The organism is Paucibacter sp. B51 (genome assembly GCF_027863535.1).
Classification (GTDB): domain Bacteria; phylum Pseudomonadota; class Gammaproteobacteria; order Burkholderiales; family Burkholderiaceae_C; genus Paucibacter_A; species Paucibacter_A aquatilis.
Map to the genome: position 1 here is coordinate 2,664,993 of NZ_JAPIVN010000001.1, position 113,977 is coordinate 2,778,969.

The 113,977-nt window shown below is 66.5% G+C and carries 93 protein-coding genes, 2 tRNA genes, 1 other RNA gene and 2 pseudogenes (2 of these 98 only partly in view); 51 read left to right on the plus strand and 47 right to left on the minus strand.

The annotated features are described in order from the left end of the window. The 5 genes from OOB33_RS11435 to OOB33_RS11455 form a co-directional block, all read left to right on the plus strand. Positions 1-45, plus strand: partial view of a TonB-dependent receptor gene (locus OOB33_RS11435; protein WP_102767342.1) — the end only. The gene continues 2,580 nt to the left of window position 1, outside the view; the window shows 45 of its 2,625 coding nt (coding positions 2,581-2,625); its start codon lies off the left edge, out of view; the stop codon is at positions 43-45. 176 nt (positions 46-221) lie between these two features. Continuing rightward, a complete protein-coding gene (gene gluP / locus OOB33_RS11440; RefSeq protein ID WP_271008760.1) occupies positions 222-1,586 on the plus strand; it encodes a glucose/galactose MFS transporter in 1,365 nt (454 codons plus the stop codon). A gap of 204 nt (positions 1,587-1,790) precedes the next feature. Further along, positions 1,791-2,243: a BlaI/MecI/CopY family transcriptional regulator gene (locus OOB33_RS11445; protein WP_271008761.1), complete on the plus strand. Its 453-nt coding sequence runs from the start codon at positions 1,791-1,793 to the stop codon at positions 2,241-2,243. A gap of 32 nt (positions 2,244-2,275) precedes the next feature. After that, complete coding sequence (locus OOB33_RS11450; RefSeq protein WP_271008762.1) at positions 2,276-3,811, plus strand: M56 family metallopeptidase; 1,536 nt, start codon at positions 2,276-2,278, stop codon at positions 3,809-3,811. Between the two features lie 281 nt (positions 3,812-4,092). Next, on the plus strand, positions 4,093-5,316 hold the full coding sequence (locus tag OOB33_RS11455; RefSeq protein ID WP_271008763.1) for a serine hydrolase domain-containing protein: 1,224 nt from the start codon (positions 4,093-4,095) through the stop codon (positions 5,314-5,316). Between the two features lie 82 nt (positions 5,317-5,398). On the opposite strand, the gene OOB33_RS11460 is transcribed toward OOB33_RS11455, so the two are convergent. The 12 genes from OOB33_RS11460 to prfB all read right to left on the minus strand — a co-directional run bounded on the left by OOB33_RS11460 (position 5,399) and on the right by prfB (position 22,287). Next, the gene (locus OOB33_RS11460) at positions 5,399-5,740 is read right to left on the minus strand and encodes a transcription initiation protein (protein WP_271008764.1); all 342 of its coding nucleotides are present in this window, start codon (positions 5,738-5,740) and stop codon (positions 5,399-5,401) included. Between the two features lie 20 nt (positions 5,741-5,760). Beyond that, on the minus strand, positions 5,761-7,308 hold the full coding sequence (locus OOB33_RS11465; protein WP_271008765.1) for a tryptophan halogenase family protein: 1,548 nt from the start codon (positions 7,306-7,308) through the stop codon (positions 5,761-5,763). Beyond that, positions 7,305-8,912, minus strand: coding sequence for an ATP-binding protein (locus tag OOB33_RS11470; protein ID WP_271008766.1), 1,608 nt, complete (start codon positions 8,910-8,912; stop codon positions 7,305-7,307). The genes OOB33_RS11465 and OOB33_RS11470 overlap by 4 nt, the downstream gene beginning before the upstream one ends. Continuing rightward, positions 8,902-9,618, minus strand: coding sequence for a response regulator (locus OOB33_RS11475; RefSeq protein WP_102767334.1), 717 nt, complete (start codon positions 9,616-9,618; stop codon positions 8,902-8,904). Before OOB33_RS11475 ends, OOB33_RS11470 begins: the two co-directional genes overlap by 11 nt. Further along, on the minus strand, positions 9,615-11,060 hold the full coding sequence (locus OOB33_RS11480; protein WP_271008767.1) for an ABC transporter substrate-binding protein: 1,446 nt from the start codon (positions 11,058-11,060) through the stop codon (positions 9,615-9,617). The genes OOB33_RS11475 and OOB33_RS11480 overlap by 4 nt, the downstream gene beginning before the upstream one ends. 565 nt (positions 11,061-11,625) lie before the next feature. After that, positions 11,626-11,949: a hypothetical protein gene (locus tag OOB33_RS11485; protein ID WP_102767332.1), complete on the minus strand. Its 324-nt coding sequence runs from the start codon at positions 11,947-11,949 to the stop codon at positions 11,626-11,628. Positions 11,950-12,181: 232 nt separating this feature from the next. Beyond that, on the minus strand, positions 12,182-16,456 hold the full coding sequence (locus tag OOB33_RS11490; RefSeq protein ID WP_271008768.1) for a PAS domain-containing hybrid sensor histidine kinase/response regulator: 4,275 nt from the start codon (positions 16,454-16,456) through the stop codon (positions 12,182-12,184). Positions 16,457-16,504: 48 nt separating this feature from the next. Next, positions 16,505-16,840, minus strand: coding sequence for a VanZ family protein (locus tag OOB33_RS11495; RefSeq protein WP_442952999.1), 336 nt, complete (start codon positions 16,838-16,840; stop codon positions 16,505-16,507). A gap of 333 nt (positions 16,841-17,173) precedes the next feature. After that, positions 17,174-17,249: transfer RNA gene (locus tag OOB33_RS11500), tRNA-Thr, on the minus strand. A gap of 25 nt (positions 17,250-17,274) precedes the next feature. Continuing rightward, positions 17,275-18,288 carry a class 1 fructose-bisphosphatase gene (locus tag OOB33_RS11505; RefSeq protein WP_102767330.1) on the minus strand — a complete coding sequence of 338 codons (1,014 nt, stop codon included), beginning with the start codon at positions 18,286-18,288 and terminating at the stop codon, positions 17,275-17,277. A 90-nt stretch (positions 18,289-18,378) separates the two neighbouring features. Further along, the gene (gene pepN / locus OOB33_RS11510) at positions 18,379-21,075 is read right to left on the minus strand and encodes an aminopeptidase N (protein WP_271008769.1); all 2,697 of its coding nucleotides are present in this window, start codon (positions 21,073-21,075) and stop codon (positions 18,379-18,381) included. A 107-nt stretch (positions 21,076-21,182) separates the two neighbouring features. After that, positions 21,183-22,287 (minus strand): peptide chain release factor 2 gene (gene prfB / locus OOB33_RS11515; RefSeq protein WP_102767329.1). Its coding sequence is split into 2 segments (ribosomal slippage): positions 21,183-22,205 and positions 22,207-22,287, totalling 1,104 coding nucleotides; the frame shifts between segments, so codons are not numbered across the junction. A 211-nt stretch (positions 22,288-22,498) separates the two neighbouring features. Here prfB and OOB33_RS11520 point away from each other — a divergent pair. Next, positions 22,499-22,804, plus strand: a complete 306-nt coding sequence (locus tag OOB33_RS11520) for a DUF4212 domain-containing protein (RefSeq protein WP_271008770.1) — start codon at positions 22,499-22,501, stop codon at positions 22,802-22,804. Between the two features lie 18 nt (positions 22,805-22,822). Here OOB33_RS11520 and OOB33_RS11525 read toward each other — a convergent pair whose 3' ends face one another. After that, positions 22,823-23,797, minus strand: coding sequence for an alpha/beta fold hydrolase (locus tag OOB33_RS11525; protein ID WP_271008771.1), 975 nt, complete (start codon positions 23,795-23,797; stop codon positions 22,823-22,825). Between the two features lie 114 nt (positions 23,798-23,911). Between OOB33_RS11525 and OOB33_RS11530 the strand changes: the two genes are divergently transcribed. Next, positions 23,912-24,400, plus strand: coding sequence for a GNAT family N-acetyltransferase (locus OOB33_RS11530; RefSeq protein ID WP_207795918.1), 489 nt, complete (start codon positions 23,912-23,914; stop codon positions 24,398-24,400). Between the two features lie 16 nt (positions 24,401-24,416). Here OOB33_RS11530 and arsC read toward each other — a convergent pair whose 3' ends face one another. From arsC to OOB33_RS11565, 7 genes are all read right to left on the minus strand, one after another. Then, complete coding sequence (arsC, locus tag OOB33_RS11535; protein WP_102767325.1) at positions 24,417-24,785, minus strand: arsenate reductase (glutaredoxin); 369 nt, start codon at positions 24,783-24,785, stop codon at positions 24,417-24,419. 28 nt (positions 24,786-24,813) lie between these two features. Then, a complete protein-coding gene (locus OOB33_RS11540; protein WP_271008772.1) occupies positions 24,814-25,617 on the minus strand; it encodes a hypothetical protein in 804 nt (267 codons plus the stop codon). Positions 25,618-25,698: 81 nt separating this feature from the next. Further along, positions 25,699-26,376: a hypothetical protein gene (locus tag OOB33_RS11545; protein ID WP_171827868.1), complete on the minus strand. Its 678-nt coding sequence runs from the start codon at positions 26,374-26,376 to the stop codon at positions 25,699-25,701. Then, a complete protein-coding gene (locus OOB33_RS11550) occupies positions 26,373-26,621 on the minus strand; it encodes a helix-turn-helix domain-containing protein (protein ID WP_102767322.1) in 249 nt (82 codons plus the stop codon). The genes OOB33_RS11545 and OOB33_RS11550 overlap by 4 nt, the downstream gene beginning before the upstream one ends. Beyond that, entirely contained in the window at positions 26,621-27,217 is a 597-nt protein-coding gene (locus tag OOB33_RS11555; protein WP_271008773.1) for a DUF2975 domain-containing protein, read from the minus strand. Before OOB33_RS11555 ends, OOB33_RS11550 begins: the two co-directional genes overlap by 1 nt. Before the next feature lie 132 nt (positions 27,218-27,349). Next, entirely contained in the window at positions 27,350-27,937 is a 588-nt protein-coding gene (locus tag OOB33_RS11560) for a GNAT family N-acetyltransferase (RefSeq protein ID WP_271008774.1), read from the minus strand. 14 nt (positions 27,938-27,951) lie between these two features. Continuing rightward, a complete protein-coding gene (locus OOB33_RS11565; RefSeq protein WP_271008775.1) occupies positions 27,952-28,851 on the minus strand; it encodes a dienelactone hydrolase family protein in 900 nt (299 codons plus the stop codon). A 242-nt stretch (positions 28,852-29,093) separates the two neighbouring features. Here OOB33_RS11565 and OOB33_RS11570 point away from each other — a divergent pair, with 242 nt between their 5' ends. From OOB33_RS11570 to OOB33_RS11585, 4 genes are all read left to right on the plus strand, one after another. Beyond that, positions 29,094-29,675: a GbsR/MarR family transcriptional regulator gene (locus OOB33_RS11570; RefSeq protein WP_223696784.1), complete on the plus strand. Its 582-nt coding sequence runs from the start codon at positions 29,094-29,096 to the stop codon at positions 29,673-29,675. Positions 29,676-29,679: 4 nt separating this feature from the next. Continuing rightward, a complete protein-coding gene (locus OOB33_RS11575) occupies positions 29,680-31,053 on the plus strand; it encodes a cytochrome ubiquinol oxidase subunit I (protein WP_271008776.1) in 1,374 nt (457 codons plus the stop codon). Positions 31,054-31,064: 11 nt separating this feature from the next. After that, positions 31,065-32,084, plus strand: coding sequence for a cytochrome d ubiquinol oxidase subunit II (locus OOB33_RS11580; RefSeq protein WP_102769526.1), 1,020 nt, complete (start codon positions 31,065-31,067; stop codon positions 32,082-32,084). Positions 32,085-32,256: 172 nt separating this feature from the next. Next, positions 32,257-32,553: a hypothetical protein gene (locus OOB33_RS11585; RefSeq protein ID WP_171827861.1), complete on the plus strand. Its 297-nt coding sequence runs from the start codon at positions 32,257-32,259 to the stop codon at positions 32,551-32,553. A 92-nt stretch (positions 32,554-32,645) separates the two neighbouring features. Here the strand turns inward: OOB33_RS11585 and OOB33_RS11590 are convergent, their stop codons facing one another. Next, positions 32,646-33,170 (minus strand): GNAT family N-acetyltransferase, encoded by a 525-nt coding sequence (locus OOB33_RS11590; protein ID WP_102767316.1) that lies wholly within the window; start codon positions 33,168-33,170, stop codon positions 32,646-32,648. A 122-nt stretch (positions 33,171-33,292) separates the two neighbouring features. Continuing rightward, the gene (locus OOB33_RS11595; RefSeq protein WP_271008777.1) at positions 33,293-33,472 is read right to left on the minus strand and encodes a hypothetical protein; all 180 of its coding nucleotides are present in this window, start codon (positions 33,470-33,472) and stop codon (positions 33,293-33,295) included. Between the two features lie 115 nt (positions 33,473-33,587). On the opposite strand from OOB33_RS11595, the gene OOB33_RS11600 reads away from it, so the two are divergent. Beyond that, positions 33,588-34,088, plus strand: a complete 501-nt coding sequence (locus OOB33_RS11600; protein WP_271008778.1) for an SET domain-containing protein — start codon at positions 33,588-33,590, stop codon at positions 34,086-34,088. Positions 34,089-34,155: 67 nt separating this feature from the next. Here OOB33_RS11600 and OOB33_RS11605 read toward each other — a convergent pair whose 3' ends face one another. Together OOB33_RS11605 and alaS are read right to left on the minus strand one after the other, a co-directional pair. Beyond that, entirely contained in the window at positions 34,156-34,878 is a 723-nt protein-coding gene (locus OOB33_RS11605; protein WP_271008779.1) for a UPF0149 family protein, read from the minus strand. Between the two features lie 82 nt (positions 34,879-34,960). After that, entirely contained in the window at positions 34,961-37,603 is a 2,643-nt protein-coding gene (alaS, locus tag OOB33_RS11610; protein ID WP_271008780.1) for an alanine--tRNA ligase, read from the minus strand. A 162-nt stretch (positions 37,604-37,765) separates the two neighbouring features. On the opposite strand from alaS, the gene OOB33_RS11615 reads away from it, so the two are divergent. Beyond that, entirely contained in the window at positions 37,766-39,256 is a 1,491-nt protein-coding gene (locus OOB33_RS11615; protein WP_271008781.1) for an NAD-dependent succinate-semialdehyde dehydrogenase, read from the plus strand. Between the two features lie 131 nt (positions 39,257-39,387). Here the strand turns inward: OOB33_RS11615 and OOB33_RS11620 are convergent, their stop codons facing one another. Next, positions 39,388-42,672 carry a TonB-dependent receptor gene (locus tag OOB33_RS11620; protein ID WP_271008782.1) on the minus strand — a complete coding sequence of 1,095 codons (3,285 nt, stop codon included), beginning with the start codon at positions 42,670-42,672 and terminating at the stop codon, positions 39,388-39,390. Positions 42,673-43,450: 778 nt separating this feature from the next. Here OOB33_RS11620 and OOB33_RS11625 point away from each other — a divergent pair. Next, on the plus strand, positions 43,451-45,031 hold the full coding sequence (locus OOB33_RS11625; protein ID WP_165794521.1) for a bifunctional metallophosphatase/5'-nucleotidase: 1,581 nt from the start codon (positions 43,451-43,453) through the stop codon (positions 45,029-45,031). 94 nt (positions 45,032-45,125) lie between these two features. On the opposite strand, the gene OOB33_RS11630 is transcribed toward OOB33_RS11625, so the two are convergent. The 3 genes from OOB33_RS11630 to OOB33_RS11640 all read right to left on the minus strand — a co-directional run bounded on the left by OOB33_RS11630 (position 45,126) and on the right by OOB33_RS11640 (position 46,580). Then, positions 45,126-45,407, minus strand: coding sequence for a hypothetical protein (locus OOB33_RS11630; protein ID WP_271008783.1), 282 nt, complete (start codon positions 45,405-45,407; stop codon positions 45,126-45,128). A 154-nt stretch (positions 45,408-45,561) separates the two neighbouring features. Continuing rightward, a tRNA-Gly gene (locus OOB33_RS11635) sits at positions 45,562-45,635 on the minus strand. Between the two features lie 72 nt (positions 45,636-45,707). Further along, positions 45,708-46,580 carry a dioxygenase family protein gene (locus OOB33_RS11640; RefSeq protein ID WP_271008784.1) on the minus strand — a complete coding sequence of 291 codons (873 nt, stop codon included), beginning with the start codon at positions 46,578-46,580 and terminating at the stop codon, positions 45,708-45,710. Between the two features lie 165 nt (positions 46,581-46,745). On the opposite strand from OOB33_RS11640, the gene OOB33_RS11645 reads away from it, so the two are divergent. Further along, entirely contained in the window at positions 46,746-49,355 is a 2,610-nt protein-coding gene (locus OOB33_RS11645; protein WP_442953000.1) for an ABC transporter permease, read from the plus strand. A 150-nt stretch (positions 49,356-49,505) separates the two neighbouring features. Here the strand turns inward: OOB33_RS11645 and OOB33_RS11650 are convergent, their stop codons facing one another. From OOB33_RS11650 to OOB33_RS11680, 7 genes are all read right to left on the minus strand, one after another. Further along, on the minus strand, positions 49,506-51,551 hold the full coding sequence (locus tag OOB33_RS11650; protein WP_271008785.1) for a methyl-accepting chemotaxis protein: 2,046 nt from the start codon (positions 51,549-51,551) through the stop codon (positions 49,506-49,508). A gap of 51 nt (positions 51,552-51,602) precedes the next feature. Further along, the gene (locus OOB33_RS11655) at positions 51,603-53,798 is read right to left on the minus strand and encodes a methyl-accepting chemotaxis protein (protein WP_271008786.1); all 2,196 of its coding nucleotides are present in this window, start codon (positions 53,796-53,798) and stop codon (positions 51,603-51,605) included. A 97-nt stretch (positions 53,799-53,895) separates the two neighbouring features. Then, a complete protein-coding gene (locus OOB33_RS11660) occupies positions 53,896-54,426 on the minus strand; it encodes a chemotaxis protein CheW (protein WP_102767287.1) in 531 nt (176 codons plus the stop codon). Between the two features lie 59 nt (positions 54,427-54,485). Further along, positions 54,486-56,339: a methyl-accepting chemotaxis protein gene (locus OOB33_RS11665; RefSeq protein ID WP_271008787.1), complete on the minus strand. Its 1,854-nt coding sequence runs from the start codon at positions 56,337-56,339 to the stop codon at positions 54,486-54,488. Positions 56,340-56,386: 47 nt separating this feature from the next. After that, positions 56,387-58,513 (minus strand): chemotaxis protein CheA, encoded by a 2,127-nt coding sequence (locus tag OOB33_RS11670; RefSeq protein ID WP_102767285.1) that lies wholly within the window; start codon positions 58,511-58,513, stop codon positions 56,387-56,389. A 25-nt stretch (positions 58,514-58,538) separates the two neighbouring features. Beyond that, on the minus strand, positions 58,539-58,901 hold the full coding sequence (locus tag OOB33_RS11675) for a response regulator (RefSeq protein WP_102767284.1): 363 nt from the start codon (positions 58,899-58,901) through the stop codon (positions 58,539-58,541). A 49-nt stretch (positions 58,902-58,950) separates the two neighbouring features. Then, complete coding sequence (locus OOB33_RS11680; RefSeq protein WP_333780326.1) at positions 58,951-59,406, minus strand: hypothetical protein; 456 nt, start codon at positions 59,404-59,406, stop codon at positions 58,951-58,953. Between the two features lie 293 nt (positions 59,407-59,699). Between OOB33_RS11680 and OOB33_RS11685 the strand changes: the two genes are divergently transcribed. From OOB33_RS11685 to OOB33_RS11705, 5 genes are all read left to right on the plus strand, one after another. Further along, positions 59,700-60,845 (plus strand): hybrid sensor histidine kinase/response regulator, encoded by a 1,146-nt coding sequence (locus tag OOB33_RS11685; RefSeq protein ID WP_102767282.1) that lies wholly within the window; start codon positions 59,700-59,702, stop codon positions 60,843-60,845. Then, a complete protein-coding gene (locus OOB33_RS11690; protein ID WP_102767281.1) occupies positions 60,842-61,489 on the plus strand; it encodes a response regulator in 648 nt (215 codons plus the stop codon). Before OOB33_RS11685 ends, OOB33_RS11690 begins: the two co-directional genes overlap by 4 nt. A 156-nt stretch (positions 61,490-61,645) precedes the next feature. Further along, on the plus strand, positions 61,646-63,064 hold the full coding sequence (locus OOB33_RS11695; protein ID WP_271008788.1) for a sensor domain-containing diguanylate cyclase: 1,419 nt from the start codon (positions 61,646-61,648) through the stop codon (positions 63,062-63,064). Positions 63,065-63,146: 82 nt separating this feature from the next. Beyond that, entirely contained in the window at positions 63,147-65,111 is a 1,965-nt protein-coding gene (locus OOB33_RS11700; RefSeq protein ID WP_271008789.1) for a TonB-dependent receptor plug domain-containing protein, read from the plus strand. Positions 65,112-65,149: 38 nt separating this feature from the next. Continuing rightward, a complete protein-coding gene (locus OOB33_RS11705; protein WP_271008790.1) occupies positions 65,150-65,641 on the plus strand; it encodes a YfiR family protein in 492 nt (163 codons plus the stop codon). A gap of 42 nt (positions 65,642-65,683) precedes the next feature. Here OOB33_RS11705 and murI read toward each other — a convergent pair whose 3' ends face one another. After that, positions 65,684-66,529, minus strand: coding sequence for a glutamate racemase (murI, locus tag OOB33_RS11710; RefSeq protein WP_271008791.1), 846 nt, complete (start codon positions 66,527-66,529; stop codon positions 65,684-65,686). Positions 66,530-66,705: 176 nt separating this feature from the next. On the opposite strand from murI, the gene OOB33_RS11715 reads away from it, so the two are divergent. From OOB33_RS11715 to OOB33_RS11730, 4 genes are all read left to right on the plus strand, one after another. After that, positions 66,706-67,458 (plus strand): electron transfer flavoprotein subunit beta/FixA family protein, encoded by a 753-nt coding sequence (locus tag OOB33_RS11715; RefSeq protein ID WP_102767278.1) that lies wholly within the window; start codon positions 66,706-66,708, stop codon positions 67,456-67,458. Positions 67,459-67,489: 31 nt separating this feature from the next. Continuing rightward, on the plus strand, positions 67,490-68,422 hold the full coding sequence (locus OOB33_RS11720) for an electron transfer flavoprotein subunit alpha/FixB family protein (protein ID WP_271008792.1): 933 nt from the start codon (positions 67,490-67,492) through the stop codon (positions 68,420-68,422). A gap of 101 nt (positions 68,423-68,523) precedes the next feature. After that, positions 68,524-70,317, plus strand: a complete 1,794-nt coding sequence (locus OOB33_RS11725) for an acyl-CoA dehydrogenase (protein ID WP_271008793.1) — start codon at positions 68,524-68,526, stop codon at positions 70,315-70,317. A gap of 14 nt (positions 70,318-70,331) precedes the next feature. Further along, positions 70,332-71,285, plus strand: coding sequence for an NAD(P)H-dependent flavin oxidoreductase (locus tag OOB33_RS11730; RefSeq protein WP_271008794.1), 954 nt, complete (start codon positions 70,332-70,334; stop codon positions 71,283-71,285). Positions 71,286-71,386: 101 nt separating this feature from the next. On the opposite strand, the gene ffs is transcribed toward OOB33_RS11730, so the two are convergent. The 5 genes from ffs to OOB33_RS11755 form a co-directional block, all read right to left on the minus strand. Then, positions 71,387-71,483, minus strand: an RNA gene (ffs, locus tag OOB33_RS11735) — signal recognition particle sRNA small type. 87 nt (positions 71,484-71,570) lie between these two features. After that, positions 71,571-72,770, minus strand: coding sequence for a serine hydrolase domain-containing protein (locus OOB33_RS11740; protein ID WP_271008795.1), 1,200 nt, complete (start codon positions 72,768-72,770; stop codon positions 71,571-71,573). 81 nt (positions 72,771-72,851) lie between these two features. After that, complete coding sequence (locus OOB33_RS11745) at positions 72,852-74,294, minus strand: sensor histidine kinase (protein WP_271008796.1); 1,443 nt, start codon at positions 74,292-74,294, stop codon at positions 72,852-72,854. Further along, positions 74,291-74,956 carry a response regulator gene (locus OOB33_RS11750; RefSeq protein WP_271008797.1) on the minus strand — a complete coding sequence of 222 codons (666 nt, stop codon included), beginning with the start codon at positions 74,954-74,956 and terminating at the stop codon, positions 74,291-74,293. Before OOB33_RS11750 ends, OOB33_RS11745 begins: the two co-directional genes overlap by 4 nt. A 75-nt stretch (positions 74,957-75,031) precedes the next feature. Next, entirely contained in the window at positions 75,032-76,165 is a 1,134-nt protein-coding gene (locus OOB33_RS11755) for an AIR synthase related protein (RefSeq protein ID WP_271008798.1), read from the minus strand. 80 nt (positions 76,166-76,245) lie between these two features. Between OOB33_RS11755 and dnaX the strand changes: the two genes are divergently transcribed. The 4 genes from dnaX (at position 76,246) to OOB33_RS11775 (ending at position 80,036) form a co-directional block, all read left to right on the plus strand. Beyond that, complete coding sequence (gene dnaX, locus OOB33_RS11760; RefSeq protein WP_271008799.1) at positions 76,246-78,549, plus strand: DNA polymerase III subunit gamma/tau; 2,304 nt, start codon at positions 76,246-76,248, stop codon at positions 78,547-78,549. A gap of 84 nt (positions 78,550-78,633) precedes the next feature. Further along, a complete protein-coding gene (locus OOB33_RS11765; protein WP_271008800.1) occupies positions 78,634-78,960 on the plus strand; it encodes a YbaB/EbfC family nucleoid-associated protein in 327 nt (108 codons plus the stop codon). Positions 78,961-78,970: 10 nt separating this feature from the next. Further along, positions 78,971-79,573 (plus strand): recombination mediator RecR, encoded by a 603-nt coding sequence (gene recR / locus OOB33_RS11770; protein WP_271008801.1) that lies wholly within the window; start codon positions 78,971-78,973, stop codon positions 79,571-79,573. A 64-nt stretch (positions 79,574-79,637) separates the two neighbouring features. Beyond that, positions 79,638-80,036 carry an MAPEG family protein gene (locus OOB33_RS11775; protein ID WP_271008802.1) on the plus strand — a complete coding sequence of 133 codons (399 nt, stop codon included), beginning with the start codon at positions 79,638-79,640 and terminating at the stop codon, positions 80,034-80,036. A gap of 73 nt (positions 80,037-80,109) precedes the next feature. On the opposite strand, the gene OOB33_RS11780 is transcribed toward OOB33_RS11775, so the two are convergent. Then, positions 80,110-81,792: a transglycosylase SLT domain-containing protein gene (locus OOB33_RS11780; protein WP_271008803.1), complete on the minus strand. Its 1,683-nt coding sequence runs from the start codon at positions 81,790-81,792 to the stop codon at positions 80,110-80,112. Further along, entirely contained in the window at positions 81,789-82,619 is an 831-nt protein-coding gene (gene gloB / locus OOB33_RS11785) for a hydroxyacylglutathione hydrolase (RefSeq protein ID WP_271008804.1), read from the minus strand. The genes OOB33_RS11780 and gloB overlap by 4 nt, the downstream gene beginning before the upstream one ends. Before the next feature lie 177 nt (positions 82,620-82,796). On the opposite strand from gloB, the gene OOB33_RS11790 reads away from it, so the two are divergent. The 4 genes from OOB33_RS11790 (at position 82,797) to OOB33_RS11805 (ending at position 88,593) form a co-directional block, all read left to right on the plus strand. Next, positions 82,797-83,594 carry a class I SAM-dependent methyltransferase gene (locus tag OOB33_RS11790; protein WP_271008805.1) on the plus strand — a complete coding sequence of 266 codons (798 nt, stop codon included), beginning with the start codon at positions 82,797-82,799 and terminating at the stop codon, positions 83,592-83,594. Positions 83,595-83,669: 75 nt separating this feature from the next. After that, entirely contained in the window at positions 83,670-84,164 is a 495-nt protein-coding gene (gene rnhA / locus OOB33_RS11795) for a ribonuclease HI (protein ID WP_271008806.1), read from the plus strand. 144 nt (positions 84,165-84,308) lie between these two features. Further along, on the plus strand, positions 84,309-85,520 hold the full coding sequence (locus tag OOB33_RS11800) for an efflux RND transporter periplasmic adaptor subunit (protein WP_271008807.1): 1,212 nt from the start codon (positions 84,309-84,311) through the stop codon (positions 85,518-85,520). A 13-nt stretch (positions 85,521-85,533) separates the two neighbouring features. Further along, a complete protein-coding gene (locus tag OOB33_RS11805) occupies positions 85,534-88,593 on the plus strand; it encodes an efflux RND transporter permease subunit (protein WP_271008808.1) in 3,060 nt (1,019 codons plus the stop codon). Positions 88,594-89,257: 664 nt separating this feature from the next. Here OOB33_RS11805 and OOB33_RS11810 read toward each other — a convergent pair. After that, on the minus strand, positions 89,258-89,989 hold the full coding sequence (locus OOB33_RS11810) for a TetR/AcrR family transcriptional regulator (protein ID WP_442953001.1): 732 nt from the start codon (positions 89,987-89,989) through the stop codon (positions 89,258-89,260). A 193-nt stretch (positions 89,990-90,182) separates the two neighbouring features. Here OOB33_RS11810 and OOB33_RS11815 point away from each other — a divergent pair, with 193 nt between their 5' ends. The 14 genes and pseudogenes from OOB33_RS11815 to OOB33_RS11875 all read left to right on the plus strand — a co-directional run bounded on the left by OOB33_RS11815 (position 90,183) and on the right by OOB33_RS11875 (position 106,478). Beyond that, the gene (locus OOB33_RS11815; protein WP_271008809.1) at positions 90,183-91,796 is read left to right on the plus strand and encodes a carboxyl transferase domain-containing protein; all 1,614 of its coding nucleotides are present in this window, start codon (positions 90,183-90,185) and stop codon (positions 91,794-91,796) included. Positions 91,797-91,921: 125 nt separating this feature from the next. Beyond that, a complete protein-coding gene (locus OOB33_RS11820; RefSeq protein ID WP_271008810.1) occupies positions 91,922-93,088 on the plus strand; it encodes a dienelactone hydrolase family protein in 1,167 nt (388 codons plus the stop codon). Continuing rightward, complete coding sequence (locus OOB33_RS11825; RefSeq protein WP_271008811.1) at positions 93,085-93,885, plus strand: enoyl-CoA hydratase/isomerase family protein; 801 nt, start codon at positions 93,085-93,087, stop codon at positions 93,883-93,885. The genes OOB33_RS11820 and OOB33_RS11825 overlap by 4 nt, the downstream gene beginning before the upstream one ends. Before the next feature lie 19 nt (positions 93,886-93,904). Continuing rightward, positions 93,905-95,362: an aminotransferase class III-fold pyridoxal phosphate-dependent enzyme gene (locus OOB33_RS11830; RefSeq protein WP_271008812.1), complete on the plus strand. Its 1,458-nt coding sequence runs from the start codon at positions 93,905-93,907 to the stop codon at positions 95,360-95,362. After that, positions 95,352-96,581: an 8-amino-7-oxononanoate synthase gene (gene bioF / locus OOB33_RS11835; RefSeq protein ID WP_271008813.1), complete on the plus strand. Its 1,230-nt coding sequence runs from the start codon at positions 95,352-95,354 to the stop codon at positions 96,579-96,581. The genes OOB33_RS11830 and bioF overlap by 11 nt, the downstream gene beginning before the upstream one ends. Then, positions 96,578-97,282, plus strand: coding sequence for a dethiobiotin synthase (gene bioD, locus OOB33_RS11840; protein WP_271008814.1), 705 nt, complete (start codon positions 96,578-96,580; stop codon positions 97,280-97,282). Before bioF ends, bioD begins: the two co-directional genes overlap by 4 nt. A gap of 24 nt (positions 97,283-97,306) precedes the next feature. Further along, positions 97,307-98,407 (plus strand): biotin synthase BioB, encoded by a 1,101-nt coding sequence (gene bioB, locus OOB33_RS11845; RefSeq protein ID WP_271008815.1) that lies wholly within the window; start codon positions 97,307-97,309, stop codon positions 98,405-98,407. Positions 98,408-98,469: 62 nt separating this feature from the next. Further along, positions 98,470-100,467 carry an acetyl-CoA carboxylase biotin carboxylase subunit gene (locus tag OOB33_RS11850; protein WP_271008816.1) on the plus strand — a complete coding sequence of 666 codons (1,998 nt, stop codon included), beginning with the start codon at positions 98,470-98,472 and terminating at the stop codon, positions 100,465-100,467. Positions 100,468-101,140: 673 nt separating this feature from the next. Beyond that, a complete protein-coding gene (locus tag OOB33_RS11855; protein ID WP_271008817.1) occupies positions 101,141-102,052 on the plus strand; it encodes a hydroxymethylglutaryl-CoA lyase in 912 nt (303 codons plus the stop codon). Between the two features lie 85 nt (positions 102,053-102,137). After that, on the plus strand, positions 102,138-102,971 hold the full coding sequence (locus OOB33_RS11860; protein WP_271008818.1) for a hypothetical protein: 834 nt from the start codon (positions 102,138-102,140) through the stop codon (positions 102,969-102,971). A 67-nt stretch (positions 102,972-103,038) separates the two neighbouring features. Further along, entirely contained in the window at positions 103,039-103,359 is a 321-nt protein-coding gene (locus tag OOB33_RS11865) for a hypothetical protein (protein ID WP_133155311.1), read from the plus strand. Positions 103,360-103,710: 351 nt separating this feature from the next. Beyond that, positions 103,711-104,730, plus strand: a pseudogene (locus tag OOB33_RS11870) (alkaline phosphatase PhoX); the annotation flags it as partial. A gap of 33 nt (positions 104,731-104,763) precedes the next feature. Next, positions 104,764-104,868, plus strand: a pseudogene (locus OOB33_RS24540) (FxDxF family PEP-CTERM protein); the annotation flags it as partial. 248 nt (positions 104,869-105,116) lie between these two features. Then, a complete protein-coding gene (locus OOB33_RS11875; RefSeq protein ID WP_271008820.1) occupies positions 105,117-106,478 on the plus strand; it encodes a TIGR03118 family protein in 1,362 nt (453 codons plus the stop codon). A gap of 5 nt (positions 106,479-106,483) precedes the next feature. Here OOB33_RS11875 and OOB33_RS11880 read toward each other — a convergent pair whose 3' ends face one another. Further along, on the minus strand, positions 106,484-107,149 hold the full coding sequence (locus OOB33_RS11880; RefSeq protein WP_271008821.1) for a dienelactone hydrolase family protein: 666 nt from the start codon (positions 107,147-107,149) through the stop codon (positions 106,484-106,486). Positions 107,150-107,269: 120 nt separating this feature from the next. Here OOB33_RS11880 and OOB33_RS11885 point away from each other — a divergent pair, with 120 nt between their 5' ends. From OOB33_RS11885 to OOB33_RS11900, 4 genes are all read left to right on the plus strand, one after another. Continuing rightward, entirely contained in the window at positions 107,270-107,497 is a 228-nt protein-coding gene (locus OOB33_RS11885) for a hypothetical protein (protein WP_102769874.1), read from the plus strand. Between the two features lie 12 nt (positions 107,498-107,509). Then, positions 107,510-109,102: a hypothetical protein gene (locus OOB33_RS11890; protein WP_271008822.1), complete on the plus strand. Its 1,593-nt coding sequence runs from the start codon at positions 107,510-107,512 to the stop codon at positions 109,100-109,102. 154 nt (positions 109,103-109,256) lie between these two features. After that, positions 109,257-110,390, plus strand: coding sequence for a hypothetical protein (locus OOB33_RS11895; protein WP_442953002.1), 1,134 nt, complete (start codon positions 109,257-109,259; stop codon positions 110,388-110,390). A gap of 60 nt (positions 110,391-110,450) precedes the next feature. Beyond that, positions 110,451-111,143, plus strand: coding sequence for a hypothetical protein (locus OOB33_RS11900; RefSeq protein WP_171828355.1), 693 nt, complete (start codon positions 110,451-110,453; stop codon positions 111,141-111,143). Positions 111,144-111,395: 252 nt separating this feature from the next. Here the strand turns inward: OOB33_RS11900 and OOB33_RS11905 are convergent, their stop codons facing one another. Next, a complete protein-coding gene (locus OOB33_RS11905) occupies positions 111,396-112,823 on the minus strand; it encodes an ATP-binding protein (protein ID WP_271008823.1) in 1,428 nt (475 codons plus the stop codon). Further along, complete coding sequence (locus OOB33_RS11910) at positions 112,820-113,491, minus strand: response regulator transcription factor (protein WP_171828353.1); 672 nt, start codon at positions 113,489-113,491, stop codon at positions 112,820-112,822. The genes OOB33_RS11905 and OOB33_RS11910 overlap by 4 nt, the downstream gene beginning before the upstream one ends. A gap of 341 nt (positions 113,492-113,832) precedes the next feature. On the opposite strand from OOB33_RS11910, the gene OOB33_RS11915 reads away from it, so the two are divergent. Next, positions 113,833-113,977: the start of a GIN domain-containing protein gene (locus tag OOB33_RS11915; protein WP_271008824.1), read on the plus strand. It continues 710 nt past the right edge of the window; 145 of the gene's 855 nt are visible here — the first part of the coding sequence; its start codon is at positions 113,833-113,835; its stop codon lies off the right edge, out of view.

The following is a 113,977-nucleotide window of genomic DNA, read 5'->3' on the forward strand; positions in this document are numbered from 1 at the left end:
GAGAACGGCCGCCGCTTCGGCATCGGTCTGCGCGCCAAGTTCTGACGGGCGTCGAACGCGCCTGAGCGTGCCCGCTCTGCCGGGCGGGCATGCTGGGGCCGTCGCAACGGGCCTCCCACCTTCAGCGGAGGGAGGCCTGTTGCCTTGTGGGCGGCCCTCGACGGGCGGCTTGATGCGGGGCGAAAGCGCCCGCAGCCTCTTGTGATCACCTGGATACCTTCATGAACCAGCAGCAGACCTCATCCGCCTCCCGCGCCGGCTCCACTGCCAGCAGCGTGGTTCTGGCCATGCTTTTCATCGGCCTGATGTTCTTCATCCTCGGCTTCGTCACCTGGCTCAATGGCTCGCTGATCCCTTTCCTCAAGATTGTTTGCGAGCTCAACAATTTCCAGGCGCTCTGGGTCACCTTTGCCTTCTACATCGCCTACACCGTGATGGCGCTGCCCTCGGCCGCCATCCTGGCGCGCACCGGCTACAAGCGCGGCATGACGCTGAGCTTGGCGGTCATGGCTGTGGGCGCCTTGCTCTTCATCCCGGCCGCCAAGGTCGGCCATTACGGGCTCTTCCTGTTGGCGCTGTTCACGCTGGCCTCGGGCATGACGCTGATGCAGACGGCCATCAACCCCTACATCGTCTGCATCGGCGCGCGCGAGAGCGCGGCCATGCGCATCAGCATCATGGGCTTGTTCAACAAGGGCGCCGGCATCGTCGTGCCCCTGGTGTTCTCGGCCCTGATTCTGTCCGGCTTTGACCAGAAGGCTGCGGTCGATCTGGCCGCCCTGGAGCCCGCCGCACGCGCCCTGGCCCGCGCTGAGCTGGCCTCGCGCCTGATCACGCCCTATCTGGTGATGGCAGCTGCGCTGCTGGTGTTCACCGCTGTCATCCATTTCTCCTCACTGGCCGAACCCGATCTGGACGACGCAGGCGACAGTGCGCCGGTGCGCCTGGGTGAGGTGTTTCGCTTCCCGCAGGTGGTGCTGGGTGCCTTGAGCCTGTTCGTCTACGTGGGTGTCGAGGTGATCGCTGGCGACACCATCGGCCTGTACGGCCAGCAGCTGGGGGTGGCGAACTATGCCGTGTTGACCAGCTACACCATGGCCGCCATGGTGATGGGTTACCTGGCCGGTGTGCTCTTGATCCCGCGTTTCATCTCGCAGAAGACGGCCTTGCAGGCCTCGGCTGCGCTGGGGGTGCTGCTGTCTGCTGCAGTTGCTCTGAGTTCCAGCCAGGACAGCGGGCTTTCACAGTTGTTGCTGGGCTGGGCTGGCGTGCCGGCCGTGCCCAACACCGTGTTCTGTCTGGCGGCTTTGGGCCTGGCCAATGCCTTGGTCTGGCCAGCCGTCTGGCCTCTGGCCTTGCAAGACCTGGGCCGTCACACCGCCAGCGGCTCGGCCTTGCTGATCATGGGCATCGCCGGCGGCGCCCTGTTGCCCATGGCCTACGGCCATTTTGCGGACGCCAGTGGCCCGCAAAGTGCCTATTGGGTGATGCTGCCGTGCTATGTGTTCATCCTGTTCTACGCCACCCTCGGCCACAAGCTGCGGCACTGGGGAGATGGGTCAGAGCGCGCGCTCAAGCGCGCCTGATCGAGCGCGGCGGAGTGCTTTTCAGCCGGAACGAGGGGCGAGTCGTATCGACACCGCCCCTTTTCATTGGCCCGGGCGCGTCCCTCTGCGGACTCCAGCGGGTTCCATGGTCTGGAGCCGAGTTGCGTTTCAGTACTAAAGAATTAGTTGTAAGGATGACGTCTTTGAGTCAGAATGAAACTAATTAATTAGTAGGAGCGCTTCATGGCCCGCCCCAAGTCCACCGAACTGACCCCCGCAGAGCAGCGCATCATGCAGGTCCTCTGGCGCGGGCGTGCCATGACGGTGCGCGAGATTGCGGCGGAGCTGTCGACTGAGCATGAGCTCGCCTACACCACGGTTCAGACCCTGTGCCGCATCCTGCTGGACAAGGGGCATGTCAGCTGCGAGAAGCAGGGCAAGGCCTTTGTCTACCAGGCGCTCACGGTGCAGCAAGAAGCCCGAAGCCAGGCCTTGCTGGGCTTGTTGAAGAAGTTTTTTGGCGGCTCGCCGACCTTGCTGGCCCAGCATCTGCTGAACCAGGAGGCCTTGTCACCTGAGGTGGCCGGTCAGTTGCAGGCCCAGATCGATCGGGCTGCAGCGCAAGCCGCGGCGCAGGATCCCAATGCAGCCACCGCGGCCCAGCCTCAGCTCCACGCCAAACGCCCCCGCGGCTGAGGCCGCAACACAAGGCGGCGAGGAGGCACGCGATGGATGCCACGGGCTGGGGTCTGTATGTCTTGTTGCACGGCTTGTTGAGCCTGGCGCTGCTGCCCATCTTGGGGTGGAGCCGCCGGCTCCAGGGTCGCGTGTCGCCAGGCGGCATGCTCGGTCTGTGGTGGCTTTGGGCCGGGGCCCTGTTCCTGCTGCCCTTGCTGATGTTGCAGCCTTGGGCCATGGATCGGCAATTGCTGCCCTGGTTTCATGCCAGTGTGCAGCCCTTGGGCGCTACGTCTTCAGCGCTTCCAGGGCCAGAGGCGGCTCTGGACCCCTTGGCCCCGCTCGCGATCAGCTGGCCTTTGAGTTCCGAGCTCCTGGCGAGGCTGGCTCCGCCGACCTGGATGTGGTGGCTGCTGCCGATGGTGAGTGCCTTCAAGGCCGTGCGGCTGGGGCAAAGCTATCGCCGGACTCGCGCACTGCGCCAGCAGGCCCTGATTTGGAAGGAGGCGCCGGCAGGCTGCCCTGTGCCTGTGCGGGTTCACCCCGGCGTGGACAGCGCCATGCTGGTGGGGCTGCGTCAGCCGGAAATCCTGCTACCAAGCGCCTACCTCCAGCATCTGAATGCCGCGCAGCTGGCCCTGATCGTGCAGCATGAGCTCTGCCATCAGCAGCAGGGTGATCTGCGCCAGCATGTGCTCCAGCAAGCCTTGAGCTGCCTGTTCTGGTGGAGCCCGGCCTGGCGGATCGCGGCGCAAGAGCTGAGTCGCTGGCGCGAGCTTCGTTGTGATGCCCTGGTCAGCCGCCAACAGGCGCAGCCGCATCGCTACGCACAAACGCTTCTGGATTGCGCTCTGCTGCAGCAGAAGCAGCCGGGGGATCGGGGACCGGGGCGCGCGCTGGCTCAGCGCTGGTGGCATGCGCCACTGCTTGCCTTGCGCATTGACGCAGTGCTGCGGCAGGAACAGCGCCCGCAGTGGCTGTGGCAGGGCGGGCTGCTGGCGCTGCTGCTCTTGGGCAGCAGCCTGTTTTTGACCCAGCATTTGCAGCTGGCTGACCTGCCGGCTCGCCATGCGCAGGTGAGCGTCAGCGAGCTGGGCCGATTGAGCGTGCTGCTGGAGCGCGTGGCGAGCCAGGATGTGCCGGGAGTGCAATCACTGCTGGCCGAGGGCGCGCCCTTGAATCTGGCCCGGCCTGGCGACGGAACGCCGCTGATGATGGCGGTACGCCGCCAGTCCCTCGCGTTGGTGGAACTGTTGCTCAAGGCTGGTGCCGACGCCAATATCAGCAGCCGGGGCGACGGCAATGCGCTGATCCTGGCTGCTCAGGGTGGCCAGCTGTCCATCGCCCAGCGCCTGCTGGACGCCGGTGCCGATGTCAATGCCGCCGTGCTGGGCGATGAAACGCCTTTGATCCAGGCCGCACGGCGGGGCGACCTGGCCATGGCCCAGTTGCTCCTGGCGCATGGCGCCCTGATCAATCTGCAGGTGCAGACCCCGATGTCCGATGGTCGGGTCTGGCGTTCGGCCCTGAACCAAGCGTCGACGCCCGCCATGCGCGAGCTGCTCTTGCAGCGAGGAGCACGCTGATGCTGCTGCTACCCCGCGTCCGAGGCCCCTGACTCCGGGCTGTGTCGGGCCGCGCAGGCATGCGCGGCGCTCCCGACCTTTGCCTCCCCGTCCTGTTCATCACCCTCGCGCAGCTTCGTGAGGCCGCCCATGGTGCCGCCGGCCGCCAGGGAGGTCTGCTGCCCAGTGTTCCGCCTTGGCGCCGCGCCCTTTGTTGTTGTTCTGTCGACCCGGCCGCATTTTCCTGAGTACTCAACGTTCTCCTCAGTCTTCTCTTCTCTTCAACCCTCAAGGAACCCGTGATGCTGAAATTCAAACTCCGAAGCCTGGGCCTGCTGCTCTGTGTCGGCCTCAGTGGCTGCCAGCTGTTCCCTCGGGCGCTGCCTGTCCCTGCCGAGGCACCGCAGCAGTCCGAGGCCTATCAGCCGCAGTTCGCAAAGAGCGCGACCGAGGCCGCCCAAGCGCTCGCGCAAGCGCGCACACAGCAGCGCTGGCCCGCCTTCACGGCGGCGGTGTCCTGGCGAGGCGATCTGGTCTGGGCGGCGGCGAGCGGCTATGCCGATCTGGAGCGCCAGGCGCCGGCCACGATTGAAACCCAGTTTCGCGTCGGCAGCACCTCCAAGGCCGTGACCGCCACCGCCATGGCCCGGGCCGTGACTCGATCCGAGCTGACCATGGACACCCCGATTGGGCAGTACAAGGCCGATCTGCCCAACCCTGCCTGGCAAGCGATGACCCTGCGTCAGCTCATGTCTCATACCGCGGGGATGCCGGCTTATGCCGAGAACACCGACTGGTCAGGCAAGCTGCAAAGCTGGCTCAAGTGGCGGCGCTACACCGATGTGAATGAGGCCTTGGGCTTGTTTGACGACGCCCGGCTGCTCTCCGCCCCCGGGCAACGCTTCCACTACAGCTCCTTCGGCACGGTCCTGGCCAGTGCCGTCTTGCAGAGCGCCACCGCTCAGCCCTTTCTGTCCTATCTTCATGCCCAGGTCAGCGAGCCCTTGGGCCTGAGCTCGCTCGCAGCGGCAGAGCAGCCACATGAGCAGCAAGCGCGCTTCTATGAGACCCGCGGCGGCGTGGCGCGCCTGCACCGGCCGGTCGATCTGAGCCAGAAATGGGCCGGAGGCGGCCTGGCGGCCAGTTCGGTGGATCTGGCGAAGCTGGGCGCCGCCTGGTTGCGCCCGTCCTTCATTGCAACGCCGGTTCGGCAGGATTTCTGGACGCCCCAGCGACTGGCCGATGGGCGCGAGAACGAGCAGTCCTACGCCTTGGGTTGGCGCCACTCCAACTTGCAGCACCTGTACTGCGACCGAGCCCATCCGCTCCAATCCGCCGTCAGTTATGTGCATCACGGCGGTGTGTCCGATGGCGCGCAAAGCTTGCTGATCATCTATCCGCAGTGGGACCTGGTCGTGGCCGCAAATATCAACACCCAAACGGCGGACTGGTGCGACTTCGCCCGCGAGGTCAGTCAGCTGACCAAGCCCTTCCTGCGTCAGCTCGCACCTGATTTGCTGAACTGAAGGCCCGGGGCCGGTCCTGATCTGCTGCCCCGCACGGTGTTTGGCCAAGGCGCCGCTGTCGGGCGAGACGCGGCAAGCGGGTTCAGGACTCCGGGTCGAACATGAAGACCCGCAGCTCCTGCTCGCAGCGGCAGGCGGCAGCCAGGCGCGCCGCCCAGGTCAGCGCGGCCTCACGCGAGGGCAGCTCCAGCACCGCAAAGCCACCGTCCAGCGTCGGGCTCGTGCTGCCCGCGCCTTCTCGAACCGAGCCATCGCCCGCCACCCGCAGCGGCGCCACGGCCGCGTCAATCCCACCTGCGAACACATACACCCCCGCTGCCTTGGCCTCACGAATCACGGCATGGGCGGCCTCGGCCACCGCCGGCAACTCCTCGGCGGGCACGACCATGGCTGCGGCAGGGAAGGAGATCAGGTAGTTGCTCATGGGGCGCTTTCCTTGCGTGGTCAGGCGCTGGTGGCCAGCCGCCGCAAAGCTTCGCGGTGCGGCAGGAAGTGTTTTCGGGCCTGATCCACCAGGGAGGCCCGCGCCTGCAGGCCGCTGAGTGCCATGGCCTGCGAGGGCGCCGCCCTGTGGCCAGGCGCGCTTGTCGGGAAGCGGCCCATGCCGGCCAGCAGGCAGTACCACGAGGGCCGCTGGTACATCAGCGCGGCTTCATGCCGGCCCAGGGCCGCGTCGAAGTCGGCGCCGGCGTCCCAGCTGGCCAGCAGCTCCGCCAGCCGATCCGAGCCTGGCTTCATCGCGCGGTTGGCGCGCCAGTACTCGGTGTCCTCGCGGCTGTTGAGCAGGTAGTGGGTTTGCACGTAGTCGCACACACCGTCGAACATGCGGTTGATCTCGGCGTTGTAGCGCTCACGCAAGGTCGCCGGGTCGTCGCCACCGGTTTGCAGCGCTTCGATCAAATGCTGCACCGAGAACTGGATCAGCATCAGCGCGGTCGCTTCCAGCGGCTCGATGAAACCCTGGGACAGGCCGATGGCCACGCAGTTGTGTCGCCAGTGACGCGCCACGCGACCCACGCGCATCTTCAGGCGCCGGGCACTGGCGCCCTCGGCCGCCGGGCCGAGGTGGGCGCGCAGCGCGGCTTCTGCCGCGTCATCGCTGATGAACTGAGAGCTGTAGACATAGCCGTTGCCGTGGCGATGCGTCAGCGGAATCTGCCAGGCCCAGCCGTGGCCCAGGGCGGTGGAGGTGGTCTCGGACGCCATGTCCTGGTCGGGATCCAGCGGCGTGGGGATGGCGATGGCGCGGTCGTTGAAGAGCCGGTCGCCCCAGGGGATGAAGGGCTCGCCCAGGGTTTCGTTGATCAGCAGGCCGCGAAAGCCGCTGCAGTCGATGAAGAAATCGCCCTCCAGGCGCTGGCCGCTGCTCTGCAGGCGCAGGGCGGTGATGTCGCCGCTCTCGGCGTGGCGTTCCACCGCCGCCACGGTGTCCACGCAGTGCTGCAGGCCCAGCCGCTCCTGCGCATGGCGCTTCAGGAAGGTGCCCAGCAGGCCCGAGTCGAAGTGGTAGGCGTAGTCGGTGGCCGGGTGCTGAGCCGGATGGATGTAGTGGGGCGCGCGGCGCTGACGCGCCAGTTCAGCGGCAAGAAAGAAGTCTGCCGGGTTGGCGTCCACATCCTCGCCGCGCCGGCGCTGATTCGCTTGCTGGATGAAGGCCTGGCCCAGCGGGCGGTCGGCCTCGTTGAAGAAGGGGTGGACGTAGCTTTCGTAGCCCGGATGCGTGGACCAGCCGGGGAATCGGATGCCGGCCTTGTAAGTGGCGTGGCAGGCCGGCATCCAGTCGCGCTCCTCCAGGCCGAGCTGGCGGAAGAAATCGCGCAAATAGGGCGTGGAGCCTTCGCCCACGCCGATGATGCCGATGTCGCTGGACTCGACCAAGGTGTAGCGGCAGGCCGGCCCCAGCTGGCGCGCCAGGAGGCAGGCGCTCATCCAGCCGGCCGTGCCGCCGCCGACGATGATGAAGTGGGGGGAGGCGGGGGGCGCGGAAGTCATGAAGCAGAGGATGCGGAAGAAGTAGCTGCCGCCGAATCGGCGCTGTCAGGCGGAGTCGCCAACATCGGCGGCGCCGCAGCGGCATGGCCAGGCAGGGCCAGCCTCACCTCAAAGCCGCCCTGCGGATGATTGCGAAAGCGCAGGCTGCCGCCGTGGTCGGCCACGATGTCGCGCACGATGGATAGGCCCAGGCCCAGGCCTTCGCCGCGCAGCTTGGAGCCATGGTCCAGCCGGGTGTAGGGTTGGCCCAGCTTGGCCAGGGCGCTCTCGGGCACGCCGGGTCCGTGGTCGCGCACGGTCAGCAAGACCTGACCCTCTTCTGCGCTGCCGGGCTCGCCCGAGGCCATCTCCAGCTCGGTGCGGTGCTGCTGGGCGCCGGCGCCGTAGAACATGGCGTTGTCCAGCAGATTGCCGAGTGCGCGCTTGAGGGCCAGCGGCTTGCCGAACACGGTCAGGGGCAGCTCTTTCAGCTCGATCTGCTGGCCGGTCATGCGTGCGTCGCGCACCATCTTCTGCAGCACCAGGTCGATGCGCACGGGCGCACGGTTCTCGTGGATGTCGGTGTCCTTGACGATCTGCAGGGCGGTCTTGACCATCATGTCCAGCTCGTCCAGATCCTCGTGGAACTCGTCCTGCACGGCGGGGTCGTCCAGCAGCTCGCTGCGCAGGCGCAAGCGGGTGATGGGTGTGCGCAGATCGTGCGAGATGGAGGCGAACAGACGCTCGCGGTCGCTGAGGTAGCGGCGGATGCGTTCCTGCATGTCGTTGAAGGCCTGGATGGCGCGCCGCACCTCCGAGGTGCCGCTCAGGCGCAGCGGCTGCGGCGTGGTGCGGTGGCCCACCAGGGCGGCGGCCCGGCTCAGGCCGCGCAGCGGGCGGGTCAGCGCGCGCGCGGCGATCACGGTCAGGATCAGGGCCAGGCACAGGGTCAGCAGCTGCGGGGCCAGGCGTTGCCAGGTGAAAAAGTCCAGCTGCTCCAGAAAGTAGGGGTCGGGCATGGCGCTGGTCAGGTAGAGCCACTGGCCCGGTTCCGTCTCCACCTGGATCACCAAGAACGGCGCCGGCCGTTCACTGGCCAGCAGCGAGGGGTCGACCCAGCTGTCGGGCAGGTCGGCCAGCAAGGCGCCGCTGGGCGCCACCTTGAGCCCTTGCGGTGAAGCCAGGGCGACCCGGATGGGCGTGCCGGGTGCCAGCTGGGCGCCGATTTCCTGGCGCACGATGGCTTCCACCGAGCGCGCCAATGGCAGATCGGGCAGGGCCCGGGTCGGCACCTCGCCCTTGTTGAGAAAGACCAGAAAGCGCGTGCCGCCCATGGTGCGCAGCTGCTCGATCACCAGCGGCCGGTAGGGCGCCGGCAGCTCGCGCAGGGCGCGCAGCGCGCCCAGCACGCCGCTGGCCACATGGTGGGCGGCCAGCTCGGCCTGGCGGCGCGTGCGCAGCTCGACCTGGCGGTACCAGAGCAGATTGACCAGCAGCTGCACGATCACCAGGCCGGCCAGCATGGCCAGGGTGAAGCGGCCCTGCAGGCTGTCGAACCAGAAGCCCAGGCTGCGCCGCGGCCAGCTCTGGGTTTCTCCGCTCAGGCCCTGGGCCTCAAAGCGCATGCGAGGCGCTGACGGTGGTGGCAAAGACATAACCCGAACCCCGCACGGTCTTGATCAGGGCCGGTTGCTTGCCGTCGTCGTGCAGGCGCTGACGCAGGCGGCTGACCTGCACATCGAGCGAACGGTCCAGAGGGCCGAGGTCGCGGCCGCGCGTCACCTCGGCCAGGCGGCTGCGGTCCAGCACCTCGCCGGGGTGCTCCACCAGCAGCTTGAGCAGCTGGAAGTCCATGCCCGAGAGGGCCGAGGCCGCGCCCTCGGGGTCGATCAGGCTGCGCTCCAGCACATCGAGGGTGAAGCCGTTGAAGCGGAAGTAGCGCGGCGTCTGGCTCCGCTCCTGGCCGCTGCGGCGGTGGATGGCCTTGATGCGGGCCAGCAGTTCGCGCGGGTTGAAGGGCTTGCCAATGTAGTCGTCGGCGCCCAGTTCCAGGCCGACGATGCGGTCGGTTTCCTCGGCGCTGGCGGTCAGCATGATGACGGGCACATCGGAGCGGCGGCGCACCGCCTGGCACAGGGCAAAGCCCTCGGTGTCGGGCAGCATGACGTCGAGAATGCACAGGCTGATTTCGTCACGGAAGCGCTCGAATTCGGCCATGAAGCTGGCGCCGTCGTGGGCCAGGCGCACCTCGTACTGGTTCTTCTCGAGGTAGGTCTTGAGCAGGGTGCGGATCTTCTGGTCGTCGTCGACGAGCAGGATGGTGCGGGTCATGGCAAAGCTTTCGGGGGGCGCGGGCCGAGCGCGCGCAGCAGGGCCTGCAGGCGGCGCTGCGCAGCGGCGGGGGTCTGGTTGGGGTCGAGGGCAAAGCGGTGCACGGTCTCGATGAAGGCGTTCTTGCCGACCTCATCAAACGCCATGCGGTGCACCAGGCTGGGCACGCGCGGCGTAACGGGGTTGGCGAACAGGCGATAGGAGCGTTGGGCGCAGACATCGAGCTCGTCCACCGGCACATCGCGGCGCACCGGCACCGAGCCCTTGATGCGGTTGTAGCTGATCTGCAGCGTGGCATTGCCCAGCAGCTCGGCCATGCGCTCCTGCGCCGCCTGCTTGGCGTTGTCGCCGGCCAGCATGGCCAGGGTGTCGATGCTGAAGAGATGGGCTTGCGCCGTGCCGGGCACGGCCTTGCATTCGAAATCGCGCCCGCCTTCCTGGCCGAGCGCGCCCAGCTCGCCGCGCACCCAGTCGCCGCTGATCAGCATGGCCGTGCGGCCTGCGGCAAAGTCGGCGACCAGCTCGGTCCAGCGGCGTTCGCCGGGGTTGGCGTTGCCGGGCTGGCTGCCGCTGCCTCCGGCGGCGCTGACCGGTGCGGCCAGATTGCGCCATTCGCGCAGGCGTTTGAAGCTGCGCTCCAGGGCCGGGTCGTCAAAGGCCTGGAGGTCGCGCTGCACCACCATGCGTTGGTAGAGGGCCGGGCCGGCCTCGCCCAGCAGCATGGCTTCGAACACCGTGGCCACCTGCCAGGGCTCGTCGCTGAAACCCACGGGCGTGATGCCGGCGGCGCGCAGGGCGCTGGCCGCCCGCATCACGCCGGCCCAGTCGCTGGGCGGCTCGATCTTGAGCTGGCGGAACAGGGCCAGGTTGAGGTAGAGGTTGTTGATGCGGTGGATGCCCAGGGGCGCGGCCACCACATGTTCGCGAACATTGAGCTGGCTCATCACTTGGGGGAAGAGGGTGCCGCGCCAGTCGCGCCGCTGCGCCACACCGTCCAGGCGCAGCAGCAGGCCCAGCTCGGCCCATTCGCGCAAGGCCTGGCCGTTGAGTTGGGCCACCTGCGGCGCCTGGCCGCGCAGGGTGCGCTCGTTCAACACCTTGATGGCACCGCCGCCGCCGCCGCCGGCCACGGCGCCATCGATCCAGCGCAGGCCTTGCTCGGCCATGCGAGCGGCCACATGGTCGGCTGCGGCTCGCTCGCCGGCCGAGGTCCACCAGTGCAGCACATTGAGCTCCTGGTTGAGCGCCGCATTGCTGCTGTTGCCGGCGCTGCCGCTGCTCGTGCCTGTGCTGCTGGATGCCGCGGGCGGCGCCGCCGGCACCGACACCGGCTGCAGCAGGGCGAGTGAGGTGACCAGTGCAAGAATGGCCGGCATCTTGCCTCGCAGGGGCAGGCGCGGGGCCAAGGATTTGTTGGACTTCGGTGAGCTTGTGTAAGGCACGGGCGGACAGCGCGGAGAGGCTTGTGACAATTGTTCAGGCCCTCTGCGCACTTGGCGATTGGGGCTTTCGCGGCATCGGCCGCAGAGCGCCCGTGCGCCGGGGCTTGTGGCCACGTTAAATAACGTAACACGCGAAATCGGCGCCACGATGTCGGCCCGCACGCTGCTGCTCGATGACACTGGGGCGAGCGCGTGTTTCTGCCCTGTTGCAGACGGTTCAGGGCCGATGCCGGCGGGGAATTGCGTTACATGGCCTGCGGCCCTATCGTCGGGCCTGTGCCCTGGGGCAGGGTGGCTGCTGACGCAGCGCCGCCGCGCCCCATGCGGCGACAAGGCGTGCAGCGCGCATGCCAGGACCCGGGCCAGGGTGCGCTGGATGAGTCGTGCCGAGCCCGTGCTTCACAGGACTGCTCCTTGCCTGCGAGCGCCTCCCCCGCCAATGCGGAGGTGCTCGCAGGATCTTCTTTTCCTGGCCGCGCAGTGCTGGATTGGGCGGGGTTGCCCTCGGTGCTCGCCCAGCGAGGCAGCCGGGCCATCACGGCCCGGGCCGCGGTCCGCGCAGAGCTTACTGGGCGTGATCTTGTCCTTCTTCGCCCTCGTCTTCGGGCTCCAGGTACTCGTCTTCGAGCTCGTCGTTGTCCAGCGTGGCGACCTCGGCGTATTGCACGCCGTGCAGCTGGTGGCGGTAGGCCAGGTGGGCGTGGCGGGCGGTGGCTTCGTGCTCGCCGTCTTCGGCGGCTGCCGCAGCAGCCAGGTGGTGGTCGGCCGCGGCGGAGAAGTGGCGGGCGGCCAGGCGGTGGTAATCGGCCACGGTTTCGAAATCGTCCTCGTCCAGCAGTTCCTGGGTGACGCCTTCGGGCAGGTCTTGGAGGTCTTGGGCTTGGCTCATGGAAATCGTCTCTTCCTTCGTTCGTGCGCCCGAGTCGGGGCGCGGTGGATGGAGCGTGAATGGCCGCTGGGCTCATGGGCGCTGCCGCCCGGGCCTGGGCTCAGACGGCAACGCAGACCCAGCATCACCGCGGGCCGTGAAGCCTTGGTGACAGTGCGCGCGGTCTGTTTGGGGCGAACGAGGAGCGCGGAGCCGTGGTGGAGGTAAAGAAAGGCGCTGAGGGCGGGCCGCGTCAGGCCGTGTCGGCGAGATAGTCCAGGGCGGCCTGACGGGCAGCGTCGAAGGTCAGACGAAAGTGTTGCAAGGCCTGCGCATAGGGCTGCTCGCCCTCGCTGCACAGCTGTTCCACGGCCAGCGCGGCTTGGCTCAAGTCCTGCATGCCGAGGTAACCGGCGGGTGTCCCTGTGGCGTGGCCGAGTTGGGCCCAGCCCGCGCGGTCGCCGTCATCCAGGGCGTGCATGCGCACCTGGGTGTCGCTGAGGAAGCGCTGCAGCAGGCCTTGGAACTGGCCTGGCTGGCGGAATGCGGCCCGGCCTCGCTCGGCGTCGAAGGACGGCTTGGCCTCGGTGCCCGGCGGCGAGCTTGCGGGAGTTTCGGCCGGCGTGGCTGCCTCGCTGCTCCGGAGGCCCCCGGGTTCCGCGGCGTCGCCGTCGGCGCTGCGCCCCATCAGGCGGTTGATGGTGCCGACCAGCTCATCCACATTGAAAGGCTTGGCGACGAAAGCATCCATACCAGCCGCCAGCGCGGCCTGGCGTTGCTGCTGGAAGGCGCCGGCGGTGAGGGCCACCACCTTGAGCCGCTGCAGCTGCGGCGTGGCGCGAATCTTCTCGGTGGCGGCATAACCGTCCATCACCGGCATCTGCACATCCATCAACACCAGGTCGATGGCCTCGCCTTCGCCGAGCAGGCGATTCAATGCATCCAGGCCATCGACGGCCTGCAGCACTTCGGCGCCTTCGCCGCGCAGGATGTCCTGGGCCACATCGCGGTTGATCTCGCTGTCATCGGCCACCAGCAGACGCAGGCCGCGCAGGCGTTGCTCTTGCTGCGCGGGCAACGCCGGGGTACCGAGCAAGGCGCCCCGGCGACTCTTGGCCTCCAGCACCACGTTGTAGAGCGCCGAGGCGGTGACGGGCTTGGTCAGCACTGCATCCACCGCCTGGGCGCCGGGTTCGTCGCGCAGGTGGTCGCGGTCGTAGGCGGTGACCATGACGATGATGGGCGCGTCGGGGCGATCGCTGCCATCGGCGTCCTGATGCTGCTGCTCCCGGATCAGCACGGCTGCCGCCAGGCCATCCACCACTGGCATGCGCCAGTCGAGCAGGATCACGTCGTAGGGCAGCTGGGTGGCACGTTCGTGCACCAGCTTCAGGGCCTGGCCGGCCGAGTCGGCGGCATCGGCATGCCAGCCCAGGCTCTTGGCCGTGCTGCACAGCACCTGGCGAGCGATGGCATGGTCGTCGGCGATCAGAACGCGTTGGTGGACCATGGCGGGCAGTGAATTTTCTGCCGGCTCGCTGAGCTGGAAGGGCAGGCGCACGGTGAAGGTGCTGCCCTGGCCCAGCCGGCTTTGCACGGCGATGCTGCCGCCCATCAGCTCGGCCAACTGGCGGCTGATGGTCAGGCCCAGGCCGGTGCCGCCGAAGCGGCGGGTGGTCGAGCTGTCGGCCTGGCTGAAGGCATGGAAGATGTCGGCCAGCTTGTCTTCGGGGATGCCGATGCCGCTGTCCTGCACGCTGAATTCCAGGGTGATGAAGTCCGGGCCGCGCGGGTCGGGCAGGTCGAGCTTGCGCACCGCCACCACCACCTCGCCCTTGGGCGTGAACTTGATGGCGTTGCTCGCCAGATTGGTCAGCACCTGGCCCAGGCGCAGCGGGTCGCCCTTGAGGAAGAGCGCCCCTGCCGGCGCCGCACCGACCAGCACCTCGACCGGCTTGTTGCCCACGGCCGTGGCCATCAGCGAGGCCAGCTGGTCCAGCACATCCTCGAGCCGGAAGGGCATGTTCTCGATGTCCAGGCGGTGTGCCTCGATCTTGGAGAAGTCCAGGATGTCGTTGATGATGGTCAGCAGGCTGCTGCCCGACTGCTCGATCTTGCGCACCATCTGCAGCGTGCCGGCTTCCAGGGGCTGGCGTTGCAGCAGGTAGCACATGCCCAGGATGGCGTTCATGGGCGTGCGGATCTCATGGCTCATATTGGCCAGGAATTCGCTCTTGGCCTGGTTGGCCGATTGCGCCTGCTCGCTGCGTTCCAGCAATACCAGGTTGAGTTCCTGCAGGCGCAGCTGGGCCTGCTTGAGGGCGCTGACATCGGTGATGAGCACAAAGAAGCCACGCACCTTGGCGGGCGGGCTGACGCCCTCGGCGTCGGTCTCCGGCTTGGCTGCGAGCTCCAGGTCGGGGATGAAATGGATCCAGGCCTCGCTGTGCCGGCCGTCGGCATGTTCGATACGACGCTCTGTCTGCTGGCTTTCGCCGCGCAGGGCGCCATCGACAAAGGGCTGGAACCAGGCCGAGCGTTCGGGCCCCAGCAGCTCGGCCATGGGCCGACCCTTGAGCTCCGCTTCGCCCAGGCCCAACCAGTTCTTGAAGGCGGCGTTGGCAAAGGCGCAGAGTCGATCGGGCGTGCAGTACAGCATCATCCCAGGAACGATGTCGAGCAGCGAATGCAGAAAGCGCTCGTTCTGCTGCAACTGCTGGCGCTGCTGGGTCAGCTCGGTGATGTCGTTGACGACGACGTAGAAGCCCTGCACCTCACCGTCGACCCAGTCGGGTAGGTACTGGGTCAGCGAGTGGCGCGAGCGACCGTCGAGGCTCTTGATGGTGCGCTCGAAGGTCTGTGCTTGTCCTTGCAGCGCCGCTTCGATGTGGCGGCGGTTGGCTTCGAAGAGCTCGGGCCCGAGCAGGGCCTGCAGGCTGCGGCCAGGCAGCTGCAGCGGGTCAATGCCGAACCAGTCGGAATAGGCGTGGTTGGCCACCTGGTTGATCAGCTGCTTGTCCCAGTACCCGATCATGGAGGGCACGCCGTCCAGCACATTGCGCAGGCGGCGGCGTGCGGTTTCCAGCTCCTGGGTGCGCTCTTGCACCTGGCCCTCCAGGCTGGCGTTGAGCTGCAGGATGCGGGCCTCGGCCTGCTTTTGTTCGGTGATGTCGCGCGCGATCTTGGCCGCACCGATCACCTGGCCTTGAGCATCGTGGATGGGTGACACCGTGACCGAAACATCAACCCGGCTGCCGTCGGCTCGTTGGCGCACGGTGATGAAGTGGGGCACCCGCTCCCCTTTGGCGATGCGGCTCAGGATGTTGTGTTCTTCATCCTGCAACTCTGGCGGAACAATCAGTTCACCCAAGGGGCGGCCCATGGCTTGTTCGGCGCGGTAGCCGAAGATGGCCTCGGCCGCCGGATTCCAGCTGGTCACGCGTCCTTGCAGGCCCTTGCTGACGATGGCCTCGCTGGAACCCGCCACGATGGTGGCCATATGCGCGGCATCGGCCGCGGCCTGGCGGCGGCGCTGGCGGTTGCTGGCCAGCGAATGCAGCAACAAGGCCAGCAGGGCCGAGACCCCGGCCATGCTGATGCCCACCCAGGTGGGATTGAGCTGCGGCTGAAGCGCCAGAAAACCGGGCTGGGCACGCACTTCGACCAGCCATTGGCGGCCATAGAGCTGCAAGGGCAGGCGCAAGCTGAGCCCGGCCAGCGCTGGGGCACCGGGCCTGGAATCGAAGAAGGGCAGGGGTTCGGCCTGGTTGTCGGCATCCAGCAATCGCAGGGCGGCGCTGTCCTGACGCAGGTCCAGGCCGTTCAGCATTTCTTCCACCAGCAAGGGCGCGTAGGCCAGGCCCTGCACCTCGGCCTGACGCAGGGCCAGGCTTGCGGGTGTGCTGCCGCTGCGATAGATGGGCAGCATGAAGAGCAGGCCCTGGCCTGGTTTGCCGCTGGCTTGCAGCAAGGTGATGGGGCGAGTCAGGGTCGGCTGACCACTGTTGAGCGCGGCCAGCATGGCTTCGCGTCGCGAGGACTCGGAGGCGATGTCCAGGCCCAGGGCTGCGGCGTTGGGTGCCTCCGGTTCGATGAACTGGATTACCCAGCGCTCATCGCGGTGAGGGCTCAGCGATTGGATGTGGAAGTCGGGTCGGATTTCCTGCTTCAGTCTGCGCAGAAATGCCGCTTCCTGCTGTGGCTGGATGCGGCGGATCAGGCCGAAGCCGCGTGCGCCGGGGAACTCGCGTTCCAGGTCGCGCGAGCGCATGTACTCGCGAAAGCCTTCGCGGCTGAGCTGATCCAGCCCCGCCGCCAGGGCTGCACCGCGGGCGCCGCGCAGGCCGTATTCGTAGCTGCGCATGCGGGCTTGCACCTGCCCCAGGGTTTGCTGGGCCAAATCGGCGAAACGCCTTTCGGTTTGAGCCTCTTGCTGCCGCTGCAAGGCCAGGGTGGTGGCAAAGGCCAGCACGCAGCCTCCCAGCAGCACCGCCAGAGCCCAAGCTCCGGACTTGCTGCCTTGCTTCATGTGCGCTCCCCGCGGTCGGCCCGGGGAGGCGACCGCTTTGGAGCGAGACTAACCCATTTCCCGCGTAGCGGGCGCGCGCTGTGGGCGCCAGAGTACGCGGGCCGCGCGCTGCAGCGCAAAGGCCAGCAGCAGGCCCAGTGCCAGGCCTGCGCTGTCGGCCAGCAGGTCGGCCCACTCGCCGCTGCGCCCGGGCACCTGGCTTTGCAGGATCTCGATCGCGCCGCCGTAGGCCAGCAAGCCGATCCACAGCGCCACCCGGCGCCGCGGCCAGGCCAGCAGACCGACCGTGCACAGGCCCGCAAACGCGCTGGCATGGTTGAGCTTGTCCCAGCCCAGGGTCGCTTGCTTGGGCGGAGCCGGACTCAGCGCCAGAAAGGAAATCACCGCGAGCATCAACAGGAACAGTCCCAGTAAGGCGCGATGGAGCCAGGGCTGTTGCCAAAAATCCGGCTCGCCGAGGGGCGATGCGTGAGAAGCTGAGGCGGTGGCCAGAGGGTCAGGTCGTGTCACGATGCGGCGCGAATTAAGTGAAGCCGGGAGTGTCGCCCGACCGGCATTGCATCGTGGCAGCTTTGTGTGACGCGCTGACAGGGCCGGACTGGCTTGTCACGTCGGCGCAGCCGCCTGCGTGTCCCGGCCGGCTGTGCGTGCAATCCCGTTCCAGCCCAGAAACAACAAAGCCCAGCTCTTGCGAACTGGGCTTTGCGGATTTTTTGATGGTGCCGGAGAGATGAATCGAACACCCGACCTTCTCATTACGAATGAGCTGCTCTACCGACTGAGCTACACCGGCATCAAGCCTTAAATTCTAGCAGGAATTATTGGGCCGAATCAAGATGGTAGGCGGTGACGCGCTCCACCTCGTTCTTGGAGCCCAGCACCACGGCCACGCGTTCGTGCAATTGCGTGGGGGTCAGGTCCATGATGCGCTGGCGGGCGTTGGTGGCCGCGCCGCCGGCCTGCTCGACCAGGAAGGCCATGGGGTTGGCCTCGTACATCAGGCGCAGCTTGCCGGCCTTGTTGGGCTCACGCCGGTCCCAGGGGTACATGAAGACGCCGCCGCGGGTCAGGATGCGGTGCACATCGGCCACCATGGAGGCGATCCAGCGCATATTGAAGTTCTTGCCGCGCGGACCTTCTTCGCCGGCCAGGCATTCGTCGATGTAGCGCTTCACCGGTGCATCCCAGTGGCGCATGTTCGACATATTGATGGCGAACTCCTTGGTGTCCTCGGGGATCTTCACGCCTTCTTGCGTCAGCACAAAGCTGCCTTGCTCGCGGTCCAGGGTGAACATGGCCACGCCGGCGCCGAAGGTCAGCACCAAGGTGGTTTGCGGGCCGTAGACGCAGTAGCCGGCGGCCACTTGCTGCTTGCCCGGCTGCAGGAAGTCGTCTTCCGACACGCCCTTGCTGCCCTCGGCCTTTTTGAGCACCGAGAAGATGGTGCCGATGGAGACGTTGACGTCGATGTTGGACGAACCATCCAGCGGGTCGAACATCAGCAGGTATTCGCCCTTGGGGAAGCGGTTGGGCACCAGGTAGATGCCTTCCATTTCCTCGGAGGCCATGGCCGCCAGATGGCCGCCCCATTCATTGGCCTCGATCAGCACCTCATTGGCGATGATGTCGAGCTTCTTCTGGATCTCGCCCTGCACGTTCTCGCTGCCGGCCGTGCCCAGCACCTCGCCGAGCGCACCCTTGGTGACGCTGATGGCGATGCGCTTGCAGGCTCGCGCCACCACCTCGATCAGGAGGCGCAGCTCCTGCGGGATGTGGCCATGCTGGCGCTGTTGTTCGATCAGGTATTGAGTCAGGCTGATGCGACGTGTCATGGTGACGGTCTTTCTCGGGGAAGTAAAAAAACGGGTCAGAACGCGGCAGACGAAGAAAAGGGGCCTCGCGGCCCCTTGTCATCTGCCCGTTCAGGCGGCGGCGTCGGCCGACTTGTCAGACTCCAGTGCACGGTCGATGACCTCGCGCACATCGCTGGACAGGTCGGGCTTGGCGGCCACGCGGCGGATCGCTTCCAGGGCGGCGCTGCGGTAGGGCTGGGCCAGGGTGGTCCAGCGGTCCATGGCGCGCGCCAGGCGGCTGGCGATCTGCGGGTTGATGGCGTCCAGAGCCAGCACCTGCTCGGCCCAGAATACATAACCCGCAGCATCAGCGCGGTGGAAGGCAGCCGGGTTGAACATGCACAGCGAGGAGATCAGGCTGCGCGCGCGGTTCGGGTTCTTGAGCGTGAAGTCCGGATGCTGGGTCAGCTGCTTGACGCGGGTGAAGCTCTTGCCATCCAGCTCCGGCGTGCGGCCTTGCAGGGCGAACCACTTGTCGATGACCAGGGCGTCGTCCTTGAACAGCTCGTGGAAGCGGGCCAGGGCCGCCTCGGCCAGCTCGGCATGGGCGTTGACCAGGGCGCTCAGGGCGCCGAGGCGCTCGGTCATATTGCCGGCGTCCTTGAAGCGCTGGTAGGCGCGGCCGGGCCAGACCGTGTCGCCGCTGCGGGCAGCGTCCAGCACCAGCATGCTCAGGGCCAGATTGGCCAAGGCGCGCTTGCCGGAGGACACCGGATCGGGCGTGTAGCCGCCCTGGATCTGGTTGGCCTCGAAGGCTTCGATCCAGTCCTCACGCAGGGCTTGGGCCAGTTGGCTGCGCGCGGCCTCCACGGCGGCGTGGATGGCTTGCGGGTCCACCACCTCCAGCTGCTCGGCGATATAGCCTTCGCCGGGCAGGGTCAGGGCCAGGTCCTTGAAGGCGGCGTCCAGCTCGGGATGGCGCAGCACGGCGCGCATGGCTTCGATGAAGGCGCTGTCCAGCTGCAGGGCGCTGCCGCTGCGCACGGCCGCGAGGATGCGGTTCAGCGCCAGGCGCTGGCTGGCTTCCCAGCGGTTGAAAGCATCGGCATCGTGCTGCAGCAGCACCAGCAGGTCCGCATCGCTGAGGCCGTCATCCAGCACCACCGGGGCCGAGAAGCCGCGCAGCAGCGAGGGCACGGGCTGGCTGGCCAGGTTGGTGAAGACGAAGCTTTGTTCGACTTCGTCCAGCACGATCACGCGCTCCAGTCCGGTGGCCTGGTCTTCGCCCTGCAACTGCAGAGGCAAGGCCTGACCCTCAGCACTCAGCAAGCCCAGGGCCACCGGGATCACCTGGGGCAGCTTGTGCTCCTGGCCCGGGGTGGCGGGGTTGTGTTGCTTAAGCGTCAGGGTGTAGGTCTGGGCGGCTGCGTCGTACACGCCGCGGGCCTGCACGCGCGGCGTGCCGGCTTGCGAGTACCAGCGCTTGAAGTTGTCCAGGCGTGTGCTCAGGGCCGAGCCGGGGTTGGCGTCGGCGATGGCGGCGGCGAAGTCGTCGCAGGTCACGGCCTGGCCGTCATGGCGCTCGAAGTAGAGCTTCAGGCCCTTCTCGAAGCCGGCGCGGCCGACCAGGGTCTGGTACATGCGCACCACTTCCGAACCCTTTTCGTAGACGGTGGGGGTGTAGAAGTTGTTGATCTCGACGAAGGTGTCGGGGCGCACCGGGTGGGCCATGGCGCCCGAGTCCTCGGGGAACTGGCTCGCGCGCAGGGCGCGCACGTCCTGGATGCGGCAGACCGCGCGGGCGCTGGCGCCGCCGGCCATGTCCATGCTGAACTCCTGGTCGCGGAAGACGGTCAAGCCCTCTTTCAGCGAGAGCTGGAACCAGTCGCGGCAGGTGACGCGGTTGCCGGTCCAGTTGTGGAAGTACTCGTGCGCGACGATGGACTCGATGCGGGCGAAGTCAGCGTCCGTTGCGGTGGCCGGCGAGGCCAGCAGGGCGCTGGTGTTGAAGATGTTCAGGCCCTTGTTCTCCATCGCGCCCATATTGAAGTCGGACACGCCGACGACCATGAAGCGCTCCAGATCCAGGGGCAGGCCGAAGCGCGCTTCGTCCCAGACGATGGAGGCGATCAGCGAGTTCATCGCGTGCTCGGTCTTTTCCAGGTCACCGCGGCGCACGAAGACTTGCAGCAGATGGTCCTTGCCTGCACGGGTGCGCACGCGCTGTTCGCGCGCCACCAGATCGCCGGCCACCAGGGCGAAGAGATAGCTGGGCTTGGGGAAGGGGTCGTGCCATTTGGCGAAGTGGCGACCGTTGTCCAGGTCGCCCGAGTCCAGCAGATTTCCGTTGGACAGCAGCACCGGGAACTTGGCCTTGTCGGCGCGCAGCAGCACGGTGTAGACCGCCATCACATCGGGGCGGTCCAGGAAGTAGGTGATGCGGCGGAAGCCCTCGGCCTCGCACTGCGTGAAGAAGCTGCCACCCGAGGTGTAGAGGCCGCTGAGTGCGGTGTTCTTGTCGGGCGCGCAGGTGTTGCGGATCTCGAGCGCGAAATCGGCATCGGGCACGTTGTCGATGATCAGCTCGTGGCCTTCCTGGCGGAAGGACACGCTCTCGCCATTGATCAGCACGCGCAGCACATTGAGCTCTTCGCCGTGCAGGCGCAGGGCGCCGTGGGCGACGGCGGCATTGCGCTCCAGCTGCATCTTGGAGGTGACCAGGGTCTTGGCCGGGTCCAGATCGAAAGTCAGGTCGACGGTACGGATCCAGAACGCGGGCGCGCAGTAGTCTTCGCGGCGGATCAGGGTGGCAGTGCCTTCACGCATGGCGGGCATCCTTGGGTGGCAAGAGGTTTGAAGCCCCGCGCGGGTGGCGCGGGGTCAGAGGCAAGGCAGGGAACGGTCAGGGAAAGAGCCGGGCGGGCGTCTGGGTCTCAGACGCCTTGCTTCAGGCTCTCGGTGATGAAGGGATCGAGGTCGCCGTCCAGCACCTTCTGGGTGGCCGAGGTTTCGTAGTTGGTGCGCAGGTCCTTGATGCGGCTTTGGTCCAGCACATAACTGCGAATCTGGTGGCCCCAGCCCACATCGGTCTTGGTGTCTTCCAGCTTCTGCTGTTCTTCCATGCGCTTGCGCATTTCATGGTCGTACAGGCGCGAGCGCAGGCGTTTCCAGGCCACGTCGCGGTTGCTGTGCTGGCTGCGGCCGTCCTGGCACTGGACCACGATGCCGGTGGGGATGTGGGTCAGGCGCACGGCCGAGTCGGTCTTGTTGATGTGCTGGCCGCCGGCGCCGGAGGCGCGGAAGGTGTCGGTGCGCACATCGGCCGGGTTGATGTCGATCTCGATCGAGTCATCGACTTCCGGGTAGACGAACAGCGAGGCAAAGCTGGTGTGGCGGCCACCCGAGCTGTCGAAGGGGCTCTTGCGCACCAGGCGGTGCACACCGGTCTCGGTGCGCAGCAGGCCGAAGGCGTATTCGCCCTCCACCTTGATGGTGGCGCTCTTGATGCCGGCCACGTCGCCGTCGGTCTGGTCTTCCAGCGTCGCCTTGAAGCCCTTGCGCTCGGCGTACTTCAGGTACTGGCGCAGCAGCATGCTGGCCCAGTCGCAGGCTTCGGTGCCGCCGGCGCCGGCCTGGATGTCGACAAAGCAGTTCAGCGGGTCGGCCGGGTTGTTGAACATGCGGCGGAATTCCATCTGCTCGACGATCTCCGTCAGCTTGGCCGCATCGGCCTCAATGGCTTCCAGGCCCGCGAAATCATCCTCGGCCTTGCTCATCTCGTAGAGCTCGGCGTTGTCGGCCAGATTGCTCTCGAGGTGGTCGACGGTGTTGACCACGTTTTCCAGCGTGCGCTTTTCCTTGCCCAGTTCCTGGGCGCGCTTGGGCTCGTTCCAGACGCTGGGGTTCTCCAGCGCGGCATTGACTTCGTTCAGTCGCAGTGCTTTGCGATCGTAGTCAAAGATACCCCCTTAGCGCGGCAGTCCGCGCTGTCAGGTCGGCCAGGGTGCTACCGATGGTGTTGATGCGTTCGATGTCCATGTTCTTGGTTCCCAAGGAGTACTTGCGGTGGGATGCGTGCGGTCTGGGGCGCGCCGTGCGGGGCGCCTGGCGGGCCCCACCGGGTTCAGGACGCGGCCAAGCCCGGGTGCCCGCGCATCCGAACCTGCTATTTTCACACGCCGGCGCGCGCTGGTAGCAAAGCGCTTGCCCCAGGTCGCCTTCCGGGGGAAATGCTGCACACTGCCCAGCCATGAATCTGCATGATTTCGACCGCCCTGCGCCCCTGCCGGGATCGCTGCCGCCCGCGCCGCCGAGCGCGCAGCAGCTGCGCTACTGGCAGCGCACCCGCCGCCTCACCGGTGTCTTGCTGCTGATCTGGTTGGGCGTGGCTTTCGGACTGAGCTACTTTGCCCGCGAGCTGAGCTTCGATTTCTTCGGCTGGCCCTTCAGCTTCTGGGTGGCCGCCCAAGGGGCGCTGCTGGTGTTCTGCCTGATCGTGGCCGTGTATGCCTGGGCCATGCACCGGCTGGACCAGCTCCATGCCGGGCCGGGCTGATCGGCCCCTGAGCTCGCTTCAGGCGAGCAAAAAGTCTTCGAGGCAGCGCGCCAGCGCTTCGGGTTGGTCGTGGTGCAGCATGTGGCCGGCATCGGCAATGCGGTGTTTTGCCAGCTGGGGCACGGCGCTGAGCCGGGCTTCGAAATCGGCGCGCGGGTAGCGGTCGCCCCAGAACTGGCTCAAATCGCTGGCTTCGCCCTCGACCCAGAGCGTGGGCGCGGTGATCAGCTTCCAGCCGGCCACGATTTCATCCTTGCGGTAGAGGATGGGGTTGGCGCGCTTGTGCGCCGGGTCAGCCAGCAGCTGCCAGTTGCCATCGGCCTGTTGGCGCGACCAGTGCGGCGCCAGCCAGGCGGCCTTGTCCGGGCTCAGGCGCGGGTTGGTCTTGATCAAGCGCTGGGCCACGGCCTCGACGCTGGCGTAGGGGCGCAGCTGCGGTGGTTCCTTCAGTTCTTTCAGCCAGGTGGCCAGACGGCCCGGGGCCTGCTCGGGCTTGGCTTCCGGCAGGCCGAAACCTTCGAGATTGATCAGCCGCCGCACCCGCTCAGGCCGCACGCCAGCGTAGCTCATGACGATGTTGCCGCCCATGCTGTGGCCCAGCAGATCGACCGGAGCCTCGGGGCTGAGTCGGTCCAGCAGGGCGTCGAGATCGGCCAGGTAGTCGGGGAACCAGTAATTGCTGCCCGGGGCGTTGTCGCTGAGGCCGAAACCGCGCCAGTCCAGGGTCACGATGGGGCGGCGGTCGTTCAGCGCACTCAGCGCGTCGACCACGAACTGGAAGGACGCGCCCACGTCCATCCAGCCATGGACCATCACCAGCAGTGGCTGCGCGCTGGCGGTCGAATGCTCGCTTGCCGCCTCGCTGCGCCAGTGCATCAGGTGGTGGCGCAGGCCGCGCAGCTCCAGGAATTCGCTGCGGTGTGCGCGCTGCACCTGGTAACAAGGCTTGCGATCGGCGGCTTCGGTGCTTGGAGGGGGCGTGGTGGCGTTCATGGCCTGCACTGTAGGCCGAATGGCGCTGCGCCGATGTAGCTGGCGCGACAGCGGGCGCTCAAGTGCGCGATCAAACGGCCGGGCCGCAAGACCTTACCCCATTCCCCGGGCAGAATGGGGCGCATGATTTCATACACCTTGCGTTCCGCCGAGCCCCGAGATGTGCCGGCCATTGTGGGCCTGGTCAAGGAGCTGGCCGAGTTCGAGAACCTCAGCCATCTGCTGGAGCTGACCGCGGACAAGCTGCGACTGCATCTCTTCGGCCCCAAGCCTGTGGTCGAGGCCCTGGTCGGTGAGATCGGCGGTGAGGTGGTGGGCTATGCCCTGTTCTTTACCAATTTCAGCACCTTCCTCGGCAAGCCGGGCCTGTATCTGGAGGACCTGTACGTGCGCTCGGCGCACCGCCGCAGCGGCCTGGGCCAGGGCATCCTGACCCGCTTGGCGCAGATCGCCGTCGAGCGCGACTACGGCCGCTTCGAGTGGACCGTGCTGGACTGGAACGAAGACGCGATCCGCTTCTACGAGCGCATGGGCGCCCATGTGCTGCCTGAGTGGCGCATCTGCCGCCTGGCCGGCCCCGATCTGCAGCGCTACAAAAAGTAGGCCGCAGCCTTCTTCTTCAGCCGAGCAGGGCCTTCAGGCGCTCGGGCGGCCGGGCGATCACGGCGCGCTGGCCATCGCTGACGATGGGGCGTTGCAGCAGCTTGGGATGAGCGGCCAGCGCCGCCAGCAGTTCGGCCTCGCTGAGTTCAGGCCGGGCCAGGTTCAGGCTCTGGTACTCCTCTTCACCGCTGCGCAGCAGTTCCCGGGTATTGAAGCCGGGTTCGGCGGCGCGCAGCTGGCTCAGCAAGGCCTGCAGTGCGGGCAGGTCCAGCGGCGTTTTTTGATAGTCGGTCACCTCGACCTGGCGGCCGCTGTGTTCCAGCAGGGCCAGAGCTTCGCGCGATTTGGAGCAGCGCGGGTTGTGGAGCAGATGCAATGGGGTCATGGTTTCAGTGTAGGGGTGCGGCGCGCGCTCATTTGATGGAGAGGCCCTTGACGCTCAGTCGCGTATTGGCCGGAGCGATCAATCGCGCCTCATCTGGCCAGCTTTCCTGGCCATTCAAACTGGTGCAGCTGCGCGGTGGCTCGCCAGCCACGGTATCGGGGTCTTTGTCCTTGGGGTCAGCGCTCAGCGGCAGGCCCACGAGCTGACCTTTCTCGCGCCACTCGAGTTCCCAGGCCGGTTTGCTGCTGCAGATGCGAACGCCTTCGAACTGGGGAAACATGGGTTTCAAATACCAGGGCAGCAGATCGCTGCGCAGCTTGTGGGCCAGGCGTGTGATGCGTCGCACCTGGCCCATGGTCAACTGCTCGGCGCGGGTGGAAATACGCAGGGAACCCTGGATGCTGGCGCTGCCGCGCTTCCAGTTGCGCGCCAGATCGGCATCCTTGCCGAGTTCCAGCGGCAGCACTGGCAGGGTGAAGGTGCCGTCGGCGGCGATCGTGATGGGTACCGATCCTTCGTTGTGGTACAGCGCCAGCTTGGGCGCGAAGCCGGCCGGTTTGGCTTCCTTGAAGCTGAGCTTGAACTCCATGTAGAACTGGGCTTCGCCATACTTTTGCATCAGGCTCAGGATCTCATTCATCTTGCCGTAGGGAATCAGCGATCCGTCGCGCTGCAGCGTCATGGAAACGGTCTCCAGCTGCACCGGGGTGCTGGCCGCATCGGCGGGCGGCGTTGTTTGGGCTTGAGCCTGGATCTGCAGGGCAAGCGCGCTCAGCGTGATCAACAGGACTGCAGAGCGGCGAGAGAGCGGGGTTGCGGAGGTGTGGTTCATGGGCTTGTGGGCGGCGGGTGTCTGTGAATGGAGCGTGGCGCAAGTGTGGGTCTGGTCCGGTGCGACGTGACTCACTCTTGTTTACTTCTTGCACGAGGACACCAACTTGGGTGCGCCTCGGGCCATCGGGTCGAATGCAAACAGCTGGCTGACGCGAGCGTCTTGCACGTCGTAGCAAGAGCTGCCTTGGCGGATGCGGGTGTGGCCGGGCGCAATCTGTTCCTCGGTCTGTTCGGGTGAGCCCAGCGCGCTGGCGATGCGCTCGCCCACATCGGGCCGGCGGGTGTTGCTGCGCGGGTCGAGGCGTGCCATCTCGGCGGGGCTGATCGCTGCGCCGATCGCCTGGCGCAGCGGGAGCTTGAGCTTCAAAGGCTCAGGGCTGCTGGCCGCGGGTTCGGGCGGCGGCGCCTGCGCCGCGAGGCGTGTGGTGATGGGCTCCTTGGGCGCTGTGATCGGAAGGGCTTGAGGCGTGGCGCTCTGGGCTTGGCGCGGCAAGCGGCCCGGCATTCGGATCTCGGGCGTCATGCGTTCTGGCTTTTTCTTCTTCTCCAGTTCTTGCGGACGCAGCGAGGGCCGATTGAACAAGCGCATGGTGACCCATCGCGCCTGCGGTTCGGCCTTCGCCGCGGCGTTCAGGCTGCTCTGGCGAGCCTGCAGAAACAAGGCGAGCAGCAACAGGTGCAGCAGGGCCACACCGAACCAGGCCCAGCGCCGGGTCGGGCTGCGCGGGTGGAGAAAGTCGGGGTGAGCGCGCTTCACGATTCGGCCTCGGCACCGTCGGGATCGGTGCCGGTCTCGGTGCCGGGCTCATAACGCAGCAGATCACCGGGCTGGCAGTCCAGGATGTTGCAGATGCGGCTCAGGGTGTCGAAGCGCACGCCGCGCACCTTGCCTGATTTCAGCAGCGAGAGATTGGCCTCGGTGATGCCCACCCGCTCGGCCAGCTCGCGCGAGCGCATCTTGCGCCGTGCCAGCATCACGTCCAGGGTCAGAACGATGGGCATCAGATGAACTCCGCGTTCTCTTCGGCCACCGCCTGCGCCTGCTGCATGACCTGGGCGATGCCCCAGATCACCAGGCCGATGAACAAGCTGATGAAGTGCTCGAAGCCCAGGCCCAGCACCAGCTGGCGCTGACCGGCCGGGTTGCCCAGGGTCAGCGCCAGGACGGAGAGGGTGTGGGCGACCGGCTGCGCCAGGGCGTGCACCATCAAGGCCAGGGCCAGGCGGCGCAGCCGCCGTACCGGCTCTGCCGTGAAGACCTGGCCCAGGCGGTAGGCGCCGAACAGGCACCAGACCTGCCAGAGTGCGAACAGCAACACGGCGCAGGGCAGACAGCTGGCGGCCCAGCCCCAGGCGCGCGAGGCAGCGTCGAGTTGCAGCGGGATGCTGCTGTCGCTGACCCAATAGCTGCGCGCCACTTTTTCCACCCAATCGGCGCGGCTCCACAGCTGCGCTGGCACCAGCACCAGCATGGCTGCGCCGGCCGCGCATAGCAGCTGCACCCACAGCGCCAGGCGGCGCACGCGTTCCAGCGGCTGCATTCGGGCCGATTGAGGTCGGGCAGGGCTTGGGTGCTTGGAGGTGGTGTCGGGGCGCATGGCCGGCATTCTCTCTTGATAAATTTCTGTAAAACAATAATTTATCAAAGTCGGCCAGAAAATTCACCGGCACCGCGGCGTGATGCCGGCCGGAGCGTGAGGCGCACCCAGCTGGGCTGGGTGGCTGGTTGATCAGGGCGCTTGGTCATCCGGCCAGGCCGGGTTCACCAGGTCAAAGAGCTCATGGTCGCGCCAGGCGCCAGCGATGAAGAGGTAGCGACGGCTCAGGCCAATCGGGCTGAAGCCCAGGCGCTGCAGCACCGCGCGGCTGCGCCGGTTTTCTGGCCTCACGGCCGCCTGCAGCCGGTGCAGGCGCACGCGCGGGCCAAACAGCTCGGCGATGACGGCCTGCAAGGCCTCGTGCATCAGGCCCTGACCCTGGGCATGGGCATCCAGGCTGTAGCCCAGGCTGGCATTCTGGAAGGGCCCGCGGCTCAGTTGCGAGATGCCGATCTGGCCGATCAGCACGGCCGGTGCCTCGCGGCGCGCGAACCAGTAGCGCAGGGCGGCGCCGGCGGCAAACTCATCGGCGCCTTGCTGCAAGCGGGCCAGCACCACCTCGGGCGTCAGAAAGTCAGGCGGCTGGGGCGGGTCCCAGGGGGCGAGGTGTTCGCGGTTGCGCAGCTGGAAATCACGCACCGCCTCGCACAAGGCGGGGGAGGGCGCCCGCAAGAGCAGGCGGGGGCTGTGCAGCTCAGGGCTGGCGCCTGCGTTTGTCATCGTCCTCGTTGTCGTCATTTCAGCTGCTCGCGTAAAAAGCCCAGCATGGCCTCGCGCGAGGCGGCCCAGGCTTCGGCATTGCCACCGACATGGACGCCGGCGCCGGGGTTCACTCCGTTGGGTACCTCGCGGCGCAGGCGCACGGGCGCGGCTGCATCGAAGCCGTGGTACGCGCCGGTGTAGGTCTGGACTTGAACGGCGGCGCCACCGGCCTGACCGCGGCTGTGGGCGGCCAGGGCTTCGCAAGGCGCGGCAGCGGTCCAGTCATCGGCCCTGCCCAGCAGCATCAGCAAGGGCGCTTGGGCGCGGTAGCCGCGCTTGAGTTCGGCTTCGCAGCCCGGGTAGAAAGCGACGGCGGCGCGCGGCTTGGCCGGGTTGGCCTTCACCTCTTCATGGTCGGCGGCCGTGCTGGCCAGCACCGTGCTGCCGCCGTTGGACCAACCCAGCAAGGCGATGCGCGCCGGGTCCACTTGAGGCCGGGCGGCCAGCCATTGCAGGGCGCCCAGGGTGTCGCGGCGGCGTTCGCGCATGGTGACCTGGCGGCTGCCGATGCGCTGGGTGCAGAGTTCGCGTTCACCGCGCGGGCTTAAAGAGTCGAGCACCAGCACATGCCAGCCTTGCTGGTTCAGCAGCGCGCGGTAGCTCTGCATGCGTTCGGACAGCTGATCTGCCTGGCGGCCCAGGGCGCCGCCGCAGCCGTGCAGCAGCAGCACGGCCGGCCGCGCCTGGACTTCGACGCCGCTCGCGACCGGAAACCAATAGCCGCTCAGGGCCAGGGGCTGGCCGTCCTGCTGCGGCAGGCTGGCGATCTGCACCCGCTGCGCGGCGTCGCTAGCCACAGCGGGCGTCACGGCGCACAGGGCCAGCAGCCCCTGGAGCAGTAGGGCAAGAAGAAGTCGGGGGCGGCTCGGCATGGCGATCAAGTGCGTGGAATTGGGCGGGGAAGGGAAGCCGGACGGATGTGTGGGCCACCTCAGGTGGCCTCGCATTATTGGCGCCCGCCATGAAGCAGCAACCTCGCTGCTCGCACGGTCAAGAACTTGTGGACTTGCTGAATTTTCAGGAATTATTGAAAATTCAGCAAAATCTTGAAGCAGATCAAATTCCTCCACCCTCAAAAGACGCCGGCTTTGCGCTGGCGCAAGGACACGCCGCCATGCAAGCCATGAGTCCCCTGGTTCGTAGTTTTGTCGCCCATTTCGGGGAAATGGGCAGCCGTTGGGGCATCAACCGCACCGTCGGGCAGATCTATGCCCTGATTTTTGTCTCGCCCCAGGCCATCAATGCCGATGAGATCGCCGAGAACCTGGAGTTCAGCCGCTCCAATGTCTCCATGGGCCTGAAAGAGCTGCAGGCCTGGCGCCTGGTGCGCCTGCGCCACCTGCCGGGCGACCGGCGCGAGTATTTCGAGGCGCCGTCGGACGCGTGGGAGATCTTCCGCACCCTGGCCGAAGAGCGCCGACGGCGCGAGATCGAACCGACCCTGTCCATGCTGCGCAATGCCTTGCTGGAGGCGCCGACCTGCGAAGAGGACCGTGTGGCGCAGGAACGCATGCGCGGCATGCACGATCTGATCGAGCTGATGACGACCTGGTTCGACGATGTGCAGAAGATGGACTCGCAGACCCTGGGCCAGCTGATGAAGATGGGCTCCAAGGTGCAGAAGATGCTGGAGCTGCCGGGCCGCATCGGCCGCGCCGTCAGCGGTGTCGCGGGCAAGCCGGCTTCGGAGCTGTGAAGCCATGGACGTCCTTCATGCCCTCGATCCCCTGGTGCTGGCCCGCATGCAGTTCGCCGCCAACATCACCTTCCACATCCTGTTTCCCACCATCAATATCGCCCTGGCCTGGGTGCTGCTGTTCTTCCGCTGGCGCTGGTTGAGCACGCATCAGGAGGCCTGGCTCCATGCCTACCGTTTCTGGACCAAGGTGTTTGCGCTGAGCTTTGCGCTGGGCGTGGTCAGCGGCATCACCATGAGCTTCCAGTTCGGCACCAACTGGCCGGGCTTCATGGAGCGGGCCGGCAATATCGCCGGGCCGCTGCTGGGCTATGAGGTGCTGACAGCCTTTTTCCTGGAGGCGAGTTTCCTCGGCGTGATGCTGTTCGGCCATGGCCGGGTCAGCGAGCGGGTGCATCTGGCCGCCACCTTTCTGGTGGCCTTTGGCACCAGCCTGAGCGCCTTCTGGATCCTGAGCCTGAACTCCTGGATGCAAACGCCCCAGGGCTTCGAGATCGTCAACGGTGAGTTCCATGTGCTGAGCTGGACCGAGGTGATCTTCAATCCCAGCTTCCCCTACCGCCTGGCTCACAAGCTGCTGGCCTCGGGCCTGACCGTGGCCTTTCTGCTGGCCGGCCTGAGTGCCTGGCAGCTGCTCAAGCGCAAGAGCCAGCCCAGCACCGCCCGCGTGCTGCGGGTGGGGCTGACGCTGGGTGCGGTGCTGATCCCGCTGCAGATCCTGGTGGGCGATATGCACGGGCTCAACACGCTCAAGCACCAGCCGGCCAAGGTGGCGGCGATGGAAGGCGTCTGGCAGACCGAACGCGGCGCGCCCTTGCTGCTGTTCGCCTGGCCGAATGAGAAGTCGCGCAGCAATGAGTTTGCAATCGGCATCCCGAAGCTGGCCAGCCTGATCCTGACCCATGAAGCCGAGGGCGAGATCCGCGGCCTGGACGAGTTCAAGGGCGCGCATCCGCCGGTGGCCCCGCTGTTCTTCGGCTTTCGCATCATGGTCGGCACGGGACTCTTGATGTTGGCTTTCAGCTGGGCGGGCCTGTGGTTGTACCGTCGCCGCGCCTGGGTGGCTGAGCAACTGCCGCGGCCGCTGCTCTGGGGTCTGAGCGGCATGGCGTTCTCGGGTTGGCTGGCCACCGTGTCCGGCTGGTATGTCACCGAGATCGGCCGCCAGCCCTTCATCGTCTACGGCCTCTTGCGCACCAGCGAGGTGGCCTCGACCACGCCGGCGCCGCACATCGCCCTGACTCTGGCGGGCTATGTGACGTTGTACTTGTTCCTGATCCTGGCTTACGTCGGCGTGCTCAAGTACATGGCCGAGAAGCCGCTGGAGCATGGGCCGAGTACGCCCTCGCGCCTGACCCAGAGCCGCACCTTTGCCTGATGGAGGGCCTGATGAACTTTGCGAACCCGGATCTGAGCACGCCTGCCGGCTGGATGCCCTTGGTCTTTCTCGGCCTGATGGGCCTGTCCCTCTTGATTTACGTGGTGCTGGATGGCTACGACCTGGGCGTCGGCCTGCTGATGCTGGGCGCCAGCGATGCCCACAAGGACCAGATGGTGGCCTCGATCGGCCCTTTCTGGGACGCCAACGAAACCTGGCTGGTGCTGGGCGTGGGCATTTTGCTGGTGGCCTTTCCCAAAGCCCATGGCCTGATCCTCCAGGCGCTCTACCTGCCGGTGGCGCTGATGCTGCTCGGCCTGATGCTGCGCGGCGTGGCCTTTGACTTCCGCGTCAAGGCGCCGGCTGAGTGGAAGCCCTTCTGGAACGGCAGCTTCATCTTCGGCTCGGCCCTGGCGGCCCTGTCCCAGGGCTGGATGCTGGCGCGCTACATCACCGGCTTTGCCGAGGGCCCGGGCTACACCGCTTTTGCCTTGTTGATTGCCCTGGCCTTGGCGGCCGCCTACGCCATGCTGGGCGCCGGCTGGTTGATCATGAAGATGGATGGCGCTGTGCAAGCCCTGGCCGTGCAGCGGGCCAAGCTGGCCTGGCCGGCCGTGGTCTTGGGTCTGGCGGGCGTGTCGCTGATGACGCCCTGGGTCAGTGCCACGGTCAGCGAGCGCTGGTTCCGCATGCCCGAGCTGATCGCCTTGCTGCCCATCCCGCTGATGACGGCGCTGAGCCTGCTGGCTTTGCGCGCCATGCTCAACTCGCACCGGGTGCGCGGCAAGCTCTGCTGGCTGCCCTTCGCCCTGATGGTCGCGGTCATGTTGCTCGGCGCGCTGGGCCTAGCTTACAGCCTCTATCCCTATGTGCTGATCGACCGCCTGACGGTCTGGCAAGCCGCCGCCGCACCCAAGTCCTTGACCGTCATCCTCTGGGGGGTCTTGGTCACTTTGCCGGCGATTCTGGTCTACACATGGTTTGCTTACCGGGTATTCTGGGGAAAGTCGAGTGAGCTTCGGTATGCTTGACGCCGATCAACCCGGGTTTCACCGGGTGTGGAGCGAAATTCAGGTGGCTGCACCGCTGCCTCATCGCCCAAAACTGCAGTTCGTCGCTTTTTACTGGAGCTGACCCTGCGCCTTGGTGATACTTCGCTCCATTGATGACAGATCGCCCAAAGCAGGCGGGGGAGTATTGGAAATGCAGCAACGTCAAAAGACACGGGCAAGGCACTCAGTCCAGCCCTTCTCTCGTGCCTGGGCCGCGCCCCTGGCGCTCAGCGCCGCTTTCCTGGGATTGGCTTTTCCGCCGGCACCGGTGCAGGCCAGCGAAGTGGTCAAGCTGGCGCGCCTGGTGGTGACGGGCAAGCGCCTGAGTTCCGCCCCGGTCGTTCGTGCCCCGGCCAAGCAACTGCCCAAGGTGGTGGTGGAAGGCCAGGCCACGCCGGAAGAGATGCGTATGGCCGATCTGCGCCGCGCACAGTTCCGCCCGATTTGAGTGAAGCCGGCGCTTCTGGCGCGGTAATCATTCCCCAAAAAGCAAAAGGCCGCGTTCGCGGCCTTTTGCTTTTTCGGTCGCTTGCACCGTCTTCAGTTCCAGCGCGGCGGATTGGGGTGCAGGCGCGCCATGGCCAGGGTGTCGACATAGACCCCGTTGCGCAGGGCGTAGGCGCGCATCAGGCCCTCACGCTGGAAGCCGAAGCTCTCGTAGAGCCGAATTGCCCGGGCGTTGTCGGCGTAGACCGTCAGCTCGGTGCGCAAAACCTGGCCCCAGTTGTCGGCATAGTCCATCAAGGCGGCCATCAGGGCCCGGCCGATGCCTTGGCCCTGCGCTTCGGCGGCGACCGAGATGCCCAGGCCCATGGCGTGGCGCCGGCGCAGAGAGGCGCCTGCCGGATGCAGGCCGGCGCTGCCAAGCACCTGGCCCTGAACCTCGGCCACCAAGGACAGATCGGTCTTGCCGGGCACGGCGTTGTCCTGCAGGCGGGCTCGCCAGAGCTCCTCGCTGGGGTAGGGCAGTTGCAGCAGGCCGGAGAAGACTTCAGGGTGGGACATCAGCTGGGCCATGGCGGCGGCGTCTGAAACCTGGCTGCGTCGGATCGTGATCTTCTCCATCGGGGGCTCCTTCGGTTGGAAAGCAAGCGCTTGTTGAAATGCGCGGGGCGAGAAAAGAAAAAGCCCGCTGGGTGGCAGCGGGCTTTTCGGGGGAATCAGGCTTGTGTGGTGAGGCCGGGCCTTCAGCTGTGAGGGGCTGCCCGCTGTTGCAGCCCCACCAGGTGTCCATGTGCATGGGCCAATAGCATGGCGCCCACGCAGGACGGCATCCGGTCCACCACCATGGCACGCTGCTGCATGTGGTGATGCTTGACGCGGCTGCGTTCAGCGTTGCGGCGAGCGGAAATGGCGGCGGAGGTCATGCGACCCAGTATGTCGGCCCGCCCGGCCCTGGGTCAAGCGCGAGGCGATGGGCGCCGATGCAAAGCGGGTGAACTGCGGCGCGGCAGCGACAGGGGCTGCGACAATCGCGCCACCATGCCGCGCCTCTCTGCTTTGCCCACCGAGCCCCGATCTGTGACCCAGGAGGCGGCGCCCGCCGACGCAGCAGCGGCGGGCAAGCGCCCGCCCTTGCCGGCCGAGCGTTTCGCCTTGCGCGTGGGCGAGAGCCCCATCGATGGCTTGGGTGTGTTTGCGGCCGAGCCGATTCCGCATCGGCGCAAGATCGGTGAGCTGCGCGGTGAGGCCATCTCGGTGCGCGAGGCGCGCCGCCGGGCCAAGGGCCGTGAGCGGATCCACATCGTCGAGGTTTCGGAGACCCGGGCGGTGGATGCCACTTTGTCCACCGACGCGCTGCGTTGCATCAACCACAGCTGTGCCGCGAACGCGGTGCTGCGCATCAGCCAGGGGCGGGTGGAGTTCTATGCCTTGCGCGATATCGAGGCCGGCGAAGAGCTGACCTGCGATTACGGCGAAAGCCACCACGAGGGGCGGCTGCGCTGCCGCTGTGGCGCGCCCAACTGCGCTGGGCGTTTGTGAGCTGAACCCGGCAGCGCCGTCGCCGGCGAGTCTGAGCTCGCCGGCTTCAGGTGCAGGGTGTCAAGCCTCAGGCATCCGGGCCTTCGGCGTCGTTGGCGGCTTCGTCCCGGTCGGCTTGCTGCACCCAGAACAGGCGCAGGTCCTGGGCCGAGAACAGGGCGTCGTCCAGCAGCACGTCCTGGTCGACTTCTTCGCCTTCGTCGTAGGCTTCGGCGATATAGGCTTCGCGCTGCTCGCCCGGGGCCATGGCCACGGCGGCCACGGACATCAGCATGGCGTCCAGCATCTGGCCTTCTTCGCTCTCACTGTCGAAGATGTACCAGGCTTCTTCGAAGTCATCGACGGCTTGCATGAAGCCTTCGACCCACATCAGGCCATTGGGCGGCAGCTGTTCCAGCTGCTCGGCCGTCAACACGCCCTGGCTCAGCAGGTCGGCCTTGGTGGCCTCGTCGAACTCGGTGATCAGCGGCGTCAGCTGCATGGCTTCCGGGTTGGCGGCCAGAGCTTCGGGGTTGAGGCTGTCGGCGATTTCGTTCCAGCGCTCGTGCAGCACGCTCATGAACTCTTCGGTCGCGTCCTGCTCGTCCAGGGCATCGGCCCAGTCTTCGCCGAACAGCGCGTCCATGGCCTGGATGGGCGTGACCACAACCGGGCCGCAGATCAGCGCGGTCAGGTAGCCATCGAGCATGTCGATGGGCACGGCGGTTTCGTCTTCGGGGGTGGCGGCCACGAGGATCTGCAGGAGAGCGGCCAGGCGCTCGGCGTTTTGGTGGTCAATGGTGTCGCTCATGCGGACTCCTGGTGGGGTGCAGCTGAAAAGAACAAGGGCCCATTCGCTTGGGCCCTTGCGTGTGGGGAGGATGGTAGGGGGTTTACAGGCGTTCTGCCACCCAGGCCTGGACCGAGGCCAGCGCGGCCGGCACGGCCGCCGGCTGCGTGCCGCCGGCCATGGCCAGATCGGGCTTGCCGCCGCCCTTGCCGCCGCATTGCTGGGCGACGAAGCTGACCAGCTCGCCGGCCTTCAGGCCACGGGCGATGTAGTCGGCGGTGACGCCCGCCGACAGGTGCACCTTCTCGCCTTCGACGGCGGCCAGCACGATCACGGCCGAGTGCATCTTGTCGCGCAGCTTGTCGATGGTTTCGCGCAGGGTCTTGGCATCGGCGCCATCGAGGGTGACGGCCAGGACCTTGGCACCCTTCACATCGATAGCCTGAGTCAACAACTCATTGCTCTGCGCGGCAGCCAAGCGGCTCTTGGCCGTGGCCAGGTCTTTCTCCAGGGCCTTGACCTGGTCCAGCACGGCTTGCAGGCGCGGCTCCAGCTCGGCCGGCGCGGTCTTCAGGGTTTGGGCGGCGCGGCTGACCGTGCCTTCCAGCTGCTGCAGATAGGCCAGGGCGTTGTCGCCGGTGACGGCTTCGATGCGGCGCACGCCAGCGGCCACGCCGCCTTCGGACACGATCTTGAACAGGCCGATATCGCCGGTGGCCTTGACGTGGGTGCCGCCGCAGAGTTCCTTGGACGAGCCGATGCTCAGCACGCGCACGGTTTCGCCGTACTTCTCGCCGAACAGCATCATGGCGCCGCTCTTCTGCGCATCATCGAGCGCCATGACCTCGGCCTTGGCACCGGCATTGGCCAGGATCTCGGCGTTGACGATGGCCTCGACCTTGGCGATCTGCTCGGCCGTGACCGGGGCGTTGTGGGCAAAGTCGAAACGGGTGCGCTCGGCGTTGACCAGCGAACCCTTTTGCTGCACGTGGGCACCCAGCACTTCGCGCAAGGCCTTGTGCATCAGGTGGGTGGCGCTGTGGTTGCGCACGGTCTTGGCACGGGCTTCGGCGTTGACGCGGGCGACAAAGCTGTCGCCGGCCTTGATGCAGCCTTCCAGCACCCGGCCATGATGGCCGAAGACATCGGCCTGGATCTTCAGCGTGTCTTCCACGGCGAAGCGGCTGCTGTTGTTGCGCAGCTCGCCGGCATCGCCGGCCTGGCCGCCGCTCTCGGCGTAGAAGGGCGTGTGATCCAGCACGACGACGGCGTCATCGCCGGCATTCGCCTGCTCGACCAGGGCGCCGTCCACGTAGACGGCCGTAACTTTGCTGCTCTCGCAGACCAGGTGCTCGTAGCCGTGGAAGGCGGTGGGCTGGCCCTTGTACTCGAGGCCGGCGGCCATCTTGAACTTGCCGGCAGCACGGGCTTGCTCGCGCTGGCGCGTCATGGCGGCGTCGAAGCCGGCCTGGTCGACGGTCACGCCGCGCTCGCGGCAGACGTCGGCGGTCAGGTCGGCGGGGAAGCCGTAGGTGTCATGCAGCTTGAAGGCCGTTTCGCCGTCGAAGACGGTGCTGCCGCTCTTGCCCATCTCGACCAGGGCGGCTTCTAGGATTTCCATGCCGTTGGCAATGGTCTGGAAGAAGCGCTCTTCTTCCTGCTTGAGCACCTCGGTCACGCGGGCTTGCGCTTGGCGCAGCTCAGGGTAGGCCTCGCCCATCTGGTTCACCAGCTCGGCCACGATCTTGTGGAAGAAGGGGGTGCGGGCGCCCAGCTTGTAGCCGTGGCGGATGGCGCGGCGGGCGATGCGGCGCAGCACATAACCGCGACCTTCATTGCCCGGGATCACGCCGTCGACGATGGTGAAGCTGCAAGCGCGGATGTGGTCGGCGATGACCTTGAGCGAGGCGCTGTCCTTGTCGCAATCCTGAGCGCCGGAGCTGTCGACCGCTGCCTTGGCTGCGGCCAGCAGGGCCACAAAGGTGTCGATCTCGTAGTTCGAGTGCACATGCTGCAGCACGGCGGCCAAGCGCTCCAGGCCCATGCCGGTGTCGACGCTGGGCTTGGGCAGGCGGTGCATCACGCCGTCTTCAGTCCGGTTGAACTGCATGAAGACGTTGTTCCAGATCTCGATATAGCGGTCGCCGTCTTCGTTCGGGCTGCCCGGAGGACCGCCAGCGACATCGGGGCCGTGGTCGTAGAAGATTTCGGTGCAGGGGCCGCAGGGGCCGGTGTCGCCCATCATCCAGAAGTTGTCGGACATGTAGCGGCCGCCCTTGTTGTCGCCGATGCGCACGATGCGCTCGGCGGGCACGCCCACCACCTTGTTCCAGATCTCGTAAGCCTCGTCGTCCTCGGCGTAGACGGTGACCCAGAGCTTCTCGGCCGGCAGCATGAACTTGGTGGTCAGCAGCTCCCAGGCGTAGGAGATGGCGTCATGCTTGAAGTAGTCCCCGAAGCTGAAGTTGCCCAGCATTTCGAAGAAGGTGTGGTGGCGCGCGGTGTAGCCGACGTTGTCCAGGTCGTTGTGCTTGCCGCCAGCGCGGATGCATTTCTGGCTGGTGGTGGCGCGGCTGTAGGCGCGCTTGTCGAAGCCCAGGAACACGTCCTTGAACTGGTTCATGCCCGCGTTGGTGAACAGCAGCGTCGGGTCATCGCCAGGCACCACGGGGCTGGACGCCACGATCTGGTGACCTTTGGATTCAAAAAACTTCAGAAACGTCTGGCGAATTTCAGCTGCTTTCATTCCGTGGCTTTCTGCGGGCAGCCCTGTCTTTCGAACAGGGTAAATGCTTGATTTTTGTGGACTTTTGATTATAGGTCGCGGGCCGCACCGTCCGGGCGAGCGGTGGCGGCGAAGCAGGTAGAGTGTGGCCCCAAGAAGCCACGAACCTAGGAGACCTCTGCAATGGACCACAGCAAGAATTCACCCCTGGCCGCACTCGATGACGCCAGCCTTCTGCGCACCCAGGCCTTGATCAACGGCGAGTGGGTGGCCGGCAGCGAACGCTTTGCCGTCGTCGACCCGGCCACTGGCGCGCAACTGGCCGAGGTGGCCAATCTGGGCGCCGGCGATGCGGAAGCGGCGATTGCCGCGGCGCAGAACGCCTTCGGCCCCTGGCGCAGCAAGACGGCCAAGGAGCGCGCCGCCATCCTGATGCGCTGGTCGCAGCTGCTCCACAAGCATGCCGACGACCTGGCCCGCATCATGACGGCCGAACAGGGCAAGCCGCTGGCGGAAGCGCGCGGCGAAGTGGTCTACGGTGCCAGCTTCATCGACTGGTTTGCCGAAGAGGGCAAGCGGGTCTACGGCGAGACCATCCCGACCACCGACAACAACAAGCGCTATCTGGTCATCAAGCAGGCCATGGGTGTGTGCGCGGCCATCACGCCCTGGAATTTTCCGATCGCCATGATCACCCGCAAGGTGGCACCGGCGCTGGCTGCCGGCTGCACGGTGGTGATCAAGCCGGCCGAAGCGACGCCGCTGTCGGCCCTGGCCGTGGCCGAGCTGGCGCAGCGCGCCGGCATGCCGGCCGGTGTGCTCAATGTGCTGACGGCGGACGCCAGCAACTCCATCGCCATCGGCCATGTGCTGTGCGAGAGCGATGTGGTGCGCCATCTGTCGTTCACCGGTTCGACCGAGGTCGGCCGCATCCTGATGCGCCAGTGCGCGCAGACGGTCAAGAAGCTGTCCCTGGAGTTGGGCGGTAACGCGCCTTTCATCGTCTTCGATGACGCCGATCTCGACAGCGCTGTGGAAGGCGCCATCGCCAGCAAGTACCGCAATGCCGGCCAGACCTGCGTTTGTGCCAACCGCCTGTATGTGCAGGCCGGCGTGTACGAGGCCTTCCTTGACAAGCTCAGCGCCAAGGTTGCCGCGCTCAAGGTGGGCAACGGCTTTGAGCCGGGCGTGAACGTCGGCCCGCTGATCGACGAGCAGGCCATGGCCAAGGTGGAGTCGCATGTCAACGACGCGCTGGCCCTGGGCGCGCGACTGCTGAGCGGCGGCAAGCGTGCCAGCGAGCTGGGTGCGCAGTTCTTCGAGCCCACCTTGCTGGCGGATGTGACGCCGCAGATGCTTTGCTCGCGCGAAGAGACCTTTGGCCCGGTGGCGCCGGTGTTCAAGTTTCAGACCGAGGCCGAGGCCATCGCCCTGGCCAACAACACCGAGTTCGGCCTGGCCAGCTACTTCTACAGCCGCGATATCGGCCGGATCTTCCGGGTCGGCGAGGCGCTCGAGTACGGCATGGTGGGTGTCAACACCGGCCTGATCGCCACCGCCGAGGTGCCCTTCGGCGGCGTCAAGCAGTCGGGCCTGGGCCGCGAGGGCGCGCACCACGGCATGGACGATTACGTCGAGATCAAGTACCTCTGCCTGGGTGACATCCAGAAGTGAGCTGAGTTGCTGTGAGTCGCCGAGCTCCCGCTGGAGTCGGCGATCATAAAAAAAGGGGCCGCGTGAGCGGCCCCTTTTGCATTCGCTGACTCCCCAAGGCTGCAGGGCCAAGGAGAGGGCTTTGTGGGTTCTTAGAACTCGTACTTCAGGGTCACTTGCAGTGCCCACTGAGATTCGCCCTTGTTCTGGCGGGTGGTGTAGTCCTCAACGTCCACGGTGTTGTAGACGTACTTGCCATCCTTCATGCCGGCGAAGTTGACAAAGCTGCGCGGGTTGGCGCCGCCCGAACCGCTGGTCGAGCTGCCTTGGAACAGGATCTCATCCACACGGCCCCAACGCTTGTTCAGCAGATTGCCCACGTTCAGGATGTCGAAGGTGAAGACACCCTTGTGCTTGCTGCCAAAGCCCGGAACTTCCTGGCTCACACGCAGATCGAAGCTGTGCACGAAGGGCATGAAGCTGCTGTTGCGCTTGATGACGCTGCCGCGGGCCGCACTCAGGTCCGGGTTGCTGTTGACCACAGCCCAGAAGCGGGCCTCGTTGGCTTGGCGTTCAGCGTCAGTCTTGCCGTGGAACAGAACTTCACCCGAGCCAGGAGCTTTGGGGATGTACATCAGGTCGTTGCCGAAGATGCCATCGCCGTTCATGTCGTTGTTGAAGGTCCAGCTGTAGGGCTTGCCTTGACGGCCTTCGTAGAACAATCCGACGGTCGTCTTGTAGCTGCCGACGAAAGCCTTGCTCCAGTTCACTGCGGCGCTGAGGCGATCGCGGATGAGGTAGCTGGAATTGGCTGTGACATCTTCGTTCGGGTTCAGCACCGAGCGGGCGTAGTAGTTGGAGCCGGCGGTGGACGAGGTCAGCGGGCTGACTTCGGTGGCGCTGGTGCGGGTATAGGCTGCTTGCCAGCTCCAACCCTGGTTCTGCTGCGACAGCGACAGGGTCAGTGCGTTGCCGTCACCCTTGGATGTGCGCTCTGCCAGCAGGACATTGCCGAACTTGGTGTTGGCATTGCCGCGAACCTTGCCGCCGCAATTGCTGATCAGCGTGGATCCGCCGTCCCAGCAACTGGTGCCCAGTGCGGCTGCGTTGTAGTAGATCTCACGGCCATCGCTGCCAGTCAGCGTGGGGGTTCCCAGGTTCAGGTGGCGGAAGTAGATGCCGTCCTTGTTCTTGGTGTGGATCCACTCGGCACCGGCAACCAGTCCGTACCAAGGCAGTTCAGTGTCATAGGCCAGATTGAACTTCCAGACCGAGGGCTGCTTGGCGTTCGGCGACAGGATGTCGACGTTGGCAATGGGAGCTTGGCCCGCGATCACGGGTTGCTTGTCCGGGTCAGCACTGAACTTGACCGTGTTGCAGGGTGTGCCGGTGTTCGCGCAGGCAATCTGAGCGGTGGCCATGCCCGTGTTTTGGTAAGGATTGGTCAGCCACACATTGGCGGCCGAGCCTTGGAACAGGCCGAAGCCGCCACGGACTTGCGAACGCTTCTTCTCGACGGCGTCCAACGAGTAGTTGAAGCCAAAACGGGGCTGGATCAGCTTTTGGCCGTCGATGTTGACGGAGTTGTCATAGCCGAAAGCGGTTTTGACATCCGGGTTGTTGATCGGGCGATCGTTGGTGTTGGCCTGGTCGATGCGAAGACCCGCCACGATGGACAGCTTCTTATTGATGGTCCAGGTGTCTTGGGCGAACAGACCCACATTGCTCAGCGTCCAGTTCGCAGCACCGTCAGCCAGCGTTTTGCTGCTGTCCTTGGGCAGTTGCACCGAGTAGCTGGTCGGGATGCCCTTGGTGAACAGATCCACAGGATCCGTACCTTGGAACACATACGCACCCTTAGTTTGCTGCAGGAAGGCGTTGAAGATCTCATTGCGGCTGTAGTCCGCACCCGCCTTGATTTCGTGGTCGCCCAGAATCAGGTTGCCGGCCACATAGCCGTCCAGGGTCTTGGTCTTCAGTTCATTGAAGTGGCGGCTGGCCTCGGTTCCGAACAGCAGCGTACGGTTGCCGCCTTGGGTGCCCGCCGGAGAGGGCGTAGTCCAGATCAGCGAAACCTGTGGCAGGTTGGAGTTGTTGAGGAAGCCCTTGCTGTAATCGCGGTTCGAGAGCTTGACTTCGGTCGAGAAGTCCGAGGTCCAGTCGGCAAACCATTGGCCCACCAAGGTTTCCAGAACCTTGGACTCCGAGCTCCAATGAGAGTTCAGCGCCAACGAGCGGTTGTTCACGCCGTAGAACAGCGGTTCTTTCTGGTCGGTCTTGGAATAGCGCAGGTTGGCGCGGTGGCTCTCGCTGATGTTCCAGTCCAGCTTCAGCAAGGTGTCCTTGACAGACAGCTCAGTGCCTGCCGGCACTTCAGCAGTGCCCACGTCCATGCCCTTGGCTTTGGCCGCTGCAGTGGCCGCGCTGATTTGCTCAGGGGTGATGCCGACGTTGGTCAAGCTGCTGCCCAGCGGGCCGAACGACGGCGTGGTGCGCGAGCTGTGCAGCTCCTCATAGCTGCCGAAGAAGTACAGCTTGTCCTTGATGATGGGGCCGCCCAGGGTGAAGCCCTTGGTGTCTTCCTTGAACTCCGGCGTGTTGGTGTACAAGCCGCTGGCGCGGCTGTAGCGTTGGCCGGTCAGCTTGTCGTTGCGGTAGACGTAGTAAACGCTGCCCTTGAAATCGTTGGTGCCCGACTTGGTCACCGCATTGATGTTGGCGCCGGTGTAGCCTTGCTGGGTGACATCGAAGTTCGAGATGTTCACCTGAACCGACTGGATGGCGTCGATCGAAATGGGCTGCTTGGCCGTCGGCAGACCATTGGACTCGAGACCGAAGGTGTCGTTGGTACGAACGCCGTCAATGGTCACGGCATTGAAACGAGCGTTCTGACCCAGCGCCGAAATCTCACCACGCTCTTTGTCGGTTTGCGAAATGCGCGGGTCGGTACGTGCGTAGTCCTGCAGATTGCGGGCAATCGAGGCGTAGGCGTCGAGTTCCTTGCGGCTCAGATTGCTGCTGGCACCTTGGGCTCCGGCGTTGAACTTGGTGGCTGCGCTGCCGGTCACGGTGACCGTGCTCAAGACATTGCCGCCCAAGGTGAAGTCCAGTGCGGCGGTTTCAGCCAGTGCCAGGAAAACGTCATCGCGTGTCTGTTTGTCAGCGCCCTTGCTCACAACGATGACGTAAGGGCCGCCCACGCGCAGGCCACGTGCTGCGTAGCGACCGTCGGCGTCGGTCACGAGATTGTTGACCGAGCCAGACTCCAGATGACGCACCACGACCGCTGCGCCAGCGACCGGTTTGCCATCAGCGCTGGTGATGCGCCCCGAGATGGCCGAGGTCGTGTTCTGTGCCATTGCCGGAGCGGCCGCCACGATGGCGACTGCGACGCTCAGCGCCGTCCGGGAAAAATCTGACCAATGCCTGCTGCTCATCGTGATTACTCCAATAAAAGCGCTGAAATACGCGTAAAAAATTTGTCACAAAAATGTACATCGAAGGCAGTCGCAAACGTTTACTTGCGACTGATTTCCGCATCGAAGCCACAATGGATTCGGTTTGCAGAGAGTCCTTCTTGTCAAACGTCGGGCCTTGTGTCTGACACTTTCTTCCCGGCCTGAGCTCGCGGAGCTTTCATTCGAAAACGTTTGCGCGCGGGTTCAAAAAAAAGCGGTAGACGGGGCAGAATGTTCAATTGTCGTTCCAGCTTGGGCTTAGGGCCGCATGGGAACTAGATCGCATGACCCAATTTTCCAGCTCCCGAGCGCCTTGGCGATATCCGGGTGCACCCGGAAGTCGGGGGTGTTCGAAGCTCAAAACCGGCCAAATCTGTCTCCAGGACGGACTGTGCCGAGGGGATGTTGAAGTTCCGTGACACCTTCTGTGGCCTGCGTTCTGCGTTGTGAATTCGCGACGAAAGCTCATTGGCCGGGTCTTGGAACACGTGGGCGCGCTGTCACGACGCTTTTTTACGATGACGGTGCTGGTGAAATTTTTGTCGGCCGAGACCGTTCGCGGTCGGATCGGTCTGTTTGCTGCTTTAGGGAGTCTGCCTTGTCTTCATTCATGCACCTTGCCGCTCACGCGCCGGGCCGCGCACGCGCTCAGGGTTCGGCGTCGCGCTGGACAGGCTTGTCCTCTTTGAGCCTGTTGGCGCTTGCCCTGGCGGGCTGTGCCGCGCCCGTGGCGCCGGTCGCGACGACACCTCGCGAGTTGAGCATTTTTTCGATCAACGATTTCCACGGGCATATTCAGCCCAAGTCACCCACGCCCCTGATGCCACGGCTGCCGGATCCGCAGACGGGTGAGATCAAGCCTCAGCCCGCTGGTGGCGTGGCCTATCTGGCCGATGCCCTGCAAAAGCTCCGCGCGCCCCGCCAGCACTCGGTGTTTGTGGCTGCAGGCGATTTGATCGGCGCTTCGCCGCAGCTCTCGTCCCTGCTCAAGGATGAGCCGACCCTGAGTGCGCTGGGTGAACTTGGCCTGGTCGCTACATCGTTGGGCAACCATGAGTTGGATGCAGGCCTGCCTGAGCTGATGCGCAAGGCGCGCGGTGAATGCCCCGCGAATGGCTGCGTCTGGCCCGAATTCAAGGGCCCGGGCTTTCCGTACCTGGCGGCCAATCTCCTGGATGCCAACAGCGGCCGGGCCCTGCTGCCCAGCCATGTGATCAAGGAGGTGGGCGGGTACAAGGTCGCTTTCGTGGGTGCTGTGACCCGCGACACACCCCTGGTCGTGGTGCCGCGCGCCATCACTGGTCTGCGCTTCGCTGACGAAGCGGACACCCTGAACGCCTTGGTGCCACAACTGCGTGCCGAGGGCGCGCAATTGCTGGTGGCGGTGATGCACGAAGGCGCCACCCAGGCCGGGGGCGCCAATGATCCGAGCTATGCCTGCCCGGGCATTCAAGGGCGTGGCGTGGACATCGCCAACCGGCTCGATCCGGCCTATGCCCTGATCATCAGTGGCCACACCCACCAAGCCTACACCTGCAAGATCAAGGGCCGCCTGCTGGTGCAAGCCGGCAGCTACGGCGGATGGATCACCGAAAGCCGCCTGACCTTGGACGCCGAAGGCAAGGTGCTGGATGCGCAGGCGGTCAACCATCCGGTGCTGCAATCGGCTTACCAGCCGAATCCGGCGTTTGTGGCCCTGGTGCAGCGCGCGGCGGCCCTCACGGCTGCGGTGCGCACCAAGCCGGTGGCGACGCTGAGCCAAGGCGCTCAGCGCAGCACTCGCGCGCCGTTTGGCGATGGCACGCTGGGCAATCTGGTGGCCGACTCTCAGCTGGCCTACGCCAAAAAGCGTGGTGCAGCGGACATCGCCCTGATGAACCCGGGTGGCATTCGCGCCGACCTCACAGTGGAACCGGGGCGACCCGTGACCATGAGCGATCTGTTTGCCATCCAACCCTTCGCCAACGAGCTGGTGGTGATGAGCCTCAGCGGCGCACAGTTGCATGAGCTCTTGCTGCGCCAATTGCCCAAGGGTGATGCCCCGCCGCGAATGCTGCAGATTTCCCACAGCTTGCGCTACCAGTGGACGCAGGATGCCGATGGCAGCTCGCGCCTGACCGAGGTCAAAGTCGACGGCCAACCCTTGGACCTGCAGCGCAACTACCGCGTCGTGGTCAACAACTTCATGGCCGATGGCGGCGATGGCCTGAGCGTGTTGCGCCAGGGCAAGGACCGCGTGCCTCTGGGCGTGGACATCGACGCCATGGTCGAGTGGCTGTCCGAGAACCCTGCGGGCGCCATGGCGCAGATCGAGCCGGGGCGCATTCGCAAGCAGTAAGTTTCGGGCCTGCGGCGTCAGAGTCGGAGACGGCCACTTGGTCTTGGCACCCCGTGGCGTCAGTCCGCGTTGCGCGCGTCGCGATCAAATCAAGTCAGCGCTTGTCCCCGCTCATCGTCAGCTGCGCAAAGGCGGCGGCCCAGACATCGAAGCTGGATTCGCTGACCTCCAGGCCATCCAGCCCGCAGCTCGAGAGCTCGGCGCTGGCGCCGGGCTCAAGTCTTGCTGGCGGGGCCGGTGTTGGCAGAGAGTTTGAGGCGCGGCCGGCAAGGGCAAAGGGATTCATGTCGGGCTTGGGGAGTTCCATGCCGACAGCATCGCCCGATTGCCGGGTTTCAACCATCCTCCTGGAGGGGGTGGGCAGCAGCCCCGCCATGCGGGGCTTCCTCCCGATGGGGGAGGGTGCTGGAACTGCGCTAGGAAAGCCAATCCAGGCCAGACCCAACACATGGAGGATGGGCTGGGTGGTGGGGCAGAAGGCGCAGTGGAGCAAGACCTGACCCCACCAAGGTTCAGCAATGGGTGAAAGTTGGAGCGGGCGAAGGGAATCGAACCCTCGTCTTAAGCTTGGGAAGCTTCAGCTCTGCCATTGAGCTACGCCCGCTTGGTGGTGGTGTGCATCAGCAGTACGCTGATGCGCGCGCCAGTATAGCGAGCCGCGCTGGCGAACCCCGACTCAGCACTTGTCCGATGCCAGGGCCTGCGCCAGGCTGTCAGCGCCCGGACCGAAGGCGTAGGCATCCATGCCGAGGCTGCCGTAGGTCAGGGCGCTGTGGATGCGTCGCGGCGCGTGCAAGCGCCCCTCGGCACCTGCGGCAACAAACCAGGGCAGGAGATGCTCGTCCGTGGGGTGCATCTCCAGCGCGTGCGGCGCTTGTTGGCGGTAGTCCAGCAAGGCCTCCCAATCGCGAACCCGACTGCGAGCCTCCCACCAGGCGCGGAAGGTGGCCGAGGCGGGCAACTCGTGGGCATCGATCGGCGGCATCTGGCCGCCGGCGAATACCAAGCTCAGGTTGTGGGTCAGGCTGCCGCTGCCCATGATCAGCGCGCCGTGGGTTTCGCTCAGGGACTGAATCGCTTCGCCCAATGCGAACTGCTGGCTCGGGCTTTGGCTGGGCACGAAGGCCAGAGGCAGCACGGGGACGTCGGCGTCTGGATACATGGCTCGCAAAGGAACCCAGATGCCATGGTCCAGGCCGCCCTGAGGCAAGGAATGTACGGTGAGGCCTGCTTTTGCGGTCAGTGCTTGCACCTCGCGGGCCAGCGAAGGTGCACCCGGCGCGTCGTAGCGCAAGCTGCGCAGTCGGGGGTCGAAGCCGCCAAAGTCGTAGATGGCCTCATGCCGGGGGCCGGCCAGCAAGACAGGCTGCCGAGCCGCGGTGTGCGCCGAGACGATGAGAATGGCTTCGGGCCGGCCGTGGCGCGCGTCTAGGGTGCGCCCCAACTGCTGCCAGAAGGGGCCAGTTTCATGAGCCTCCAAGGCCGTCATGGGGGAACCGTGGGACAGAAAGAGGCTGGGGAAGCGGCGTTTCGGTGCGGCGATGGTCATGCGTTGATTGGACGCCCGTCCGCCAGGTTCAGGGCTGCAAGCGCTTGAACACAGCATTCAGCGCGATTGCATGGCGTTCTGCTTCAAAGCCCACCAGCCGGCCTGAGTGCTGCCAGAAGGCCTGACGAACAGCAGTGCTCTCGGGGACTCGCTACAGTGCGCCTCATGAATTCAAGCACCACCGCCTCCGCTGCCCCCGGACTGTTGACGCTGCCCACGGCACGGCCACCCCATGTCATGCACATGGCCTGGCGCCAGCTCTGGCGAGATTGGCGCGCCGGCGAGCTGCGCCTGCTGATGGTGGCCGTGGCCTTGGCCGTGGCGGCCTTGTGTGCGGTGAGCTTTCTTTCCGACCGTTTGGAGCAGGGCTTGCGCCGTGATGCCGCGCAGCTGATTGGCGGCGATGCCGTGCTCCTGGCCGATCAACCAGTGCCCCAGGTTTTGCAGGATCTGGCACAGGAGCTGGGCCTGACCCCAACGCTGAGTGCCAACTTCCCCAGCATGGCGCGCGCCACCGAGGCCCAGGGTGGGCGCAACCGACTGGTGGCGGTGAAATCGGTAGGGGCGGCCTATCCCCTGCGCGGCCATTTGCTGCTGGCCGATGGGCGGCGGGTCGGCGCACCCAAGCCGGGAGAGGTCTGGGTGGATGCTGCGGTGCTGGATGCGCTGCAGATCCGGCTCGGTGACAGCCTTCTACTCGGTGATGCATCGCTCAAGGTCGGCGGCGTCATCGTCACCGAGCCTGACCGAGGGGCTGGTTTCTTGAACTTTGCGCCGCGCCTGATGATGTCTGATGCCGATCTGGCTGCCACGGCCCTGATTCAGCCTGGCAGTCGCGTGACCTATCGCTTGGCCGTGGCGGCCCTGTCTCGCGCCGAGCGGCCGGCGCCTCCGGCTCAGGCGGTGGCTCAGTTTGTGGAGCGGGCCAAGGCCTTGATCGAGGCTTCGGCCTGGCGCGGCGTGCGGCTGGACTCCTTGGACAGCGGCCGCCCCGAGATGCGTCAGACCCTGGACCGGGCGACCAAGTTTCTCAAGCTGGTGGCCATGCTCTCGGCCCTGCTGGCCGCGGTGGCCGTGGCCCTGGCCGCGCGTGATTTCGCCGGCCGGCATCTTGACGACTGCGCCATGCTGCGCGTCTTGGGCCAGGCGCAGCGCCGCATCGCCTGGGCCTACAGCATCGAGTTTGCCTTGGCAGGCCTGATGGCCAGTGTGATCGGTGTGCTGCTGGGCTTGGGCTTGCATTTCGCCTTCGTGGGTTTGCTCTCGGGTTTGTTTGAGGTCAGCCTGCCCGCGCCTTCGTTCTGGCCCGCGGCCTTGGGCCTGGGCCTGGGTTTGAGCCTCTTGATGGGTTTCGGTCTGCCGCCGGTGTTGCAACTGGCGGCGGTGCCGGCGCTGCGCGTCATCCGGCGCGATATGGGCGGTCTGAAGGCCGGTTCGACGCTGGTGCTGGTGGCCGGCGTGCTCGGCTTCGCGGGCATCTTGATGGTGCTGGCCGGTGAACTCAGCCTGGGCTTGATTGCCGCCGGCGGCTTTGCGCTGGCGTTGGGACTGTTTGCCGGCATGGCTTGGCTGGCGGTGCGTGTGCTCAAACGCTGGGTGCCCTTGAGTGGGCAGGCGGCTGGCAGTGCGGCCGTGCCGCGTTGGCTGCTTCTGGCCACACGCCAGGTGGCGGCGCGGCCGGGCTTTGCCGTCGTGCAGGTTTCGTCCTTGGCCGTGGGCTTGCTGGCTTTGGCGCTGTTGGTGCTGCTGCGCACCGATCTGATTGACAGCTGGCTCAAGGCCACGCCGGCCAATGCGCCCGACCGCTTTGTGATCAATTTGCAGGGTGATCAGGTGCCGGCCTTCCGCACGCAGATCGAGGGGGCGGGCGTCAAGACCTACGACCTCTTTCCCATGATTCGCGGCCGCCTGCTCAGCATCAACGATCAGACCGTCAAGCCTGCCATGTACAAGGACGAGCGGGCGCAGCGCCTGGTGGAGCGCGAGTTCAACCTCAGCCACAGCGCCGAGCTGATGTCGCACAACAGCGTGGTTCAAGGTCAATGGGTGGTGGACGAGGCCGATGGTCTGAGCGTGGAGCAGGGCCTGGCCGAAACCCTGGGGCTCAAGCTCGGTGATCGCCTGCGTTTTGATGTCGCTGGCCTGCCGGTGGAGGGGCGCATCACCTCCATGCGCAAGGTCGATTGGTCCTCCATGCGGGTGAACTTTTTTGTGCTGTTTCCTCGCAAGACCATGGCCGATCTGCCCGCCAGCTGGGTGTCTGCCTTCCATGCGCCGGCCGAATCGAGCCTGGATCGCGAGCTCAGCCGTGCCATGCCCAATCTGACCGTGGTCGATGTGTCGGCCCAGCTCAAGCAGGTGCAGTCGGTGCTGAACCAAGTGATCCAGGCGGTGCAGCTCTTGTTCGGCTTCACGCTGGCCACCGGCCTGGTCGTGCTGCTGGCCTCGGTGGGCAGCACGCGCGAGGCCCGCACCCGCGAATTCGCCTTGATGCGGGCGCTGGGTGCCAGCTCCCAGTTGCTGGCCCGGGTGCAGCGCGCCGAATTGCTGGGGGTGGGCGCTCTGGCCGGCTTCTTGGCCGGCGCGGTGGCCGTTTTGCTGGGCGCCTTGCTGGCGCGTTTTGTCTTCGGTTTTGCCTGGAGTTTGAACTTCTGGGTGCCGTTGTTCAGCATGCTGGCCGGTGCCGTGCTGGCCCAGTTGGCGGGATGGTGGAGCCTGCGCGGCGTGTTGCGCCGGCCGGTGATGCAGACCTTGCGCGAGGCCGACACACAGTAGCTGCGAACGCAGGGCAGGGCGGGGCAACCGCTTCCAGGGGCTTCCTCGTTTATGCCGGGCCGGAAATGACTGCGGGCCGCTTGATGCGGCCCGCTTTGATGATTCTGATGTTGGTGCTGCCGCTGCGCTGGCTCAGCCAGCGGCAGGCACTCAGAAGGACTGCCAGTCGTCGTCGTTGTCCGCCGGCTTGGCTGCAGGAGCCGGCGCGGGCGTGCTGCTGCTTGCCGAAGGTGTTGGCCGCGCGGCAGGTTTGGCCGCAGGGGCTTTGGCAGCAGCAGGCTTGCTGGTGAAGTGTGCGCTGCCATTGTGGCTGCTGCCGCTGCTGCTGGCGCTACCGGCCGGCTTGCTGGCCGGGCGTGGGGCGCTGGCGGCGCTGCGCGCATGGCCCTCATCGCTGCCCAGACGGAACACCGAAACCACCTCGGTCAGGCGATGGGCTTGATCCTTCAGGCTTTCCGCGGCGGCTGCGGATTCTTCCACCAGGGCTGCGTTCTGCTGCGTCATCTGATCGAGCTGCACCACGGCGCCATTGACCTGGCCGATGCCATCGCTTTGCTCGCTCGCGGCCGCGGTGATCTCGCCGATGATGTCTGTCACGCGTTGCACGCTGGAGACGATGTCGTTCATCGAGGCGCCGGCCGCTTCCACCAGCTTGGAGCCCACTTCGACTCGGTCGACGCTGGCGCCGATCAGGCCCTTGATTTCCTTGGCGGCTTCGGCCGAGCGCTGAGCCAGGCTGCGCACTTCGCTGGCCACCACGGCGAAGCCGCGGCCTTGTTCGCCGGCTCGCGCTGCTTCCACGGCCGCGTTCAAGGCCAGGATATTGGTCTGGAAGGCGATGCCATCGATCACGCCGATGATGTCGCTGATCTTCTTGGAGCTGTTGTTGATCTCGTCCATGGTGGTGACCACCTGGCTGACGACCTCACCGCCCTTGGCCGCGGCCGAGGAGGCCGAGGAGGCCAGCTGATTGGCGGTCTGCGCGGCATCGGCCGTCTGGCGCACGGTGCCGGTCAGTTGCTCCATCGACGAGGCCGCCTGTTGCAGATTGGAGGCGGTTTGCTCGGTGCGCTGCGACAGGTCTTGGGCGCCCAGGGCGATCTCGCTGGAGGCCGTGGAGATGGAATTGCTGGCGGAGCGCACATCGAGCAGGATGCGCTGAATCTTCTCGGCAAACATATTGAAGGAGCCGGCAATGCGCGAGATCTCGTCGCGGCCGGCCTCGGGCAGGCGCTGCGTCAGATCGCCGCCACCGGCACTGATTTCGTCGAGCGCGGCGCGCACACGGTCCAGGCCACTGAGCATGGTGGAGATCACCGTGGTCATCAGCGCGCCTGCCAGCACCATCACCACGATCAGGACGATGGCCGCGGTGCGCAGCAGCGAGCTCAGCGAGGCCAGCGCTTCGCTGCGATCGGCTGCCACCACCAGCACCCAGTCGGTGTTGGGAATGGCCACGCCGCGCAGCAGGAAGTCCTGGTTGCCGATGGTGGCATCGACCCAGGGTGCTCCGGCTTCCTGCACCTGTTTCAGGGCCTTGGCGTCTAACTGCGGGGAGAGCTCGCTGACCGGCTTCAGGGCCAGTTCGGCATTCGGGTGGGCGACCAAGGTTCCCTTGCTGGACATCAGGAACGCAAAGCCATTCGGCGTCGGCTTGATGGCCTTGACCGTGGCCGAGACCTCGTTCAGGAACACATCGGTGGCCGCCACAGCCTTGGTGCTGCCGCCTTCCTTGACGGCCACGGCGAAGGTCACCACCAGCAGCTTGCGCGCGGCGTCCATATAGGGCTCGGTGATCACCGGCCCGCTGGCATTGGAGGCCAGGGTGTACCAGGGGCGGCCGGTCGGGTCATAGCCGGGCGGCAGTTCCTGGGGGGTGTTGAACAGCATGCGCTTGTCGGCATGGCCGATATAGCTTGCCTCCAAGCGGCCTGACTTGGCCGCCTGCACCAAATAGGGCTTGGGGTCGGCCTCGGCCGCGGCCGGCACCATGGAGGTGACGATGTCGCGCTGCATGGTCACCCATTGGTTGATGGCCGCCGCGCGGCCCGCCGCCAAGGCATCCAGGCTGGCCAGCTCGGTGGTGTAGGTGTGACCGCGGACGATCACATAGTTGGCGATCGTGGCCAGGCTCAGGGTGAGCACCACCACCACAATGCTCAGCGCGGTCAAGCGTGTCTTGATGGAATCAAACATGAAGAAGAGTCCTTGCTGGAGATGCGGGGGAACGACGAAACGGATGCAGGCTCAGAAGCTTTCCCAGTCTCCTTCTTGAGCGGCTGGGGTCGAAGCACGTGGAGCGGGCGCGGGTGCCGAGCGGGCTGAGGGCGCAGGGGCCGGGGCAGGGGGGCTGGTGCTCTCGCCGCCGGTCGGCTTGCTGCTCGCTTTTGCCGTGGTGCTCGTCTTGTTCGCAGCACGATGCGAAGTTGAGGCTGCCGGTTTCGCCTTGGTAGTGCCCGTGGCATTGGCTGTGGAGCTTTGCGGTGCAGGTCGACGGCTCGGCGCTGTGCTCGCTACATGGTGGCCTTGTGCCAGGCGGAACACCGACACGGCTTCAATCAGGCGCTGGGCCTGATCGCGCAGGCTTTCGGCGGCGGCGGCGGATTCCTCCACCAGGGCGGCGTTCTGCTGCGTCATCTGGTCCAGTTGCACCACCGATTGATTGACCTGGCCGATGCCCTCGCTTTGCTCGCTGGCGGCCGCGGTGATCTCACCAATGATGTCCTGCACGCGCTGCACGCTGGACACGATGTCGGTCATCGAGCTGCCGGCCTCGTTGACCAGGCGCGAGCCTACTTCGACGCGCTCGACGCTGGCGCCGATCAGGGTTTTGATCTCCTTGGCTGCTTCGGCGCTGCGCTGGGCCAGGCTGCGCACCTCGCTGGCCACCACAGCGAAGCCGCGACCTTGTTCGCCCGCGCGCGCCGCTTCCACGGCCGCGTTCAAGGCCAGGATATTGGTCTGGAAGGCAATGCCATCAATGACGCCGATGATGTCGTTGATCTTGCGCGAGCTGGTGTTGATCTCGTCCATGGTGGCCACCACCTGGCCCACCACCTGACCACCCTTGGCTGCGGCGCTGGCGGCCGAGGATACGAGCTGGTTGGCCGTCATGGCGGAGTCGGCGGTCTGCTTGACTGTGCCAGTCAGCTCGGCCATGGAGGAGGCGGCCAGTTGCAGGTTCGACGCAGTTTGTTCGGTGCGTTGGCTCAGGTCCTGGTTGCCCGAGGCAATCTCGGCGCTGGCCGTGCCGATCGAGTCGGAGGACTGCCGCACGGTACCGATGGTCTCTGCCAAGCGCCCTCGCATGGCTTCGGTCTGCTGGATCAGCAGGCCGATTTCGTCATGGCGCTGGCTGCTCACCGAGGCCGACAAGTCACCCTGGGCGATGGAGCTGATCGCCTCGGTCAAATCGCTCAGCGGCTTGCTGACCCAATTGCGCATCATCCAGAACAGGCCGAAGCCCAGGCCGGCCGTGGTCAGGGTCAGCATGATCCAGAAGGGCACCATGGTGGCCCAGTGCGAGGCCATGGACTCGCTCGGCGATACCTGGGCAATGATCCAGAAGCCGCCCTGCGGGTTGCGGCGCCCGACGGCGAAATAGCTTCCGCCCTTGCCATTGAGCACGTCAGGTGCGTCCTCAACGACGCCGTCCTTGGAGGCGATCAGGGCCGCCATGAACTTGTCGAACTCGGGGCTCACCTCGCTGGCCAGCTTGTTCTTGGCCGTGGGGTGGGAGACCAGGCGGGCATTCTTGCCGTCGGCATCGGCGGCCACGGCATAGGTACCCCCCGATTCGAAGAACTTGGCATCAGCCGCCATCTTGTCCATGGCCTTCTGGAAGCCCTCCATATCGAGGGCAATGGCCAGCAGACCGATGATCTTGCCTGCCTCGCTCTTGATCGGGTCGTAGTAGGCCATGTAAACCTTGCCCTCCAGCACCACCCGGCCGGCGAAGGGCTTGCCCTGCATCAGCGTGGCATAGCCGGGGTGGCTTTTGCCCAGCGGCGCCGTGTTGCGCTCGCCGGCTGCGTTCTTCAACGAAGAGGTGATGCGGATGAAGTCATCACCCTTGAGGGCGAAGATCGACGCCGCACCGCCTGTGGTGCCGGCGAATTTGTCGACCTGGGTGGTGTTGCCGTTGAGCTTGGGGCCCCAGTCGCGCAGGTCGCCGGTGCTTTCGTCGAGCTGGAAGACCGGACCGAACTCCTGGCGGAAGGTGCCATAGCTCTGCTGCACCATGGTCTTGGCCACATCGTCCATGGCCGTCATCGAATCGACCAGGGATTGGGTCTTGTCGCCGACCCAGCTGGTCACCCGGTCATGGGCGACGCGGGTGAGGAGGATGCTGACAGCGCCGCTGACCGTCAGAAGTGAGGCGGCCAGGGCGATCACGCCCACCAGAGAGACGCGCCGTGCGATCGAGGTCACACCTGATGCCATTTTGCTGCTCCAACGAAGTCTTCGAAGAGTGGTGCGCCGCTGCGTGATCCGGCAGCGGGTCATGGCATCCCGCTACCTGGGCCGGCGCGGGATAGGCTTACATGGCCAGGGAGTCCATCAAGCCCATGTCGGCGCTGCTCATCAGGCCTTCGATGTCCATCAAGATCAACATGCGCTCGCTGACGGTGCCGATGCCGGTGATGAAGCTGGTGTCGACCGAGGCCGAGCTCATTTCTGGCGCCGGGCGGATCGCATCTCGATTCAGTTCGAGCACATCGCTGACCGAGTCGACCACCGCGCCGACCACGCGGTTGCGCACATTGAGCACGATCACCACGGTGAAGCTGTTGTACTCGGCGCTGGGACAGCCCAGCTTCAAGCGCAGATCAACGATGGGCACGATGACGCCGCGCAGATTGACCACGCCCTTGATGAAGTCCGGCGCATTGGCGATGCGGGTGGGCGGTTCATAGGAGCGGATTTCCTGAACCTTCAGGATGTCGATGCCGTATTCCTCGGCACCCAAACGGAAGGTCAGGTATTCGCCACTGGCCGGGCCGTGCGCTTTCAGGGCCAGGTTGCCAGTGTCCTGGCGCAAGGCCGGCACGTTGTCTCGGGTGGTTTCCATGGCTTACCTCGTGTGGTGTGCGGGTTTGACAAATTGCTCTTGAATCGAGGAGGCGGTGATCAGAAAGATTCCCAATCGCCTTCGGCCTGTGCCGGCTGCGGGGCCGGTGCGCGGGCCGGGGCCGGCGCACGAGCCGAGGCTGGAGCCGTGCTCGTGGCCGATGTTGCTGGGCGCGGGCTGGCTGAGGTCTTGCTCGATGCCTGCGCTCCATGGTGGCTGGAGCTTGCCCCGCTCCTGGCCCCCAGGCTGCCGCCCGAACTGCTCGCAGCGGTTTTTTTGCCGGAAGATTTCACGCTGCCCAGCGATTTGCCGGCGCCGAAGCCGGTCGCCGAGGCGGGTTTGGCATCGGCTTTGACCTTGAAGCGATCGACCGCTTCAGCCAAGCGTTCGGCCTGGTCCTTGAGGCTTTCCGCCGCCGCCGCCGACTCTTCAACCAGGGCCGCGTTCTGCTGGGTCATCTGGTCCAGCTGTACCACCGACTGATTGACCTGACCGATACCGTCGCTCTGCTCGCTGGCCGCGGCCGAGATCTCGCCAATGATGTCGCTGACGCGCTGCACGCTGGTGACGATGTCGGTCATGGAACTGCCGGCTTCCTGCACCAGACGCGAGCCGGTTTCCACCCGCTCGACGCTGGCCCCGATCAAGGTCTTGATCTCACGGGCCGCTTCGGCGCTGCGCTGGGCCAGGCTGCGCACTTCGCTGGCCACCACGGCAAAGCCGCGGCCTTGCTCACCGGCACGCGCTGCTTCCACGGCGGCGTTCAGGGCCAGGATGTTGGTCTGGAAGGCGATGCCATCGATCACGCCGATGATGTCGCTGATCTTCTTGGAGCTGGCGTTGATCTCGTCCATGGTGGCCACGACCTGGCCTACCACCTCGCCGCCCTTGGCCGCGGCGCCCGAGGCCGAGTTGGCCAATTGGTTGGCGGTGCGTGCAGAGTCGGCAGTCTGCTTGACGGTGCCGGTCAGCTGAACCATGGAAGAAGCTGCCTGCTGCAGGTTGGAGGCGGTCTGCTCGGTACGGCCGGACAGATCCTGGTTGCCTGTGGCGATCTCGACGGAGGCGGTACGAATGCTGTCCGCCGAGATGCGCAGATGGCCAACCAGACTTTGCAGGGCCTGCTGCATGTTCTGCAGCGAGTTCATCAGGTGCGAAGCCTCATCCTGGCCCACCACCTCGCGAGCGCTCATGGTCAGATCGCCCTTGGCAATCGCATCGGCCAGCGCACCGGCTTCGGCCAGGGGCGTACAGATGCTCTGCATGTTCAGCAGGGTCAGCGGTACCACGATCACCGAGCTGAGAATCAGCACGGCAATGAACACGGTAAACACAGTGCTCTGGGTGGACTCGCTCGCCTGCAGCGATTTCGCCGTATCCTGCTCAAGAGAATGGCGCAGCTCATTCAGCAGCTTCTCTGCTTCTTGGGCATGGTTCTTGGCGGCTTTCAATGCGTTGTTCGCTTCAGCCGCGCTGGTGACGCTGCCGGTTTCAAGCTGGGCCAGAACCGGTTGAGCCTTGGCAACATAGTCCGTCATCAGAGGCATGATCTGACCCATGACGCGGTTGTTGGCGTCATCGTGGCCGACCATCAATGCCTTGATGTTTTCTTCCAGGGCCTTGCGGGCCTCATCCCACTTCTGGTGATAGCTTTTGATCTCATCGGGTTGGGCATGTGTGATGACCATGTCCTTCTCAAAGCGCCGCAGATTGCCCATGGCCTGGATCATCAGGGTCATGTGCTTGGCATCCACCACGGACTTGTCGGCCAGCTGCTTGCTTTGGCCGCGCAGCGAGTTCATGCCGTACAGCCCGACGCCGCCAACGATCACCAGCAGTGTCAAAACCATGGCAATGGCTCCGATCATGCGGGTGCGGATGCTGAACATGCGGAGCATGGCGCTCAGGTTCATCGATTACCTCTATCGTTCATTTCGAAAATGCGCTCAGGCCCGGGCGTTCAGTGCCGCGAGCGGCGCACCAGGCTGCCAACGTCCAGAATCAGCGCCACCCGTCCATCGCCCATGATGGTGGCGCCCGAGACGTCATTGACCTTGCGGTAATTGGCTTCCAGGTTCTTGACCACCACCTGCTGCTGGCCGAGCAACTCGTCCACCAGCAGGGCCACACGTCCGCCCTCGGCCTCGACCACCACCATGATGGAAGAGACATGCTCGAAGTCGAAGCGGGGCACGTTGAAGATGGTCTCCAGACCGATCACCGGCATGTACTCGTCGCGCACCTCAACCACGCGGCCGGAACCGGCCACGGTCTTGATGGTGTCGGCTTGCACCTGGAAGGACTCGACCACCGAGGACAGCGGCAGGATGTAGACTTCCTCGCCTACGCCCACGCTCATGCCGTCCATGATGGCCAGGGTCAGCGGCAGACGCACCGAGACCTTCATGCCATAGCCTTCGGCGGAATCGATCTCGACCGTGCCGCCCAGCGAGGTGATGTTCTTCTTCACCACGTCCATGCCCACGCCGCGGCCTGACACATCGGTGACTTGGTCGGCAGTGGAGAAACCAGGTGCGAAGATCAGGCCCCAGACCTCGGCATCGGTCATGGTGTCGGGCGCGTCGATGCCTTTTTCGCGGGCCTTCTTGATCAGCTTCTCGCGGTTCAGACCACGGCCGTCGTCGCGCACTTCGATGACGATGGAGCCACCCTGGTGCGAAGCGACCAGGGTGATGGTGCCTTGCTCGGGCTTGCCCTTGGCGATCCGGTCGGCCGGCTGCTCGATGCCGTGGTCGCAGCTGTTGCGCACCAGGTGGGTCAGCGGGTCGGTGATCTTCTCGACCAGGCTCTTGTCCAGTTCGGTGGCTTCACCCTGGGTGACCAGCTCGACCTTCTTACCCAGCTTGGCGGCCAGATCGCGCAGCATGCGCGGGAAGCGGTTGAACACGACCGACATGGGAATCATGCGGATCGACATCACCGACTCTTGCAAGTCGCGGGTGTTGCGCTCCAGATCGGCCAGGCCCGAGGCCAGCTGCTGGTACAGGCCCGGCGCCAGGTCGCGGCTGTTCTGCGCCAGCATGGCTTGCGTGATCACCAGCTCGCCGACCAGGTTGATCAGCTGATCCACCTTTTCGATGGACACACGCAGGGTGGATTGCTCCATGCCTGCGGCAGCCGGGCGTGCCTCGGCCTTTACGGCAGGGGCCGCGGCCACCACCGGCTTGGCGACTTCGGCCTGCACTTTGAGTTCGGTGCTGGCTTCCGGTGCATCGGGCACGCCAGGGGCGTTGTCGAAGAAGCCGTAGCCGGGGTCGTTGTCCTTTTCCTCGGCCGCCGGAGCGCCTGGGGCGTCGGCGTGGAAGCCGAAGCCGGGGCCGAAGGGCGTCAGCTTGACCTGTTCACGGGCGACGTGGAAAGTGAAGAGGTCCAGCAGGTCGTTGTCCGAGCTGCCGGTCAGGATCTTGAAGCGGCGGATGCCGTCCGCGGCCACCCCACCGTCCAGCGGCTCGATGGTGCCGAGGTCGGTGATTTCCTTGAACAGCTCGACCAGGTTGTCGGCCAGGCTCAAGTCGCTGAGCGGGCCGACTTGCAGCTCGAGCTCGCGCGCGGTCGGTTTGGCCGGCGCGGCGGCCTTGGGCGCGGGCGCTGGTGCGGCTTTGGGTGCTGGAGCGGGAGTGGCGGCCGGGGCGGGTGCGACCTGCTCACCTTCAACAAAGCTGCGGATGCTGGCCAGCAAATCGCTGGTGTCCACCGCGTCCGCGCCGGAGCCCTGGTGGCGACCGAGCTGAGCGCGCAAAGCGTCGCCCGACTGCAGCAGCACATCGACCATGGGCGAGGTGGCTTGCAGTTCGTGGCGACGCAGCTTGTCCAGCAGCGTTTCCATCTGGTGGGTCAGCTCCGCGACATCGCTGAAGCCGAAGGTGGCGGCGCCGCCCTTGATTGAGTGGGCGCAGCGGAAGATGGCGTTGAGCTCTTCGTCGTCGGCGGTTTCGACATTCAAGTTCAGCAGCAGCTGTTCCATGGTGTCGAGGTTCTCGGCCGCTTCCTCGAAGAAGACTTGATAAAACTGGCTCAGGTCAATGCCGGCGCTCAGGCTGGCGCCCTCGGAGGTCATATCTCCCATGCTTTACTCCAGTGTGGTGAGCGCATCAACGAATGACTTTGCCGATGACTTCGATCAGCTTGGCCGGATCAAAGGGCTTCACCAACCAGCCCGTGGCACCGGCGGCGCGGCCGGCTTGCTTCATCTGATCGCTGGACTCGGTGGTCAGGATCAGGATCGGCGTGGTCTTGAACTTCGGGTTGTCACGCAGCTTCTTGGTCAGGCTGATGCCATCCATGCGCGGCATGTTCTGGTCGGTCAGCACCAGGTCGAAGTCGCGCGTGCCGGACTTTTCCAGGGCGTCTTGTCCGTCCACAGCTTCCACCACATTGAAGCCTGCGTTCTTCAACGTGAAAGAGACCATCTGGCGCATCGAGGCCGAATCGTCCACAGCAAGAATTGAGTGCATTGTTGTTTCTCCGGGTATCAAGCTGGTTTCGGAAAATTTGTGAGCTTCTTTAGAACAATTCGATAGAACCGGCGTCCATCTCATCCTGTGTGACCGGATTCGGTCGCAGAGGTGCGATTTCGACCACCGTGGCCCCGTCTTCGTCATCGCCAAAGGTGTCGCGTGCCAGTTGGTCGGCGCAGTTGCGCAGACGTTGGCTGGTGTGGGCGATCAATTGGGTGGCCATGTCCTGGAACTGCAGGGCGGTGATGGCCCCGGCGATGTCCAGCATGACTTTCTGCAACACCGGTGCGTGGGCGTCGCCGCCCTCGCTGGCGCCGTTCAACAAACCATGCACATGGCTGGAGGCGCTGTAGAAGTGGGTGGACAAGGCCTCTCCGGCGTCGTCCAGAAGGCGTTGCAAACGCTCCAGGTCATTGGTGACCGTCATCAGGTGATCCTGGAGCTCGGCCGCAGCCAGCAGCGGCGTCATTCCCAGCTCGGGTGGGTCAGGCGTTTCATTCATCAGCATCTTTGCTCCACGCTTATGGACCTGTCGGAGCGCAAGACCTGACCCTGTGCGGGGATCAAGTCCGGGCTCGTCAGGGTGACCGGTTCTTGCAGGCATCTTCGGCATTTCCTGCGGAACTGTCGACAGGACAATGGACGCATAAGCGGCCTATTTGTGTGATTCGACCAGGTCTGGATGGGAAATATAAGGGTAAACCCTTGGGTGACGTGGCTTCTCTGCAGATTCGTTCGCATCACACAGGCCACACGGGCCGGGACGGTCATGCAATCCCGGCATACTCGCCCCCCATGACGATCTCTACCGCTGATCGCCGGCTGCGCGTGCTGCACATCGAGGACTCCGAGCTTGATCATCAATTGATCATGGCCCAGCTGCGCCGTGCCGGTCTGGATTTGGAATTGCACCGGGTGGACACCCTGGCCGAGGTGAGCCGCGCGCTCGAGGGCAACTGGGATGCCGTGATCTCCGACTACAACCTGCCGGGCTTTTCGGGCCTGCTGGTGCTGGACATGCTCAAGGAGAGCAAGCGCCTCCTGCCTTTCATCCTGGTCTCCGGCGAGATCGGTGAGGACACGGCCGTGGCGGCTATGCGCACGGGTGCTTCGGACTATCTGCTGAAGAAAGACCTGGCTCGCCTGGCGCCGGCGCTGCTCCACGCCATCGAGGCCTGCGAGTCCGAGCGCGCGCGCATCGAGGCCGATCGCGAGCTGCTCAAGTCCAAGCAGCGCCTGCACGAGTTGGCCGGCCATCTGCAAACCAGTGTGGAGATGGAGCGCGCGGCGATCGCGCGCGAGATCCATGACGATGTGGGCGGCTCGCTGACCGCCTTGAAGTTTGATCTGGCTTGGATCAACCGCCATGCGCAAGACCCGGCCGTGCAGCAGCGCGTGCAGTCAGCGCTGGAGACGGTGACCTCGGCCATCGAGGCCAGCCAGCGCATCATGCACAACCTGAGGCCGGCCATCCTGGAGCAGGGGCTGGTGGCCGCAGTGCAGTGGATGGCGGCGCGCTTCGAGCGCCGCACCGGCATCATCACGACCATGCGCACCAGCCATGAGCAGATGCAGCTGCCGGCCGGCGTGCCCCTGGTGGCCTATCGCACGGCACAGGAGGCGCTGACCAATGTCTCCAAGCATGCGCAGGCGACGCGGGTGCATATCGAGCTGAGCGTGGACTCGGGCGTGCTAACGCTGGAGCTCAGCGACAATGGCGTGGGCATTGCAGCCGGCGCCTTGGCCAAGGCGCGCAGCTTTGGAATTCGCGGCCTGCATGAGCGGGCTGCCACGGTAGGAGGATGGGTGGACTTGAGCAGCAACAGCAAGGGCACGAGCCTGATTCTTTCGGTGCCTCTGGAGGCCGACAGCCTGGACCGTTTCGGCGGTGAAGACCATCCCGCCGTCACCCACGACCCTTCGGCCTGGGGGGGCGCATGATCAAGGTCATTCTTTGTGACGACCACGCGCTGATCCGCCGCGGTATCCGCGACACCTTGTCCGATGTGCCCGACATCGAGGTCATCGGCGAGGCCGGCGACTACGGCGAGCTGCGCAGCCTGCTGCGCGATCTCGGCCCCAGCGCGGCGGTCGATGTGCTGGTGCTGGACATCAATATGCCGGGCCGCAGCGGCCTCGATGTGTTGCATGTGATGAAGGACGAGGGCACCTCGATCCGCACCTTGATCGTCTCCATGTACCCCGAGGACCAGTACGCCATCCGCGCCTTGCGCGCTGGGGCCTACGGCTACGTCAACAAGGGCGGTGACCCGCAGGTGCTGGTGCAGGCGGTGCGCACCGTGGCGCAGGGCCGCAAGTACGTGACGCCCGAGATCGCGCAAATGCTGGTCGAGAGCCTGACCGCGCCGGTCAATGAGCAGGCGCACCAGAAGCTCTCCGACCGCGAGCTGCAAACCCTGGTGATGATCGCCTCCGGCAAGCGCCTCTCGGACATCGCCGAGGAGCTGATGCTCAGCCCCAAGACCGTCAGCGTCTACCGCGCCCGCGTGCTGGAGAAGCTGGGTCTGGCCAACAACTCCGAGCTGACGGTCTACGCCATCCGCAACGGCCTGGTCGCCAGCTGAAGAGGGCTCCGGCCGCTGCAGCAGCGGCTCAGGCCGCGGACGGCTCATTAGCGACGCTCTCGCGCCCTTGTTTTTGCGATAGACCGGCGGCGGTCGATGGTAAAAAATGCCTTTGCGCTGGCTGCGCTGTGCGGCCGGCTGAGCATGGGCAGATCGATGAGCGTAGCGGCCAGTAGCAGCAGCGACCAGCAGAGCGCCACCGCCAAAGCGGTGGAGGCCGAGGCCCCGACCGGCAGCAGCAAGCCAGCGCCTGCCAGCCCCACCGAAGTGCGTTCCGGGGAGCTCCAGCATTCGCTGGTTCGCCGCCTGACCCGGCTGAATCTTCAGGTGCTGTCCAGCGCCATGGTGCTCAGTTTCGGGCTGATCGCCGCCATCCTCTGGTTGGGCGCGCGCGAGCGCCAGGCCCAGGCCGCTGAGCTCAGCGCGCAACTCTTGGCCAACAGTCTTGCGCCCATGCTGGTGTTCGAGGATCAGGCCGCAGCCAGTGCCGAACTGGCCGCCTTCGTGCGGCGGGGCGAGGTGCTGGAAGTGCGCGCCTTCAATGCCGCGCTCAAGGTGTTTGTGCAGTGGCAGGCGGCTTCTTCGGCGCCGCCGGTGCCTGGGGCCTCGATGGCGGCAGCGGCGGCGGCCTTGCCGGCGGGCATGGATCATGGCCAGGGCCTGCGTTTCATGCGCGCGGCCGAGGTGGAGGTCTGGGTGCCGATTCGGCTCAAGGGTGAGCTGGTGGGCAGCCTGGTGCTGCGCGAGAGTTTGCAGAATCTGCAGATGTTGCTGCTCAAGCTGATCAGTGCGGCGGCGCTCTTGATCGCCGTGGCCATCGCCATCGCCTGGCGTGTTCTGCGTCGGGTGCAGCAGCGCGCCCTGGCCCCCATTGTGGAGCTGTCGCGGCTGGCCGAGCAGGTCTCGGTGGATCAGGATTTCACACGCCGGGCCACCGTGCATTGGCCCGATGAAGTGGGGCGTTTGAGCGAGCGCTTCAACCAGATGCTGCAGCGTGTGGAGACCACGCAGGCGGAGCTCAATCTGCGCTTGCGCCAGGAGCAGGAAGCCGGGCAGCAGTTCGAGCAACTGGCCCACCGCGACGCCCTGACCCAGCTGCCCAACCGCTTGTATTTCCAGTCGGCGCTGGAGCGCCACATGGCCGTCAGCTGCCAGAACGTCGAGTTGATGGCCTTGATGTTCATCGACCTCGACAACTTCAAGACCGTCAATGACAAGCATGGCCATGAGGCCGGTGACGAAGTGCTGCGCGAAGTGGCGCGGCGCATGAGTCGGGTCTTGCGCGGCAACGATGTGCTGTGCCGTTTGGGCGGCGACGAGTTCGGTCTGATCTTGCCGACCTTGCCCAATGACACAGCCGCCGAGCAGCTCGCCGTGCGCCTGATTGCGGCGGTGCGCGAGCCGCTCTACGTGGGCGAGCATTTGATGCCCATCGGCGCCACGGTCGGCCTGGCTTTTTGTCCGACCGACGAAGTCGATGCAGCCCATCTGTTGGTGGCCGCCGATGTGGCCATGTATGCCGCCAAGCGTGCCGGCAAGAACACGTTCAGGCGGGCCAGTCATGCGGGCAGCTGAGGTACATGTTCGGCCGCGCCGTGCCAGGCCTCAAGCCTGGGGTTGGGGCTTGCTGATCGCGGCATTGTGTTCAGGCGGGGCGATGCCGCCTGCATGGGCCGGCGAACCTGGCCTGGCCGTGGCCGAAGCCAATGCCGGCCTTGATCTGGGTTTGGAGGACTTGCTGCGCCAGGGCCTCAAAGCCGTGCCGCAAGCGGTGCAGGTGTCCACGGCCTCCCGCTTTGCGCAAAGCGCCGAGCAAGCCCCGGCGCAGACCTATGTGCTCACCGATGCCGAGATCCGCGCCTACGGCCTGCGCAGCATGGCCGACATCCTCAACTGCCTGCCGGGCCTGTTCACCACCAGCAATGGCAATTTCGTTTACGTGGCTGCGCGCGGCCTGGGCCGGCCCGGTGATTTCAACGCCCGTCTGCTTTTGATGATCGACGGCGTGCGCGTGAACGAGAACATCTTCGACGCCGCCCTGATCGGGCCCGAGTTTTACGTCGATGTGGATTTGATCGACCGGGTTGAGTTCACGCCCGGTCCGGGCTCGGCCTTGTATGGCAATAACGCATTTTTTGGTGTGATCCAGGTGCAGACCAAGCGGGCCGACAAGCTGGCCGGCCTGCGCGCCCGCCTGGCGCTCGATTCACAGCGTGGTGGCAGCTGGCAGGCCAGTGCCGGTCAGCGCCTGGACAGCGGCGCCGAGGGCTGGATCTCGATCTCGGGCTTTCAGCAGGACCGCATTCCTTTGAACAGCCCGGCGCCTGCCGAAAGGGTCGATCGTCTGCGTGATCACAACTGGGACCATGGCACCCGCCTGCTTGCCCGCGCCAGCATGGCGGGCTGGAGCTTTCGTGCCGGCCACAGCGAGCGCGTGCGCGGCAATGCTTCGCCGCTGGACCCGACGCGGCCCGGCTCGGGCATCGGTCAAGGCCGCTCGATTTACTTTAACCAGTTCGCGGCCCTGGGTTACGAAGGCGCGCTGGGGGCCAATTGGGATTTGACGGTCGAGGCCTCCAGCAAGGTCTTGCAATCGCGTCGCCGTGACCCGCTGGAGCAGCCGGGGCGGCCGCCTCTGGAGCTGGAGACCTTGTCCGAGGGGCAGTGGGATGAATTTGCCCTGCGCCTGGGCAGCTCTGCCTGGCGCGGGCACTATGTGCTGGGCGGCTTTGAGTGGCAGCGTGACCGGTTGCAGCGCATCGCTCTGGGTGCGAGAGGCCTGCCGCCGGATCTGGATTTCACCTCGGCGTCCGAGCGCCTGGGCGTGTTTGTGCAAGACGAGTGGCAGCTCCACGCCCAGCACCGTCTGGTGCTGGGCCTGCGTTGGGACCATGACCGCCGCGCCGATGGCAGCCGCCTCAACCCCCGCCTGGCCTGGGTGTGGCAGCTGAGCCCGGAGGCCAATCTCAAGCTCATGCAGGGCAGTGCCTACCGGGCGCCGAACTTCTACGAGTTCCGCAGCAACCAGGCGCCGGGCTTGCCAGTGCTGGAGGCCGAGCGCACGCGCAGCCTGGAGCTGGCGTTGGAGCATCGCCTGACCCCACAGCTGCAGTACCGAGCCTCGCTCTACCGTGCACGCATGAGCGGCTTGATCAGCCAGGTGCTGAAGCCGGATACGGGGCTGAGTTTTGTCAACAGCGATGTCGTGCGCAGCCGCGGCCTGGAGCTGGGCCTGGAAAAGCGCTGGGACGGAGGCGCGCGCCTGCAGTTGGGCTTGTCGCTGCAGCGCAGCCGCGAGCTGGGCAGTGGCGCCGAGCTCGACAATTCGCCGCGCCGCCTGTTCAAGCTGGCTTACAGCCAGCCGCTCTGGCGTGATGACTTGCAACTGGGCTGGCAGACCCAGGCCATGAGCCGCCGCCAGGTTCCTGCCGGCAGCTTGCCCGGCCAGGCCTTGCATCACCTGCACCTGCTGTGGCGCCAGAGCGCGGACAGCGAATGGTCGTTGGGCCTGCGCAACCTCACGGGTGTGAGCTATGCCGACCAGCCCGATGTGGGCTTGCCGCCGCTGCGCCAGGAAGGGCGTGTGCTTCGCCTGCAGTTCAAGCACCGGGTGGGCTCATGAAGCGCGCGCGGAGTTCTTGGCTGGCTTGGCTTCGGCTCTTGCCTTTGCTCTGGGCTGCGGGTGCGGCCTGGGCGCATCCGGGCCAGGAGGAGGCGCAGCTCAAGGCCGCCTTCATCTACCGCTTTGCCCAGTTCACGCAGTGGCCGCCACCGCCGCCGGGTCGCGAGTTCAACTACTGCGTGGCGGGCGACCGCGAGCTGCAAGACGCCTTGCGTGTGGTGGCGCAAAAGCCCATGGGTCAGGCTGCCGGGCGGGTCCTGGTGCTGGGTTCACCGGCCGAGGCCGGGCCCTGCCATGTGCTGGTGCTGGGCTTTGCCGGTCGCCAGGAGCTGCAGCTCTGGCTGGACGCCCTGACCGACAGCCCCTTGCTGGTGGTCGGCGCCAGCGCCGAGGCCTTTCGGGCCGGCGCCATCATCGCCCTGGTGCTGGAGCCCAATGGCATGGCCTTTCGCATCAACCACAGCGAGGCCAAGCGGCGCGGCCTGATGCTCAGCTCGCAGATGCTGAAGCTGGCGCGCGAGGTGAAGTAGGCGCCCTGGCCCGGGTCCGCCCTGGCGTGCTGCAAGAGGCCCTCAAGCCTGCACGCGGGCGGCCTGAGCGTCCGGCCAGGCCAGGACCTGGCACACAAAATCCTGCAGCCGGGCGGCCTCGCCGGTCGTTTCCAGCCGCAGGGCGGGGCGGGCTTCGGATTCCTCGTCCTGCCTGCCCCACAAGGCTGCCGCGCGCTGGGCCACGGCGGTTTCGATATTGAGCAGCTGTACCTGAGGGCCCAGGGCGCGCTGCAGGGCTGGCTGCACCAGTGGGTAGTGGGTGCAGCCCATCAGCACCGTGTCCACGCCGGCCTCGCGCAGAGGTTGGCAGAGCCGGTCCAGCAGGGCGTGAAGCTCGGGCGTGTCCAACTGTCCCCGCTCGATCAGGTCGACCAGGCCGGGGCAGGGCTGGCTGAAGACATCAATGCCCTCGGCATGCCGGCTGATCAGATCCTGGTAACGCGCGCTGGCGATGGTGGCCACGGTGGCAAGCACGCCGATGCGTGAGCCTCGCTGGCCGTTGGTGCGTGCCAGGCTGGCCGCGACTGCCGGTTTGATGCCCGGCTCGGTGCCGACGATGGGCAGCTCGGGCCAGCGCTGGCGCAGTGTGGCGATGGCGTGCGCCGTGGCGGTGTTGCAGGCGACCACCAGCATGCCCGCGCCCTGGCTCACCAGGTAGTCGGCCAGGCGCAGGCTGCGCTCACGGATGAAGTCGGCGCTGCGCGGGCCGTAGGGCGCATGGGCGGCGTCGGCCACGTAGTGAAGGGCCGCCTGGGGCAGCGCCTGTTGCAGGGCGCGCAGCACGGTCAGGCCGCCAACGCCGGAATCGAAGACGCCGATGGTGGCCGTGGGCGGCCGTGCCGCGGCGAGGGTAGGGCTGCTGCTCATGCTCATTGGGGGCTGCAGTCTAGCGGCAGCCTGACGCGACTCTGGCTTCATGCTTAGAATAGAACGATCGTGCTTTTTTGGCTGCATCTCCGATGTTGGCAAAGATGCCCCAACCGCCTTCGGGTGGCCCCTTAGAATCTGATTAACGTTAACGTCAATTAGCCTTGGAGTAATCGATGAAGGTCTTGGTCCCTGTCAAACGCGTGGTCGACTACAACGTCAAGGTGCGCGTCAAGAGCGACGGCAGCGGTGTCGACACCGCCAACGTCAAGATGTCGATGAACCCCTTCGACGAGATCGCCATCGAAGAAGCCGTGCGCCTGAAGGAAAAAGGTGTGGTCACCGAGGTGATCGCAGTGTCCTGCGGCGTCACCCAGTGCCAGGAAACCCTGCGCACCGCCATGGCCATCGGCGCCGACCGCGCCATCCTGGTCGAGACCGATGCCGAACTGCAGCCCCTGGCCGTGGCCAAGATCCTCAAGGCCCTGGTCGACAAGGAACAACCCCAGCTGGTTATCCTGGGCAAGCAGGCGATTGACGACGACTGCAACCAGACCGGCCAGATGCTGGCGGCCCTGACCGGCCTGCCGCAAGGCACCTTCGCCAGCAAGGTGGAAGTGGCCGATGGCGCCGTGTCCGTCACCCGGGAAGTCGATGGTGGCCTGGAAACCGTGAAGCTGAGCCTGCCGGCCGTCATCACCACCGACCTGCGCCTGAACGAGCCGCGCTACGTCACCCTGCCCAACATCATGAAGGCCAAGAAGAAGCAGCTGGACACCGTCAAGCCGGCCGATCTGGGTGTGGACGTGAGCCCGCGCATCAAGACCCTCAAGGTCGAAGAGCCGCCCAAGCGCAGCGCCGGCATCAAGGTGGCCGATGTGGCCGCCCTGGTCGACAAGCTGAAGAACGAAGCCAAGGTCATTGGCTGAACCCAGATCAGAAGAATTCGGAGAAAACACAATGACTGCTCTCGTGATTGCTGAACACGACAACGCCTCCATCAAGGGCGCGACGCTGAACACCGTGACCGCTGCGGCGGCCGTGGGCGGCGATGTCCATGTGCTGGTGGCTGGTTTCAATGCCGGCGCCGCGGCCGCTGCTGCGGCCCAGATCGCTGGTGTGAGCAAGGTGCTGCATGCCGATTCCGCCGCGCTGGAAAACGGCCTGGCCGAAAACCTGGCCGCCCAGGTGCTGGCGATTGCCGGCGGCTACAGCCACATCCTGTTCCCGGCCACCGCCTCGGGCAAGAACGTCGCGCCGCGCGTGGCCGCCTTGCTGGACGTGGCACAGCTGAGCGACGTCACCAAGGTCATCAGCGCCGACACCTTCGAGCGCCCGATCTACGCCGGCAACGCGATTGCCACCGTGCAAAGCAGCGATGCCACCAAGGTGCTGACCGTGCGTACCACCGGTTTTGACGCCGCCGCCGCCCAAGGCGGCAGCGCCGCCGTGGAAACCGTGGCCGCCGCCGCCGACAGCGGCAAGAGCAGCTTCGCCGGCCGTGAAGTGACCAAGAGCGACCGCCCCGAGCTGACCGCCGCCAAGATCATCGTTTCCGGTGGCCGTGCCCTGGGTTCCAACGACAAGTTCATGGAAGTGCTGACGCCTCTGGCCGATAAGCTGGGCGCTGCCCTGGGCGCCTCGCGTGCCGCCGTGGATGCCGGTTATGCCCCGAACGACTGGCAGGTCGGCCAGACCGGCAAGATCGTCGCGCCCCAGCTCTACATTGCCTGCGGCATCAGCGGCGCGATCCAGCATCTGGCCGGCATGAAGGATTCCAAGGTGATCGTCGCGATCAACAAGGACGCCGAAGCGCCGATCTTCTCGGTGGCCGACTACGGCCTGGAAGCCGATCTGTTCACCGCCGTGCCGGAGCTGGTGGGCAGCCTCTGAGCCCGCGCGCAGCCCCCACTATCGAGTGAGCCCCAGGGCGCCCGACTCACGGTCGCGGCGCCCTTGTTGTATCTGAATCTGAGATCGCTGGAGACAAAGCCATGACTTACCGCGCCCCCGTCAAGGACATGCTGTTCAATATGCAGGAGCTCGCCGGCCTGCAAGCCCTGACCGAGCAAATCCCTGCATTCGCCGATTTCGGCATTGACACCGCCCAGGCCGTGCTGGAAGAGTGCGCCAAGTTCAACGAGGACGTGGTCGCACCGCTGAACTGGGAGGGCGACAAGGCGCCGTCCTACTGGAAGGACGGCGAAGTCTTCACCACCACCGGCTTCAAGCAGGCCTTCAAGCAGTTCGCCGAAGGTGGCTGGCAGGGTCTGCAACACCCCGCTGACTTCGGCGGCCAGGGCCTGCCCAAGACCATCGGCGCCGCCTGTGGCGAGATGATCAACAGCGCCAATCTGAGCTTTGCGCTCTGTCCGCTGCTGACCGATGGCGCCATCGAAGCCCTGCTGACGGCCGGTTCCGACGCACAAAAGAACACCTTCATTCCCAAGCTGATCGACGGCAGCTGGACCGGCACCATGAACCTGACCGAGCCGCAAGCCGGCTCGGACCTGGCCCAGGTGCGCACCCGCGCCGAGCCCCAAGGCGACGGTACCTACAAGATCTTCGGCACCAAGATTTTCATCACCTACGGTGAGCACGACATGGCCGAGAACATCGTCCATCTGGTGCTGGCCCGTGTGGTCGGTGCGCCGGAAGGCGTGAAGGGCATCAGCCTCTTCATCGTGCCCAAGTTCCTGGTCAATGCCGATGGCTCCCTGGGCGCGCGCAACGACGCCCATTGCGTGTCCATCGAGCACAAGATGGGCATCAAGGCCAGCCCGACCTGCGTGCTGCAGTTCGGCGACCACGGTGGCGCCATCGGCACGTTGATCGGCGAGGAAAACCGCGGCCTCGAGTACATGTTCATCATGATGAACGCGGCCCGCTTCGGCGTCGGCGTGCAGGGCATCGCCGTGGCCGAGCGCGCCTACCAAAAGGCCGCCAGCTTCGCCCGCGATCGCGTGCAGTCGCGCCCGGTGGACGGCTCGCTGCCGGGTGCCGGCGCCATCATTCACCACCCCGATGTGCGCCGCATGCTGATGACCATGCGCGCCCTGACCGAGGGTTGCCGCGCCATGTCCAGCGTGGCCGCCGCGGCCTACGACGCGGCCCACCACCATGCCGATGCCGAAATCCGCAAGCAGAGCCAAGCCTTCTACGAGTTCCTCGTGCCTCTGGTCAAGGGCTACAGCACCGAGATGAGCCTGGAGGTCACCGACCTGGGCGTGCAGGTGCACGGCGGCATGGGCTTCATCGAGGAAACCGGCGCTGCCCAGCATTACCGCGATGCCAAGATCCTGACCATTTACGAAGGCACGACCGCCATCCAGGCCAATGACTTGGTCGGCCGCAAGACCGCACGCGACGGTGGAGCCTTTGCCCGCTCCATCGCGGCCATGGTCGAGGCCACCGAAGCGCAGCTGCTGACACGCGACAGCGCCGCCGCCCGCGCGGTGCAAAAGCGCCTGACCGCGGCCCGTCTGGCCTTCGTCGATGTGGTGAACTTCATCGCCGCCAATGCCCGCAGCAACCCGAATGCGACCTACGCCGGCTCCGTGCCTTATCTGATGCTGGCTGGCAATCTGGTCGCTGGCTGGCAGCTGGCGCGCTCGCTGCTGGTGGCCGAGGACAAGCTGGCCGCCGGTGAAGACGCGGCCTTCATGTCGGCCAAGATCGCCACTGCGCGCTTCTATGCCGAGCACATCCTGAGCCGTGCCGGTGGCACGCGCGATGCCATCGTCGAGGGCGCCGACAGCGTCACCGCCCTGGCCCTGGATGCTTTCTGATCGGGCGCGGCACGATGGCACTCCCCGAGATCCTGAAGCAGCTGCCGCTGCCCATCATCGGCTCGCCCCTGTTCATCATCAGCAACCCCAAGCTGGTGATCGCGCAGTGCAAGGCCGGCATCGTTGGCTCCATGCCGGCGCTCAATGCCCGGCCGGCCGAGCTGCTCGATGAATGGCTGAACGAAATCACCACCGAACTGGCGGCCTACAACCGCGCCAACCCGGACAAGCCGGCGGCGCCTTTCGCCATCAACCAGATCGTGCACAAGAGCAATGAACGGCTCGAGCACGATATGGCGGTGTGTGCCAAGTACAAGGTGCCCATCATCATCACCTCGCTGGGCGCGCGCGAGGATGTCAACCAGGCCGTGCACGCCTGGGGCGGCATCGTGCTGCACGACGTCATCAACAACAAGTTCGCCAAGAAGGCGATCGAGAAGGGCGCCGACGGCCTGATTGCCGTCGCGGCCGGTGCTGGCGGCCATGCGGGGGTCAAGAGCCCCTTCGCGCTGATCCAGGAAATCCGGGAGTGGTTCCAGGGCCCGGTGGCGCTGTCGGGCTCCATCGCCAGCGGCGACGCGGTGCTGGCCGCTCAGGCCATGGGTGCGGATCTGGCCTATATCGGTTCGACCTTCATCGCCACCGAGGAGGCCCGCGCCGCCGAGGATTACAAGCAGATGATTGTCGACAGCAACAGCGACGACATCGTCTACAGCAACCTCTTCACCGGCGTGCACGGCAATTACCTGCGCGGCTCCATCGTCAAAGCCGGCATGGACCCGGATCACCTGCCCGAGAGCGATCCGAGTGCGATGAACTTCGGCGGCAGCTCCAGCAAGGCCTGGAAAGACATCTGGGGCTGCGGCCAAGGCATCGGCGCCATCCGCGCCGTGGTGCCGGCGGCCGAGTTGGTGGCGCGCCTGGGCCGTGAGTACCAGGCTGCGCGCGAGCGCTTGCGTCTGGGCTGAAGCACTCACGCTCGGGCGGTGCAGGCCGCCCGAGCCGCTGGGCTTCCACACAAGAAAAAAGCCCGCTGAGCAGTGCGCTCAGCGGGCTTTTTGGTGTTCGGGTTGACGAGCCCTGCCTCGGCACTGGTCACAACGGCTAGGGCTGCTTGGTTCCCCACCTGACCCGGTTGGCCGCGCTTCCATGCGAGGAGGCCCGTCAGCGCGCATTGTAAACGATGCGCGGCATGTTCTCCTTCAAGCCTTCGCCGGGTCAAACCTTGAAACCGGGCTCGATTCCCTTGGCGCTCAACGGTCGGCCGCTTGCAAAACGCCGTGGTTCAGCGCATCCAGCACCCAGCTGTCGCCGACCTCGTTGTTGCCCTCGGTGTTGCTCAGGCCGAAGCAGGCTCGCTTGCCGTCGAGTTGGAGAAGCACCATGCCCATGAAGCCGGCATAGGCGCCGGTGTGAACCAGGCTTCGCTTGCCTTTGATTTCCATGGCCACCCAGCCCAGGCTGTACTCGCCTGCGGGCAGCTGGCGCAGGGCTTGAATGTAGTCGGGTGCCAGCCCATGGCTATGACCCTGAAAGGCACGCTGATGCTCGGCCAGCCAACGGCCGTAGCCCGCCGCGCTCAGCCAGACATTGCCCGAGGGTTGCAGCGCGCCGTCGACCCAGACCGACCATTCCGGCGCCAACGCCTGGTAGGGCTTCAGTGCCTGCGGCTTCGGGCCGACATGGCCTTGCGGGGCATGGGTGGGCGGGCTCAGCGCGAAGTCCAGACCCAGGCCACGGGTCCAGTGGAGCAGCAGGGTGTTGAAATCCTGGCCGCTCGCCGCCTCCAGCATGGCCCCAGCCAGGGTGTAGCCGGCGTTGGAGTACAGCAACTCGCCTCCCGGCGCAGTGGCGGGAGGGCGTGCCAGCACCCAGCGGGCCAACAGCTGTCGGCGCTCACGGTCAGTCTGGGGCAGGGGCTCCGTCTGAATGGCCAGGTAGTCTGCCAGCTCGGCAAGCTCGCTCGGCTCCTGAAATGCCGGCATGCCGCTGCGGTGGTCCAGCATCTGGCGCAGGGTGATGTTGGCATAGCCCGGGTGCAGGATGGGCGCGAGATCGGGGAGCAGCTCGGCGGGCCGGCTGTCCCAGCGCAGCTTGCCCTGGCGCACCAGCTCGGCCGCCAATGCTGCCGTCATTGATTTGCCGAGAGAGCCCAGCTGCATGGCATGGTGGCGGGACAGGGCAGTGTTTTGGCCTTGCTGGCTCAGACCGGCGCAGCCGAGGTAGAGCTTGTGCGCGCCTTCAAATTGACTGCCGAACATCGCACCCACCAGGCCAGTCGCGACTGCGGCCTGCGCCAGCTCGCTCAGACGGGCTTCCTCTTGTAACAGTTCGGGGCGCAGCAGCTCCTCGCGTTCGGCGCTGCCGCCACAGGCACTCAGAACGGCGGCGGGCAAGAGGCAGGCGGGCAGGAGCGGCAGGAAGGCGCGGCGGCGCAGATGGGGGGTGGACATGGCGAACGAGGACTCCAGAACTTGAAGTCGGCGATTCTTGGCAGCCCACGCTAAAGAACTGCTAAAGCTCTTGGGCCTTCCTCAGGCGCTCTCGGCCGGGGCCTGAGCCGCGCTGCTTGCGGGTGCATCAGGCAGTACCAGCTCGAAGCCGATGCCCCGCCCATGCAGGCCCGGGCCGACGCGCAGCTCCGCCCCCAGCTGAAGTGCCGCCTGTGCGGCGATGGCCAGGCCGAGGCCGCTGCCCGGCTCCTGCATGTGCTCCTGCGCTTGATCGCCGCGCCAGAAGCGCTCGAACATGCGCGCCTGCGCTTCGGGTGCGATGCCAGGGCCGTCATCACGCACGGCCAGCAGCAAGCGGCCTGCCGCCCGGGCCTGTAGTTCTAGCCGCAGCTCCCGTGCGCCATAGCGCAGGCCGTTGTCCACCAGGTTTTGCAGCAGGGATTGCAGGGCATGGCGAGAGCCTTGCCAGGGCCAGTGTTCCGGGGCTTCCAAGGCCAGGCTGACGGCGCGCTGCCGGGCGGCCGGATGGGCCTGCTGCAGCACCCAGGCGCAGAGCTCGACCAGGTCGAAGCGCTCGTGCGCTGCTGCGGAAGCTGCAGGGTCCAGCCGCGCCAGATCGAGCAACTGCTGGGACAGGTGGGCCGTGCGCTCCACGCCTTGCTGCAGGGCCTGGGCGGCGCGCTGACGGCCGGCTTCGTCGTGGCTGTGTAGCAGCACATGCGTCTGGGCGCCCAGAGCGGCCAAGGGGGTGCGCAGCTCGTGGGCGGCATCGTGAACAAAAGCGCGCTCCTGGGCGCGTTGCGCGCTCAGCTGGCTCAGCAAGCGGTCGAATGCCTGGGCCAGGGGTTGCAGCTCGGCATAGCGCAGGTCCAGCTGCAGCGGGGCCAGGTCTTGCCTCAGATCCAGGCCTGCGATGCGGGCGGTGAACTCGCGCAGCGGGCGTAGGCCGGTGCGCACGGCCAACCACAGCGTCAGCAGCAGCACCGGCAAGGCCAGGGCCAGGGAGGGCCCCAGCTCACCCAGCAGCCAGCCGAGCAGGATCCGATCGCCGGGCAGGGGGTCGGCGATGCGCAGCTGCCAGCGGGCATCCTGGGCGCCAAAGGTGGACTGCATGCGGCCATTCCAGGGCCGCAGGGCAGGGCCCGAAGGCCATGCTTCCGCTTGCAGCCAGGCGTCGAGTGGCGGGCCGCTGCGGTAGAGCAGCCGCCCCTCGGCCGTCCGCAACTCCACGCTCATGGCGCCGTTTTCCCAGGCCATCTCCTGGCGCAGCTGGTCGTACTCGGCAACAAAACCCTGCAGCACGGCCCGGGCGCTGTCCTCTTGCTCAAGTGATTCGATGCTGCGCGCCAGCAGGCGGCCCAATTGGTGGGCCTGCGATTGCTGCGCGAGGCTGTGCTTCACGCTCCAGTAGTTGAGCGCCAGCAGGGCCAGGGTGATGACCACAAAGGCCAGCAGCAGGGCGCCCACCGTGCGCCGCCCCAGGCTGCGGCTTCGCAGCTGCACCCACCGGGCCGGGGGCCTCACGACAGTGACTCCAGCCAGTAGCCGACGCCCCGCAAGGTGCCGATGCGCTGCGCGCCGATCTTGCGGCGCAGATTGCTCAGATGCACCTGCAGGGCCGTCATGTCCAGGGCCTCGCCCAGCGGTTCCATGTTCTGAGCCAGCTTGTGCTTGTTCACCACCTGACCGCCGGCTTCGGCCAGGGCCAGCAGCAGCTGGAATTCGCGCGGTGTCAAGTCCAGAGGGGCGCCGTTCAGACGAGCCATGGCCTGGCGTGGCAGCACGCTCAGTACGCCAAACGCCCACTCCTCGCCGCTGCTTTGCGCGGCCTGGCGCCGCCGCACCGAGCGCAGGCGCGCCAGCAATTCAGGAATGGCAAAGGGCTTGACCAGATAATCGTCGGCGCCGGCGTCCAGGCCGGCCAGGCGCTGATCGAGCTCGCCCTGGGCGGTGATCAGCAAAATGGCGGTGGCGTCGTTTTGGCCGCGCCAGCGCTTGAGCAGTTCAAGCCCGCTGCCGTCGGGCAGGCCCAGATCCAGCAGCACCGCGGCGCAGCCAGCATCGCCGAGCCGATGCGGTGCATCGCCGGCGCGGCGCAGCCATTGCACGCTGAAGCCCTCCAGCTTCAAGGCCTCCAGCAGCGCCGAGCCCAGGGAGAGATCGTCTTCGATCAGCAGGATGTGCATGGCCGGAAGAACCTCAAGGAAGCCAAAAGCAAAGGCGGCCGGGGCCGCCTTGTGTCGATGGCCTCTGCGCTGCGATCAGCGCAGTTGCAGATCGTCGTCGCTGAAGCGGATGTTCAGCGGCTCGATCAGCAGTTGCTTCTCGCCCGCCTCCAGGCTGCCGGCGACCCAGGCCTCGATGCCGCAGGCCTTGGCCACTTCCACCGTGCGGGCGGCATCGGCCGCGGGCACGAAGATGGCGAAGCCAGCGCCCATATTCAGCGTGGAGTAGGCCTCGCGGTCGTCTTGCTTGGCATGCTGTTGCATGAACTTCAGCACCGGCGTGACCGGCGGCACGGTGTGGATGCGGTAGGTGAACTGGCCTGGGTGACGCAGCAGCTTGCGCCAGCCATGACCGGTGATGTTGGCGCAGTAGTGCGGCTGGATGCCGGCCTTGTAGAGCGCCTCGGTCACCGGCGAATACAGCACGGTGGGGGCAAGCAGGGCCTCGCCATAGCTCAGGCCCGGTGCGATTTCGGTCAGATAGCCTTGCGGCAGGCGCTCGACCAACTTGCGAGCCAGGCTCAGGCCGTTGGCATGGATGCCACTGGAGGCCAGCAGCACGATGGCGTCGCCAGCGCCGAGCTTGTCACCCACCGAGAGGCGTTCCTTGGGGTTGATCAGGCCGGTGCAGGAGGCGGCCAGGTCGATGCGGCCGCTCTCGACGATGCCGGCCAGGGCCGGCGTCTCGCCGCCGCCCCAGGCGACCTGGCAGGTGTCGCAGGCGCGCTTCCAGCCTTCGACCAGGCTTTGCGCTCGGCCCTTGTCGCCGAACCAGTCCGAGCCACCCGCGGCCCAGTAGGCCTGCACCACCAGGGGCGTGGCGCCAACGGTGATCAGGTCGTTCACCGCCATGGCGATGGTGTCCTGGGCGATGCCGTCGTAGTAGTTCTTGCCCGTCAGCTGGCGCATCTCGTCGGCCACCAGGGTCTTGGTGCCCAGGCATTCGACGATGGACGCGATGTAGAAGGGGCCCACATCCACGACATAGGCCGACTCGCCTCGCGAGGCCAGCACCTCGGTGAAACCATGGGCGGCCAGGTGGGCGCCGGTGGCGGCCGCGGCGCGCTGCGCGCTGATCTTCAGCGGGTCGATCAGGTCGTAATTGACACCGGCTTGTTCGTAGCTGAGGGTGTCGGGCGAAGAGGGGGTGTGGGATGCGGGCGTGCTCATGGGCCGGGATTATCGCCTGTCCGGTCACCGGCCGGCCCTGGCGCCCGGCGGGGCGGCTGGTGGCCCGTAGAATGCCGCGCATGAGCTACCAGGTCCTCGCGCGCAAGTACCGCCCCCACAGTTTTGAAGAGCTGGTGGGCCAAGAGCATGTGGTGCAGGCCTTGGCCAATGCACTGACCCAGCAACGCCTGCATCACGCCTACCTCTTCACCGGCACCCGCGGCGTGGGCAAGACCACGGTCTCGCGCATCCTGGCCAAGAGCCTCAACTGCACCGGGCCTGACGGCACGGGCACCATCACCGCCACGCCTTGCGGCGTCTGCGAGGCCTGCCAGGCCATCGATGCCGGTCGTTTTGTCGACTACATCGAGCTCGATGCCGCCTCCAACCGCGGCGTCGAGGAAATCAGCCAGCTGCTGGATCAATCGGTCTACAAGCCGGTCATGGGCCGCTTCAAGGTCTACATGATCGACGAAGTCCACATGCTCTCGAACACCGCCTTCAACGCCATGTTGAAGACGCTGGAGGAGCCGCCGGATTACCTGAAATTCGTGCTCGCCACCACCGACCCGCAGAAGGTGCCGGTCACCGTGCTCTCGCGCTGCCTGCAGTTCAATCTGCGGCCCATGGCGCCTCAGACGGTGCTCAGCCATCTGACGCAGGTGTTGAAGCAGGAAAGCGTGCCGGCCGATGCGGGTGCGCTGCGCCTGCTCTCTCGCGCGGCGCGTGGGTCCATGCGTGATGCGCTTTCGCTGACCGATCAGGCCATCGCTTTTGGAGCCGGCTCGCTGGTGGAAGAAGGCGTGCGCCAGATGCTGGGCACGGTGGACCGCGGCCATGTGGTCGCCATCATCGACGCCTTGGCCGCCGCCGACGGTGCGGCCGTGGTGGCCCAGGCCGATGGCCTGCGCGCCCTCGGTCTGTCGGCCGCAGGCACCCTGGAAGATCTGGCCGGTCTGTTGCAGCAGATGGCCGTGGCCCAGGCGGCCCCCGGTGCTTTGGATGAGACCGATCCGGACACGGCCGAGGCCGAGCGCCTGGCGGCCCTGCTGCCGGCCGATGAGATCCAGCTGATGTACAGCATGGCCTTGCACGGCCGTGCCGAGCTGGCCCTGGCGCCCGATGAATACGCCGGCCTGCTGATGGTGCTGCTGCGCATGCTCAGCTTTCGTCCCGCCGGTGCGGCCGGCCACACGCTGAACAAGCCCGCTGCCCCTGTGGCAAGGCCGGCACGACCGGCGCCGACGGTGGCTGCACCCAGAGTCGCCTCAAATGTGACGCCTGTGGTTGCATCTGTCGCTGTGCCTGTTGCTGCGCCGGCTCACACGCCAACAGCGCCGGATCCGCTGCCTGTCGAGCCCGCGTCGCCTGTGGTTGCGCAAGCAGCGCTAGCGACCGAGGCGCAACCCGACGCTGAGCCCGAACCTGAGCCTGCAGTCGAATCCGAGCCTGCACCTGTTGCCGCGGCGGCAGCGCCGGTTCGTTCTGTGGCCGAGCCCAGTGCGCAAACGCAGGCTGAGCCCGAGATTGAAGGCCAGATGGAGCCCGAGGCTCCCGCCCTGCAGGCGTCCGAGCCTGAGGTCGGCTACGACGCTGAAGTGGCGACAGCTCCGTCTCCTGCACCTGTGACTGCACATTTGGCTGCACATTCGGCTGCAGCTGTACCCGCGCCCGTGCCCGCACCGACCGTGCAGCCCCGCGCCCCCAGCCCGGCCGCTGGCGATTACAGCGCCCGCCTGCGCCCCCGCCCGGTGGTTCATGCCGAGCCCGAGGTCGAGGATGAGGTCGTCGGTGACGGCCGGCCCACGGACGATGGCGAACCGCCGCCGTGGCTGGATGCGCCCATGTCGGACGATGATGGGGCCGGCGCGTCCGCCCCGCAAGGCGCCGATGGCGACGATTTTGGAGCCAGCGCCGCCCCGCGCGCCGGCCGCCCGGCACCGAATCGCCAGGGCTATGCCTCGACCGCCGGCGAGGATGTGCCGCTGCAGCCCACCGAGCTGGGCGCGCAATGGGCCGAGCTGGTGGCGCCGCTGGGCTTGCTGGCGCTGACGCGCGAGCTGGCCGTGCGATCGGAATGCGTGGGTCTGGAGAACGGCCCGGCTGGCTTGATGGTGCGCCTGCGCGTGGAGCGCGAATCGCTGCGCCAGCCGGCGCTGCGCGACAAGCTGCAGGCGGCGCTCGAAGCTGGCCTGCAGATGCCGGTGCAGATCGAGCTGGAGGCCGGCGTGCCCCAGGACTCGCCGGCCCTGCGTGATCTGGCCCGCATCCAGGCGCGCCAACGTGAGGTGGAGCAGATCGTGATCAACGATCCTTTTGCGCAAACCTTGATGGCCCAGTTCAAGACGGCGCGCATCGTGCCCGGTTCGATCCGCTCGCATTGAGCGTTTAGATCGCAGCCGAGCGATGACGCACCCAAGGCAAGACAACTTTCCAACGAACACCCCTGACACTGAGGAGTATTGAAAATGATGAAGGGTCAACTCGCGGGCTTGATGAAGCAAGCCCAGGCCATGCAGGACAACCTGAAGAAGGCTCAGGACGAGCTGGCCAATGTCGAGGTGGAAGGCCAGTCCGGCGCCGGCCTGGTCAAGGTCATCATGACCTGCAAGAACGCGGTCAAGCGCGTCACCATCGACCCCAGCCTGTTGGCTGACGACAAGGACATGCTGGAAGACCTGGTGGCCGCGGCTTTCAATGACGCGGTGCGCCGCGCCGAAGAAGTCAGCGCCCAGAAGATGAGCAAGCTGACCGCCGGCATGCCCCTGCCGCCGGGCATGAAGTTCCCGTTCTGAGCTCGACGCTTTGACAGCGTCCTCTCCCGCAGCGGGCGCTCTGGAGGCGCTGATCGAGGCGCTCAAGCGCCTGCCCGGCGTGGGCCAGAAATCGGCCCAGCGCATGGCCTACCACCTGCTGCAGCACGACCGCGATGGCGCGCGCCTGATGGCCGAGGCCTTGCGGGCCGCGGCCGAAGGCATCGGCCATTGCGAGCGCTGCCACACCTTCAGCGAGTCCGCGCTCTGCCCGGTTTGCGCCGACCCCGAGCGTGATGCGCGCCTGCTCTGCGTGGTGGAAACACCGGCCGACCAGGCGGCGCTGGAGCGCACCAACTCCTACCGCGGTTACTACTTCGTGCTGCTCGGCCGGGTCAGTCCGCTGGACGGCGTGGGCGTGCAGCAGATCGGCGCGGCCGAGTTGCTGGCGCGTGCGAGCGAGGGTGGGGTGGAAGAGGTGATTCTGGCCAGCAGCTTCACTGCCGAGGGAGAGGCCACGGCCCATGTGCTGGCCGAGGCGCTGCGCTCGCGTGGCATCCGTGCCACCCGTTTGGCGCGCGGCGTGCCCGTGGGCAGCGAGCTGGAGTATGTCGATCTCGGCACCATCGCCCACGCCTTGGTGGACCGTCGCTGACGGCCTTCATCGCCTTCGCCCCAGTTCTCCCCCGTTCCGTTTCCCCTCGACAAGGTCGCCCCTCATGACACTCGCCAACACCTGCATCATCGTCGCCAGCCTGCTGCCCATCGTCTGCGCCGGCATCGCCAAGTCGCGCGGCTTCGGCAAGCGGCGCCGGGATGGCGGCTACGACAACCACCAGCCGCGCGCCTGGCTGTCGGGTCTGAGCGGCTGGCAGGCGCGCGCCAATGCGGCCCAGGCCAACAGCTTCGAGGCCTTGCCGCTGTTCATCGCCGGCGTGCTGGCCGCCCAGCAGGTGCAGGCCCCGCAGGCCACGGTGGATGCCCTGGCGCTGGGCTTCATCGGCGCCCGCATTGCCTACATCGCCGCTTATCTGGCGGACCAGGCCACGCTGCGCTCGTTGATCTGGTTTGCGGGTCTGGCCTGCAGCATTGCGCTATTTTTCGTGGGCGGCCGATGAGCAGGTGCAGCGAGCCCTGCAACTTGAAATGAAAACGGGGCCTGCGAGGCCCCGTTGTTTTTGTGCGCTGCTGTCAGCGCTTGATCGCAGCACGCACCGCCGTCTCCGGCGCTGCGGCCACCGTCACGCCGCGCGATTTGCTTTGGGATTTGGCAGCGTTGCCATTGCTCTTGCCGCTGGATTTGGCCGATGCCATGCGCGTGCCGCCCTTGCTGCTGACACCGGCCTTGCCCGATTTGGCCGCCAGCTGCGTGCCGCTGCGCGCGGCCGGCTTGTTGGGCACGTAAACGGCCAGGGCCTGGCCAGGCTTGAACTTGGCGCCGCTGGCCACCTTGTTCCACTGCGCCACCTGGGCGGGGCTGACGCCATAACGCGCCGCCACCGTGGTGACGCTGTCGTTGCGGCCAGCCTTGATCTTGAGTTTGCGCAGCGGGGGCACATCGGGCGCCAGGCTGATCGAGGCGTTGTCGGCCAGATGGCTGGAGACGTCTTCGCTGCGCTTGGCGCTGCGTGGCACCAGCAGGGTCGAGCCCTGCTTGACCAGCATGCGCGGTGGGATCTTGTTGACCTCGCGCAGCTGGTTTTCGTCCATGCCCACCTGCTTGGCTGCCACCGAGGGGTGCATGGTCTTGGGCACCACCCAGGCGGTCCAGCTGGCCAGCGGGCCGCGGTGGGCGCTGAGGTTCAGGGCAAAGGCCTTGGCGTTGTCGTAGGGCAGCAGCAGCTGGTTGCTGCCGGCGGCCAGCATCACCGGCTTGTTCATCTGAGGATTGAACTGCTTGAACTTTTCCAGCGTGATGCCGGCCAGACGGGCGGCGGTTTCCAGATCGATGTCGCGGTCGATGCGCACGGTCAGGAAGTAGGGGTGGTTCTCCACCGGCGGCAGGGACAGGCCGTACTTCTCCGGGTTCTGTACGATGTTCTTCACCGCCTGCAGCTTGGGGATGTAGTAGCGCGTCTCCTCCGGCATGCGCAGGCTCTCGTAGTCGGTCGGCAGGCCGGCCTTCTGGTTGCGCGCGATGGCTTTCTGCACATTGCCCTGGCCCCAGTTGTAGGCCGCCAAGGCCAGGCGCCAGTCTCCGAACATCTTGTGCAGGCGGCCCAGGTAGTCGAGTGCAGCGCGGGTGGAGGCCAGCACATCGCGGCGGTCGTCGCGGAAGATGTTCTGCTTGAGCGAGAAGTCACGGCCGGTGGCCGGCACGAACTGCCACATGCCCGAGGCCTTGGCGGTGGACATGGCCTGCGGGTTGAAGGCGCTTTCCGTGAAGGGCAGCAGGGCCAGCTCGGCCGGCATGCCGCGCTTTTCGACCTCTTCGATGATGTGGAAGAGGTAGCGGCTGCCACGCTCGGTCATGCGCTGCACATAGTCGGGGCGGGCGCTGTACCAGGCCTCGGCGCGGCGCACACCCTCGTTCTCCAGGTCTTCTAGTTGGAAGCCGGCGCGCAGGCGATCCCACAGGTCGTTGCGCGCGGTCGGGGCGTCCAGATCGATCTTCATGCCCGGGCGCAGGCTGTCTTCCAGCTCGGGGGCACCCAGGGCTTCGTCCTGGCTGGTGGCCGGGCTTGGCACGGCTGTGGCCTCGGGGGTGTTCGACAGGGCCAGGCTGCCGAAGTTGCGCGGCAGGGCATTGCGTTCGCTGGGGGCTGCGGTTTCGGCCACGGGGGTCGGGCCGCTGGCGCAGGCGGCCAGCAGGGCGGCCAGAGCCAGGGTGGACAGGGCTTGCAGGCCGCGGCGCGGGGTAGGGCTTGGGGTCATCGGTAGTCGTTCTTCCATTGCCGCAGGGCGGCGAAGACAGCGAGGGATTCGGGGGGCAGGTCTTGCGGCGCCTCACCCGGCCGGGGGCGCTGGGTGGGCGAGAAGCTGGTGTGGCGGCGCGCTGCAGCCTGAACGCTGGGTTCGGTGCAGCGTAAAAAGGGGTTGATCTGCAGCTCCAGTCCAACGCGGGAGGGCAGGGTCGGTTGACCTTGGGCGCGCTGCGCCTCGCACCAGGCTTGGTATTCGGCCAGGGCGCGGTTGTCGGGTTCGATCTCGCGGGCGAAGCGCAAATTGGACAGGGTGTACTCGTGCGTGCAGCAGACGCGAGTCTCGGCGGGCAGGGCGGCGAAACGCGCCAGCGAGGCTTGCATTTGCGCCGGCGTGCCCTCGAACAGGCGGCCACAGCCGCCCGAGAACAAGGTGTCGCCGCAGAACAGCAGGGGCGCCTGGCCGCCGCCCGGTTGGCGCAGCACAAAGGCAATGTGGCCGGCGGTGTGGCCGGGCACCTCCAGCACCTCGAAGTCCAGGCCGAGCAGGGATACGTGCTGGCCCTCGCTCAGCGGCGTGAAGGACGCGGGAATGCGCTCGCGTGCCGGGCCCCAGACCTGTCCCTGATCGTCCTTCAGCCAGGGGCGCAAGGCGTCGATGCCGCCGACATGGTCGCCATGGTGGTGCGTCACTAGAATGCCCCGCAGGTGCAGGTCGCGCTCGCGCAAGGCGGCGATCACCGGCTCGGCCTCGCCGGGGTCGACGACGAGGGCGTCGCGCCCGACGCTGAGCATCCAGATGTAGTTGTCCGTGAAAGCGGGAAGGGCTGTCAGTTCCATGCGCAGGTTTTCATTCGGCCGTACTTCATTCCGCCGCAATTCATTCCGGAACCACCCTTCCATGACGGCCGGCCCCTCGGGCCGGGTGAGGCGCGTGGGGACTCAAGACCTGACCCCCTGCGGTCTGCTGCAAGCCCGTGACCGTGACAGCCTTGGCCTTCAGGAATCGACAGCCGCATGACGCGCGAAGCTTCGATTATAGAGTTGGCCACCTGGCTGCAGACGCCGCCGGGCCAGTACCTGCTGCGCTGGGAACAGCAGCAGCTCGATGCCGCCGTGGCCGATATTTTTGGCTTCCATGCCCTGCAGCTCGGCTTGCCCGAGCTGCCGACCTTGCGTGCCAACCGCATGCCGCACCGCTGGCTGGCGCTGGACCCCGCAGCCCGCTCCGGGCCGCAGGGTCTGCCCTTGCTGCTGACCGAGTTCGATGCCCTTCCTTTTGAGAGCAACAGCCTGGACCTGGTAGTGCTGCCGCACAGCCTGGAGCTGGCACCCGACCCGCACCAGACCTTGCGCGAGGTCGAGCGGGTGCTGCGGCCGGAGGGTCGGCTGATCATCCTGGGCCTGAATCCGGCCAGCCTTTGGGGCCTGAGGCAGAATCTCGGCCGCTTGCTGCCCGGCGAGCAAAAGCTCTACCTGCCTTTGGCGGGCGAGTTTCTGGGCTACTGGCGCTTGCGCGACTGGCTGCGCTTGCTGACGTTTGAGGTCGAGGCGGCGCGCTTCGGTTGCTACAGCCCGCCGCTGCGCAGCGAGGTCTGGCTGGAGCGCTGGCGCGGTATCGAGCCCATCGGCGCGCGCTGGTGGCCGGTGCTCGGCGCGGTGTATTTCATCCAGGCGGTCAAGCGGGTGCATGGCATGCGCTTGATCGGTTTGCAGCGCTCGCGCAAGTTCGGCCGTGCTGCGGCTCCGGCCGTGGTGACGCAAAGCGGCAATGCCCGGCCCTGGCAGGGCGAGGGGCGGCCGCCCGAGCGCTGAGTGCCGGCGCGCCAAGCCGTCCGTTCCGTCCGTTTGTTTCCTTTTCCATCTCTCACCAGCGATCCGCACCCCTCCATGAATGCAGCAGTTCCCCCGTCCACCCCCGAAGCCAAGCCGCCGGTCAACATCGCCAAGCCGGTGGTGGTCATCTACACCGACGGGGCTTGCAAGGGCAACCCGGGCACCGGCGGCTGGGGCGCCTGGCTGAGTGCCGGCGGGCACGAGAAAGAGCTGTTCGGCGGCGAGCGCAACACCACCAACAACCGCATGGAGCTGACGGCCGTGATCGAGGCCCTGGCCTCGCTCAAGCGCAGCTGCCAGATCACCATCTACACCGACAGCGAGTACGTGCGCAAAGGCATGACCGAGTGGATCAGCGGCTGGCAGCGCCGTGGCTGGAAGACGGCCGACAACAAGCCGGTCAAAAATGCCGAGCTCTGGCAGCGCCTGGATGCGCTGCGCAAGCTACACCAGGTGGAGTGGCGCTGGGTCAAGGGCCATTCCGGCGACCCGGGCAATGAGCGCGCCGACGCCCTGGCCAACCGCGGCGTGGCCTCGGTCGGCCGCTGAATCGACCGGCTGATCCCAAGCCTGGAGGCGCGCGCCGTGCGATTGGCGCCCGCCGACCGTCACTGACACCCCTCAGTCCGTGCTTCATGCCCTGAAGCCTGCACGCGACCGGAGCCGCCGCTAGAGTGCAGGCTCGGAGAACCCATGAGCTCGAAAAAACTGCACCGTGTCGTGGCCATTGCGGCCTTGTTGGGATTGAGTGGCGCCGCCTGGTGGTGGCAGCACCGCGTGCCGGTGGGCGAGGCCATGGCCGCGCAAACTGAGGGCAAGGGTGCCGCCGCCAAACCCGGTGACAAGAAAGACGCCAAGGATGGCAAGCCGGCCGGCCCCATCCCCGTGGAAGCCGGCCGCGTGCAGCGTGCCGACCTGGCGGACGAAGCCCAGGCCGTGGGCAGCTTGCGTGCGGCCCAGGCCGTGATGCTCAAGCCCGAGGTCAGCGGCCGCATCGTCAAGCTGGGCTTCGGCGACGGCCAGATGGTGCGCCAGGGCCAGCTGCTGGTGCAGCTCGATGATGCCTTGCAAGTCGCGCAGCTGCAGCAGGCCGAGGCGCAAGCCGGCATTGCTCGCACCCAGCTGCAGCGCAACCGCGAGCTGCTGGCGCAGAACTTCGTCAGTGCCAATGCCGTGGATCAGGCTCAAGCCGCCCTGCAGGTGGCCGAGGCGCAGGTGGCGCTGAACAAGGCGCAGCTGGCGCGCATGCAGGTGCGCGCGCCCTTCAGCGGCCGCGCCGGCATCCGTGCCGTCAACCTGGGCGATTACATCAAGGACGGCAGCGATCTGGTCAGCCTCGAGGACGCCTCCTCGATGTGGGTCGATTTCCGCCTGCCGGAGCGCTATGTGCCACGCCTCAAGGCCGGCCAGCAGGTCGAGGTCTCGCTGGACGCCTGGCCGGGCCGCAATTTCAATGCCCGTATCGAGGCCCTGGACACGGCGCTGGATGCCGCCGGCCGCTCGCTGCTGGTCCGCGCGCGAATCCAGGGTACGGCGCCGGAGCTCAAGTCCGGCCTGTTCGCCCGTGTGCGCGTGGTGCTGGCCACCCATGCCGGCGCTCTGCTGGTGCCCGAAGAAGCCTTGGTGCCGCTGGCCGGCAAGCAGTTCGTGATCAAGCTGGTCGAAGAAGAGGGCCAGCTCAAAGCCCGCCGCATCGAGGCCAAGCTGGGCCTGCGCCTGAACGGCCAGGTCGAGCTGCTGGAAGGGCTGAAGGAGGGCGATCGCGTCGTCACCGCCGGTCAGGCCAAGCTGCTGCGCGGCGATGGCCAGGCGGTCAAGGTGGTGGATGTGGACAGCAAGAAGGCGGGCAAGCCTGCCGCATCGGCATCGGCACCGACCGCAGCGTCCTCCGCCGCCAGCCGCTGAAAGCCCACCGGCCATGAAGATTTCTGAAACCTCCATCCGTCGCCCGGTTTTTGCGACGGTGATGTCCTTGCTGCTCTTGCTGGTGGGCCTGGTGTCCTTCGGCAAGCTCTCGCTGCGCGAGTACCCGCGCATCGACGAGCCGGTGGTCACCGTCAGCACCCGCCTGGTGGGCGCCTCCTCCGAGGTGATCGAAAGCCAGGTCACCAAGCCGCTGGAAGACTCCATCTCCGGCATCGAGGGCGTGGACATCGTCACCTCGATCTCGCGCTCGGAATCGAGCCAGATCACGGTGCGCTTCAAGCTCGAGAAGAACCCCGACAACGCCGCTGCCGATGTGCGCGACCGCGTCGCCCGCGTGCGCGGCCGCTTGCCCACGGCCGTGGACGAGCCGGTGGTGGCCAAGGTTGAGGCCGATGCTCAGCCCACGCTGCGCATTGCCTTCACCAGCGAGACCCTGGACCCGCTGCAGGTCACCGATGTGGTCAATCGCATCGTCAAGCCGCGCCTGCAAACCATCCCCGGCGTGGCCGATGTGGAGATCGGTGGCGACCGCCGCTACGCCGTGCGCGTCTGGCTGGATGCCGCGCGCCTGGCGGCCTACAAGCTGACCGTGCAGGATGTGGAAGACGCGCTGCGCCGCCAGAACCTGGAGGTGCCGGCCGGCCGCATCGAGAGCCAGCAGCGCGAGTTCAACGTCACCGCCCGCACCGACCTCAACACCGTGGCCCAGTTTGCCGAGGTCACGCTGCGCCAGGTGGCGGGCTACACGGTCAAGCTGCGCGATGTCGCCCGCATCGAAGAGGCCGCCGCCAGCGAGCGTTCGCGCGTGCGCCTGAATGGGCTGCCTTCGGTGTCTCTGGGCGTGATCAAGCAGGCCACGGCCAATCCGTTGGACGTGTCGGCCGCCGTCACGGCCATGATGCCGCGCCTGCAGCAGGATTTGCCCGCCGGCATCACCGTGCGCCCGGCCAGCGACAACGCGCTGTTCATCGAGCGCTCGATCGAATCGGTCTATCACACCATCGCCGAGGCGGTGGTGCTGGTGGCCCTGGTGGTGTTCGTGTTCCTGCGCACCCTGCGTGCGTCCATCATTCCGCTGGTGACGATCCCGGTCAGCCTGATTGGCGCCTTTGCCATCATGGCCGCCGCTGGCTTCACCGTGAACACCTTGACCCTGCTGGCCCTGGTGCTGGCCATCGGCCTGGTGGTGGACGATGCCATCGTCGTGCTGGAGAACATCTTCCGCCACATCGAAGAAGGGCTGGAGCCCTTCCAGGCCGCGCTCAAAGGCGCCAAGGAAATTGGCTTCGCCGTGGTGGCCATGACGCTGACCCTGGTGGCGGTGTTCGCGCCGCTGGCCTTCACGCCGGGCCGCACCGGTCGCATCTTTGTCGAGTTCGCGCTGACCTTGGCCGGCGCGGTGCTGGTTTCGGGCTTTGTGGCGCTGACGCTGACGCCCATGATGTGCTCCAAGCTGCTGCGCCATAACGACAAGCCCACACGTTTCGATGCCGGCATGGAGCGGGTGCTGGTCTGGATCAGCGAGCGCTATGCCGCCGCACTGCGCATGGCGCTGCGCCAGCGTTGGGTGGTGGTGCTCGTGATGCTGGCCTCGGCCGGCGGCACGGGCTGGCTGTACCTCAATGCCAAGTCCGAGTTGGCGCCGCAGGAAGACCGCGGCGTGATCGTGCTGCCCATCAGTGCGCCCGACGGGTCCACCATGGCCTTCACCTCGCGCTACCTCGATGCCATCGAGGACATCGCCGCCACTTACCCCGAGTTCGATCGCCGTTTCGTGTTCTCCGGCGGCGGCAATGTGGCCGGCGGCCTGGCGATTTTCCGCACCGTGGATTGGGACCAGCGCAGCCGCTCCACGGCCGAACTGGCGCGTGCCATGGTGCCGCAGATGAATCTGTTGCCCGGCGTCAGCGCTTTCCCCATCACCCCGCCGAGCCTGGGCCAGGGCTTCACCTCGCGGCCGATCAACTTCGTCATCGTCACCGGCGACAGCTACACTAATCTGGCCAAGGTCACCGCTGATTTCAGCGCCGCCCTGGCCAAGAATCCGGGCTTGGTGCAGATCGACAACGACCTGCGTCTGAACAAGCCCGAGCTCTTCCTGGAGGTGGACCGCGAGCGTGCTGCCGACCTGGGCGTGCCGGTGGACCAGATCGCCCGCACGGTCGAGACCATGCTGGGCAGCCGTGCGGTGACCCGCTACAAGCGCGATGCCGAGCAGTACGACGTGCTGGTGCAGACCGAAAGCCAGAACCGCACCACACCGCAGCAGATCGAGCAGCTCTATGTGCGCGGCAAGGGCGATGCGCTGGTGCCTCTGTCCAGCTTGGTCAAGGTCAACGAGGCCGTCAGCCCGCGCGAGCTCAATCACTTCAATCAACGCCGCTCGGTGGCCATCAGCGCCGGCTTGGCGCCGGGCTACTCGTTGGGCGAGGCGCTGGACTTCATGGACAAGACGGCGCAGCAGATTCTGCCCGCCGGCTATGCGACCGAACTGAACGGCGTGTCGCGCGAGTACAAATCCAGCAGCGGTGCGTTGAGCCTGGTCTTCGTGCTGGCGCTGCTCTTCATCTTCCTGGTGCTGGCAGCGCAGTTCGAGAGCTTCATCGATCCTTTTGTGATCCTGCTGTCCGTGCCCCTGTCCATGGTCGGCGCGCTGGCGGCCCTGCAATGGGCGGGCGGCACGCTCAATGTCTACTCGCAGATCGGCTTGATCACGCTGGTGGGCCTGATCACCAAGCATGGCATCCTGATCGTCGAGTTCAGCAACCAGCTGCGCCAACAGGGCAAGGCCACGCTGGAGGCGGTGGTCGAGGCCTCGGCCCTGCGCCTGCGCCCCATCCTGATGACCACCGGCGCCATGGTGCTGGGCGCCTTGCCCCTGGCTCTGGCCACCGGCGCCGGCGCCGAAAGCCGCCAGCAGATCGGCTGGGTCATCGTCGGCGGCATGAGCCTGGGCACGCTGCTGACCATTTTTGTGGTGCCCACCATGTACACCTTGTTTGCCCGCAAGAGCATCCCGGGGGAGATCACGACGCCGGCGTTGGCGGGTTGAGCGGGACTGGCGCCTCACTGGCGATGGCGGTGGGGTGCGCGGCTGCTATCGGCACTTTGCGGACCTCCGCTGTCTTGATCTTTCTCGCTTCGGTGTCTCGTCCCGCCGCCGGGCTCATGGTTCGCGGGTCGGCTCGGGCGAGCCGACTCCCCTCGCTGCTCACTGCGCGGCTCAGCGGCGCCAATCTCCCTCCGTTCGCTGTGCTCACTGTGGTCAAACAGTGGCGCCGAGTCAGAGCTTGAAGCGCGTGAGTACACGCGCCTGAGCCGCTCCGCTGCGCCCTCGGCCGCGCACAAATCGCCCGTCGGCGGGCCGAGCCACCTCCGGAGGTGGCGTGTTCCACCGTGGAAGAGGCACATCGACCGCGATGCAAGCGCCCTGCAGCCCGTGCCGCTGCCGGGCGATTTGTGCAGGGCCGAGCAGCACAGCGCATCGGGGCGCGCGCGTACCCGCGCGCTTCAAGTTCTGACTTGGCGCTTCTGTGTGAACGAAGCGAACGCAGGGAGCGGAGTGAGTTATGCGCCAGCCCCGAGGTGCGAGCAGCGCAGGGAAGTCGGCCCGTCAGGGCCGACCCCGGAACCATGAGCCTGGCAGCGGAACGGGCTGCAGGGCCTCACGAGCAAAACCAAAGGCGGCTCTGTGCCGAAAGCAGCCGACGCGCAGATCAGCCCAGGGCCAGCGCTGCTTCCAATTGTTGACGCAGGGCGCGCAGGCGTTGCAGTTCCTGCTCTGGCGCTTGCAGGGCGGGCCAGAGCAGGGCGACCAGGTCGCGGGCGCTGCGGTCGGTGTCGATCTGGCGGCCGGTCAGGATGACTTCCCAGAGCATGTGCTCCATGGGGCCGAAGACCAGGGAACGCAGTAGCCGCAGCGGGATGTCGGCGCGCAACTCGCCGCTGGCCTGGCCGCGGGCCAGCAGGTCCATCAGCGGCGCGGTGTAGCGGCGCTGTAGTTCGACAAACCCATCGCCGAGCTTGTCGTCGCCGCTGCGCCGGCCTTCCGAGAGCACCAGGGCACACAAGCCCGTGCCTTGGATCAGAAACAGGCGCAAATGGGTGTGGACCATGAACTCCAGCTGCTCGCGTACCGAGGCTTCGCGCGGCAGGCCGGCCTCGATCTCGCCAATGATCTCGTCGTACCAATCGGCGATCACCCGCATGCACAACTCCCGCTTGCCGCGAAAGTAGGTGAACACGGTGGCCTCGGACACGCCCAGGCGCTCGGCGATCTCGGTGGTGGTGGCGCGCTCGAAACCGCGCTCGGCGAACACTTCGCGGCCCACGCGCAGGATGTCGCGCACGCGCTGCTCGGCCTTGGCGCCGGCGGGGGCGCGGCGAACCGGGGCCTTGGCGGCAGCGGTCCTGACGGCCGGAGAGGGGGAGGGCTTGGGTGGGCTCACAGCGCGATTCTGCGCAATAATTGAGTGAAACTCAAGTCGGGCTTGCCAGTCTTCGTGCTCTGGCCTATTCTTCGCGCCTCAGTGTGCCTGGCTGATTGCAGGCATGCTTGGACACAGAATTTGAGTTGAACTCATCCGCGACCGGATCGAGCGATTGCTTCCTTGATTCAGGCCGCTGTTTTTCGGAGACCCCATGGCCCAGCTGACCACCAAGCTCAATGCCCGTTCGGCAGATTTCAAGTCCAACGCCGAGGCCATGCAGGGCCTGCTTGAGGACTTGAATGCGCGCCTGGCGCAGATCGCGCAGGGCGGTGGCGACGCGGCGCGCGCCAAGCATGCGGCCCGGGGCAAGCTACTGCCGCGCGACCGCGTCGAGATGCTGCTGGATCCGGGCACGCCTTTCCTTGAGCTGGCGCCGCTGGCCGCGCTCAATATGTACGACAACGCCGCGCCGGGCGCCGGCATGATCGCCGGCATCGGCCGAGTCTCGGGTGTCGACTGCATGATCGTCTGCAACGACGCGACGGTGAAGGGCGGCACCTACTACCCCATGACGGTCAAGAAGCATCTGCGCGCGCAGGAGATCGCGGCACAGAACCGCCTGCCTTGCGTCTACCTGGTGGATTCGGGCGGCGCCAATCTGCCCAACCAGGATGAGGTCTTCCCGGATCGCGAGCACTTCGGCCGCATCTTCTTCAACCAGGCCAATCTCAGCGCCGAAGGCATTCCGCAGATCGCTGTGGTGATGGGCTCTTGCACGGCCGGTGGCGCCTACGTGCCGGCCATGAGCGACGAGACCATCATCGTCAAGAACCAGGGCACCATTTTCCTGGGCGGCCCGCCGCTGGTGAAGGCGGCCACCGGCGAGGTGGTGACGGCCGAAGACCTGGGTGGCGGCGATGTGCACACCCGGCTCTCGGGCGTGGCCGACCATCTGGCCCACAACGACACCCATGCCCTGGCCCTGGCCCGGCAGTCGGTGGCGGCGCTGAACTGGCGGAAGGTTGGCGCACAGCAACAGCGCTTGCTGGCGCCGCGCGCGCCGCTGTTCGATGCGGCCGAGCTGCACGGCGTGATTCCCACCGACACCCGCAAGCCCTTCGATGTGCGCGAGGTCATCGCCCGCATCGTCGATGGCTCCGAGTTCGACGAATTCAAGGCCCGCTACGGCGCCACCCTGGTCTGCGGCTTTGCGCACATCGAGGGCATGCCGGTCGGCATCGTCGCCAACAACGGCATCCTGTTTGCCGAGAGCGCCAACAAGGGCGCGCATTTCATCGAGCTCTGCTGTCAGCGCAAGATCCCGCTGGTGTTCCTGCAGAACATCACCGGCTTCATGGTCGGCCGCAAGTACGAAAACGAGGGCATTGCCCGCGCCGGCGCCAAGATGGTGACCGCCGTGGCCTGTGCCCAGGTGCCCAAGTTCACCATCATCATTGGCGGCAGCTTTGGCGCCGGCAACTACGGCATGTGCGGCCGCGCCTACTCGCCGCGCTTCCTGTGGATGTGGCCGAATGCGCGCATCTCGGTGATGGGCGGCGAGCAGGCGGCTTCGGTGCTGGCCACGGTCAAGCGTGACGGCATCGAAGGCAAGGGCGGCAGCTGGAGCGCCGAGGAAGAAGAAGCCTTCAAGGCGCCCATCCGCCAGCAGTACGAGGACCAAGGCCACCCCTACTACGCCAGCGCCCGCCTCTGGGACGACGGCGTGATCGACCCGGCCGACACCCGCCGGGTGCTGGCTCTGGGCCTGTCGGCGGCCATGAATGCGCCGATTGGCGAGACGAAGTTCGGCGTCTTCCGCATGTGATGGGCCGCAAGGCTAGGCAAGACCTGACCCTCTTCAACCTCATGGCCCAGTTTGAACGCCTGCGGTGCCGCGCTTTTCTGCCGGGAGCTCTGAAGTGCCTTCTGGCAGCCTCGCTGCTGGTGGGCGTGAGCCTTGCGCATTCGCAAGCCAGCGACACCGCGGTCGCAGCTCCCGCTGCGGACGCCGAGCGCCTGCATCTCGATGTGCGCGAGCAGATCCTGCGCGTGCCGGTCGAGGTGCAGGATGCCTTTGGCAAGTCCAGCAAAGGTGAGCTGCTGGTCACCACCTTCAGGCCGGCCGGCCCTGGGCCTTTCCCCCTGGTGCTGATCAGCCATGGCCGCTCGACCGACAAGCGTGCCGAGTACAAGCGCCCGCGTTTCGAGACGGCCGCCCGTTACTTTGTGCGCAAAGGCTTTGCCGTGGCCGTGCCCCTGCGATTGGGCTATGGCGAGCTGGCCGAGGCGGGTGACCCGGAGAGCAGCATCTCCTGCCGCGAGCCGCGCTTTGCGCCGGCCCTGGCGGCGGCGGCCTCACAGATCTTGGCGGTGGCAGCGCACATGCAGCAGCAGCCGGACATCGATGCCAAGCGCGTGGTGCTGCTCGGCCAGTCGGTCGGCGGCATCTCGACCATGGCCGCCACGGCGGCCGGTCTGCCGGGGCAGGTGGCAGCCATCAATTTCGCCGGCGGCCATGGCGGCGACCCGGACAAACATCCCGGCGAGCCTTGCGGCGGCACCCAGCTGCGCCAGATCTACCAGGCCTATGGCGAGCTGATCGCACAGAACTCGCTCCAGCTGAAGTCGCTCTGGGTCTACACCGAGAACGACCGCTACTTCGCGCCGCGCTACAGCCGCAGCTGGGCCAAGGCCTTTGCCGAGGCTGGCGCCTCGCTGGACTACCGGCTTCTGCCCGCCTTCGGCGAAGACGGCCATACGCTGTTCAGCGCCGGCAGTGACAGCTGGCAGCCCCTGGTCGAGGAGTTTCTGGCCCAGCAGGGCTTCAGCACCCCCGGTGTGATCGCCGTGCCGCTGGCCAATGCCGAGCTGGATGTGCAGAACGAATCGGCCTTGCCCTTGAGCGGCAGCGCTGCCAAAGACAGCTACCGAAAATTTCTCGCCGTCAAGAAGCCGCGCGCCTTTGCCTTCAATGCGCAGGGCCGCACCGGCTATGCCTTTGGCGATGCGGCCGCGTCGCGGGCCCTGGCGTTTTGTCAGCGCTACAGCAGCCAAACCTGTCAGTTGTACGCGGTGGACGACGCCGTGGTGTGGAACAGAAAGAAGCAGCAGCCATGAGTGAACAGCAGAGCAGCCTCAAGATCGAACGCAGCGGCCCCTCGGGCCAGATCGCCCGCGTCACCCTGAACCGCCCCGAGGTGCGCAATGCCTTCAACGAGGGCGTGATCGCCGAGCTCACGGCCGCGTTTGCGGAACTGGGCCGGGACCCAGCTCTGCGCGCCATCGTGCTGGCCGCCGAGGGCAAGGCCTTTTGCGCCGGCGCCGATCTCAACTGGATGAAAGCCATGGCCGGCTACAGCTGGGACGAAAACCATGCCGACGCCTCCCGCCTGGCCGAGATGCTGTGGACGATTTACAGCTGCCCGGTGCCGGTGATCGCCCGAGTGCAGGGCGATGTCTATGCCGGCGGCGTGGGCCTGGTGTCGGTCTGCGATGTGGTGGTGGCCGTGGACACGGCGGGTTTCTGCCTGTCCGAGGCCAAGCTCGGCCTGCTGCCGGCCACCATCGGCCCCTATGTGGTGCGCGCCCTGGGCGAGCAGGCCTCGCGCCGCTACTTCATCACCGCCGAGCGCTTCAGCGCTGCTGAGGCCCATCGCCTGGGCCTGGTCCACGAGCTGGCCACGGCCGAGACCCTGGACGACAAGGTCGAAGCCCTGCTGTCCGCCCTCTGCGCCAACGGCCCGGCGGCGGTGCGCGCCTGCAAGCGCCTCGTGCAGGACGTCGCACACGCGACAATCACGGCTTCGCTGCGTGATGACACCGCGCGCCGCATCGCTGACATCCGTGCCAGCGAGGAGGGGCGTGAAGGTGTGCAGAGCTTTCTGAACAAGAGCCGGCCGAGCTGGCTGGCTTGAGTTCAGGTCGATTCCCTTGATGACTTCCAGCAGTACTCCGTTGACTCCCCAGCAGGACTGGCAGCGCCGCAGCGTGGCCGCCGTCTGGCACCCCTGCACGCAGATGGCGCGCGCCGAAGTGGTGCCTCCCCTGCCCATCGCCCGTGGTGCCGGCCCCTGGCTCTACGACTACGAGGGCCGGCGCTATTTCGATGCCAACAGCTCCTGGTGGGTCAATCTCTTCGGCCATACCGATGCGGGCCTGAACGCCGCCATCAAGGCGCAGCTCGACACCTTGCCCCATGTGATGCTGGCTGGTTGTACCCACGCGCCGGCCGTGCGCCTGGCCGAGCGCCTGAGTGCGCGCACTGCTGGCGCCCTGGGCCATGTGTTTTTCGGCAGCGACGGCGCCAGCGCGGTGGAAATCGCGCTCAAGCAGAGCTTCCACAGCTGGCGCAACCGCGGCCGGGCCGAGAAGCGCGAGTTCGTCTGCCTGAAGAACGGCTACCACGGTGAGACCATCGGCGCCCTGGCCGTGACCGATGTGAAGGTGTTCCGCGACGCCTACGACCCGCTCCTGATGCGTGCGCATATTGTGGAGTCGCCCGATTCTCGGTTGGGCAATGAGGCCACCGCCCTGGCCGCCATGCGCGCGCTGCTGAGCGAGCGCGGCGAGCACATCGCCGCCGTCATCATCGAGCCCCTGGTGCAAGGCGCTGCCGGCATGGTGATGTACGACGCCAGCTATTTGCGTGACCTGCGTGCCCTGTGCACCGAGTTCGAGGTGCACCTGATCGTCGATGAGATCGCCATGGGTTGCGGCCGCACGGGCACTTTTTTCGCCTGGGAACATGCTTTTGTCGAGGCGGAGCAAGCCAGCGCCGGGCCGCCCCAAGCTGGCGGCGCCCCCTCGGGGGGCAGCTCGTGTACCCACGAGCGTGGGGGCGTGTCCATGTGGCCTGACTTTGTGACCCTGTCCAAAGGCATCACCGGCGGCACCATGCCCCTGTCCCTGGTGCTCACGACCGAGGCGGTCTACCAGGCCTTCTGGAGCGAAGACGTCAGCCGAGGCTTCCTGCATTCGCATTCCTACACCGGCAATGCCCTGGCCTGTGCCGCCGCCAATGCGGTGCTGGACCGCTTCGATGCCGGCCAGCTGCAGGCCAATGCCGAGCAGGCCCAGCTTTTGAAGCAGGCCTTCGCGCCGCTGGCCTCGCACCCGCGCGCGGCCCATCTGCGCCAGCAGGGCATGGTGCTGGCCTTCGATGTGATCGAGCCGGGCCTGCGCTTTGCCGAGCGTTTCCATCTGGCCGCACGCGCCCATGAGCTGCTGATCCGCCCGATCGGCGGCACCGTGTACCTGATGCCGCCCTATCTGATTGATGCCGAAGCGGCCGCCTTCCTGGCCCGCGCCGTGCGCCTGACGCTGGACGAGGTGTTGTCCGAGTCGACCGAGGGCAGTGCCCAGACCCTGAGCAAAGAAGTCCATGTTGCTTGATCACCTGAGCGCCAAGCTGCGCACCATCGAAGCCCAGAGCCTGACGCGTTTTCTGCGCCAGGCCGAGAGCGGCACTGCGCCGCGCCAGCAGGTGCGCGGCGCCGACGGCCGCACGCGCGAGCTGCTGATGTTCTGCTCCAACGACTACCTGGGCCTGGCCGCCGAGCCCGCGCTGCGCGAGGCCTTGATCGAAGGCGCCCAGATTTACGGCGGCGGCTCCGGCGCCTCGCCTCTGATCAGCGGCCACAGCCGCGCCCATGAGCAGGTGGCTGAAACCTTGAGCCGCTGGCTGGCGCCCCACATCCCCGAAGCACGTGCTCTGGGTTTTTGCACCGGCTATATGGCCAATCTGGCCGTCGTCACCGCGCTCGGCGATGAAGAGGCCGAGATCTTCTCCGAGGCCTGGAACCATGCCTCGCTGATCGACGGTACCCGCCTGGCACGCGCGCAAGTGAAACGTTATGCCCATGGCGACGTGGCGGCGCTGCGCGAGCTGCTGACTGCCAGCACGGCCAAGGTCAAGCTCATCGTCAGCGATGCGGTCTTCAGCATGGACGGTGATCTGGCGCCGCTGCCGGCCTTGCTGGCCCTGGCTGAAGAGTTCGATGCCTGGCTGATCGTCGACGATGCCCATGGTTTTGGCGTGCTGGGCGAGCACGGCCGCGGTTCGCTGGAGCACTTTGGCCTGCGCAGCGAGCGCCTGATCCTGGTCGGCACCCTGGGCAAGGCGGCCGGTCTGGCCGGCGCCTTCGTCGTGGCCCATGCCACGGTGACCCAGTACCTGCTGCAGGCGGCCCGCAACTACATCTTCTCCACCGCCTCGCCACCGGCCGTCGAGCATGCGCTGCTGAGCAGCTTTGCGCTGATCGAGGGCGAGCTGGGAAAGGCCCGGCGTGCCAACCTGCGGCATCTGCAGGCGCGGCTGCGCGTGGGTGTGGAGGCCTTGCTGGCCCGCCACCCGGCGCTGGGCTGGCGCCTGGCGCCTTCGGACACTCCGGTTCAGCCCTTGATCGTCGGCGGCAATGCCGAGGTCATGGCCCTGGCCGCTCGCCTGGAGCGCGAAGGCATCCGCGTGCCGGGCATTCGCCCGCCCACCGTGCCCAAGGGCGAGGCGCGGCTGCGCATCACCTTGTGTGCGACGCACAGCGAGGCGGATGTCGATCAGTTGCTGTCGGCTTTGAACGCAGCTGCTGCGGACATGGACAAGGTGGCTGCATGAGAGGTTTCTTCATCACCGGCACCGACACCGAAATCGGCAAGACCAGCATCACCGCCGGCCTGACCCATCTTTTGTCCGAAGCCGGCCTGCGCGTGGCGCCGGTCAAATCGCTGGCTGCCGGCCAGGAGTTGATCGAAGGTCAGTGGGTCAACGAGGATGTGCAGCGCCTGCACGCGTCCCAGCGTCTGGGCATGCGCCCCGATCAGGTCGGGCCTTTGCAGTTCCGCGCTGCCTGTGCGCCGCACATCGCCGCCGCCCTGGAAGGGCAGCGCATCGAGCTTGCGCCGCTGCTGGCCGCCGTCCGTGCCAGCGTCGCCCTGGGCGATCTGGCCCTGGTGGAAGGGGTGGGCGGTTTCCGCGTGCCCCTGAGCGAAGGCTTTGACACCGCCGATCTGGCGCAGGACCTGGGCCTGCCCGTGGTCCTGGTCGTGGGCCTGCGCCTGGGCTGCATCAACCATGCCTTGCTGACGGCGGAGGCCGTGCGCGCGCGCGGCCTGTCCCTGGTCGGCTGGGTGGCCAACACCGTGGACGCCGCCATGCCCCATGTGGCGGACAATCTGGCCGCGCTCGATGCGGCCCTGGCCGCGCCCTGCTGGGGCCATGTGCCCCGCCTGTCTGACCCTTCCGCTGCGGCCGTGGCCGCCCATCTGAATCTCGCGCGTGTGCAAGAGGCCCTCGTGGCTGCCGCACCCGCTTCTTGACACCTGCTGTTCCTGGAAATCGCCATGAGCCACTCTTCCCACACCCAAACCACCAACCAGATCCAATCGCTGACGCCGACCACCGACGCCGATCGCCAGAACGCCAAGCCCTGGACCGTCAACGAGGTGGTGGCCTTGTTCGATCTGCCCTTCAACGACCTGCTGTTCAAAGCCCAGCAGGTGCACCGCGAGAACTTCGATGCCAACGCGGTGCAGCTGTCCACGCTCTTGTCCATCAAGACCGGCGGTTGCGAAGAGGATTGCGCCTACTGTCCGCAGTCGGCCCATTTCGACACCGGCCTCAAGGCCGAAAAGCTGATCCCCCTGCAAGAGGTGCTGGAAGCCGCCCGCGCCGCCAAGGCCAATGGCGCCACACGTTTCTGCATGGGCGCCGCCTGGCGCTCGCCCAAGGAGCGCCATCTGGAAGCCATCGGCGAGATGGTCAAGGAGGTCAAGGCCATGGGCCTGGAGACCTGCCTGACCGCCGGCATGCTGGGTGAAGGCCAAGCCGAACAGCTGGCCGAAGCCGGCCTGGACTACTACAACCACAACCTCGACACCTCGCCCGAGTTCTACGGCCAGATCATCACCACCCGCACCTACCAGGACCGCCTGGACACGCTGGACCGCGTGCGCAATGTCGGCCTCAAGGTCTGCTCCGGCGGCATCGTCGGCATGGGTGAAACCCGCCGCCAGCGCGCCGGCCTGATCGTGCAGCTGGCCAATCTGAGCCCCTATCCGGAATCGGTGCCCATCAACAACCTGGTGCAGGTCGAAGGCACGCCGCTGGCCGACAAGGGCACCGAAGCGCTCGACCCCTTTGAGTTCATCCGCACCATCGCCGTGGCCCGCATCACCATGCCGCGCGCCATGGTCCGCCTTTCGGCCGGTCGCGAAGAAATGCCCGAGAGCATGCAGGCCCTGTGCTTCCTGGCCGGCGCCAACAGCATGTTCTACGGCGACAAGCTGCTGACCACCAGCAACCCGCAGGCCGAGAAAGACCGCGCCTTGCTGAACCGCCTGGGCATGCGTTGCGCCAGCGAGGCCAATCTGGTGCCGCAAGAATCGAGTGCCGCTGCGGAAGGTGAGGGCGGCTGCGGCAAGCTCAGCTGCCACTCGCACTGAGTTCGCGCCCTGGCCCAGGGCGCTGCGTCCACGCTCAGAACAAGAATTCGGAGACCCAAGAGATGTTCAAGAAAATCCTGATCGCGAACCGCGGCGAGATCGCCTGCCGCGTGGCGGCGACGGCACGTCGCCTGGGCGTGAAGACCGTGGCTGTGTATTCCGAGGCCGATGCCCAGGCCCGCCATGTGCAGGCTTGTGACGAAGCGGTGCTGATCGGCGGCCCGGCGCCCAAGGATTCTTACTTGCAGTGGCAGCGCATCATTGACGCGGCCAAAGCCACGGGCGCCGAGGCCGTGCACCCTGGCTACGGATTCTTGAGCGAGAACGAAGAGTTCGCCCAGGCCTGCACCGCGCATGGCCTGGTTTTTATCGGCCCGCCGGCCAGCGCCATCCAGGCCATGGGTTTGAAGGCCGAGTCCAAGCGCTTGATGGAAGCGGCCGGTGTGCCCCTGGTGCCCGGTTACCACGGGGCCGATCAGGACCCGGCCTTGCTCAAGGCCGAAGCCGTGCGCATTGGTTTCCCGGTGCTGATCAAGGCCAGCGCCGGCGGTGGTGGCAAGGGCATGCGCGCGGTCTACAGCGCCGATGAGTTCGATGCCGCGCTGGCCTCGTGCAAGCGCGAGGCGATCAACAGCTTCGGTGACGATGCGGTGCTGATCGAGCGTTATGTGCAGCGCCCGCGCCATATCGAGATCCAGGTCTTTGGCGACAGCCAGGGCAACTGCGTCTATCTCTTCGAGCGCGATTGCTCGGTGCAGCGCCGCCACCAGAAGGTGCTGGAAGAAGCGCCCGCCCCGGGCATGACGGCCGAGCGCCGCGCCCAGATGGGCGGTGCGGCGGTGGCCGCGGCCAAGGCGGTGGGCTATGTGGGCGCGGGTACCGTGGAGTTCATCTGCGAGCAGGACGGCCGTTTCTATTTCATGGAAATGAACACCCGCTTGCAGGTTGAGCATCCGGTGACGGAAGCGATCACCGGCCAGGATCTGGTCGAGTGGCAGCTGCGCGTGGCCTCGGGCGAGCCCTTGCCGCTGCAGCAGGACGAGCTGCGCATGCACGGCCATGCCATCGAGGCACGCATCTGCGCCGAGAACCCCGAGGCCGGTTTCCTGCCCGCCACCGGCGCGCTGAACGTGGCACGCTGGCCGGCCCATGTGGCTTTCGAGCGCGGCCCGGTTCGCATCGATGCGGGCGTGGGGGAGGGCGATGCCATCAGCCCCTTCTACGATTCCATGGTCGCCAAGCTGATCGTCTGGGGAGAGGATCGGGAGCAAGCTCTGGCCCGTTTGGACGCCTCGCTGCGCGACACCCACATCGTCGGCCTGCAAACCAATGTGGCCTTTCTGCGCCGCTGTGCCGCCACGGCGTCGTTTGTCACGGCCGATCTGGACACGGCCCTGATCGAGCGCGAGCGCGCCGCCCTGTTCGAGCAGCCCGGCTTGCCGCTGCAGATCAGCGCGGCGGCCGTGGTGGCCCACACCCTGGCGGCTGAGGCTCAGTCGCAGGATGCCGACCCTTGGAGCCGCCGCGATGGCTGGCGCCTGTTCGGCGCCTCGGCGCGTCGATTCGATCTGGAGGTGGCCGGTCAGCGCCATGCGGTGCTGCTCTCGCGCCACCACCAGGGCGGCATGCAGCTGAGCATCGACGGCGGCGAGGCCTTGGCTTTTGCCGTCAACTCCAGCAGCCTAGAGCAGCATGAGCTTCTGCTGGGCTCCGGCCTGGCACAGCAGCGTGTGCGGGTGAACAGTTATGCCGATGGCGAGACCGTGGCTGTCTTCGCACCGCAAGGCAGTGCCTATCTGACCGAGATCGACGCCTTGGCCCATGCCGGAGACGGCGCCGCGGAGGCTGGCCGCCTGACGGCGCCCATGCCCGGCAAGCTGGTCAGCTTCCTGGCGGCGGTGGGCGACAAGGTCAGCAAGGGCCAGCCCCTGGCGGTGATGGAAGCCATGAAGATGGAACACACCATCAACGCGCCCAAGGACGGGGTGGTGGCTGAGCTGCTGTTCGCCGTGGGCGACCAGATCGGCGACGGCGCCGAGTTGCTGCGGCTCGAGGCTTGAGGCGACGGGGCGCGCGATGAGCTTCGGGGCGCCGGGGGCCACAAGTGGCACATGGCCGTCGGTCGCTTGTTCTCGTGTGGCCCTGCAGCCCGTGCCGCTACCGGGCTCATGGTTCCGGGGTCGGCCCAGTCGGGCCGACTTCCCTGCGCTGCTCGCGCCTCGGGGCTGGCGCATAGCTCACTTCGCTCCCTGCGTTCGCTTCGTTCAAACAGAAGCGCCAAGTCAGAACTTGAAGCGCGCGGGTACGCGCGCGCCCCGAGGCGCTGTGCTGCTCGGCCCTGCACAAATCGCCCGGCAGCGGCACGAGCTGCAGGGCGCTTGCATCGCGATCGATCTGCCCCGCGACGGTGGAGAACGCGCAATTCGAAGGTGGCTCGGCCCGCCGACGGGCGATTTGTGCGCGGCCGAGGGCGCAGCGGAGCGGCTCAGGCGCGTGTACTCACGCGCTTCAAGCGCTGACTCGGCGCCACTGTTTGACCACAGTGAGCGCAGCGAACGGAGGGAGTTTGGCGCCGCTGAGCCGCGAAGTGAGCACCGAGGGGAGTCGGCGCGCAGAGCCGACCCGCGAACCATGAGCCCGGCGGCGGGCCGAGTCACCGCAGCGAGAACGAACCATACAGCAGACGTCCGCTTCATGCCGACTGCAGTCTTTCCCAGCAATGAGGAGTTTTGAATGAGCAAGCTACCTACCCACGTCACCCTCGTCGATGTCGGTCCTCGCGATGGCCTGCAGAACGAAAAACAGGCGGTGTCTACCGAGGACAAGGCGCAGCTGGTGGCCCTGCTGCAGGCGGCGGGCCTGAAGGAGATCGAGGTCACCAGCTTCGTGTCGCCGAAGTGGGTGCCGCAGATGGCGGACAACGCGGCGGTGATGGCGGCCATCGACCGCCAGCCCGGCGTGCGCTATTCGGTGCTGACGCCCAATCTCAAGGGCTTCGAGTCGGCCCTGGCAACCCGGCCCGACGAGATCGTGGTGTTCGCAGCGGCCTCCGAGGCTTTCAGCCAGAAGAACATCAACTGCAGCATTGCCGAGAGCATCGAGCGTTTCGTGCCCGTGGCGGAGGCCGCGCATGCAGCCGGCATCAAGGTGCGCGGCGCCTTGTCCTGCGCCGTGGGCTGCCCCTACGAGGGGGACATCAGCGCCGATCAGGTGGAGCGCGTGGTGCAGCTGATGAAGGGCATTGGTGTCGATCACCTGGGCGTGGCCGACACCATCGGCGTGGGCACGCCGCGCAAGGTGCAGGCTGCGATGGAGCGGGCGCTCAAGCATTACCCGCTGGTGGAGGTCAGCGGGCATTTCCACGACACCTACGGCCAGGCCCTGGCCAATATCTACGCCTGCCTGGAGCTGGGCGTGCATCACTTCGACACCAGCGTCGCCGGCCTGGGCGGCTGCCCCTATGCCAAGGGCGCCACCGGCAATGTGGCCAGCGAGGATGTGGTCTTCATGCTCAACGGTCTGGGCATCGACACCGGCATCGATCTGGACCGTCTGGTCGACGCCGGCGCCTTCATCTCCGGCCTGCTGGGCCGACCGCCGGTGTCGCGCGTGGCGCGGGCTGTGCTGGCCAAACGCCAGGGCTGAGCAGTCCACCCGGGGCTACACTCGCCAGCCCCCGTGCGCTCGCATCTGCGCGCCGGGGCGACAACAAGAGCCTGGAGGAGAGTTCATGAGTTTGATGTTGCGCGCGCCCGCTGGGGCGCTGGCCGCCGTGGTCGGTCTGTGCTTGGCTGGCGCTGTTTGGGCGGAGACGCCCCAGGCCTGCGATCGGGCCTATCAGCAGCTGTCCGCTGAAATCGTGGCCCAGGCCCGGGCGGCCCGGGCTGCGGACAACGGCTATCCGGCCCTGCTGAAGCGTTGGCAGGCCGAAGGCGCCCGCTGCAAGGGCAGTGGGATCTACGAGATCCGACTGGCCCAGGTGCAGATGCTCAATGGCGACCACGCGGGCGCCCGGGCCCAGCTGGACGCGCTGCCGGAGGGCGGTAAGGCGTATGTGCGCGAGCTCCGCCTGGCTCGTCTGTGGCTGACCTACTGGCAGACCGATGCCGACAAGGAGCCCGCGCGCTGGGCCGAGTTGCGCCGGACTCTGGTCAGCCTGACCCGCCAGAACCCGGACGACGCCGAAGCGCAGGCCTTGCACGGCTTCGCCCTGCTGGCCAGCGGCGAGGACCGGCTCGCAATCCAGGCCCTGCAGGCCGCGCTGCGCGGCCCGGCCAGCAGCGATCGCTACGACCACTACAAGGCGCTGATGCTGGCGCATGTCAATCTTGGCGACTTTGCACAGGCCGAGGCCATGCTGGAGCAGGCCTACGAACTCAATCCGGCGCTCACCAGCGACCCGGCGGCCGTGATGGCCGCGCTGGCGATCAGTGTGAAGCAGGGCAATGCCCGTCTGGCTGGCAACCTGATCGTGATCATCAAGGCCCGGCATCCGCAGTTGCGGCAGCACCCGGCCTTTCAGGCGCTGGTTGCGGAGCAAGAGGCGAGCGAGAAAAAGCGCTGAAGGCGGCTGCGGCTGCGTCATCGAAGACCGGGATGGTGGCAAGGCCGATCAGGACGGGCTCAAGTTCGTGCCCATCGTCACCAGCGCGCGTGACCTCGACCCCTTCGCCACCGGCAGTTACGGCGTCGCCCAGGTGACCTGTCAGTTCTACAACGACGCCAGCGATGTGGCCGGCCAGCCGCTGGAATTCAAGGTCAGCGGCCCGGCCGTCAACTACAGCAATGGCCAGAGCGCCGGTGTCGCGCGTGGCGCGGGCGATGCTCGCCAAACGCGGCGGCTGAGAGCGCCCGCCTCTGATGGCGGGCATGATCCATTTGGCATATCCGAGGGGGAAGCGGGTCATGGCCGAGTCATGGCACTTGCCGACACTGGCGGCCGCAGGTCTTGAATCAAGACAGCAGCCGCCAGTTCTTCAAGCCCGCCATTCGGAGTTGCCTTCATCATGACGTTCTCTCTTTCCCGCATTGCCGCCGCCGTTGCCGGCCTCGGTCTTCTTGCTCTGAGCCAAAGCGCTTCCGCCGGACTCAGCCAGTTCTCCAACTTCACGCCCATGGTCGGTAATGTGGCCGCGGGCGCCTTGCCCGAGACGGCCCCGTTCAAGCTCTCTTCGACCAACTTCAGCCAGGCCATTCTGGCCGACCGCGCCACGCAGAACGGTCGGGTGCCCGGCAGCAACTCCGGCTCCTGGGACATGATCACCGCCAACGAGACCGGTCCGGATCGTGGCCGCTACCTCTTCATGCCCTTCGAGAGCAACACCGCGGGCGTGCAGCGCGTGGACCTGTGGGACAACAACTACGCCACTCGCACCGTGACCATCGTCGCGCCGGGCACCCAGAGTTTTGTCGCCGGTGACGCTTCGCGCTGGACGCCCTGGGGCAGCTATCTGACGGCCGAAGAGTCCTGGGGCAACGGCAGCACCCGTGGCCGCCTGTTCGAGCTGACCAATGCCACCACGGCCGCGGCCAATGGCGGCAACTTCATCCAGCGCAGCATCCTGCCGCGCGTCTCGCATGAAGGCCTGACCTTCGACCAGCAGAACAATCTTTACTTCGTGGACGAGCTCAATGGCGGTTCGATCTTCAAGTACGTCTCGGCCAACCCCAATGCCAACAACGGCAATGACTACTTCGCAGCCGGTCAGACCTTTGTGCTGAAGGTCGGTGCGGGTGCCCAGTTCGAAGGCAACAACGGTTCCGCCATCACCGGCGGCGCCTCCTGGGTGGCCATCACCAACGCCAATGGCGGCGCCCTGGCTGGTATCTCCACTGTGCTGGCCGACGGCACCATCGATGGCCGCGCCACCGCGGTCAACGCCAATGTGCGTGGCACCGGCTACAACCGTCCGGAAGACCTGGAGATCCGCACCCTGGCCAATGGCAAGCAGATCGTCTACTTCACGACCACCGACTCCGACAACGATGGCAGCAGCAGCAACGGCCGTGGCCGCGTCTACTCGCTGAACCTGGACAGCAACGAGGTCAAGCTCTTTGCTGACAACAACACCATCGACATGGCCACCGGTCAGAAGGTCGGTGCCACCTGGAGCAACCCGGACAACCTGGCCATCGATGCCGACGGCAACATCTACGTCATCGAAGACCAGGACGGTGGCAAGGCCGACATCTGGTTTGCCAAGGATGCCGACGGTGACGGTGTGGCCGATGCCGTGGGCAAGTGGGCCAGCCTGAGCACCGTGGGCGCCGAGCCGACCGGTCTGTACTTCGACACGGTCAACCCGAATGTGGCCTACGTCAATGTGCAGCACCCGAGCAGCGGTGTGGACCGCCTGGTGCAGATCACGGCCGTGCCGGAGCCGCAAACCTACGCCTTGCTGCTCGGCGGTCTGGGTTTGGTCGGCTTCGTGGCTCGCCGCCGCAAGGGCCTGCAGGCCTGATCGATGGCGCGAGCAGCGCCTCAGCACCGGCTCGGCCTTCACAAGCGCCGGGCCGGTGGTCTGAAGCCTCGGGTGCGCCCTTGCGGGTGCCCCCGTAGCAGCCCTCGGTGCCACGCGTTCCGAGGGCATGTCTTCCTTGTGCCTGTGATCGTTCCAGGCGCCTGACTTTGAATTTCGACGGCAAGCCAGCCCCTGTTCTTGGCGTGCAAGCCAGCCTGTCGGCCCAACCCTGACGGACCCGCGCCATCATGCTGCCTCACTCCCTGTCCCGCCTTGCCCTGGCTTGCCTGGGCGCTTTCGCCCTCAGCGGCGTGGCCCAAGCTTCTGGCTCGGGCCTGAATGCTTTTGTGCAGACCAATCTGGTCGCCAACAGCGACAAGTACAAACCCACCGCCTTGGTGGACCCCGATCTGGTCAACCCCTGGGGCATTGCCTTGCGCCCGCCTGGCATTGGCGGCCACATCTGGACCAGCAATGCCGGCACCGGCACCACCACCACCTACATCGGCGACGTCAACGGCCTGCCCCTGCATCAGGACGGGCTCAAGCTCGTGCCCATCGTCACCAGCGCGCGAGACCGCGACCCCTTCTCCACCGGCAGTGACGGCGTCGCTCAGGTGACCGGTCAGGTCTACAACGCCGCCAGCGATGTGGCCGGCCAGCCGCTGGAATTCAAGGTCAGCGGCCCGGCCGTCAACTACAGCAACGGCCAGAGCGCCGGTGTCATCGAAGGCTCGGCCAAGTTCGTCTTCGTGACCATGGATGGCACCATCAATGCCTGGCGCAGCGGCACCAACCCTGGCATGTTGGAAGCGGTGGTGGTCAAGGACTACTCCCTGATCCAGCCGGCCGCCCATGGCCTGCGCGTGGCCCCGGGCTACACCGGCGTGGCCATGACGACCGATGCCTGGCGCTTGGATGCCCAGGGCCAGAAGCTGGCCGACAACCGCCTCTACGCTGCCGACTTTGCCAACGGCCGCATCCAGACCTTTGACAACCAGTGGCAGGACGTCACCGCCGTCGGCAGCTTTGCCCGGCCCGAGGGCCTGGCCGCCAGCTACCACCCCTTCAATGTGCAGGTGATGGGCGACCGGGTCTATGTGGCCTGGGCCGAGAACTCCTTCGAGATCGATGAGCCGACCGAGGAGATCCCCGGCGCCGGCTTTGGCCGCATCGCCGCCTACGACCGCGACGGTCGTTTGCTGCAGGATTTCTCTGACCACAACCTGCTCAACGCCCCCTGGGGCATGGCGATGGCGCCGCAGAGTTTTGGCGCCTTTGCCGGCGCCTTGCTGGTGGCCAATTTCGGCGACGGCACCATCGCCGGCTATGACACGCGCACCGGCGCATCGCTGGGCTATCTGCGCGATGCGCAGGGCGAGGTGATCAGCATCGACGGTATCTGGGGCCTGACCTTTGGCAACGGCGTGGCCCTGGGCGACGCCAATGCCCTGTACTTCACCGCCGGCCCGGACGAAGAGCGCGATGGCCTGCTGGGCAAGCTGGCGCCGGTGCCCGAGCCCGGCACGGTGGTCTTGATGAGCCTGGGTTTGCTGGGTCTCTTGGGCCGGCGCGGCCTGCAGGCCCGTCGCCAGCGCCGCCAGGCCTGAGCGCCTCAGCCCAGGCGCGCGCGCAGGAAAGTCAACGTGCGTTGCCAGGCCTGCTCGGCGCAGGCCGCGTCATACACATGGGCGCGGCTGCTGTTGAAAAAGCCGTGGGCGGCCGGGTAGTGGTGGATTTCTGCGCCCGGCGGCAGCTGGGCCACGAAGGCTCGCACCGCTTCGGGCGTGCACCAATCGTCGATGTCGGCGTAGTGGCCCTGGAAGGGGATAGCCACGTCCTGCGGCGCCGCAAAATTCGCCGGCGGGATGCCGTAGAAGCAGCTGGCGGCGGACAGCCCCTGCACATGAACGGCGGCCGCCACCGTCAGCGCGCCGCCCATGCAAAAGCCGCTGACCCCGACCTTGGGGCTGCCGCAGTGCTCGCGCAGATGGCGCAGGGCGCCGGCCAGGTCCTGGTGGGTGGCGTCGGCAAAGCTCAGTCCACTCATCAAGTGGCTGGCCTCGTCGGCATCGCTGGCCTGGCGGCCACGGTAGAGATCGGGCGCCAGGGTGTGAAAGCCGGCCGCCGCATAGCGGTCGGCGGTGGCGCGGATGTTGTCGTTCAGCCCCCACCATTCCTGCAACAGGATCAAACCCGGCGCATCGGGCCGTGAGGCCAGGGCCAGGTAGGCGGGGCTGTGGTCGCCGTCGGGGCGCTGGAACTCGATCATCTGGGCCATGGGCTGCTCCTTGCTGATGGGTGATGAATCATCACCTCGGTGGGTGTCGTGCCGACCTGGCGTCCGCCGAGGTGGCGCGGGCGATGAAGGTGAACAGGACGGCGAGGCCGGCATCCTGCCATGGACGAGCCAGCCTTGCAGACCCAAGCGTTTTGGCGCGTCCTTCAGCGTTCGGCTGGCGTGGCTGCGAACCGTGGCGCAGGCATCCCCCAAAAGTCGGGCGAACAGCGATCCGGCGACGCCATCGATGGGCTGGCCATGACAGCGATCATCCTAGACTGCGCAGCGCCTGCATCCGCGCCTTGTCTGCTGCTGATGCGCGTTAGGAAGATGCAGAACGAGGTGTGAGAGGAGCCCGCCGTGACATGGAACTTGACATCTGACAGCCAAGCCGCCGTGCCGGGGTTGGCGCCCGCCGCTCGCCGGCCCTGGAGCGCGGGGCTCTGGGCATGGGGGTTCAGTGCCTGCCTGGCGGCTTGCGGCGGCGGCGGAGGTGGTGCGGGTGGTGGAAGCGAGGTGCCGCCCCCCGCGCCGCCGCCGGTGCAGCCGCCCGGTCCGGCGCCGGCGCCCGGGCCCGATGGCATCGACAAGCTGCGTCTGCGCCAGCAGGTCGATGCCTGGGTGGCCGAGCAGAAGGCCAGGATCGAGTCCCTGGATTGCCAGCAAAGCCAAACGGGTGGGTGCGAAGCGCTGCGCAAGATCCGATTCTCCGAGGGACAGGCGCTGCCGGCCAAGCTGCGCGCCGATCAGACCATCTTGCTGGTCGACAGCGGCATCGGCCACGCCGCCACGCTGCGTTATCGCTCGCGCATGCTGGGCTATTACCGCGTCAGCGAAAGCAGCGGCCTGGTGGAAGCCCATGACCCGGTGATCGAGAGCACGCCTCGCTGGGGTGCCGAGCTGCTGCGTGGCATCGACGGGTTTCAGTACCGCGACGCCGGCGGTCAGCAGCGGCCGACTTATGTGCCGGCGGATTGGCTGAGCGCCTTGCGGCCTTTGTTGCGCGGGCCGCGTGACTTCGCCATGGTCGATCGGGTGCCGCACGGCAATATGGTGCTGGCTCAGCTGGTCGAGTCCAACCCGCAAGCGGGCTTTGTGGTGTTGGACCCGATCCCGATCACGGCCCTGATGCGTGCCCACCGTGCTGCCGTCTGCGCCAAGGATTGGGCGGCGCTGGAGCAGGGCGTGCAGCGCATGGCACAAAGCCTGAGTGCGGTGATGCAGCGCCATGGGGTCGACTATGTCAATCTGTCCGGCGGTCTGGACACCTCGAACCTGCCGGACGGCTGGGGACCGCTGGCCTGTGGCGGCTCGCTCAGCGCCAGCGAGGCGCAAGGCTTGATCATGGCCTTCCGGCCCTTGTATGCGAGCTTGTTTGAGAGCCCCGGCGTGCTGGGCGTTCAGGCCGCGGGCGTGGCGTTGTCGCCCGGCAGTCACCCCCTGGAGGCCTTGCCGCTGGCGAACCGGGTGCGCGTGAGCTTGTTTCATCCCGCCGCGGCGCAGCTGCCGGCCGATGGCGTGACCGGGGTGCAGCGGCCCGAAGTGCTGGAGCCCAATGCGGAGGATCGGCGCTGGGTCGATGTCTTCATCAGCACCGGCATGGTGAACGACAGCTTTCCGCCCAAGGTCAATGCCTCGCCACCGCTGATCACCGATTCTGTCTATGGCCTGGATCTCGGGCCGGTGCCCCATGCCACGACCTCGTGGTCTGCGCCTCAGGCCCTGAGCCGGCTCATCCACTTGAAGAGCCAGCTGGCCCCCGACATGGCGCCCGAGGCGCCCTTGGACGCAGCCCTGATCCAGCGCATGAAGAACGCGCTCACCCCCATGGGTTGCAGCTGGGCGCCCGAAGACGGCGGGCGTTGCAAGCTGCAGGACCCGGCCTGGCATCGACAACAGGAGCTGTTCCGCCAAGGCTGGCTGCCCCAGGATTGGCGCTGGGACCGGCCCTGACTCACAAACACGACGGTGCGGCCCTCGCCCGCATCCGCAAGGCCGCTGTCTGCCAGCGCGCCGTGGGGGCCGTTGAACACAGGGCAAGGCTGCACCGCCCGCCGGGCCCAGTCGGCGGCCCCACAGATCCAATCACGAACCGAGGGAGTGAGATTTGAAGATGACGATGTTGTTGAACGATCAGGCCTCGATCCAGAGCCGCTCGCGCCTGGCGCTGGCCTGCCTGACGATGGTTGGGGCGCTGAGCGCTTGCGGTGGTGGCGGCGGAGACAGCCCCACCGCGGCGCCACCCACCACACCCACGACACCCACCACACCGACCACACCGACCACACCGACCACACCGACGACACCGACGACACCGACGACACCGACGACACCGACCACGCCGACCACGCCGACCACGCCGCCCTCATCAACGGCTCTGGCGGTCCATTCGCCCTATATTGCCAAGCCCACGGCCTACGACAGTGAGTGGCGTCTGACCGAGAGCGCGGCACAGGCAGCCAAGACCTTGGTCGCATCTCAGTTCCAGCCGGCCCCGGCCAATGCCCATGGTTGGGAGCAGCGCGCCGATGTTCTGGGCGCGGGCCTGTACCGGGTGGTCTTGCGCAAGGGGAACTTCTATCGCTTCAGCAGCAGCAATGACTGGTCATTCAATCTGACCGTCTACGACGAGGCTGGCTATCAGCTCTATGCGGGTGTGAACGAACCCGATCGCATCGGCAGCCTGGGTCAGCTCGCCTATCCTCTGCTGGCCTTGCGTGATGGCTCTGTCTTCGTCAAGGTGGAGACCAGCGGCAATGCCGGCGCCGCACTCGTGGACCTTCGGGTGGAGCACAGTGCGGCCTCGCTCGGCACGGATGCCCCCACCACCGTCCAGCTGGCGGTGTTTGGTTCGGGTAGCGATGCCGCCAAGGCCGAAGCGGCTTTTTATGGCGGCGAGGGTGGCAACCGCATTGTGGGCAAGCCGCAGGCGGTCAATCTGATCTACGCCGGCAATGGGAATGATGTGATCGAACTCAAGACCGCCAGCGACAAGCTGTCCCTGGTCGATGGCGGGCTGGCGCGCGACACCCTGGTGCTGGGTTTTTCCAGCCAGCAGGCCAAGCTCAGCCGGGTCAATGCCTTTGGGCCCTTCCGCTTTGTGGTGACACCGCCGCTGGGTCAGCATGACGCCCATCTGCTCAGTGGCAGCCCGGACGGCGCGCGCCTGGTCTTGCGCAGCATTGAGCGCATCCAGTTCAGCGACAAGACCGTGGAGATGAAGGAGCTGCCGGGCTTCTGAGCCCGCTCGTCCATCGGGCCGCGCGTGAATCGTCCGGCCCGCCATTCAAGAGGGAAGACCATGACCGAGGGACACCTGAGCCGCCTGCGCAGCGCCGGCCAATACGCTGCGGATGCGGGCCTGGCGCCGCTGCAGGGGCTGAGCTTGCTGCTCGGGACCCTGGCGCTGGCCTTGCAAGGCTGTGCTTCGCAGCCACCGCCGCCTGCCTGGCCGCAGCTGGCGCTGTCGGAACAGCTCAATCCGGTCCGGCGCTGCCTGAGCCTGGCTCTCGATCTGCAGATCGGCCTGAGCTTCAAGCTGCTGGGGCAGGCCAGCGACGAGGAGGTGCGGCGCGATCTGACCGAAGGCGCGCTCAACCCACAGGCCGAGCAACGCCGCGGCGAGCTGGCCGATGCCTGGGCCAGCAGCCACGATCCCGCCCGCCTGGCTCAGATCCAGCTGCAGCAATGCCTGGCAGCCCAGGGTCAGGTGTTGCCTTCGGCGCCGACTCTTGCGCCGACCTTGGCGTCGTCTGACAGCCAGCGCTGCTTCAGCCGTTCGCATCTGGCCGCCCAGGCCGAGGTGCACAAGGCCCTGGGCAGATCCCTGGCCGAGGCCACGCAGATCGCGCAGCGCGGCATCGGCCTGTCGCGGCCGCCGGCCGAGGTGCAGCAGATCGTCGAGGCGGTTTACAGCCTGGATCGCGAGCGCAGCGAGCAGCTGGCGCACCGGCGCCTGTTTGTCCGCTGCATGGAGGCGGCGCCGCGCAGCTAGCCCGGATATTTCACGAGGGACGCGGGAATTGCGTGCGCCCAGGTCGCAGCCAATGGCGCCGAGACGGCCATAGGCGATGCCCAGTGGCATCGGCGAGGAGTTGAGGCGTTAGGGGCAAGGCCTGGGCCGCGCAAGCCCGCGTAGGCCCAGGATCCAAAGTGGAGCGCAGGTCGACGCGAGAGATCATCGTGCCCCATCGGTGCTGCAGACCGGCCAGGGCCGACCTCGTGAAACATCCGGGCTAGGGCCTGTTCAGGCCGTCGCCGGCGCGCCGGGCGGCAGGCGCAGGCACAGCCCAAGGCCGCGCTGGTCCAGGCCGTCCACAAAGCGCAGCTCTGCGCCCTCGCGATCGGCAATCCGCCGCACAATGGCCAGGCCCAGGCCGGTGCCCTGCTCGCTGCTGCCCGGCACGCGGTAGAAGCGCTCGAACACGCGCTCGCGTTGATCGGGGGCGATGCCGCGGCCGTTGTCGCGCACGCAGAACTCCAGGCTCTGGTCGGGCAGCAGGCTGAGGCTGATCTCGACGCGGCCACCCGGCGCGGTGTAGCGGATGGCGTTGTCGATCAGGTTGTCGACGATGGAGCAAAAGCCTTCGCGCTCCAAGCGGAAGGGCAGTTGCTCCGGCGCAGTCAGTGACAGCTCGATGCCACGCGGTCGCGCCAGGCCAGCCAGCAGGGCCACGCGGCCGCGCAGCAGGTCGGCCGCGTCGAGCTCGCTGCGTTGCTCGGGCTGAGCGCTTGCGCCAGCTTCGGCCCGAGCCAGGGTCAGCAGCTGGGCCAGCAGGTGGGAGACCCGGGCAATGCCTTGCTTGAGTGCGCCGGCCGCTTCGCGCCGGGCTTGGCCGTCTTCCTCGCTGAGCAGCAGATGGGCCTGTGCATTGACGGCAGCCAGGGGCGTGCGCAATTCATGGGCGGCGTCGGCCAGGAAGCGGCGCTCCTTGTCCAGGCGCTGGGCTTCATGGGCCAAGAGTTCGTTGAGTTCGCGCAGCACCGGGGCGGTCTCGGCATACAGGCGGTCCACCTGTACCGGCGCGGTGTCGCCCGCCCGCCGTTTGGCGATGCGCTGGGCCAGCTGGGCCAAGGGGCGCAGACCGACGCGCACGCTGAGCCAGATGACCAAGCCGTGCCAGAGGAAGACGCCCAGCTGCGATTGCAGCACCAGCCACAGCACCGGCAGCACGGCGCTGAAGGCGATCTCGCGCGGCTCGGCAATCAACAGCACCCGGCCCATGCCTTGGCCCGGGTCAGAACGCTGCACCTGCCAGAACGGCGCTTGGCCGGGCGGCGGTGGGGCGTCCAGCCGGCTGCTGGGCGCATTGGCGCTGCGGTAGAGCAGGCGGCCGTCGCGATCCCAGAGCTGGTAGGCCGACCGCAGTCCTTGGGCGAACTCCTCGTCGAGGCCGAGCAGGGCCATGACAGCACTCTCGGTCGCGTCCATGCGTTGCTTCAGCTCGGGTTCGGGGCTCAGGGCGGCACTGGCCAGCACCGTGGCCATGCGCTGCATGCGGGTCTGCACCTCGGCTTCACCCCAGGCCACGCCGCGCCAGGTCAGCATCCCGGCCAGCACCAACCAGGCCAGCACCAGAGCCAGGGCCTGCCAGGCGATCAGGCGCTGGATCAGCGAGGGGTAGGGGGCTGCGGCGGCACCTTCGGGCTGCATCTTGTGGGCCAGGGAACTCATGCCTGGCCTCCGGGAAGATCCAGTACATAACCCACTCCGCGCACGGTGCCGATCCATTCGTTGCCGAGCTTCTTGCGCAGCTTGTAGACATGCACATCGGTGGCATTGCTGTCCAAGGTGTCGCTGAGCTGGTGGCGCGCTTCGATCTGGGCACGGGTCAGCACCCGGCCCGGTTCGGCTGCCAGGGCCAGCAGGATGTCGTACTCGCGGGCCGACAAGGCCACCTCCTGACCACTCAGCTGCACGCGACGGCGTGCGGTGTCGATGCTCAAGGGGCCCAGCTGCCAGGTGTTGCTGACCTGGCCGCTGTGGCGGCGCAGCAGGGCGCGCACGCGCGAGAGCAGCTCCTCCATGGCGAAGGGCTTGCCCAGGTAATCGTCGGCGCCAGCGTCCAGGCCCAGCACGCGTTCACCGACGCTGTCGCGGGCGGTCAGCAGCATCACTGGCGTCTGGCGCCCGAGCTGGCGGAACCAGGCCAGCACATCCAGCCCCAGTTCGTCGGGAAGGCCGATGTCCAGCAGCAGCAGTGAAAACTCCATATCGCCCAGGAAGCGCCGGGCGTCTCCGCCATTGCGCAGCCACACCACATGGTGGCCGGCCACGGTCAGCACGCGTTGCAGGGAGTTACCCAGGGGCAGATCGTCTTCGACAAGCAGGATGTTGGCCATGGCGGAAAGGGAAAGGGAGCGAGAGGCTTGCGCCGCACAGGGTGTGTGTCAGCCAGCCCCGGTGGCGGCGGATTCTAGGAGGGCGACTGTGACTTTCGGCGCCGACTGCGTCGGCTTCTTCATCGTCGCTTCATCTTCGCTTTCTGGCTGCCGCGCTGCTGGTCGATAGGTGTTCACCGGAGCTTCATCGCCATGCCCGGACACTGCCCAGCCCATTCATTCCCATGAGCGAGGAGTCCGGCATGAACGCACCATCCTTCCCCTGTCCCAGTGCATTGCATCGACGCCCAGAGGGCCGGCCCGCTCGTGCGTGGCGGTGGCGTCTGCTGCCCCTGATTGGCATGTTCGGGCTTGTGCTGGGCCCGTGCGTCTGGGCGCGGGAGTCGGCGGCGGGCCCTGCGAGCCAGGCGGCTGCGCCGGCCCTGGTCCGCCAGGCCCTGCCCGCATTCAGCAAACTGCAGCTCGACGGTGCCATGGATCTGCAGC

Excerpts from the sequence above, each read along its gene's own strand:
- gluP (WP_271008760.1), top strand. The coding sequence starts at position 222 with ATGAACCAGCAGCAGACCTCATCCGCCTCCCGCGCCGGCTCCACTGCC.
- OOB33_RS11445 (WP_271008761.1), top strand. The coding sequence starts at position 1,791 with ATGGCCCGCCCCAAGTCCACCGAACTGACCCCCGCAGAGCAGCGCATC.
- OOB33_RS11450 (WP_271008762.1), top strand. The coding sequence starts at position 2,276 with ATGGATGCCACGGGCTGGGGTCTGTATGTCTTGTTGCACGGCTTGTTG.
- OOB33_RS11455 (WP_271008763.1), top strand. The coding sequence starts at position 4,093 with ATGCTGAAATTCAAACTCCGAAGCCTGGGCCTGCTGCTCTGTGTCGGC.
- OOB33_RS11460 (WP_271008764.1), bottom strand. The coding sequence starts at position 5,740 with ATGAGCAACTACCTGATCTCCTTCCCTGCCGCAGCCATGGTCGTGCCC.
- OOB33_RS11465 (WP_271008765.1), bottom strand. The coding sequence starts at position 7,308 with ATGACTTCCGCGCCCCCCGCCTCCCCCCACTTCATCATCGTCGGCGGC.
- OOB33_RS11470 (WP_271008766.1), bottom strand. The coding sequence starts at position 8,912 with ATGCGCTTTGAGGCCCAGGGCCTGAGCGGAGAAACCCAGAGCTGGCCG.
- OOB33_RS11475 (WP_102767334.1), bottom strand. The coding sequence starts at position 9,618 with ATGACCCGCACCATCCTGCTCGTCGACGACGACCAGAAGATCCGCACC.
- OOB33_RS11485 (WP_102767332.1), bottom strand. The coding sequence starts at position 11,949 with ATGAGCCAAGCCCAAGACCTCCAAGACCTGCCCGAAGGCGTCACCCAG.
- OOB33_RS11490 (WP_271008768.1), bottom strand. The coding sequence starts at position 16,456 with ATGAAGCAAGGCAGCAAGTCCGGAGCTTGGGCTCTGGCGGTGCTGCTG.
- OOB33_RS11505 (WP_102767330.1), bottom strand. The coding sequence starts at position 18,288 with ATGACACGTCGCATCAGCCTGACTCAATACCTGATCGAACAACAGCGC.
- pepN (WP_271008769.1), bottom strand. The coding sequence starts at position 21,075 with ATGCGTGAAGGCACTGCCACCCTGATCCGCCGCGAAGACTACTGCGCG.
- OOB33_RS11520 (WP_271008770.1), top strand. The coding sequence starts at position 22,499 with ATGAATCTGCATGATTTCGACCGCCCTGCGCCCCTGCCGGGATCGCTG.
- OOB33_RS11525 (WP_271008771.1), bottom strand. The coding sequence starts at position 23,797 with ATGAACGCCACCACGCCCCCTCCAAGCACCGAAGCCGCCGATCGCAAG.
- OOB33_RS11530 (WP_207795918.1), top strand. The coding sequence starts at position 23,912 with ATGGGGCGCATGATTTCATACACCTTGCGTTCCGCCGAGCCCCGAGAT.
- arsC (WP_102767325.1), bottom strand. The coding sequence starts at position 24,785 with ATGACCCCATTGCATCTGCTCCACAACCCGCGCTGCTCCAAATCGCGC.
- OOB33_RS11540 (WP_271008772.1), bottom strand. The coding sequence starts at position 25,617 with ATGAACCACACCTCCGCAACCCCGCTCTCTCGCCGCTCTGCAGTCCTG.
- OOB33_RS11550 (WP_102767322.1), bottom strand. The coding sequence starts at position 26,621 with ATGCCCATCGTTCTGACCCTGGACGTGATGCTGGCACGGCGCAAGATG.
- OOB33_RS11555 (WP_271008773.1), bottom strand. The coding sequence starts at position 27,217 with ATGCGCCCCGACACCACCTCCAAGCACCCAAGCCCTGCCCGACCTCAA.
- OOB33_RS11560 (WP_271008774.1), bottom strand. The coding sequence starts at position 27,937 with ATGACAAACGCAGGCGCCAGCCCTGAGCTGCACAGCCCCCGCCTGCTC.
- OOB33_RS11565 (WP_271008775.1), bottom strand. The coding sequence starts at position 28,851 with ATGCCGAGCCGCCCCCGACTTCTTCTTGCCCTACTGCTCCAGGGGCTG.
- OOB33_RS11570 (WP_223696784.1), top strand. The coding sequence starts at position 29,094 with ATGCAAGCCATGAGTCCCCTGGTTCGTAGTTTTGTCGCCCATTTCGGG.
- OOB33_RS11575 (WP_271008776.1), top strand. The coding sequence starts at position 29,680 with ATGGACGTCCTTCATGCCCTCGATCCCCTGGTGCTGGCCCGCATGCAG.
- OOB33_RS11580 (WP_102769526.1), top strand. The coding sequence starts at position 31,065 with ATGAACTTTGCGAACCCGGATCTGAGCACGCCTGCCGGCTGGATGCCC.
- OOB33_RS11585 (WP_171827861.1), top strand. The coding sequence starts at position 32,257 with ATGCAGCAACGTCAAAAGACACGGGCAAGGCACTCAGTCCAGCCCTTC.
- OOB33_RS11590 (WP_102767316.1), bottom strand. The coding sequence starts at position 33,170 with ATGGAGAAGATCACGATCCGACGCAGCCAGGTTTCAGACGCCGCCGCC.
- OOB33_RS11595 (WP_271008777.1), bottom strand. The coding sequence starts at position 33,472 with ATGACCTCCGCCGCCATTTCCGCTCGCCGCAACGCTGAACGCAGCCGC.
- OOB33_RS11600 (WP_271008778.1), top strand. The coding sequence starts at position 33,588 with ATGCCGCGCCTCTCTGCTTTGCCCACCGAGCCCCGATCTGTGACCCAG.
- OOB33_RS11605 (WP_271008779.1), bottom strand. The coding sequence starts at position 34,878 with ATGAGCGACACCATTGACCACCAAAACGCCGAGCGCCTGGCCGCTCTC.
- alaS (WP_271008780.1), bottom strand. The coding sequence starts at position 37,603 with ATGAAAGCAGCTGAAATTCGCCAGACGTTTCTGAAGTTTTTTGAATCC.
- OOB33_RS11615 (WP_271008781.1), top strand. The coding sequence starts at position 37,766 with ATGGACCACAGCAAGAATTCACCCCTGGCCGCACTCGATGACGCCAGC.
- OOB33_RS11620 (WP_271008782.1), bottom strand. The coding sequence starts at position 42,672 with ATGAGCAGCAGGCATTGGTCAGATTTTTCCCGGACGGCGCTGAGCGTC.
- OOB33_RS11630 (WP_271008783.1), bottom strand. The coding sequence starts at position 45,407 with ATGGCGGGGCTGCTGCCCACCCCCTCCAGGAGGATGGTTGAAACCCGG.
- OOB33_RS11640 (WP_271008784.1), bottom strand. The coding sequence starts at position 46,580 with ATGACCATCGCCGCACCGAAACGCCGCTTCCCCAGCCTCTTTCTGTCC.
- OOB33_RS11645 (WP_442953000.1), top strand. The coding sequence starts at position 46,746 with ATGAATTCAAGCACCACCGCCTCCGCTGCCCCCGGACTGTTGACGCTG.
- OOB33_RS11650 (WP_271008785.1), bottom strand. The coding sequence starts at position 51,551 with ATGTTTGATTCCATCAAGACACGCTTGACCGCGCTGAGCATTGTGGTG.
- OOB33_RS11655 (WP_271008786.1), bottom strand. The coding sequence starts at position 53,798 with ATGGCATCAGGTGTGACCTCGATCGCACGGCGCGTCTCTCTGGTGGGC.
- OOB33_RS11660 (WP_102767287.1), bottom strand. The coding sequence starts at position 54,426 with ATGGAAACCACCCGAGACAACGTGCCGGCCTTGCGCCAGGACACTGGC.
- OOB33_RS11665 (WP_271008787.1), bottom strand. The coding sequence starts at position 56,339 with ATGAACCTGAGCGCCATGCTCCGCATGTTCAGCATCCGCACCCGCATG.
- OOB33_RS11670 (WP_102767285.1), bottom strand. The coding sequence starts at position 58,513 with ATGGGAGATATGACCTCCGAGGGCGCCAGCCTGAGCGCCGGCATTGAC.
- OOB33_RS11675 (WP_102767284.1), bottom strand. The coding sequence starts at position 58,901 with ATGCACTCAATTCTTGCTGTGGACGATTCGGCCTCGATGCGCCAGATG.
- OOB33_RS11680 (WP_333780326.1), bottom strand. The coding sequence starts at position 59,406 with ATGAATGAAACGCCTGACCCACCCGAGCTGGGAATGACGCCGCTGCTG.
- OOB33_RS11685 (WP_102767282.1), top strand. The coding sequence starts at position 59,700 with ATGACGATCTCTACCGCTGATCGCCGGCTGCGCGTGCTGCACATCGAG.
- OOB33_RS11690 (WP_102767281.1), top strand. The coding sequence starts at position 60,842 with ATGATCAAGGTCATTCTTTGTGACGACCACGCGCTGATCCGCCGCGGT.
- OOB33_RS11695 (WP_271008788.1), top strand. The coding sequence starts at position 61,646 with ATGAGCGTAGCGGCCAGTAGCAGCAGCGACCAGCAGAGCGCCACCGCC.
- OOB33_RS11700 (WP_271008789.1), top strand. The coding sequence starts at position 63,147 with ATGCCGCCTGCATGGGCCGGCGAACCTGGCCTGGCCGTGGCCGAAGCC.
- murI (WP_271008791.1), bottom strand. The coding sequence starts at position 66,529 with ATGAGCAGCAGCCCTACCCTCGCCGCGGCACGGCCGCCCACGGCCACC.
- OOB33_RS11715 (WP_102767278.1), top strand. The coding sequence starts at position 66,706 with ATGAAGGTCTTGGTCCCTGTCAAACGCGTGGTCGACTACAACGTCAAG.
- OOB33_RS11720 (WP_271008792.1), top strand. The coding sequence starts at position 67,490 with ATGACTGCTCTCGTGATTGCTGAACACGACAACGCCTCCATCAAGGGC.
- OOB33_RS11725 (WP_271008793.1), top strand. The coding sequence starts at position 68,524 with ATGACTTACCGCGCCCCCGTCAAGGACATGCTGTTCAATATGCAGGAG.
- OOB33_RS11730 (WP_271008794.1), top strand. The coding sequence starts at position 70,332 with ATGGCACTCCCCGAGATCCTGAAGCAGCTGCCGCTGCCCATCATCGGC.
- OOB33_RS11740 (WP_271008795.1), bottom strand. The coding sequence starts at position 72,770 with ATGTCCACCCCCCATCTGCGCCGCCGCGCCTTCCTGCCGCTCCTGCCC.
- OOB33_RS11750 (WP_271008797.1), bottom strand. The coding sequence starts at position 74,956 with ATGCACATCCTGCTGATCGAAGACGATCTCTCCCTGGGCTCGGCGCTG.
- OOB33_RS11755 (WP_271008798.1), bottom strand. The coding sequence starts at position 76,165 with ATGAGCACGCCCGCATCCCACACCCCCTCTTCGCCCGACACCCTCAGC.
- dnaX (WP_271008799.1), top strand. The coding sequence starts at position 76,246 with ATGAGCTACCAGGTCCTCGCGCGCAAGTACCGCCCCCACAGTTTTGAA.
- OOB33_RS11765 (WP_271008800.1), top strand. The coding sequence starts at position 78,634 with ATGATGAAGGGTCAACTCGCGGGCTTGATGAAGCAAGCCCAGGCCATG.
- OOB33_RS11775 (WP_271008802.1), top strand. The coding sequence starts at position 79,638 with ATGACACTCGCCAACACCTGCATCATCGTCGCCAGCCTGCTGCCCATC.
- OOB33_RS11780 (WP_271008803.1), bottom strand. The coding sequence starts at position 81,792 with ATGACCCCAAGCCCTACCCCGCGCCGCGGCCTGCAAGCCCTGTCCACC.
- gloB (WP_271008804.1), bottom strand. The coding sequence starts at position 82,619 with ATGGAACTGACAGCCCTTCCCGCTTTCACGGACAACTACATCTGGATG.
- OOB33_RS11790 (WP_271008805.1), top strand. The coding sequence starts at position 82,797 with ATGACGCGCGAAGCTTCGATTATAGAGTTGGCCACCTGGCTGCAGACG.
- rnhA (WP_271008806.1), top strand. The coding sequence starts at position 83,670 with ATGAATGCAGCAGTTCCCCCGTCCACCCCCGAAGCCAAGCCGCCGGTC.
- OOB33_RS11800 (WP_271008807.1), top strand. The coding sequence starts at position 84,309 with ATGAGCTCGAAAAAACTGCACCGTGTCGTGGCCATTGCGGCCTTGTTG.
- OOB33_RS11805 (WP_271008808.1), top strand. The coding sequence starts at position 85,534 with ATGAAGATTTCTGAAACCTCCATCCGTCGCCCGGTTTTTGCGACGGTG.
- OOB33_RS11815 (WP_271008809.1), top strand. The coding sequence starts at position 90,183 with ATGGCCCAGCTGACCACCAAGCTCAATGCCCGTTCGGCAGATTTCAAG.
- OOB33_RS11825 (WP_271008811.1), top strand. The coding sequence starts at position 93,085 with ATGAGTGAACAGCAGAGCAGCCTCAAGATCGAACGCAGCGGCCCCTCG.
- OOB33_RS11830 (WP_271008812.1), top strand. The coding sequence starts at position 93,905 with ATGACTTCCAGCAGTACTCCGTTGACTCCCCAGCAGGACTGGCAGCGC.
- bioF (WP_271008813.1), top strand. The coding sequence starts at position 95,352 with ATGTTGCTTGATCACCTGAGCGCCAAGCTGCGCACCATCGAAGCCCAG.
- bioD (WP_271008814.1), top strand. The coding sequence starts at position 96,578 with ATGAGAGGTTTCTTCATCACCGGCACCGACACCGAAATCGGCAAGACC.
- bioB (WP_271008815.1), top strand. The coding sequence starts at position 97,307 with ATGAGCCACTCTTCCCACACCCAAACCACCAACCAGATCCAATCGCTG.
- OOB33_RS11850 (WP_271008816.1), top strand. The coding sequence starts at position 98,470 with ATGTTCAAGAAAATCCTGATCGCGAACCGCGGCGAGATCGCCTGCCGC.
- OOB33_RS11855 (WP_271008817.1), top strand. The coding sequence starts at position 101,141 with ATGAGCAAGCTACCTACCCACGTCACCCTCGTCGATGTCGGTCCTCGC.
- OOB33_RS11860 (WP_271008818.1), top strand. The coding sequence starts at position 102,138 with ATGAGTTTGATGTTGCGCGCGCCCGCTGGGGCGCTGGCCGCCGTGGTC.
- OOB33_RS11875 (WP_271008820.1), top strand. The coding sequence starts at position 105,117 with ATGCTGCCTCACTCCCTGTCCCGCCTTGCCCTGGCTTGCCTGGGCGCT.
- OOB33_RS11880 (WP_271008821.1), bottom strand. The coding sequence starts at position 107,149 with ATGGCCCAGATGATCGAGTTCCAGCGCCCCGACGGCGACCACAGCCCC.
- OOB33_RS11885 (WP_102769874.1), top strand. The coding sequence starts at position 107,270 with ATGGACGAGCCAGCCTTGCAGACCCAAGCGTTTTGGCGCGTCCTTCAG.
- OOB33_RS11900 (WP_171828355.1), top strand. The coding sequence starts at position 110,451 with ATGACCGAGGGACACCTGAGCCGCCTGCGCAGCGCCGGCCAATACGCT.
- OOB33_RS11905 (WP_271008823.1), bottom strand. The coding sequence starts at position 112,823 with ATGAGTTCCCTGGCCCACAAGATGCAGCCCGAAGGTGCCGCCGCAGCC.
- OOB33_RS11910 (WP_171828353.1), bottom strand. The coding sequence starts at position 113,491 with ATGGCCAACATCCTGCTTGTCGAAGACGATCTGCCCCTGGGTAACTCC.